The 114,057-nt window shown below is 56.4% G+C and carries 104 protein-coding genes, 5 tRNA genes, 2 pseudogenes and 1 riboswitch (2 of these 112 only partly in view); of the genes and pseudogenes, 67 read left to right on the forward strand and 44 right to left on the reverse strand.

All coding sequences use genetic code 11. The annotated features are described in order from the left end of the window. Positions 1 to 649 carry the 5' portion of an N-acetylglucosamine-6-phosphate deacetylase gene (gene nagA / locus DFO52_RS07805; protein ID WP_133550009.1) on the reverse strand. 500 nt of this gene lie to the left of the window's left edge, so the window shows 649 of its 1,149 coding nt (coding positions 1-649); its start codon is at positions 647 to 649; the stop codon falls past the left edge of the window. A gap of 55 nt (positions 650 to 704) precedes the next feature. Further along, positions 705 to 1,505 carry a glucosamine-6-phosphate deaminase gene (gene nagB / locus DFO52_RS07810; RefSeq protein WP_023310765.1) on the reverse strand — a complete coding sequence of 267 codons (801 nt, stop codon included), beginning with the start codon at positions 1,503 to 1,505 and terminating at the stop codon, positions 705 to 707. A 328-nt stretch (positions 1,506 to 1,833) separates the two neighbouring features. On the opposite strand from nagB, the gene nagE reads away from it, so the two are divergent. The 4 genes from nagE (at position 1,834) to chiQ (ending at position 7,910) form a co-directional block, all read left to right on the forward strand. Continuing rightward, the gene (nagE, locus tag DFO52_RS07815; RefSeq protein WP_024907027.1) at positions 1,834 to 3,855 is read left to right on the forward strand and encodes an N-acetylglucosamine-specific PTS transporter subunit IIBC; all 2,022 of its coding nucleotides are present in this window, start codon (positions 1,834 to 1,836) and stop codon (positions 3,853 to 3,855) included. A gap of 169 nt (positions 3,856 to 4,024) precedes the next feature. Beyond that, entirely contained in the window at positions 4,025 to 5,692 is a 1,668-nt protein-coding gene (glnS, locus tag DFO52_RS07820; protein ID WP_029740147.1) for a glutamine--tRNA ligase, read from the forward strand. Between the two features lie 446 nt (positions 5,693 to 6,138). After that, a complete protein-coding gene (chiP, locus tag DFO52_RS07825; RefSeq protein WP_032661118.1) occupies positions 6,139 to 7,536 on the forward strand; it encodes a chitoporin in 1,398 nt (465 codons plus the stop codon). Between the two features lie 47 nt (positions 7,537 to 7,583). Next, positions 7,584 to 7,910: a ChiQ/YbfN family lipoprotein gene (chiQ, locus tag DFO52_RS07830; protein WP_032661388.1), complete on the forward strand. Its 327-nt coding sequence runs from the start codon at positions 7,584 to 7,586 to the stop codon at positions 7,908 to 7,910. Between the two features lie 90 nt (positions 7,911 to 8,000). Here chiQ and fur read toward each other — a convergent pair whose 3' ends face one another. From fur to ybfF, 4 genes are all read right to left on the reverse strand, one after another. Beyond that, positions 8,001 to 8,447: a ferric iron uptake transcriptional regulator gene (gene fur, locus DFO52_RS07835; protein ID WP_023310771.1), complete on the reverse strand. Its 447-nt coding sequence runs from the start codon at positions 8,445 to 8,447 to the stop codon at positions 8,001 to 8,003. Between the two features lie 291 nt (positions 8,448 to 8,738). Further along, positions 8,739 to 9,269 (reverse strand): flavodoxin FldA, encoded by a 531-nt coding sequence (fldA, locus tag DFO52_RS07845; protein ID WP_029741184.1) that lies wholly within the window; start codon positions 9,267 to 9,269, stop codon positions 8,739 to 8,741. Between the two features lie 155 nt (positions 9,270 to 9,424). Further along, complete coding sequence (ybfE, locus tag DFO52_RS07850; protein WP_023334913.1) at positions 9,425 to 9,712, reverse strand: LexA regulated protein; 288 nt, start codon at positions 9,710 to 9,712, stop codon at positions 9,425 to 9,427. A 128-nt stretch (positions 9,713 to 9,840) separates the two neighbouring features. Next, a complete protein-coding gene (gene ybfF, locus DFO52_RS07855) occupies positions 9,841 to 10,614 on the reverse strand; it encodes an esterase (RefSeq protein ID WP_133550011.1) in 774 nt (257 codons plus the stop codon). Positions 10,615 to 10,797: 183 nt separating this feature from the next. Here ybfF and seqA point away from each other — a divergent pair, with 183 nt between their 5' ends. Both seqA and pgm read left to right on the forward strand, forming a co-directional pair. Then, the gene (seqA, locus tag DFO52_RS07860) at positions 10,798 to 11,346 is read left to right on the forward strand and encodes a replication initiation negative regulator SeqA (protein ID WP_029741182.1); all 549 of its coding nucleotides are present in this window, start codon (positions 10,798 to 10,800) and stop codon (positions 11,344 to 11,346) included. A 24-nt stretch (positions 11,347 to 11,370) separates the two neighbouring features. After that, on the forward strand, positions 11,371 to 13,011 hold the full coding sequence (pgm, locus tag DFO52_RS07865; protein ID WP_032649535.1) for a phosphoglucomutase (alpha-D-glucose-1,6-bisphosphate-dependent): 1,641 nt from the start codon (positions 11,371 to 11,373) through the stop codon (positions 13,009 to 13,011). A 104-nt stretch (positions 13,012 to 13,115) separates the two neighbouring features. On the opposite strand, the gene potE is transcribed toward pgm, so the two are convergent. The 9 genes from potE to kdpF form a co-directional block, all read right to left on the reverse strand. Then, a complete protein-coding gene (gene potE / locus DFO52_RS07870; protein ID WP_014831099.1) occupies positions 13,116 to 14,429 on the reverse strand; it encodes a putrescine-ornithine antiporter in 1,314 nt (437 codons plus the stop codon). Next, the gene (gene speF, locus DFO52_RS07875; RefSeq protein ID WP_133550013.1) at positions 14,426 to 16,624 is read right to left on the reverse strand and encodes an ornithine decarboxylase SpeF; all 2,199 of its coding nucleotides are present in this window, start codon (positions 16,622 to 16,624) and stop codon (positions 14,426 to 14,428) included. Before speF ends, potE begins: the two co-directional genes overlap by 4 nt. Positions 16,625 to 16,878: 254 nt before the next feature. After that, positions 16,879 to 16,983 (reverse strand): leader peptide SpeFL, encoded by a 105-nt coding sequence (gene speFL / locus DFO52_RS07880; RefSeq protein WP_003858645.1) that lies wholly within the window; start codon positions 16,981 to 16,983, stop codon positions 16,879 to 16,881. Between the two features lie 279 nt (positions 16,984 to 17,262). Then, positions 17,263 to 17,940 (reverse strand): two-component system response regulator KdpE, encoded by a 678-nt coding sequence (gene kdpE / locus DFO52_RS07885; protein ID WP_024908812.1) that lies wholly within the window; start codon positions 17,938 to 17,940, stop codon positions 17,263 to 17,265. After that, positions 17,937 to 20,624 carry a two-component system sensor histidine kinase KdpD gene (gene kdpD, locus DFO52_RS07890; protein WP_121931073.1) on the reverse strand — a complete coding sequence of 896 codons (2,688 nt, stop codon included), beginning with the start codon at positions 20,622 to 20,624 and terminating at the stop codon, positions 17,937 to 17,939. Before kdpD ends, kdpE begins: the two co-directional genes overlap by 4 nt. Then, positions 20,625 to 21,200, reverse strand: a complete 576-nt coding sequence (gene kdpC, locus DFO52_RS07895; RefSeq protein WP_023310778.1) for a potassium-transporting ATPase subunit KdpC — start codon at positions 21,198 to 21,200, stop codon at positions 20,625 to 20,627. It lies immediately after the preceding gene. A gap of 12 nt (positions 21,201 to 21,212) precedes the next feature. Then, positions 21,213 to 23,261 carry a potassium-transporting ATPase subunit KdpB gene (gene kdpB, locus DFO52_RS07900; RefSeq protein WP_023310779.1) on the reverse strand — a complete coding sequence of 683 codons (2,049 nt, stop codon included), beginning with the start codon at positions 23,259 to 23,261 and terminating at the stop codon, positions 21,213 to 21,215. A gap of 18 nt (positions 23,262 to 23,279) precedes the next feature. Beyond that, complete coding sequence (gene kdpA / locus DFO52_RS07905; RefSeq protein ID WP_029741176.1) at positions 23,280 to 24,959, reverse strand: potassium-transporting ATPase subunit KdpA; 1,680 nt, start codon at positions 24,957 to 24,959, stop codon at positions 23,280 to 23,282. Continuing rightward, positions 24,959 to 25,048 carry a K(+)-transporting ATPase subunit F gene (kdpF, locus tag DFO52_RS07910; protein WP_014069365.1) on the reverse strand — a complete coding sequence of 30 codons (90 nt, stop codon included), beginning with the start codon at positions 25,046 to 25,048 and terminating at the stop codon, positions 24,959 to 24,961. Before kdpF ends, kdpA begins: the two co-directional genes overlap by 1 nt. Positions 25,049 to 25,357: 309 nt before the next feature. Between kdpF and DFO52_RS07915 the strand changes: the two genes are divergently transcribed. The 7 genes from DFO52_RS07915 to nei all read left to right on the forward strand — a co-directional run bounded on the left by DFO52_RS07915 (position 25,358) and on the right by nei (position 31,255). After that, positions 25,358 to 25,564, forward strand: a complete 207-nt coding sequence (locus DFO52_RS07915) for a YbfA family protein (RefSeq protein WP_023310781.1) — start codon at positions 25,358 to 25,360, stop codon at positions 25,562 to 25,564. Positions 25,565 to 25,953: 389 nt separating this feature from the next. Continuing rightward, positions 25,954 to 27,387, forward strand: a complete 1,434-nt coding sequence (phrB, locus tag DFO52_RS07920) for a deoxyribodipyrimidine photo-lyase (protein ID WP_133550015.1) — start codon at positions 25,954 to 25,956, stop codon at positions 27,385 to 27,387. Further along, positions 27,377 to 28,120 carry a type 2 GTP cyclohydrolase I gene (locus DFO52_RS07925; protein ID WP_133550400.1) on the forward strand — a complete coding sequence of 248 codons (744 nt, stop codon included), beginning with the start codon at positions 27,377 to 27,379 and terminating at the stop codon, positions 28,118 to 28,120. Before phrB ends, DFO52_RS07925 begins: the two co-directional genes overlap by 11 nt. A 14-nt stretch (positions 28,121 to 28,134) precedes the next feature. Next, positions 28,135 to 28,791 carry a 5-oxoprolinase subunit PxpB gene (pxpB, locus tag DFO52_RS07930; RefSeq protein ID WP_029741173.1) on the forward strand — a complete coding sequence of 219 codons (657 nt, stop codon included), beginning with the start codon at positions 28,135 to 28,137 and terminating at the stop codon, positions 28,789 to 28,791. Then, entirely contained in the window at positions 28,785 to 29,717 is a 933-nt protein-coding gene (gene pxpC, locus DFO52_RS07935) for a 5-oxoprolinase subunit PxpC (protein WP_047648380.1), read from the forward strand. The genes pxpB and pxpC overlap by 7 nt, the downstream gene beginning before the upstream one ends. Beyond that, entirely contained in the window at positions 29,704 to 30,444 is a 741-nt protein-coding gene (gene pxpA, locus DFO52_RS07940; protein ID WP_047648379.1) for a 5-oxoprolinase subunit PxpA, read from the forward strand. Before pxpC ends, pxpA begins: the two co-directional genes overlap by 14 nt. Positions 30,445 to 30,463: 19 nt before the next feature. Then, positions 30,464 to 31,255, forward strand: coding sequence for an endonuclease VIII (gene nei / locus DFO52_RS07945; RefSeq protein ID WP_029741594.1), 792 nt, complete (start codon positions 30,464 to 30,466; stop codon positions 31,253 to 31,255). A 97-nt stretch (positions 31,256 to 31,352) separates the two neighbouring features. On the opposite strand, the gene DFO52_RS07950 is transcribed toward nei, so the two are convergent. Further along, positions 31,353 to 32,636 carry a citrate synthase gene (locus tag DFO52_RS07950; RefSeq protein ID WP_023334930.1) on the reverse strand — a complete coding sequence of 428 codons (1,284 nt, stop codon included), beginning with the start codon at positions 32,634 to 32,636 and terminating at the stop codon, positions 31,353 to 31,355. Between the two features lie 639 nt (positions 32,637 to 33,275). Between DFO52_RS07950 and sdhC the strand changes: the two genes are divergently transcribed. The 8 genes from sdhC to sucD all read left to right on the forward strand — a co-directional run bounded on the left by sdhC (position 33,276) and on the right by sucD (position 42,900). Continuing rightward, on the forward strand, positions 33,276 to 33,680 hold the full coding sequence (gene sdhC, locus DFO52_RS07955; RefSeq protein WP_020684965.1) for a succinate dehydrogenase cytochrome b556 subunit: 405 nt from the start codon (positions 33,276 to 33,278) through the stop codon (positions 33,678 to 33,680). Continuing rightward, positions 33,674 to 34,021 carry a succinate dehydrogenase membrane anchor subunit gene (gene sdhD / locus DFO52_RS07960; RefSeq protein WP_008501088.1) on the forward strand — a complete coding sequence of 116 codons (348 nt, stop codon included), beginning with the start codon at positions 33,674 to 33,676 and terminating at the stop codon, positions 34,019 to 34,021. Before sdhC ends, sdhD begins: the two co-directional genes overlap by 7 nt. Beyond that, complete coding sequence (gene sdhA, locus DFO52_RS07965; RefSeq protein WP_133550017.1) at positions 34,021 to 35,787, forward strand: succinate dehydrogenase flavoprotein subunit; 1,767 nt, start codon at positions 34,021 to 34,023, stop codon at positions 35,785 to 35,787. The genes sdhD and sdhA overlap by 1 nt, the downstream gene beginning before the upstream one ends. Before the next feature lie 15 nt (positions 35,788 to 35,802). Continuing rightward, positions 35,803 to 36,519, forward strand: coding sequence for a succinate dehydrogenase iron-sulfur subunit SdhB (sdhB, locus tag DFO52_RS07970; RefSeq protein ID WP_008501090.1), 717 nt, complete (start codon positions 35,803 to 35,805; stop codon positions 36,517 to 36,519). A gap of 219 nt (positions 36,520 to 36,738) precedes the next feature. After that, complete coding sequence (sucA, locus tag DFO52_RS07975) at positions 36,739 to 39,546, forward strand: 2-oxoglutarate dehydrogenase E1 component (RefSeq protein ID WP_029741595.1); 2,808 nt, start codon at positions 36,739 to 36,741, stop codon at positions 39,544 to 39,546. A gap of 14 nt (positions 39,547 to 39,560) precedes the next feature. Continuing rightward, positions 39,561 to 40,781, forward strand: a complete 1,221-nt coding sequence (gene odhB / locus DFO52_RS07980; protein ID WP_008501093.1) for a 2-oxoglutarate dehydrogenase complex dihydrolipoyllysine-residue succinyltransferase — start codon at positions 39,561 to 39,563, stop codon at positions 40,779 to 40,781. A gap of 83 nt (positions 40,782 to 40,864) precedes the next feature. Further along, positions 40,865 to 42,031, forward strand: a complete 1,167-nt coding sequence (gene sucC / locus DFO52_RS07985) for an ADP-forming succinate--CoA ligase subunit beta (RefSeq protein WP_023310791.1) — start codon at positions 40,865 to 40,867, stop codon at positions 42,029 to 42,031. Next, the gene (sucD, locus tag DFO52_RS07990; protein ID WP_008501094.1) at positions 42,031 to 42,900 is read left to right on the forward strand and encodes a succinate--CoA ligase subunit alpha; all 870 of its coding nucleotides are present in this window, start codon (positions 42,031 to 42,033) and stop codon (positions 42,898 to 42,900) included. The genes sucC and sucD overlap by 1 nt, the downstream gene beginning before the upstream one ends. Positions 42,901 to 42,983: 83 nt before the next feature. Here sucD and DFO52_RS07995 read toward each other — a convergent pair whose 3' ends face one another. Continuing rightward, the gene (locus DFO52_RS07995) at positions 42,984 to 43,700 is read right to left on the reverse strand and encodes a GntR family transcriptional regulator (RefSeq protein ID WP_133550019.1); all 717 of its coding nucleotides are present in this window, start codon (positions 43,698 to 43,700) and stop codon (positions 42,984 to 42,986) included. Positions 43,701 to 43,870: 170 nt separating this feature from the next. Here DFO52_RS07995 and mngA point away from each other — a divergent pair, with 170 nt between their 5' ends. The 20 genes from mngA to pnuC all read left to right on the forward strand — a co-directional run bounded on the left by mngA (position 43,871) and on the right by pnuC (position 60,788). Then, complete coding sequence (gene mngA / locus DFO52_RS08000) at positions 43,871 to 45,787, forward strand: PTS 2-O-a-mannosyl-D-glycerate transporter subunit IIABC (protein ID WP_029741597.1); 1,917 nt, start codon at positions 43,871 to 43,873, stop codon at positions 45,785 to 45,787. A gap of 23 nt (positions 45,788 to 45,810) precedes the next feature. Then, positions 45,811 to 48,441, forward strand: coding sequence for a mannosylglycerate hydrolase (gene mngB, locus DFO52_RS08005; RefSeq protein WP_133550021.1), 2,631 nt, complete (start codon positions 45,811 to 45,813; stop codon positions 48,439 to 48,441). 678 nt (positions 48,442 to 49,119) lie between these two features. Further along, positions 49,120 to 50,688 (forward strand): cytochrome ubiquinol oxidase subunit I, encoded by a 1,569-nt coding sequence (gene cydA / locus DFO52_RS08010; protein ID WP_029741599.1) that lies wholly within the window; start codon positions 49,120 to 49,122, stop codon positions 50,686 to 50,688. A gap of 15 nt (positions 50,689 to 50,703) precedes the next feature. Continuing rightward, entirely contained in the window at positions 50,704 to 51,843 is a 1,140-nt protein-coding gene (gene cydB / locus DFO52_RS08015) for a cytochrome d ubiquinol oxidase subunit II (RefSeq protein WP_023334940.1), read from the forward strand. Between the two features lie 14 nt (positions 51,844 to 51,857). After that, a complete protein-coding gene (gene cydX, locus DFO52_RS08020) occupies positions 51,858 to 51,971 on the forward strand; it encodes a cytochrome bd-I oxidase subunit CydX (protein WP_003858598.1) in 114 nt (37 codons plus the stop codon). Beyond that, positions 51,971 to 52,261 (forward strand): cyd operon protein YbgE, encoded by a 291-nt coding sequence (ybgE, locus tag DFO52_RS08025; RefSeq protein WP_133550023.1) that lies wholly within the window; start codon positions 51,971 to 51,973, stop codon positions 52,259 to 52,261. The genes cydX and ybgE overlap by 1 nt, the downstream gene beginning before the upstream one ends. 148 nt (positions 52,262 to 52,409) lie before the next feature. After that, positions 52,410 to 52,814 carry a tol-pal system-associated acyl-CoA thioesterase gene (ybgC, locus tag DFO52_RS08030; protein WP_003858593.1) on the forward strand — a complete coding sequence of 135 codons (405 nt, stop codon included), beginning with the start codon at positions 52,410 to 52,412 and terminating at the stop codon, positions 52,812 to 52,814. Further along, the gene (tolQ, locus tag DFO52_RS08035; protein ID WP_008501101.1) at positions 52,811 to 53,503 is read left to right on the forward strand and encodes a Tol-Pal system protein TolQ; all 693 of its coding nucleotides are present in this window, start codon (positions 52,811 to 52,813) and stop codon (positions 53,501 to 53,503) included. The genes ybgC and tolQ overlap by 4 nt, the downstream gene beginning before the upstream one ends. Positions 53,504 to 53,506: 3 nt before the next feature. Next, positions 53,507 to 53,935 (forward strand): colicin uptake protein TolR, encoded by a 429-nt coding sequence (gene tolR / locus DFO52_RS08040; RefSeq protein ID WP_003858589.1) that lies wholly within the window; start codon positions 53,507 to 53,509, stop codon positions 53,933 to 53,935. A 28-nt stretch (positions 53,936 to 53,963) separates the two neighbouring features. Next, entirely contained in the window at positions 53,964 to 55,250 is a 1,287-nt protein-coding gene (gene tolA / locus DFO52_RS08045; RefSeq protein WP_133550025.1) for a cell envelope integrity protein TolA, read from the forward strand. A gap of 134 nt (positions 55,251 to 55,384) precedes the next feature. Continuing rightward, positions 55,385 to 56,677 carry a Tol-Pal system beta propeller repeat protein TolB gene (tolB, locus tag DFO52_RS08050; RefSeq protein WP_133550401.1) on the forward strand — a complete coding sequence of 431 codons (1,293 nt, stop codon included), beginning with the start codon at positions 55,385 to 55,387 and terminating at the stop codon, positions 56,675 to 56,677. Positions 56,678 to 56,712: 35 nt separating this feature from the next. Beyond that, positions 56,713 to 57,234: a peptidoglycan-associated lipoprotein Pal gene (gene pal, locus DFO52_RS08055; RefSeq protein WP_003858578.1), complete on the forward strand. Its 522-nt coding sequence runs from the start codon at positions 56,713 to 56,715 to the stop codon at positions 57,232 to 57,234. A gap of 9 nt (positions 57,235 to 57,243) precedes the next feature. Next, positions 57,244 to 58,038, forward strand: coding sequence for a cell division protein CpoB (cpoB, locus tag DFO52_RS08060; protein ID WP_047648368.1), 795 nt, complete (start codon positions 57,244 to 57,246; stop codon positions 58,036 to 58,038). Positions 58,039 to 58,199: 161 nt separating this feature from the next. Further along, positions 58,200 to 58,275, forward strand: a tRNA-Lys gene (locus DFO52_RS08065). Between the two features lie 126 nt (positions 58,276 to 58,401). Next, positions 58,402 to 58,477 (forward strand) — tRNA-Val (locus tag DFO52_RS08070). A gap of 3 nt (positions 58,478 to 58,480) precedes the next feature. After that, positions 58,481 to 58,556, forward strand: a tRNA-Lys gene (locus DFO52_RS08075). Between the two features lie 41 nt (positions 58,557 to 58,597). Next, positions 58,598 to 58,673: transfer RNA gene (locus DFO52_RS08080), tRNA-Lys, on the forward strand. 31 nt (positions 58,674 to 58,704) lie between these two features. After that, positions 58,705 to 58,780 (forward strand) — tRNA-Lys (locus DFO52_RS08085). Positions 58,781 to 59,002: 222 nt separating this feature from the next. Next, positions 59,003 to 60,046: a quinolinate synthase NadA gene (gene nadA / locus DFO52_RS08090; protein ID WP_133550027.1), complete on the forward strand. Its 1,044-nt coding sequence runs from the start codon at positions 59,003 to 59,005 to the stop codon at positions 60,044 to 60,046. Between the two features lie 22 nt (positions 60,047 to 60,068). Continuing rightward, entirely contained in the window at positions 60,069 to 60,788 is a 720-nt protein-coding gene (gene pnuC, locus DFO52_RS08095) for a nicotinamide riboside transporter PnuC (RefSeq protein ID WP_133550029.1), read from the forward strand. Here the strand turns inward: pnuC and zitB are convergent. Together zitB and DFO52_RS08105 are read right to left on the reverse strand one after the other, a co-directional pair. Continuing rightward, entirely contained in the window at positions 60,785 to 61,723 is a 939-nt protein-coding gene (gene zitB, locus DFO52_RS08100) for a CDF family zinc transporter ZitB (protein ID WP_133550031.1), read from the reverse strand. The two genes, pnuC and zitB, sit on opposite strands and share 4 nt — an antisense overlap. A gap of 105 nt (positions 61,724 to 61,828) precedes the next feature. Further along, the gene (locus DFO52_RS08105; protein ID WP_024908789.1) at positions 61,829 to 62,209 is read right to left on the reverse strand and encodes a protein YbgS; all 381 of its coding nucleotides are present in this window, start codon (positions 62,207 to 62,209) and stop codon (positions 61,829 to 61,831) included. A gap of 304 nt (positions 62,210 to 62,513) precedes the next feature. On the opposite strand from DFO52_RS08105, the gene aroG reads away from it, so the two are divergent. After that, positions 62,514 to 63,566 carry a 3-deoxy-7-phosphoheptulonate synthase AroG gene (gene aroG / locus DFO52_RS08110; protein ID WP_133550033.1) on the forward strand — a complete coding sequence of 351 codons (1,053 nt, stop codon included), beginning with the start codon at positions 62,514 to 62,516 and terminating at the stop codon, positions 63,564 to 63,566. Positions 63,567 to 63,627: 61 nt separating this feature from the next. On the opposite strand, the gene gpmA is transcribed toward aroG, so the two are convergent. The 7 genes from gpmA to modE form a co-directional block, all read right to left on the reverse strand. After that, positions 63,628 to 64,380: a 2,3-diphosphoglycerate-dependent phosphoglycerate mutase gene (gene gpmA / locus DFO52_RS08115; RefSeq protein WP_023310804.1), complete on the reverse strand. Its 753-nt coding sequence runs from the start codon at positions 64,378 to 64,380 to the stop codon at positions 63,628 to 63,630. A 206-nt stretch (positions 64,381 to 64,586) separates the two neighbouring features. After that, complete coding sequence (gene galM, locus DFO52_RS08120) at positions 64,587 to 65,627, reverse strand: galactose-1-epimerase (protein ID WP_133550035.1); 1,041 nt, start codon at positions 65,625 to 65,627, stop codon at positions 64,587 to 64,589. After that, positions 65,621 to 66,769, reverse strand: a complete 1,149-nt coding sequence (galK, locus tag DFO52_RS08125) for a galactokinase (RefSeq protein ID WP_133550037.1) — start codon at positions 66,767 to 66,769, stop codon at positions 65,621 to 65,623. Before galK ends, galM begins: the two co-directional genes overlap by 7 nt. 5 nt (positions 66,770 to 66,774) lie before the next feature. Then, positions 66,775 to 67,821 carry a galactose-1-phosphate uridylyltransferase gene (galT, locus tag DFO52_RS08130; protein ID WP_029739551.1) on the reverse strand — a complete coding sequence of 349 codons (1,047 nt, stop codon included), beginning with the start codon at positions 67,819 to 67,821 and terminating at the stop codon, positions 66,775 to 66,777. Between the two features lie 9 nt (positions 67,822 to 67,830). After that, positions 67,831 to 68,847 (reverse strand): UDP-glucose 4-epimerase GalE, encoded by a 1,017-nt coding sequence (gene galE, locus DFO52_RS08135; RefSeq protein ID WP_023334950.1) that lies wholly within the window; start codon positions 68,845 to 68,847, stop codon positions 67,831 to 67,833. 201 nt (positions 68,848 to 69,048) lie between these two features. Next, positions 69,049 to 70,521, reverse strand: coding sequence for a molybdate ABC transporter ATP-binding protein ModF (modF, locus tag DFO52_RS08140; RefSeq protein ID WP_059346360.1), 1,473 nt, complete (start codon positions 70,519 to 70,521; stop codon positions 69,049 to 69,051). A 67-nt stretch (positions 70,522 to 70,588) separates the two neighbouring features. Continuing rightward, positions 70,589 to 71,377: a molybdenum-dependent transcriptional regulator gene (gene modE, locus DFO52_RS08145; RefSeq protein WP_133550039.1), complete on the reverse strand. Its 789-nt coding sequence runs from the start codon at positions 71,375 to 71,377 to the stop codon at positions 70,589 to 70,591. A 127-nt stretch (positions 71,378 to 71,504) separates the two neighbouring features. On the opposite strand from modE, the gene DFO52_RS08150 reads away from it, so the two are divergent. The 4 genes from DFO52_RS08150 (at position 71,505) to modC (ending at position 74,356) form a co-directional block, all read left to right on the forward strand. Next, the gene (locus tag DFO52_RS08150) at positions 71,505 to 71,654 is read left to right on the forward strand and encodes an AcrZ family multidrug efflux pump-associated protein (RefSeq protein ID WP_023310811.1); all 150 of its coding nucleotides are present in this window, start codon (positions 71,505 to 71,507) and stop codon (positions 71,652 to 71,654) included. 178 nt (positions 71,655 to 71,832) lie between these two features. Next, positions 71,833 to 72,606 (forward strand): molybdate ABC transporter substrate-binding protein, encoded by a 774-nt coding sequence (modA, locus tag DFO52_RS08155; protein WP_133550041.1) that lies wholly within the window; start codon positions 71,833 to 71,835, stop codon positions 72,604 to 72,606. Continuing rightward, positions 72,606 to 73,295, forward strand: coding sequence for a molybdate ABC transporter permease subunit (gene modB, locus DFO52_RS08160; RefSeq protein ID WP_032641645.1), 690 nt, complete (start codon positions 72,606 to 72,608; stop codon positions 73,293 to 73,295). Before modA ends, modB begins: the two co-directional genes overlap by 1 nt. 2 nt (positions 73,296 to 73,297) lie before the next feature. Further along, positions 73,298 to 74,356, forward strand: a complete 1,059-nt coding sequence (modC, locus tag DFO52_RS08165; protein ID WP_029742082.1) for a molybdenum ABC transporter ATP-binding protein ModC — start codon at positions 73,298 to 73,300, stop codon at positions 74,354 to 74,356. On the opposite strand, the pseudogene DFO52_RS08170 reads toward modC, so the two are convergent. Continuing rightward, positions 74,357 to 74,728: pseudogene (locus tag DFO52_RS08170) on the reverse strand (HAD hydrolase family protein); the annotation flags it as partial. It lies immediately after the preceding gene. A gap of 84 nt (positions 74,729 to 74,812) precedes the next feature. Between DFO52_RS08170 and DFO52_RS23100 the strand changes: the two are divergent. Next, on the forward strand, positions 74,813 to 74,971 hold the full coding sequence (locus DFO52_RS23100; protein WP_155279748.1) for a hypothetical protein: 159 nt from the start codon (positions 74,813 to 74,815) through the stop codon (positions 74,969 to 74,971). A 1,184-nt stretch (positions 74,972 to 76,155) separates the two neighbouring features. Here the strand turns inward: DFO52_RS23100 and DFO52_RS08175 are convergent. Both DFO52_RS08175 and DFO52_RS08180 read right to left on the reverse strand, forming a co-directional pair. After that, positions 76,156 to 76,971: a pyridoxal phosphatase gene (locus DFO52_RS08175; protein ID WP_047648346.1), complete on the reverse strand. Its 816-nt coding sequence runs from the start codon at positions 76,969 to 76,971 to the stop codon at positions 76,156 to 76,158. Between the two features lie 161 nt (positions 76,972 to 77,132). Beyond that, positions 77,133 to 77,345 (reverse strand): annotated as a pseudogene (locus DFO52_RS08180) (HAD-IIB family hydrolase); the annotation flags it as partial. Positions 77,346 to 77,485: 140 nt separating this feature from the next. Between DFO52_RS08180 and pgl the strand changes: the two are divergent. Beyond that, a complete protein-coding gene (gene pgl / locus DFO52_RS08185) occupies positions 77,486 to 78,481 on the forward strand; it encodes a 6-phosphogluconolactonase (protein WP_133550043.1) in 996 nt (331 codons plus the stop codon). Between the two features lie 77 nt (positions 78,482 to 78,558). Here pgl and DFO52_RS08190 read toward each other — a convergent pair whose 3' ends face one another. Further along, complete coding sequence (locus DFO52_RS08190) at positions 78,559 to 79,842, reverse strand: putative acyl-CoA thioester hydrolase (RefSeq protein ID WP_029741919.1); 1,284 nt, start codon at positions 79,840 to 79,842, stop codon at positions 78,559 to 78,561. A 226-nt stretch (positions 79,843 to 80,068) separates the two neighbouring features. Here DFO52_RS08190 and hutI point away from each other — a divergent pair, with 226 nt between their 5' ends. From hutI to hutH, 5 genes are all read left to right on the forward strand, one after another. Further along, positions 80,069 to 81,292: an imidazolonepropionase gene (gene hutI / locus DFO52_RS08195; RefSeq protein WP_133550045.1), complete on the forward strand. Its 1,224-nt coding sequence runs from the start codon at positions 80,069 to 80,071 to the stop codon at positions 81,290 to 81,292. After that, positions 81,289 to 82,227, forward strand: coding sequence for a formimidoylglutamase (hutG, locus tag DFO52_RS08200; protein WP_133550047.1), 939 nt, complete (start codon positions 81,289 to 81,291; stop codon positions 82,225 to 82,227). The genes hutI and hutG overlap by 4 nt, the downstream gene beginning before the upstream one ends. A gap of 19 nt (positions 82,228 to 82,246) precedes the next feature. Continuing rightward, positions 82,247 to 82,981 (forward strand): histidine utilization repressor, encoded by a 735-nt coding sequence (locus DFO52_RS08205; protein ID WP_023310841.1) that lies wholly within the window; start codon positions 82,247 to 82,249, stop codon positions 82,979 to 82,981. Positions 82,982 to 83,108: 127 nt separating this feature from the next. Next, entirely contained in the window at positions 83,109 to 84,794 is a 1,686-nt protein-coding gene (gene hutU / locus DFO52_RS08210; protein WP_029741916.1) for a urocanate hydratase, read from the forward strand. Then, a complete protein-coding gene (gene hutH, locus DFO52_RS08215) occupies positions 84,794 to 86,314 on the forward strand; it encodes a histidine ammonia-lyase (RefSeq protein ID WP_059346367.1) in 1,521 nt (506 codons plus the stop codon). The genes hutU and hutH overlap by 1 nt, the downstream gene beginning before the upstream one ends. A gap of 103 nt (positions 86,315 to 86,417) precedes the next feature. Here the strand turns inward: hutH and DFO52_RS08220 are convergent, their stop codons facing one another. After that, positions 86,418 to 86,894: a kinase inhibitor gene (locus DFO52_RS08220; RefSeq protein WP_029742175.1), complete on the reverse strand. Its 477-nt coding sequence runs from the start codon at positions 86,892 to 86,894 to the stop codon at positions 86,418 to 86,420. A 48-nt stretch (positions 86,895 to 86,942) separates the two neighbouring features. Continuing rightward, complete coding sequence (gene bioA, locus DFO52_RS08225; RefSeq protein ID WP_133550049.1) at positions 86,943 to 88,250, reverse strand: adenosylmethionine--8-amino-7-oxononanoate transaminase; 1,308 nt, start codon at positions 88,248 to 88,250, stop codon at positions 86,943 to 86,945. A 68-nt stretch (positions 88,251 to 88,318) separates the two neighbouring features. Between bioA and bioB the strand changes: the two genes are divergently transcribed. Genes bioB through bioD form a run of 4 tightly spaced genes read left to right on the forward strand, consistent with a single transcriptional unit; the run spans position 88,319 to position 91,946 of the window. Beyond that, positions 88,319 to 89,359: a biotin synthase BioB gene (gene bioB, locus DFO52_RS08230; protein WP_032641628.1), complete on the forward strand. Its 1,041-nt coding sequence runs from the start codon at positions 88,319 to 88,321 to the stop codon at positions 89,357 to 89,359. Then, on the forward strand, positions 89,356 to 90,513 hold the full coding sequence (gene bioF / locus DFO52_RS08235) for an 8-amino-7-oxononanoate synthase (protein WP_133550051.1): 1,158 nt from the start codon (positions 89,356 to 89,358) through the stop codon (positions 90,511 to 90,513). Before bioB ends, bioF begins: the two co-directional genes overlap by 4 nt. Further along, a complete protein-coding gene (gene bioC, locus DFO52_RS08240) occupies positions 90,497 to 91,252 on the forward strand; it encodes a malonyl-ACP O-methyltransferase BioC (protein ID WP_133550053.1) in 756 nt (251 codons plus the stop codon). The genes bioF and bioC overlap by 17 nt, the downstream gene beginning before the upstream one ends. After that, the gene (gene bioD / locus DFO52_RS08245) at positions 91,245 to 91,946 is read left to right on the forward strand and encodes a dethiobiotin synthase (RefSeq protein ID WP_166642353.1); all 702 of its coding nucleotides are present in this window, start codon (positions 91,245 to 91,247) and stop codon (positions 91,944 to 91,946) included. Before bioC ends, bioD begins: the two co-directional genes overlap by 8 nt. On the opposite strand, the gene DFO52_RS08250 is transcribed toward bioD, so the two are convergent. After that, positions 91,909 to 92,631 carry an ATP-binding cassette domain-containing protein gene (locus DFO52_RS08250; protein ID WP_133550057.1) on the reverse strand — a complete coding sequence of 241 codons (723 nt, stop codon included), beginning with the start codon at positions 92,629 to 92,631 and terminating at the stop codon, positions 91,909 to 91,911. The two genes, bioD and DFO52_RS08250, sit on opposite strands and share 38 nt — an antisense overlap. A 752-nt stretch (positions 92,632 to 93,383) precedes the next feature. Here DFO52_RS08250 and uvrB point away from each other — a divergent pair. After that, positions 93,384 to 95,399 carry an excinuclease ABC subunit UvrB gene (gene uvrB, locus DFO52_RS08255; protein ID WP_029742168.1) on the forward strand — a complete coding sequence of 672 codons (2,016 nt, stop codon included), beginning with the start codon at positions 93,384 to 93,386 and terminating at the stop codon, positions 95,397 to 95,399. 72 nt (positions 95,400 to 95,471) lie between these two features. Here the strand turns inward: uvrB and yvcK are convergent, their stop codons facing one another. Next, a complete protein-coding gene (yvcK, locus tag DFO52_RS08260; protein WP_121931096.1) occupies positions 95,472 to 96,380 on the reverse strand; it encodes a uridine diphosphate-N-acetylglucosamine-binding protein YvcK in 909 nt (302 codons plus the stop codon). Positions 96,381 to 96,605: 225 nt separating this feature from the next. Next, a riboswitch (molybdenum cofactor riboswitch) is annotated at positions 96,606 to 96,739 on the forward strand. Here yvcK and moaA point away from each other — a divergent pair. The 6 genes from moaA (at position 96,727) to DFO52_RS08290 (ending at position 100,206) form a co-directional block, all read left to right on the forward strand. Then, positions 96,727 to 97,716, forward strand: a complete 990-nt coding sequence (gene moaA, locus DFO52_RS08265) for a GTP 3',8-cyclase MoaA (RefSeq protein WP_133550059.1) — start codon at positions 96,727 to 96,729, stop codon at positions 97,714 to 97,716. (Overlaps the previous riboswitch by 13 nt.) Before the next feature lie 24 nt (positions 97,717 to 97,740). Next, a complete protein-coding gene (gene moaB, locus DFO52_RS08270; RefSeq protein ID WP_047648328.1) occupies positions 97,741 to 98,253 on the forward strand; it encodes a molybdenum cofactor biosynthesis protein B in 513 nt (170 codons plus the stop codon). A 3-nt stretch (positions 98,254 to 98,256) separates the two neighbouring features. Further along, a complete protein-coding gene (gene moaC / locus DFO52_RS08275) occupies positions 98,257 to 98,742 on the forward strand; it encodes a cyclic pyranopterin monophosphate synthase MoaC (RefSeq protein ID WP_008501142.1) in 486 nt (161 codons plus the stop codon). Then, positions 98,735 to 98,980, forward strand: a complete 246-nt coding sequence (moaD, locus tag DFO52_RS08280) for a molybdopterin synthase sulfur carrier subunit (RefSeq protein WP_023334974.1) — start codon at positions 98,735 to 98,737, stop codon at positions 98,978 to 98,980. The genes moaC and moaD overlap by 8 nt, the downstream gene beginning before the upstream one ends. Position 98,981: 1 nt before the next feature. Further along, complete coding sequence (moaE, locus tag DFO52_RS08285) at positions 98,982 to 99,434, forward strand: molybdopterin synthase catalytic subunit MoaE (RefSeq protein ID WP_121931097.1); 453 nt, start codon at positions 98,982 to 98,984, stop codon at positions 99,432 to 99,434. 64 nt (positions 99,435 to 99,498) lie between these two features. Beyond that, complete coding sequence (locus tag DFO52_RS08290) at positions 99,499 to 100,206, forward strand: Bax inhibitor-1/YccA family protein (RefSeq protein ID WP_029742164.1); 708 nt, start codon at positions 99,499 to 99,501, stop codon at positions 100,204 to 100,206. A gap of 105 nt (positions 100,207 to 100,311) precedes the next feature. Here DFO52_RS08290 and DFO52_RS08295 read toward each other — a convergent pair whose 3' ends face one another. Genes DFO52_RS08295 through DFO52_RS08305 form a run of 3 tightly spaced genes read right to left on the reverse strand, consistent with a single transcriptional unit; the run spans position 100,312 to position 103,270 of the window. Beyond that, positions 100,312 to 101,274, reverse strand: a complete 963-nt coding sequence (locus tag DFO52_RS08295) for a YbhN family protein (RefSeq protein ID WP_133550061.1) — start codon at positions 101,272 to 101,274, stop codon at positions 100,312 to 100,314. Further along, positions 101,274 to 102,512, reverse strand: coding sequence for a cardiolipin synthase ClsB (gene clsB, locus DFO52_RS08300; RefSeq protein ID WP_047648324.1), 1,239 nt, complete (start codon positions 102,510 to 102,512; stop codon positions 101,274 to 101,276). The genes DFO52_RS08295 and clsB overlap by 1 nt, the downstream gene beginning before the upstream one ends. Continuing rightward, positions 102,509 to 103,270, reverse strand: coding sequence for an endonuclease/exonuclease/phosphatase family protein (locus tag DFO52_RS08305; RefSeq protein WP_029739823.1), 762 nt, complete (start codon positions 103,268 to 103,270; stop codon positions 102,509 to 102,511). The genes clsB and DFO52_RS08305 overlap by 4 nt, the downstream gene beginning before the upstream one ends. A 133-nt stretch (positions 103,271 to 103,403) precedes the next feature. On the opposite strand from DFO52_RS08305, the gene DFO52_RS08310 reads away from it, so the two are divergent. Further along, entirely contained in the window at positions 103,404 to 103,814 is a 411-nt protein-coding gene (locus tag DFO52_RS08310) for a YbhQ family protein (RefSeq protein WP_014883088.1), read from the forward strand. On the opposite strand, the gene DFO52_RS08315 is transcribed toward DFO52_RS08310, so the two are convergent. Genes DFO52_RS08315 through cecR form a run of 5 tightly spaced genes read right to left on the reverse strand, consistent with a single transcriptional unit; the run spans position 103,776 to position 109,416 of the window. After that, a complete protein-coding gene (locus DFO52_RS08315) occupies positions 103,776 to 104,882 on the reverse strand; it encodes an ABC transporter permease (protein WP_023310860.1) in 1,107 nt (368 codons plus the stop codon). The two genes, DFO52_RS08310 and DFO52_RS08315, sit on opposite strands and share 39 nt — an antisense overlap. A gap of 9 nt (positions 104,883 to 104,891) precedes the next feature. Further along, entirely contained in the window at positions 104,892 to 106,025 is a 1,134-nt protein-coding gene (locus DFO52_RS08320; protein ID WP_133550063.1) for an ABC transporter permease, read from the reverse strand. Then, positions 106,015 to 107,754 (reverse strand): ATP-binding cassette domain-containing protein, encoded by a 1,740-nt coding sequence (locus DFO52_RS08325; RefSeq protein WP_133550066.1) that lies wholly within the window; start codon positions 107,752 to 107,754, stop codon positions 106,015 to 106,017. The genes DFO52_RS08320 and DFO52_RS08325 overlap by 11 nt, the downstream gene beginning before the upstream one ends. Further along, positions 107,747 to 108,742, reverse strand: coding sequence for a secretion protein HlyD (hlyD, locus tag DFO52_RS08330; protein WP_133550068.1), 996 nt, complete (start codon positions 108,740 to 108,742; stop codon positions 107,747 to 107,749). The genes DFO52_RS08325 and hlyD overlap by 8 nt, the downstream gene beginning before the upstream one ends. After that, positions 108,739 to 109,416: a transcriptional regulator CecR gene (gene cecR / locus DFO52_RS08335; protein WP_133550070.1), complete on the reverse strand. Its 678-nt coding sequence runs from the start codon at positions 109,414 to 109,416 to the stop codon at positions 108,739 to 108,741. The genes hlyD and cecR overlap by 4 nt, the downstream gene beginning before the upstream one ends. Before the next feature lie 207 nt (positions 109,417 to 109,623). Between cecR and rhlE the strand changes: the two genes are divergently transcribed. Both rhlE and dinG read left to right on the forward strand, forming a co-directional pair. Further along, complete coding sequence (gene rhlE / locus DFO52_RS08340; protein WP_133550072.1) at positions 109,624 to 111,009, forward strand: ATP-dependent RNA helicase RhlE; 1,386 nt, start codon at positions 109,624 to 109,626, stop codon at positions 111,007 to 111,009. A gap of 97 nt (positions 111,010 to 111,106) precedes the next feature. Then, complete coding sequence (gene dinG, locus DFO52_RS08345; RefSeq protein ID WP_133550074.1) at positions 111,107 to 113,284, forward strand: ATP-dependent DNA helicase DinG; 2,178 nt, start codon at positions 111,107 to 111,109, stop codon at positions 113,282 to 113,284. Here the strand turns inward: dinG and DFO52_RS08350 are convergent. Together DFO52_RS08350 and DFO52_RS08355 are read right to left on the reverse strand one after the other, a co-directional pair. Then, on the reverse strand, positions 113,271 to 113,774 hold the full coding sequence (locus DFO52_RS08350) for a fimbrial protein (protein ID WP_133550076.1): 504 nt from the start codon (positions 113,772 to 113,774) through the stop codon (positions 113,271 to 113,273). The genes dinG and DFO52_RS08350 overlap by 14 nt on opposite strands. Further along, positions 113,771 to 114,057, reverse strand: the final stretch of a protein-coding gene (locus DFO52_RS08355) for a fimbrial protein (protein ID WP_310886293.1). Its footprint extends 709 nt past the window's final position; the window shows 287 of its 996 coding nt (coding positions 710-996); its start codon lies beyond the right edge, outside the window; the stop codon is at positions 113,771 to 113,773. The genes DFO52_RS08350 and DFO52_RS08355 overlap by 4 nt, the downstream gene beginning before the upstream one ends.

A 114,057-nucleotide genomic window follows, 5' to 3' on the forward strand; every position in this document is an offset into this window, starting at 1 on the left:
GGTGCGTTGCGAAGGTAATGCCCGCGCGGAAACCGGCTTTCGCTTCTTTCAGCGTCGCGTTTGAGTGACCTGCTGAAACGATAATCCCGGCACCAGCCAGTTTGCTGATGACATCCGTACCCGCTATTTCAGGCGCCAGCGTCACTTTGGTAATCACATCGGCGTTAGCACACATGTAGTCAACCAGCTCCGCATCAGGTTTACGCACGTAATCCGGGTTATGCGTTCCTTTCTTGACCATATTCAGCCATGGCCCTTCAAGGTGCAGACCCAGCGCCTGATTAGGATGTTTGGCCAGGTATTCGCGCATCACGCGGATACCCTGCTTCATGAGATCATCACTGCTGGTGATGAGCGTTGGCAAATAGCTGGTGCAGCCCGATTTCTCGTTGGCTTTCTGCATGATCTCCAGCGTTTCGACCGTCACCGCATCCGCGGTGTCATTGAATTGCACACCGCCGCAGCCGTTGAGCTGTACGTCGATGAAACCGGGGGAGATTACTGCTCCATTGAGTGAGCGCTGTTCAATCTCCGGCGGCAGTTCTGCCAGCGGGCAAACACGTTCAATCAGGCCATCAGCGATAACAATCGCATGGTCATCCAGAATTTCATGGCCGGTATAAATCCGACCGTGGGTTAAAGCGTACATAACGACCCCCGGTTAAAAAAAGCGGCCGCCTCTTGATGAAGAGGCGGTTATTCAATTACAGACCTTTGATGTTCTCAGCTTCTAACTCGTTGAAGTATTTCAGCGTTTTTACCTTCAGCTCCATCGTGGACGGTTCGTCGCAGACGATGACTGATTTCGGATGCAGCTGCAGGCAGCTTATGGTCCACATATGGTTAACGTTGCCTTCAACGGCAGCCTGGAGCGCTTGCGCTTTCACGCCGCCCAGCACCAGAATCATGACTTCTTCGGCATCCAGCAGGGTGCCTACGCCAACGGTCAGGGCGTATTTCGGAACCTGGTTAACATCGCCGTCAAAGAAGCGGGAGTTTGCCACGCGCGTGTCATGGGTCAGCGTTTTAATACGGGTGCGGGAAGCCAGAGATGACGCCGGTTCGTTAAACGCGATATGACCATCATTGCCTACACCACCCATGAACAGGTGGATCTTACCGTAAGAACGGATTTTTTCTTCATACTGACGGCATTCTGCGTCAATATCAGGCGCGTTTCCATTCAGCAGGTTAATATTTTCAGATGGAATATCAACGTGATCAAAGAAATTGCGGTGCATAAAGCTATGGTAGCTTTCCGGGTGGTCTTTCGGTAAGCCAACGTATTCATCCATATTGAAGGTCACAACATGCTTAAAGCTAACCTGGCCTGCTTTATGCATCTCAACCAGCGCCTTATAGGCGGTCAGCGGGGTACCGCCGGTTGGAAGGCCAAGAACGAAAGGACGATCGGCGGTCGGTTTAAACGCGTTAATACGATTAACGATATGGCGAGCGGCCCATTTACCGACTTGTTCAGCAGTTGCCAGGGGAATCAGTCTCATTGTTCACCTCAAGAGTTAAAGTAGAAGAGTGGGCGGATGGCTATCGGAACCTGATACGTAAGCGTAACCTGGAAACTTTCAGGCCGGATCAATCCGTCTTGATTTTTTGAATGATAAAATAAGTTTTCGCTGTTAGCCAGTATGAGGGAGGGTAAATAACGATATTTGGTGACAAAAATCACAAAAAGTACGCGTTTAATTTGCGATACGAATTAATTTTTCACACACTCACAATGCCAGTGAAGCATCAACGGTATCTATCGTTCGTGACACAATAAAAAACAGAGCTGAGAACATGCCTTAAACGGGGTCTCATAGGGGGAAGAAAGTGAGTATTCTAGGTTATTTACAAAAGGTTGGTCGCGCACTGATGGTGCCGGTCGCCACGCTGCCTGCCGCAGCCATCCTGATGGGTGTCGGCTACTGGATCGACCCCAACGGCTGGGGTAATACCAGCGCGCTGGCGGCGTTCTTTATCAAGTCAGGTTCCGCCATTATCGACAACATGTCCGTGTTGTTCGCGATTGGTGTGGCTTACGGTATGTCCAAAGACAAAGACGGCGCCGCTGCGCTGACCGGTTTTGTCGGTTTCCTCGTGTTAACCACCCTCTGCTCGCCTGCAGCGGTGGCCATGATCCAAAAAATTCCGGCGGACCAGGTTCCGGCGGCGTTCGGTAAGATCAGCAACCAGTTCGTCGGTATCCTTGTGGGTATCATCTCCGCTGAACTGTATAACCGCTTCAGCAGCGTAGAGCTGCCAAAAGCACTTTCCTTCTTTAGCGGACGCCGTCTGGTCCCCATCCTGACCTCGTTTGTGATGATCGTTGTTGCGTTCATCATGATGTACGTCTGGCCGATGATCTTCGACGGTCTGGTGAACTTCGGTGAGCACATCCAGAAGCTGGGTTCTGTCGGTGCGGGCGTGTACGCGTTCTTCAACCGTCTGCTGATCCCGGTCGGTCTGCACCACGCGCTGAACTCCGTATTCTGGTTCGACGTTGCCGGTATTAACGATATCCCTAACTTCCTGGGTGGCGCACAGTCCATCGAAGCAGGTAAAGCGGTTGTCGGTATCACCGGTCGTTACCAGGCGGGCTTCTTCCCGATCATGATGTTTGGTCTGCCGGGTGCTGCGCTGGCTATCTACCACTGCGCGCGTCCAGAGAACAAAGCGAAAGTGCTGGGTATCATGATGGCGGGGGCATTCGCGGCCTTCTTCACCGGTATCACCGAGCCGCTGGAGTTCTCCTTCATGTTCGTGGCGCCGGTTCTGTATGTGATCCACGCCGTGCTGACCGGTATCTCCGTGTTCATCGCTGCCAGCATGCACTGGATTGCCGGTTTCGGCTTCAGCGCCGGTCTGGTGGATATGGTGCTGTCGTCCCGTAACCCGCTGGCGACCCACTGGTGGATGCTGATCCCGCAAGGTCTGGTCTTCTTCGCGATCTACTACATGGTGTTCCGTTTCACTATCACCAAATTCAACCTGATGACCCCGGGTCGTGAACTGGCCGTGGCCGGTAGCGAAGCGGATGGTCAGGATGTGAACGTAAGCGGTGCTCAGGATCAGGACGTTTCAGGCCTGGCGCGTCAGTACATCGCCGCTGTCGGCGGTTCTGACAACCTGACCGGTATCGACGCCTGTATCACTCGTCTGCGTCTGAACGTCAAAGACTCTTCCCTGGTGAACGAAGCGCTGGCCAAACGTCTGGGTGCTTCCGGTGTTATTCGCCTGAACAAAACCAGCGTACAGATTATCGTTGGCTTTGTGGCAGAGAAAATTGCTAACGCCATGAAAACTACCGGTCCGGTAGCCGCAGCAGAAGCTTCTGCCGCACCTGCCGCCGCGCCAGCGGCTGCAAAACCGCAGGCGGTACCGAACGCCAAAACGGTAGCCGCGCTGGTTTCACCGGTAACCGGTGAAGTGGTTGCGATTGAGCAGGTGCCTGACGAAGCCTTCGCCAGCAAAGCGGTGGGTGACGGTGTGGCGGTGAAACCAACGGAAAAAACCGTTGTGTCTCCGGCGGCCGGTACCATCGTGAAAATCTTCAACACCAACCACGCGTTCTGCCTCGAAACCGAAAATGGCGCGGAGATCGTTGTCCACATGGGTATCGATACCGTTGCGCTGAACGGTCAGGGCTTTACTCGCCTGGTGGAAGAGGGTGCTGAAGTGGTGGCCGGGCAGCCGATTCTGGAAATGGATCTGGACTTCCTCAACGCCAACGCGCGCTCCATGATAAGTCCGGTCGTTTGCAGCAACATCGACGACTTCAGTGGCCTGGTCATTCAGGCGAAAGGTCAGGTTGTTGCGGGTCAAACGCCGCTGTATGAGATTAAAGGCAAGTAATCGCTCCTGAGTAGAGTCATGCCTTAAGCGGCGGGGGATATCCTCCGCCGCTTTTTTTTGCAGCAAAAGCCCCCATTATTTTCTTCAGAGACGTTTTAAGGGTTGTCACTACGTCCGGCTTATAAGATCATATGCCGTTATACGTTGTTTACGCTTTGAGGAATCCACGATGAGTGAGGCAGAAGCCCGCCCGAGTAACTTTATTCGTCAGATCATCGATGAAGATCTGGCCAGTGGTAAGCACACCACAGTTCATACCCGTTTCCCGCCGGAGCCGAATGGCTACTTGCATATCGGGCATGCGAAGTCCATCTGCCTGAACTTTGGCATTGCGCAAGACTACCAGGGACAGTGCAACCTGCGTTTCGATGACACCAACCCAGTAAAAGAAGACATCGAATACGTTGAGTCCATCAAGAATGACGTGCAATGGCTGGGCTTCAACTGGTCTGGCGATATCTGCTACTCCTCTGACTATTTTGATCAGCTGTACGCCTACGCGGTTGAACTGATCAACAAGGGTCTGGCGTATGTTGACGAACTGTCTGCTGATGAAATCCGTGAATATCGCGGTACGCTGACCGCGCCGGGCAAAAACAGCCCGTTCCGCGATCGCAGCGTGGAAGAGAACCTGGCGCTGTTTGAAAAAATGCGTGCCGGCGGCTTCGAAGAAGGCAAAGCGTGCCTGCGTGCTAAAATCGACATGGCGTCTCCTTTCATCGTGATGCGCGATCCGGTGCTGTACCGCATTAAGTTTGCGGAACACCACCAGACCGGCAACAAGTGGTGCATCTACCCGATGTACGACTTTACCCACTGCATCAGCGATGCGCTGGAAGGCATTACGCACTCCCTTTGTACGCTGGAGTTCCAGGACAACCGTCGTCTGTACGACTGGGTTCTGGATAACATCACCATTCCAGTGCATCCGCGCCAGTACGAGTTCTCTCGTCTGAATCTGGAATACACCGTGATGTCCAAGCGTAAGCTGAACCTGCTGGTGACGGACAAGCACGTTGAGGGCTGGGATGACCCGCGTATGCCAACCATCTCCGGTCTGCGTCGTCGTGGCTACACAGCCGCCTCTATCCGTGAGTTCTGCAAGCGCATCGGCGTGACCAAGCAGGACAACACCATCGAGATGGCCTCCCTTGAATCCTGCATTCGCGAAGATCTCAACGAAAACGCCCCGCGCGCGATGGCCGTTATCGACCCGGTGAAGCTGGTTATCGAAAACTATCCGCAGGGTGAAAGCGAGCTGGTCTCCATGCCTAACCATCCGAACAAACCGGAAATGGGTAGCCGTGACGTACCGTTCAGCGGTGACATCTGGATTGATCGCGCTGACTTCCGCGAAGAAGCCAACAAGCAGTACAAGCGTCTGGTGCTGGGTAAAGAAGTGCGTCTGCGTAACGCCTACGTCATCAAAGCCGAGCGCGTAGAGAAAGATGCGGAAGGGAATATCACCACCATTTTCTGTTCTTACGATGCAGAGACTCTGAGCAAAGATCCTGCTGACGGCCGTAAAGTGAAGGGCGTTATTCACTGGGTGAGCGCTTCCCACGCGCTGCCGGTAGAAATTCGTCTGTACGATCGTCTGTTTAGCGTGCCTAACCCAGGTGCAGCGGAAGACTTCCTGGCGACCATCAACCCGGAATCTCTGGTGATCAAGCAGGGTTATGCGGAGCCTTCTCTGAAAGCCGCTGAAGCGGGCAAAGCGTTCCAGTTTGAACGTGAAGGCTACTTCTGCCTGGACAGCCGTTACAGCACGGCGGAAAAACCGGTATTTAACCGTACCGTAGGCCTGCGTGATACCTGGACGAAGATCGGCGAATAATATTGCTGCTCTGGTCAATGAGAGACAAACGCCGCATTATGCGGCGTTTTTTTATTTAACGATCAGGGTATTAAGCCAGGGCTTAAAAAGGTGTGATAAAAATATCAGGTCAATGAGGTGCTACTTATTTTTTTAAAAAAAGTTTGTGTCATTACGAAAATCAAAAAGGTGATAAAAAAAGAAAGAGAACCCACGTCTAACCACTGAAATGCCTGATAATTCCCCGCCGTTGCTCGCCTCTCTGCGAATGTTACAAATCACTACCAATTATGTGCACTTCGTCATAATCCTGACTTTTGTCCGCTAAAAAGCATTGATAATTCGCGTCGCGAAAAATAACCTAACGACGGTAGTTAATTCGAGGGTATTTAAAACTACCCCTGACCATTTGGTCTTTTTTATTTACGCCGCTTCAGGCGTTTTAATTCGTCAAAGAGGAATAATCTATGCGTACGTTCAGTGGCAAACGTAGTGCGCTGGCGCTGGCTATTGCCGGTGTAACAGCAATGTCGGGCCTGGTGGTGACACCAGAGGCGAAAGCGGCAGGCTTCATCGACGATTCTACCCTCACGGGCGGTATTTATTACTGGCAGCGTGAACGTGACCGTAAAGACGTCACCGAAGACAAATACAAAACCAACCTTTCTCACTCCACCTGGAACGCCAACCTGGACTTCCAGTCAGGCTATGCCGCGGATATGTTCGGTCTGGATATTGCTGCGTTTACCGCGATTGAAATGGCGGAAAACGGCGACAGCGCGCACCCGAACGAAATTGCCTTCTCCTCCAGCAATAAAGCCTATAAAGAAGACTGGTCCGGGGATAAGAGCGGTATCAGCCTTTACAAAGCCGCTGCAAAATTTAAATACGGTCCGGTATGGGCGCGCGGCGGTTATATTCAGCCAACTGGCCAGACTCTGTTAGCACCGCACTGGAGCTTTATGCCGGGTACCTATCAGGGTGCAGAAGCCGGGGCGAACTTTGACTACGGTGATGCGGGTGCGTTGAGCTTCTCCTATATGTGGACCAACGAGTACAAAGCGCCGTGGCACATCGAGATGGACAAGTTCTACCAGAACGATAAAAAAACCAAAGTCGATTACCTGCACTCGCTGGGCGCGAAGTACGACTTCAAAAACGATCTGGTGCTTGAAGCGGCATTCGGTCAGGCACAGGGCTATATCGATCAGTATTTTGCCAAGGCCAGCTATAAATTCGATGTCGCGGGTAGCCCGCTGAGCACCAGCTACCAGTTCTACGGTACGCGCGACAAGGTCAGCAACGGTGGCGTCAACGACATTTATGACGGCACCGCGTGGCTGCAGGCGTTAACCTTCGGCTACAAGGTCGGTCAGGTTGATTTACGTCTGGAAGGCACATGGGTGAAGGCGGAAGGGCAGCAGGGCTACTTCCTGCAGCGTATGACCCCGACCTACGCCTCCTCCAACGGTCGTCTTGATATCTGGTGGGATAACCGTTCTGACTTCAACGCCGACGGCGAGAAAGCGGTCTTCTTCGGCGCAATGTATGATCTGAAAAACTGGAACCTGCCTGGCTGGGCGGTGGGCGCTTCTTACGCTTACGCCTGGGACGCAAAACCTGCCGATATGGCCACGCCGGATGCATACTACGATCCCAACTATCGCCTTAAAGAGTCTTCCTACAGCCTCGATGCTATCTATACCCTGCAGGATGGCCGCGCGAAAGGCACGATGTTCAAACTGCACTTCACCCAGTATGACAACCACTCTGATATCCCGAGCTATGCGGGCGGTTACGGCAACATCTTCCAGGATGAACGTGACGTGAAATTCATGGTTATCGCCCCATTCACCATCTTCTGATGAACGCACCGGCGGGCAGAGTCCCGCCGGTATGGAGACTGCACATGATGAAAAAAATCGTAATCGTCGCGCTGCTGGCATCAGGGCTGGTGGCGTGTGCTCAGACGCAGGCGCCGAAAGAGGACACCCGTCTGAAGGAGGCGTATAGCGCCTGCATTAACACTGCGGAAGGATCGCCGGAGAAGATTGAAGCCTGTCAGAGCGTACTAAACGTGCTGAAGAAAGAGAAAGCGCACGAGCAGTTCGCGACCCAGGAGAACGTCCGCGTGATGGATTACCAGGCCTGTATCCAGGCGCGTAAAACCGGTAACGATCAGGAAGTGGCGAAGCGTTGCGATAAGATCTGGAACGAGATACGCAATAACAATAAATAAGTGCTTTACGCCCGGTAAGCGCTGCGCTTACCGGGCTTTTTTAGGCAAAAAAAAGCCAACCTTGCGGCTGGCTCAGAGTATGAATACTGATTATTTCGCGTCGTGCGCGTGGTCGTCTTCGCGGCAGTCGCCTTCAGCGCAGTGACCGTAAAGGTACAGGCTGTGGTTGGTCAGGCGGATGCCATGACGCGCCGCGATTTCACGCTGGCGTGATTCAATGGAATCATCGCTGAATTCAATGACCTTGCCGCAATCGAGGCAGATCAGGTGATCGTGGTGCTGCTGCTGGGTCAGTTCGAAAACAGATTTACCGCCTTCGAAATTATGACGGGTAACAATGCCCGCGTCATCAAACTGGTTCAGCACGCGATAGACGGTAGCCAGCCCAATCTCTTCACCCATGTCAATAAGACGTTTATAAAGGTCTTCCGCACTGACATGGTGATTGTCTGGACCCTGAAGCACTTCAAGGATTTTTAACCGAGGAAGCGTTACTTTCAGGCCAGCCTTCTTTAATGCGGTATTGTTGTCAGTCATGCGGAATCTGTCCTGTTGCTAAACGATTCACTTCTGTAGGAAGTGACAGAAAATGCACCCGGGATAATGCGTCTCATTATAGAACTGCCATGGCTAAATGAAAACTGCAAGTCTCAGGCAAAATATGCTTATAAAAATGGGGTATCACCAACAAACTTGCTCAATGGAAAACCACATTTTATCAGGGAGACATTGTACAGGTCTGGGCGAAAAAGTTAAAAGATTGTAGCGATTAATTTAATCGGTTTGACCTGGAGCACGGGCGCAGCCGCCGCTGCGCCGTGATAAAAATCAGGCGTTCAGAATATCGTCCAGGTGCAGTTCCTCACGGATCTGCTTAACCCATTTCTCTACGCGCTCTGCCGTCAGCTCTGGCTGACGGTCTTCGTCGATGGCCAGACCCACGAAATGATTGTCATCGGCCAGGCCTTTAGACGCTTCAAAGTGGTAACCGGCGGTCGGCCAGTGGCCTACGATAACCGCGCCATTCGGCTCAATGATATCGCGGATGGTGCCCAGCGCGTCACAGAAGTATTCAGCGTAGTCTTCCTGATCGCCACAGCCAAACAGGGCGACCAGTTTACCGTTGAAGTCCACTTCTTCCAGCGTCGGGAAGAAATCATCCCAGTCGCACTGGGCTTCACCGTAGTACCAGGTTGGGATACCCAGCAGCAGAATGTCATAGCCTTCCAGATCTTCTTTGCTGCTCTTGGCGATGTCATGCACATCAGCAACGTCTTTACCGAGCTGTTTTTGAATGTTTTTTGCGATATTTTCGGTATTGCCGGTATCACTGCCAAAGAAAATGCCGATGATTGCCATGAGTAAAATAACCTCTTGAAACTTAATAGTATGGTGGCGCAATTCGGCCACGGATAAGGGCAATAATAGCAGAACTGGCAACCCTGCGGAAACAGCTATCGCGCAGGACTGCACTCTGTGCTACATGAAAAGGGCGATAAAGGGGATTTTCAGACTTATGCCTGGCTGCGTAACGTCTCAAGCTGGGCGATCAACATCTCTTCAATGAGCTCGCTGCGGCTGATATTTCGCGCGTCAGCCAGCTCGTTCAGCGCATCGACGGCGTCGGCGTTAAGCTTCAGTTCGACACGCTTAAGCCCACGATTTTTATCGCGTTTAAGCTGGTTGCGTTTATTGATACGCAGCTGTTCATCACGCGAAAGCGGATTCGTCTTGGGTCGTCCCGGGCGACGCTCATTCGCGAACAGATCTAGTGTCGTACGGTCCGTTTGTTCTTTGGCCATGATTCTGAGACTTCGGGGGAAACACGCCGCCCTGCTAATGCCCGGGCGATAAGCGCGCCATCATACATCACCAAAAACGGCACGCCAACGACTGGAAGCCCGCAGCCTTCCAGTCGCTTTCTTTTTAATCAATTTGCAGTATCAGCGAGATAGCGGCGAATGGCGCGCAGCACAGCGTCCGGTTTTTCCGCATGCACCCAGTGCCCGGCACCGGCAATCACGTGGGCGCGAGCCTGCGGGAATTGGGTCAGCAGCGTGTCGCGGTACGCGTCGGTAACGTAAGGCGAGTTGCCGCCGCGAATAAAGAGGGTAGGGTGTGGCCAGGCCGGGACGGTTTCCCAGCCGACGATGTTGTTGTACTGCTCCCAGAGCACCGGCACGTTAAAACGCCATTGCCCGTCAACAAACGACTTCAGCAGGAACTGCACAACGCCTTCTTCATTAAGATGCTCACGCATGACGGCAACCGCCTGTTGGCGCGTCGCGACACCCGCTTCTGTGACCGCATTAATGGCGGCAAAAATTTCGTCGTGGCGACGGACGTCGTAATCCACGGGCGCGACGTCAATCACCACCAGGCCGCTAATACGGTCCGGGGCCAGTGCCGTCAGGGCCATTACCGCTTTTCCACCCATTGAATGCCCGATGAGGGTCACCTTTTGCAGATCGTGGGCATCCAGCGTATCCAGCAGATCCTGCGCCATCGCCGCGTAGGTCATCTCGTCGGAACGCCCGGAAAGACCGTGATTGCGCATATCGACCTGTAAAATATCGTGGTCGGAAACCAGATCGCGCGCCAGCACGCCCAGGTTATCCAGGCTGCCAAAAAGCCCGTGAACCAGTACGATGGGAGAATTATTGTTCGGCGATTGTGCAGTTTGCGCTCGGGTATTCAATTTCATGGCAAAGTTCTTTTTTTACGTATGTCAGGTTAGGGTATCATGTTGACCATTCTGCCGCCCGGCCGCAAGGTTCCAGTTTAATCTGACTTTTGCTGCCAACCTGGTTTGACGCTATCCGCTGTTGGGATTTGACCTTATAATCCCAATGACTTGTATTCAGATAAGATATCGCACTGGATTAAGATGAAAACAATCGAAGTTGATGACGAACTCTATCAGTATATTGCCAGCCAGACGCGGCATATCGGGGAGAGCGCGTCCGACATTTTACGGCGCATGCTTAAAATTTCCGCCGCTTCACAGCCTGCTACCCCAGCCACCAAAGATGTCGTGTCTCAGCCGAGCGTTGTTGCACAAGCAAAACCTGCCGTGACGCCGGCAAAAGATAAAGTGCGCGCGATGCGCGAGCTGCTGCTCTCCGATGAATACGCGGAGCAGAAAAAGGCGGTAAACCGCTTTATGCTGGTGCTGTCTACACTTTACTCACTGGATAACAAAGCGTTTGCTGAAGCGACCGAGTCGCTTCACGGCCGTACTCGCGTCTATTTCGCGGGAGACGAGCAGACGCTGCTGCAAAATGGCAATCAAACCAAACCCAAACATGTTCCTGGCACCCCGTACTGGGTGATCACCAATACCAATACGGGCCGCAAGTGCAGCATGATTGAACACATCATGCAGTCCATGCAGTTCCCGGCGGAATTGATTGAAAAGGTTTGCGGTACAATTTAACCCTTGCATCAGAAGGACCCGGTAATGGCAAATCACAGCCGTGCAGGCCAACCTGCACAACAAAGCGATTTGATTAACGTCGCTCAGCTGACCGCGCAGTATTATGTGCTGAAACCGGTCGTGGGCAACGCAGAACACGCAGTGAAGTTTGGTACATCTGGTCACCGCGGCAGCGCGGCGCGCCACAGCTTTAACGAACCGCACATTCTGGCCATTGCTCAGGCCATTGCGGAAGAGCGCGCTAAAAACGGCGTTACCGGTCCGTGCTACGTGGGGAAAGATACCCATGCCCTGTCTGAACCGGCGTTCATCTCTGTGGTGGAAGTGCTGGCGGCAAACGGCGTCGACGTGATTGTTCAGGAGAACAACGGCTTCACCCCAACGCCTGCGGTCTCTAACGCCATCCTGGTGCACAACAAAAAAGGTGGCGCGCTGGCTGACGGTATCGTTATCACGCCATCCCACAACCCGCCGGAAGACGGTGGTATCAAATACAACCCGCCTAACGGTGGCCCGGCCGACACCAACGTCACCAAAGTAGTGGAAGATCGTGCGAACGCGCTGCTGGCTGATGGTCTGAAAGGCGTTAAGCGCATTTCTCTGGATGCTGCCATGGCGTCCGGTCACGTGAAAGAGCAGGATCTGGTTCAGCCGTTCGTGGAAGGGCTGGCGGATATCGTCGATATGGCGGCCATCCAGAAAGCCGGCCTGAAGCTGGGCGTGGATCCGCTGGGCGGCTCCGGTATCGAATACTGGAAACGTATCGCCGAGCATTACAAGCTGGATCTGACCATCGTGAACGATCACGTCGATCAGACCTTCCGCTTTATGCACCTGGACAAAGACGGCGCGATCCGTATGGACTGCTCCTCCGAGTGCGCGATGGCGGGCCTGCTGGCGCTGCGTGATAAATTCGATCTGGCGTTTGCTAACGACCCGGATTATGACCGTCACGGTATCGTCACCCCTGCCGGGCTGATGAACCCGAACCACTATCTGGCCGTCGCGATTAACTACCTGTTCCAGCACCGCCCGCAGTGGGGCAAAGAGGTGGCCGTCGGTAAAACGCTGGTTTCCTCCGCGATGATCGATCGCGTGGTCGAGGCGCTGGGCCGCAAGCTGGTGGAAGTGCCGGTGGGCTTCAAATGGTTCGTTGACGGTCTGCACGACGGCAGCTTCGGCTTCGGCGGTGAAGAGAGCGCGGGGGCATCTTTCCTGCGTTTCGACGGCACGCCATGGTCAACCGATAAAGACGGCATCATCATGTGCCTGCTGGCGGCGGAGATCACCGCGGTCACCGGTAAGAACCCGCAGGAACACTACAACGACCTGGCGGCACGCTTTGGTGCGCCAAGCTATAACCGTATTCAGGCTAGCGCGACGTCAGCCCAGAAAGCGGCCCTGTCCAAGCTCTCTCCGGAGATGGTCAGCGCAAGCACCCTGGCGGGCGATCCGATCACTGCTCGTCTGACGGCTGCACCGGGCAACGGCGCATCCATTGGTGGTCTGAAAGTGATGACCGAGAACGGCTGGTTCGCCGCGCGTCCGTCCGGTACGGAAGATGCGTACAAAATCTATTGCGAAAGCTTCCTCGGCGCTGAGCACCGTCAGCAGATTGAGAAAGAAGCGGTAGAGATTGTCAGCGAAGTGCTGAAAAACGCGTAAGTGCGATATGGGTGAGGGCTGATGCCCTCACCCCGCCCTTCTCCCACAGGGAGAGGGGGAAAACACTAAAAATGGCAACCCTTGGGTTGCCGTTTTGCTTTTACTTAACTGTGCTTGTTCTTCAATTCAAACCGCGGTGACACCAGACCGTACAGCGTCCAGCCCATAAAGGTCACCATCGCGCCATACAGCATCGCTTCCTGGCCGGATGAGTAGAGCGCATAGAAGCTGTAGATTGCCCCGATCAGCGCCACGATATTGGCCGCACGCGCTTTGCGTGGATCCACCTTCGCCACCTTCTGGATGATCACCAGCGCTGCCATCGACAGAATATACGGAATGATGTTCGTCACCACCGCCAGGTTGACCAGCACGTTGAACTGGCTGTTCAGCGACGGGCTAATGGTCATCAGCGACAATCCGCTCTGGAAGATGACAATCGCCAGCATGCCCTGCACCGGCGCATCCGCTTTGGTCACGCGGGAGAAGATTTTTGGGAAGTAACCTTCATCAGCCGAGGATTTAAACACCTGTGCGATGGTGAACTGCCAGCCGAGGAGTGAACCGCAGCAGGACATCACCATCAGACCCATGATCACCTTCCCGACTTCCGGGGTGAACATCTGCGCGAAGGCCAGTCCGAACGGCGCCGTAGAGTTTGCCAGATCCATGTTTGGCACAATCCCGGCAATCACGTTAGTCGAGACGATATAGATCACCGCCGCGCCCAGCGTGCCGCCGAGGACCGCAATCGGCACGTTCTTTTCCGGATTCTCTACCACTTCCGCGTTCGCGCAGGCGGATTCCAGACCCAGGAAGGCCCACAGCGTCATGGCGATGGATGACCCAACAGCGGTAAAGAACGGCACATGGTGCGGGTTCCAGGAGTTGGCGTAGAGCGTCGGGCTAAACCAGAACCAGCCGATGATGCACAGGCCGACAACCGGGATAATCACGCCCCAGACGGTGATGCTGGAGAGCTGTCCGGTGATACGCGCGCCGCCAAAGTTAGCGACGGTGCAGATCCACAGCACCCCGATGGTCGCCAGCCCAATTTGTACCGGGCTGAGCGTCGCGCCAAACAGCTCCGTTCCGTAACCCACCGCGGAGATGGCAATCGCCACGTTGGCGATCAGCAGCGACACGCCGTAGGTATAGTTGGCCATAAAGTTGCCCGACTTGCCAAAGGCGTATTCGGCATAGCCCCCCATGCCCCCTGACTTACGGCTGAACATCCCGCACTTGGCGAAAGCCCACGCCAGCGCCATGGAGCCGACTGCCGTCACCAGCCAGGAGATGATAGAGATGGTACCCACCTCTGCCAGTTTGGTGGGCAGCATGATAATCCCGGATCCCATCATGTTCACCATGGTGAGGATGGTCAGCTGCACCACGCCCATCTTATTGGACTTACTCATAATTTCTCTCCTTTCAGCAGCGCGGGCTGAGCGGCGGGTTGTTTGATGACGTTACAGCGAACCTGTTTGCGACCCTCACACTCCTCGACGTACACACCCTGCAGCTCCGGCGCGAAGCCTGGCAGAAGGTTGATGCCTTCTTCCAGCGCGGCAAAGTAGCGCAGCACCGAACCGCCCCAGACTTCCCCTGGGACAACACACAGCACCCCCGGTGGATAAGGAAGGGCGCCTTCGGCGGCAATGCGGCCTTCCGCATCGCGCAGTGAGACCAGTTCAACCTCACCGCGCAGATAGGCGTAGTTCGCGTCCTGCGGGTTCATCATCACGCGCGGGAAGTGAGACTTGCGGAACATCTCTTTCTGCAGCTGCTTCACGTTGTGGCGGGCGTACAGGTCGTGCATTTCCTGGCAGATCTGGCGCAGGGTGTAATCCGCGTAACGCTCCGGATGCTGTTTATAGAGAGAAGGCAGGACGTCTTTTAGCGGAACATCGCTCTCGAGCAGTTTTTCGAAGCGCACCAGCTGCGCCACCAGCTGCTGCAGTTTGCCCATATCTTCCGCAGGCGTGAGCAGGAACAGGATCGAGTTGAGGTCGCATTTTTCCGGCACGATACCGTTTTCACGCAGGAAGTTGGCAAGGATAGTGGCGGGCACGCCGAAGTCCTCATACTCTCCGGTGCGGGCGTTGATGCCCGGCGTGGTCAGCAGGAGCTTGCACGGGTCGATAAAATACTGATGCTCAGCGTAGCCTTCAAAAGCGTGCCAGTTTTCACCCGGTACGAAGTGGAAGAAGCGCAGATCGGTCGCAATTTCCGCCGTGCCCCAGCTTTCCCACGGGCGGCCATCTACCGTTTCCGGAACGAAGGGGCGCAGATACCGGCAGTTCTCCAGAATCAGCTTGCGCGCTTCGATACCGTTCACCACGCAGTCCATCCACATGTTGCGGCCGCTCTGGCCCTCATGCATACGGGCGTTGATGTCCAGCGCAGCGAACAGCGGATAAAACGGGCTGGTGGAGGCGTGCATCATAAAGGCATTATTCAGCCGCTTATGCGGGACATAGCGCTGTTGCCCTTTGATATGGCTGTCTTTCTTATGGATTTGTGAGGTCTGCGAGAAGCCGGCCTGCTGTTTATGCACGGACTGGGTGACAAGGATCCCCGGATCGTTTTCGTTCAGCTCCAGCAGCAGCGGAGAGCAGTCGGCCATCATCGGAATAAACTGCTCATAACCCACCCACGCCGAGTCAAACAGGATGTAATCACACAGGTGCCCAATCTTATCCACCACCTGACGGGCGTTATAGATGGTGCCATCGTAGGTACCCAGCTGGATCACCGCCAGACGGAACGGACGCGCATCGCGTGCACGGCCCGGCGCCACCTCAGCCACCAGCTCGCGCAGATAACTTTCTTCAAAGCAGTGGGCGTCAATGCCGCCAATAAAGCCGTACGGGTTGCGCGCGGTTTCCAGATAGACCGGCGTTGCACCGGCCTGGAGGAGGGCACCGTGATGGTTAGATTTGTGGTTGTTACGGTCGAACAGCACCAGGTCGCCCGGGGTGAGCAGGGCGTTAAGCACCACTTTGTTGGATGATGAGGTGCCATTCAGCACGAAGTAGGTCTTATCGGCGTTAAAGACCTTTGCCGCATGCTGCTGGGCGATGCACGGCGCGCCTTCGTGGATCAGCAGATCGCCCATCGCCACGTCGGCGTTACACAGGTCGGAGCGGAAAAGCGTCTCACCAAAGAAATCGACAAACTGATTACCGGCAGGATGACGGCGGAAGAACTGGCCACCCTGATGCCCCGGGCAGTCAAACGCGCTGTTGCCCTGCTTCACATAGTCGACAAGCGCGCGGAAAAACGGCGGGCGCAGCTGAGTTTCATACTTCTGGGCTGCAGCTTCCAGCTGGCGTCCATAAAAGTCGTTGCTGGTGTCTGAATACTCAAATACGCCATGAATACGCGATAAATAGTCTGCCGGGATGAACTCTTCTTTGTGCGTCGCGACAAAAACAGGAATGCCAAAACCGGTGGCTTCTATTTCGTCCAGGATACCGCTGGCAATATCCGTGACCGCCAGAACAATGGCGGCAACATCCATATAATCAGAGGCTCGGACATCCACCAGTTCACGCTGGGTAGTAAAGCAATCCGGACATGCACGGCTGGCTGCGATTTTTAAACTTTTCATCTTTCTCTCTTTATTTTAAGTAATAAGCGTCCCTCGATTTCCTGCAAGAAAGAAATCGATAATTTACCGGAAAAAAAGCAAAGGGTGGCCGCTGATTAAAATCAGTGAATTGCTTTTTTGATGATTGAAATTCAGTCCGCCCGGTGCGGATGAGTCTGAATTAAAATGAATGAGCGCACGAGTTCACAGGCAGTAGCCTGTAAAATAAGGTGTTTCAGGATAACCTGTAAGCGGGTGCGCCAGAAGTCGAAGGACTACCGGGCATTAAAGAGATGAAAGTCAAAGCAGTTTCGGTGGGCAAACATCATGATATGTGTTGTCCGCCTTATATGGGGCATTAAGCGATTGTTGTTTTCCATGTTTCATTTTCCTTTCAGTAATTGAAAGCATGGTCATTTTATCCAGAGAAAGGCGATTAACCGTGAGGTAGATCACCGTTAACCGATCAAATCAGAAATAAATATTCGTTTTGGGTGAATATCGCAGATCAAAATTCTGATTTGTTGGTGTTGCGTTAACAGATTGTGTTATCAATGTTTTAAATGAGCAAAAATAGCCCGTAAAAATAATGTATGGGTTATTTATGAAATATTGTCTGAGGTATTTAGATTTTATTTAAAAATAAAATGAATAGTTATTCAAAGCATAAACCGATAACCGATACCGGTTTCAGTTAATAAATGGCGAGGGCGAGCGGGGTCAACTTCGAGTTTCTGACGAAGATGTCCCATATATATGCGTAAATAATGACTATGTTCCACAGCGTTGGGTCCCCACACCTGACTTAACAGCTGGCGTTGGGTGAGTACCTTGCCGTGATTGTTGAGCAGCACGGCGAGCAGCCGAAATTCTATTGGCGTGAGATGAATCTCCTCATCACCGCGCACAATCCGTCGCGCGGCCAGGTCAACCCGGATATCTCCAAACGTGTAGGTTGGGTCAGCGGGCGTGGTTGCGCTGTGGCGACGCAGCGCCACGCGAAGGCGAGCCTGCAGTTCGCCGATACCAAAAGGTTTAATCAGATAGTCATCCGCACCGGCATCCAGCGCCGCGATTTTATCCGTCTCTTCCGTACGCGCGGAGAGCACGAGGATCGGCATCTGGCTCCACTGACGAACTTCCCGGATAAAATCGATACCGTCGCCGTCCGGCAGGCCAAGATCGAGGATCACCAGGTCCGGCTTGCGGGTGGCGGCTTCAATTAAACCCCGCTGAAGCGTACCCGCATCATGAACGCGCAGACCGTCCCCTTCCAGCGCAGCGCGCAGAAAACGGCTAATGGCGATCTCATCTTCAACAATCAGAACGTTGATCACAAATCCTCTGGTAATTCATTAAGTTCTGGCGGGGTTTCCAGAGGAAGTGTAACACAAAACCGCGCGCCGCCTTCGGGACGATTCTCTGCGGAGATGGACCCACCGTGGACGTCAATGATCGCCTGGCAAATCGCCAGCCCCAGCCCCACGCCCGGAATGGCCGACTCCTTATTGCCGCGCGCGAATTTTTCGAAAATAGCCAGCTCCTGCCCGCTTGGAATGCCGGGTCCTGTATCCCAGACGTCAAGGTGAAGCGTGCCATCGTCCACCGTCGCATCCACGCCAATTTGCGCGCTGGCGCCCGCATATTTGCCGGCATTTTCCAGCAGGTTGATCAGCACCCGTTCAAACAGCGGGCCATCAACGTGAATTAAGGTCAGGGGCTCGGGCATATTCAGCGCAATATGGCGCCCGCCCAGGCCGGGTTCGAGCATTTTCAGGGCGCTGCCCACCACCTCTTCAAGCGTGAGCCACTCTTTTTTGAGGTTAAAACCGCCTGACTGGATACGCGCCATATCGAGCAGGTTATTCACCAGGCGCGTGGTATTCAGCACATGCTGGCGGATCTCGCTGGCCTGTAGAGCGTGTTTAGAGCCTTCCGCCGCCAGGTCCAGCGTCAGGATTTCTGACTGACCAAACAGGACGGTGAGCGGGGTTCGCAGATCGTGAGAGAGCGCCGCCAGCAGCGAGTTACGAATGCTTTCCCGCTCGCTCGCCAGCCGGGCCTGCTCTTCGCTGGCGGTGAGGGCCAGCCGCTCCAGGGCGCTGGCAACCAGCAGCGTAAAGGTCTCCAGCAGCCGCTGCTGTTCGGGGATCATCAGCTGGCGCAGGTTGGAGGGCTCAACAATCACCAGCCCCTGATTTTTATCGGCGCTGCGCAGCGGTAGAATTTGGTAGGGCACGCCGGGCAGGGTGTCGGTCCCTGCGCCCGCAGGCAGCCCTTTATCAAAGCTCCAGCGCGCGATGGCTTCGTCCCAGGGCGTCATGCCTGAGGCCGACGTCAGCGGTCGCAGCTTGCCGTGTTCGTCCGGGAGCAAAATCAGGTTGCTGGCATGAAAGGTCGAGCGAATAAACTGCTCGCTGGTCTGCACAATATCCAGCGGCGTGCGTCCCACCGCCAGCGATTTCGACATCTCATAGAGATGGCGCGTGCGCTGCTCGCGATAGCGGGCAATACGCGCCTGATAGCGCACGCCCGCCGTCAGATTCCCGATTACCAGCCCGACGGTGAGCATCACCGCAAAGGTGAGGATGTACTGCACATCCGACACGGCGAGTGTCCCGCGGGGGGCAATAAAGAACAGATCGAAGCTGATGACGTTGATGACCGTCGCCAGTACCGACGGCCAGCGACCGTAAAAGAGCGCCACCACCACTACGCCAAGCAGGTAGATCATCACCAGGTTGGCGGCATCAAACGCGATCAGCCACTGGCTGGCAATCACGGTAATCAGGGCGCAGAGCACGACGGCGACAAGACAGCCGCGCAGCTGAATGCGCCATTTATCGCTGAAGGCACGGCTGTCCGGCGCGCGGCTGGGTAGCTGCGTGGGCTTATCATCCAGCGCCACGATCACCAGGTCCAGATCCGGTGCGCGGTGGGCCAGCTTGTCGGCAAACGATTCGCGGCTAAACCAGCGGCGATGCTGGCGACGGCCAATCACGATTTTCCCCAGATTGTGCTCACGGGCGTAGCGCAAAATGGCTTTATCTTCCTGTGGGTCGGAAAGGGTGGCGGTTTCGGCACCCAGCTCCTGCGCCAGGCGAAGCGAACTCAATATCGCGCGGCGCTGGTTTTCGGGCAGAGCGTGCAGCTGCGGCGTTTCGACATACACCGCATGCCAGACGCTGCCAAATTTAGCCGCCAGGCGCGCGGCGGTGCGGACAAGCTTTTCATTGCCGCTGCCGTGTCCTACGCACAGCAGGATGGCATCTCGCGTATGCCAGACGCGCTCCTGGCCCTGCAGGTCGCGCCAGGCACGCATCTGATCGTCGACGCGATCGGCAGTACGACGCAGGGCCAGCTCGCGCAGGGCAATCAGGTTACCTTTACGGAAGAAATGTTCGATGGCGCGCTCGGCCTGGCCGGCAATATAGACTTTGCCTTCGTGCAGGCGCTGGCGCAAATCATCGGGGGGCAGGTCAACCAGCACCACTTCATCGGCGGAATCAAAGAAGGGATCGGGCACCGTCTCGCGCACCTGAATGCCGGTGACGCCGCTCACCACGTCGTTCAGGCTTTCAAGATGCTGAACGTTAACCGTCGTGAAAACATCGATGCCGGCTTCGAGTAGTTCTTCTACATCCTGCCAGCGTTTTGGATGGCGTGAGCCTGGCGCATTGCTGTGCGCCAGTTCGTCCATCAGGATAAGGGCGGGACGGCGGGCGAGGGCGGCATCGAGATCGAATTCGGTGACTAACCGACCGCGGTGGCTGATGCGGCGGGGCGGCTGGGTGGCCAGCCCCTTCAGCAGCGATGCGGTCTCTTTGCGTCCGTGGGTTTCTACCACGCCTATCAATATATCGAGCCCCTGCGCCCGAAGCCGCTGGGCTTCCGTCAGCATGGCGAAGGTTTTCCCGACGCCTGCGCAGGCGCCAAAGAAAATTTTCAGTTTGCCGCGATGGGCTTCGGCCGTCTGTTCAAGCAGCCTGTCCGGATCCGGGCGCATGGGCTCGTCGGTCATTTAGTTTTTCCTTAGCGCGTCCAGCGCCAGATTCAGCTCAACAATATTCACCACGGGCATGCCGATAAAGCTGACCAGCGGCTTTTGCGTGTGCTCTGCAACCAGCTGGCTAACCTGCTCGACGGTCAGCTGACGGGCCGCGGCGACGCGCGGGATTTGCCATGCCGCTGCTGCCGGCGTCAGGCTGTAGTCCAGCCCGCTGGCCGAGGCGGTCACCAGCTCTACGGGCACCTCACGGCTGGCCTGCGGATTAGCGGCGCGCAGGGCTGCCACGCGCTCAGCAACGGCTTTGTCCAGCTCGGGGTTGCTGCCCGCCAGGTTACTGCCGCCGGATGCCATCGGATTATACGGGCTTTCGGCAGTGGCGGAAGGGCGTCCCTGGAAGTAACGGGCATCCGTAAAGTTCTGACCAATCAGGCGTGAACCGCGGTTTTCACCGTTTTGCATAATCAGCGAGCCGTTGGCCCGATCCTTAAACCACCACTGGCCCAGCGCGGTAGTCACCAGCGGGTACAGCCCGCCGGTAATAAGAGACAGCAGAATAAACAGAAGTATAGCGGGGCGTAACATCGTCATTTGAATCACCTTTTAAACCAGGCCGAACAGCGTCAACAGCAGGTCGATAACCTTGATACCGATGAAGGGCACCACCAGCCCGCCCAGGCCGTAAATCCACAGGTTGCGGCGCAGCATGGCGGCGGCCGTGAGCGGCTTATAGCTCACGCCTTTCAGCGCCAGCGGGATCAGGAAGACAATAATCAGGGCGTTAAAGATTACTGCGCTCAGAATGGCCGATGCCGGAGAGTGCAGGTGCATCACGTTCAACGCGTTTAATTGCGGGTAGGTCGCAGCAAACGCCGCCGGAATGATGGCGAAATACTTCGCCACGTCGTTGGCGATACTGAACGTGGTCAGCGACCCGCGCGTCATCAGCATCTGCTTACCAATGTGCACCACTTCAATCAGCTTGGTCGGGTTAGAGTCGAGGTCGACCATGTTGCCCGCCTCTTTTGCCGCCTGGGTACCGGAGTTCATTGCCACCGCCACGTCGGCCTGCGCCAGGGCAGGGGCATCGTTGGTACCGTCACCCGTCATCGCCACCAGGCGGCCTTCCGCCTGATACTGACGAATCAGCGCCAGTTTCGCTTCCGGTGTGGCTTCAGAAAGAAAATCATCCACGCCCGCTTCGGCGGCAATCGCCGCGGCGGTAAGACGGTTATCCCCGGTGATCATCACCGTTTTGATCCCCATTTTCCGCAGCTGGGCAAAGCGCTCCTTGATGCCGCCTTTGACGATATCCTTCAGGGCAATCACCCCCAGCACGTGTGCCCCTTCGGCCACCACCAGCGGCGTCGCCCCCTGACGGGCCACGCTTTCGACCAGGCTGTCCACTTCCGGTGGGAAGTGGCCGTTGTTGGCCTCAATGTGGCGACGGATGGCGTCAACAGAGCCTTTGCGGATCATGCGATCCTGAATGTTAATGCCGCTCATGCGGGTTTGCGCCGTGAAGGGCACGAAAGTGGCGTGCAGGCTCTGAACGTCGCGCTGGCGCAGGTTAAAGCGCTGCTTGGCGAGGATCACGATACTGCGGCCTTCCGGGGTTTCATCGGCAAGCGAAGAGAGCTGCGCGGCATCTGCCAGCGTTTTTTCATCCACGCCCGGGGCGGGTAAGAAATCTGACGCCTGGCGGTTACCGAGGGTAATAGTCCCGGTTTTATCCAGCAGTAAGACGTCCACGTCACCGGCGGCTTCCACCGCGCGCCCGCTGGTGGCGATGACGTTGGCACCGAGCATACGGCTCATGCCGGCCACGCCGATGGCTGACAGCAGGCCACCAATGGTGGTTGGGATCAGGCAGACCAGCAGCGCCACCAGCACCGTGATGGTGACCGCGGTGCCGCCATAGGCGGAGAACGGCCACAGCGTCGCGGTTGCCAGCAGGAAGACGATGGTCAGGGCCACCAGCAGGATGGTCAGGGCAATCTCGTTCGGCGTTTTACGACGCTGGGCGCCTTCCACCATGGCGATCATCCGGTCGAGGAAGGTTTCCCCCGGGTTAACGCTACACTGGATCACCAGCCAGTCGGAGAGAATGCGCGTCCCGCCCGTCACGGAGGCGAAATCGCCGCCGGATTCACGGATAACCGGCGCGGACTCCCCGGTAATGGCGCTTTCATCCACCGAGGCGCCCCCTTCGATAACTTCACCGTCGCAAGGGATAATGTCCCCGGCTTCCACCAGCACCACATCGCCTTTGCGCAGTTCATCCGCCGGAACGTGGTCCATCTGCGCGCCGTATTTCGGTTCACGTAGCTTGCGCGCGAAGGCGGTTTTCTTCACCCCTTTCAGGCTGTTGGCCTGGGCTTTACTCCGGCCTTCCGCCAGCGCTTCCGCAAAGTTGGCGAACAGCACGGTAAACCACAGCCACAGGCTGATGGCGCCGGTAAACATCGCATTCCCCGGCATGTGGCCCGTTCCCATGGCAATCGCCAGGGCGGTGGTCAGCACGCTTCCCGCCCAGACGATAAACATCACCGGGTTGTGCCACTGCACGCGCGGGCTCAGCTTTTTCACCGCATCCATGAGCGCCTGGCGAACTAATGACGGTTCGAACAGGGCCAGTTGTTTACGACTCATGACAATTTCTCCGCAAAATCAGCGTAAAGAGAGGTATTCCGCGACCGGGCCTAACGCGAGGGCGGGGATAAAGGTCAGGGCGCCGACCAGTAACACGGTACCCGTCAGCAGGCCGATAAACAGCGCGCCGTGGGTCGGTAATGTCCCGGTGGTGGTCGGTTGGATTTTTTTATTCACCAGCGATCCGGCAATCGCTAACACCGGCACAATGATCCCGAAGCGACCCACGAACATGCAGAACGCCAGCAGGCAGTTCCAGAACGGTGAGTTGGCGCTTAGGCCCGCAAAGGCGCTGCCGTTGTTGTTGGCGGCAGAGGAGACGGCATACAGCACTTCGCTAAAACCGTGAATGCCGGGGTTAAAGATGCCGCTGCGTCCGGCCTCGGTCATCAGGGCCAGCGCGGTGCCGAGCAGCACAAGCGCAGGGGTGACCAGAATCGCCAGCGCGGTTAATTTCATCTCGCGAACGTCGATTTTTTTACCGAGGTATTCCGGGGTGCGGCCAATCATCAAACCGGCAATAAACACCGCCAGCAGCACGAACAACAGCATGCCGTAAAGACCCGAACCCACGCCGCCAAAGACGACTTCGCCAATCTGCATCAGCCACATCGGGATCATGCCACCCAGCGCCGTAAAGGAATCGTGCATGGCGTTGACCGCCCCGCACGAGGCCGCCGTGGTGACCACCGCATACAGGCTGCTGGCGAGAATGCCAAAGCGGCTCTCTTTACCTTCCATGTTGATATTGCTGTTGGCCCCCAGCTGCATGAAATGGCTGTTGCCGTTCCATTCAGCCCACATCACCAGCGCCACGCAGACCACAAAGATAAGCGACATCGTCCAGAGCAGGGTGCGGCCCTGACGGCGATCGTTGACCACATCACCAAAGGCAAAGCAGAGCGCGGCGGGGATCAGGAAAATCGCCAGCATCTGCACAAAATTGGTCAATGCGGTAGGGTTTTCAAACGGATGCGACGAGTTGGCGTTGAAGAAGCCACCCCCGTTCGTCCCGAGCATTTTGATGGCTTCCTGTGACGCCACTGGCCCCATCGGCAGGAGCTGTTTTGCGCCTTCCAGCGAGGTATAAGGCGCGTAAGGCATCAGGTTTTGCAGGGTGCCCTGCTGGATAAAGAACAGCGCGATCAGCAGCGCAATTGGCAGAAGGATCCACAGCGTAATGCGCGTCAGATCCACCCACGCGTTACCCAGGGTATTGATTTTCTGACGCGCAAACGCACGCGTCAGCGCGAAGATCACCGCGATACCGCTGGCGGCCGAGAGGAAGTTTTGCACGGTTAACCCGACCATCTGGCTGAAATAGCTCAGCGTGGTTTCACCGGCGTAGGACTGCCAGTTGGTGTTAGTGACAAAGCTCACCGCCGTGTTCAGCGCAAGATGCCAGGACAGGCCCGGTAACTGTTGCGGATTCAGCGGCAGGATGCCCTGCAGCATCAGCATCGCAAAAAGCGCAATGAGCCCAACGATATTCAGCAGCAAAATGGCGATCAGATACTGACGCCAGCTCATCTCCCGATCGTCTATTCCCAGTACGCGCCAGATCCCTTTTTCAACGCTTCCCGTGCCGGGCAGGGGGACGTTGTTGATTAATCGTGCCAGTCCCGATCCCAGTGGCCTTGCCAGAATGAACAGTACCACTAAGAAGCTGGCAATAAGCAGAAACGCCTGAGCAGCCATCAGAAGGCCTCCGCATTTATCAGGGCATAGACCAGATAACCCAATAACAGGAACACCAGCACGATGCCGGCAATAAGACCTGCACTCACAATCCACCTCCGGGTGACTTTCGTTGTTGTACTAACGGTAGGATTTCCGGCGCAAAGATTTCGCAAAAATGGGGAGGGCGGGTGTAAAAAAAGTATAAAAATGGCAAAGCCCACAATTTAACTATTGATAAGTAAATCGTTAACTTTTTTGTAACTTAATTACGGAGAGAATGTAAATATTCACTAAATGGGCAAAAATAAGTGGTCGGATGAGTAGTAAAATTACAAACAAAGCGATATTATTTTAGCCAGGTCACAGATTTTGAATTTTCCGGATGACGTTTCCGGCCAACTATAGGGGAGAAAAATATGGATCTTTATAAAGAGTATCCGGCTCATATCGTGTTCTTGCGCCGCGCTTTCGCCGTAGTGGCTGGCGTGCTGGCTCTGCCGGTGATGCTGTTCTGGAAAGATCGTGCACGTTTTTACAGCTATCTGCACCGCGTCTGGGCGAAAACCAGCGAGAAGCCGGTGTGGATGGATCAGGCCGAGAAAGCGACCTGCGATTTCTACTGATACGAAGACTACACATAGCAATAAAAAAACCGCCACATTACGTTGGCGGTTTTTTTGTCCCTCGGGATTCGCGCTCCGTTGGGTGGCTTCAGGCCTTCGTCAGAGGTTACAGGCATATATTTAGCCCTCTTTCTTGCCGGGTGACGCTGCGCTTACCCGGCCTACACAGTGCAAAGATATCAAGTTTTGCATGTTTCATTGTAGGCCCGTGCAAGCGTAGCGCCGCCGGGCGAAACGCACATCAAGCACTTTGTTAGCACTCTGTAAGGCCGCCCTGGCGGCCTTTTTTATTTCATCCCGTCTACACTTCATGGCAAAGTAGTTCAATGCATGCTTTTTCCTTTTACGGCATGCCCTTATGGACATAATGGACAATAGCCTGGAGTTTTATGCCCACCCATCTGGTTTGGTTTCGCGCGGACCTGCGCGTACATGACAACATCGCACTCGCGGCGGCCTGTCGCGACAAAGACGCTAACGTACTGGCTCTGTTTATGGCCACGCCCGAGCAGTGGCGGCAGCACGATATGGCTCCCCGCCAGGCGGCCTTGCTGCGTGCGTATCTGACCGACCTGCAGCACTCGCTCGCCGGAAAAGGCATACCGCTTCTCTATAAAGAGGTAGGTGATTTTGCCGCACAGCTGCAGACGGTGCAGGAGATCTGTAAGCAGCACAACATCACGCGTCTTTTTTACAACTATCAGTACGAATTCAACGAGCAGCAGCGCGACCGTCAGCTGGAGAAGATGCTGGAAGGGGTGGTCTGCGAAGGGTTTGATGACAGCGTGATGCTGGCACCGGGCAGCGTGATGACCGGCAGCCACGAGATGTATAAAGTTTTTACGCCGTTCAAAAATGCTTTTATCAAACGTCTGAAAGAGGCGCTGCCGGAGTGCGTTGCCGCGCCTGCCGTGCGAGGCGAAGCCATAAAAGAGCTGCCTGAGCTGACGTTTGATTACCCTCAGCAGCCGTTTGATGAAACGCTGTTCCCCGCCGACGAGAAAACGGCCATCGCCCAACTGCGCCAGTTCTGCAAGCAGGACGCGGGCTATTACGACGCGCGTCGGGATTTTCCCGCCATCGAGGGCACCAGCCGCCTGTCGGCCTGTCTGGCGCTGGGCGCGATCTCACCGCGCCAGTGTTTACATCGTCTGCTGGCGGAGCAGCCGCAGGCGCTGGAGGGCGGCGCAGGGTCCGTCTGGCTGAATGAACTTATCTGGCGCGAGTTCTACCGCCATCTGATGACCTTTCATCCTGGTTTGTGTAAGCATCGGCCCTTCATTGGCTGGACCGATAATGTAAAGTGGCAATCGAATGATAAGCAGCTGAAAGCCTGGCAAAGCGGGCAGACGGGCTATCCGATAGTCGATGCCGCCATGCGTCAGCTTAATGAGACGGGGTGGATGCACAACCGCCTGCGGATGATTACCGCCAGCTTTCTGGTGAAGGATCTGCTTATCGACTGGCGTATCGGAGAGCGCTATTTTATCTCTCAGCTGATCGATGGCGATCTCGCGGCGAATAACGGCGGCTGGCAGTGGGCGGCCTCTACCGGCACCGATGCCGCGCCTTATTTCCGGATTTTCAATCCGACCACGCAGGGACAAAAATTTGATGCGGACGGCGAGTTTATCCGCCGCTGGGTTCCTGAACTTAACGCTATACCTGCTAAAGCGATCCACGAACCGTGGGCATGGGCGGATAAACAGCGTGTAAAGCTGGATTACCCTCGTCCGATTGTCGACCATAAACAGGCGCGTGTCGCCACGCTGGCGGCGTACGAAGCTGCCCGCAAAGCAAAAGAGAGTGATGATGAAAAATAGCGAACTGGAAAGCCTGATTAACGAAAAACTGAACAGTACCTCTTTCAGCGATTACGGCCCGAACGGGCTCCAGGTCGAAGGTCGTGAGACGGTGCAAAAAATTATCACCGGCGTGACGGCAAGCCAGGCACTGCTGGACGAGGCTGTTCGTCAGGACGCCGACGCGGTGATTGTCCATCACGGTTACTTCTGGAAAAACGAATCGCCGATTATTCGCGGGATGAAGCGCAATCGCCTGAAAACGCTGCTGGCAAATGACATCAACCTGTACGGTTACCACCTGCCGCTGGATGCGCACCCGGATCTCGGCAACAACGTCCAGCTGGCGCAGCTACTGGGGATTACCGTGATGGGTGAAATTGAGCCTCTGGTGCCGTGGGGCGAGCTGGCGATGCCGGTTCCTGGACTGGAGCTGGCATCGTGGATTGAAGCGCGCCTGGGCCGTCGTCCGCTGTGGAGCGGTGATACCGGTCCGGATACGGTTAAGCGTGTCGCATGGTGTACCGGTGGCGGTCAGGGCTTTATCGACAGCGCCGCGCGTTTCGGCGTCGATGCTTTTATCACCGGCGAGGTTTCCGAGCAAACCATTCATTCGGCGCGTGAACAGGGGCTGCATTTTTACGCGGCTGGCCATCACGCCACCGAGCGCGGCGGCATTCGCGCCCTCAGCGAGTGGCTGACGGAAAATACCGATCTGGATGTGACCTTTATTGATATCCCTAACCCAGCCTGACGAGAGGTAGTTAAGTGCAGCGAGCGCGTTGTTATCTTCTGGGTGAAACCGCAGTGGTTCTGGAGCTTGAACCACCGGTGACGCTTGCCACGCAAAAGCGTATCTGGCGGCTGACCCAGCGTCTGGCCGACATGCCTGAAGTGGTTGAGACCATTCCGGGTATGAATAACATAACCGTCGTGCTGCGTAGCCCGCATACCCTGGCGCTGGATGCTATTGAACGTTTGCAACGCTGGTGGGAAGAGAGCGAGGCGCTGGAACCGGAGTCGCGCGCCATTCAGATCCCGGTTGTTTATGGCGGTACGGGTGGGCCGGATCTTGGCGTGGTGGCAGACCACTGCGGATTAACAGAAAAGCAGGTTGTTGAGCTGCACAGCTCGATTGACTACGTGGTCTGGTTCCTGGGGTTTCAGCCCGGATTCCCGTATCTGGGCGGATTATCTCCCCGGCTGCATACGCCACGCCGTGCCGAGCCGCGCGTGAGCGTGCCGGCGGGTACGGTGGCTATCGGCGGCGAGCAGACCGGCGTTTATCCGCTGACATCGCCTGGCGGCTGGCAGCTTATTGGGCATACCGCTACACCGTTATTTGAACCCGGGCTGGAGACGCCAATACTCCTGCGTCCCGGGGATACCCTTCGCTTTATCCCGCAGAAGGAGGGGGTATGTTAACGCTTATTCGCGCCGGGCTTTACACCTCCGTACAGGATGCCGGCCGCTTTGGTCTGCGTCAGTCGGGCGTGAGCTACTGCGGTGCGCTTGACCGTCCTTCGCTGGAGATTGCCAACCTGCTTGTGGGCAACCCAGGCAGCACGGCGGCGCTAGAAATTACGCTGGGTCAGTGTGTAATTGAGTTTGGTCAGGAAACCTGGTTTGCCTTAACCGGCGCAGGGTGTGAGGCGACGCTGGATGGCAAAGCGGTGTGGACCGGCTGGCGGCTGCGGGCGAAAGCCGGGCAGCGCCTGACGCTCAAACGTCCGCTGCACGGCGTGCGTAGCTATCTCGCGGTGGCTGGCGGCATTGACGTGCCGGAGGTGCTGGGCTCATCCAGTACCGATCAGAAGGCGGGCATCGGCGGGCATGAAGGGCGTTTGTTGCGCGACGGCGATCGGCTGGCAATCAAACCCTCCGCGCGCCATTTCTCGACCACGCAGGGCGTAAAACAGCTGCTGTGGGGAAACCAGATCCGCGCCTTACCGGGGCCGGAATATCATGAGTTTGACGAGGCGTCTAAAGAGTCCTTCTGGCGTGCGCCGTGGAAGATCAGCCCGCAGAGTAACCGCATGGGCTACCGCCTTCAGGGGCAGCCGCTGACCCGCACGACGGACCGGGAGCTGCTCTCCCACGGTTTATTGCCGGGGGTTATTCAGGTGCCGGGAAACGGTCAGCCCATCGTATTAATGAACGATGCGCAAACTACCGGCGGCTATCCGCGCATTGCCTGCATCATTGAAGCGGATCGCTACCATCTGGCGCAAATTCCCCTCGGCCAGCCGATTCACTTCGTGCAGTGTTCGCTGGAGGAGGCGCTTAAGGCGCGGCAGGATCAGCAGCGTTATCTGGAGCAGCTGGCGTGGAGGCTTGATGGTAAAGATTGATTTGAACGCCGATCTGGGGGAGGGCTGCAGCGCCGATGAGGCGCTGATGACGCTGGTCACCTCGGTCAACATCGCCTGCGGCTTTCACGCGGGCGATGCGCAAACCATGCTGGAGAGCGTACGTAATGCCATTAAAAACGGCGTCGCGATAGGCGCTCATCCGAGCTTCCCCGACCGGGAAAACTTTGGCCGCACGGCGATGGATCTGCCGCCTGAGACGGTCTACGCGCAGGTGCTCTACCAGATCGGCGCGCTGGAGGCGATGGTGCGCGCCCAGAACGGCGTGATGTGCCACGTGAAGCCGCACGGAATGCTCTACAACCAGGCAGCGAAAGATCCGGCGCTGGCAGAGGCGATTGCCCGCGCGGTGCGGGACTGTAATCCGCAGCTGATTCTGGTAGGCCTTGCGGGCAGCGAGCTGATTCGTGCCGGAGAACGGCTGGGCCTGACCACCCGCCAGGAAGTGTTTGCCGACCGCGGCTATCAGCCCGATGGTAGTCTTGTACCGCGTTCGCAGGCCGGGGCGCTGATTACCGATGAAGCTAAAGCGCTGGCGCAGACGCTTGAGATGGTGCGCGCCGGGCGGGTGACCGCCGTGGACGGAACATTGGCGAACGTGCAGGCCGATACGGTGTGTTTACACGGCGACGGCGAGCATGCGCTCCAGTTCGCGCGCCGCTTGCGGGCAGCGTTTTCTGAAGAGGGTATCCTCGTCAGCGCCGAATAATGACGATAAGGACACAAAAATGCCTGAAGGTCCGGAGATCCGCCGCGCGGCGGATAGCCTGGAGGCGGCGATAAAGGGCAAACCTCTGACGGATGTCTGGTTTGCTTTTCCTCAGCTAAAACCGTTTGAATCACAGCTGGTGGGGCAGACGGTGACCCATATTGAAACGCGCGGCAAGGCCTTGCTCACGCACTTTTCCCATAACCTGACGTTATATAGCCATAACCAGCTTTACGGCGTCTGGCGCGTGGTGGAGGCGGACGAGCAGCCGCAAACCACCCGCGTGCTGCGCGTCAGGCTGCAAACGGCGGATAAAGCGATCCTGCTCTACAGCGCGTCGGATATCGAAATGTTAACGCCGGAGCAGCTGCTGACGCACCCGTTTCTACAGCGGGTCGGGCCGGACGTGCTGGACATGCGCCTGACGGCGAGCGACGTGAAGGCCCGGCTGTTATCACCTAAATTCCGTAACCGACAGTTTTCCGGTCTGTTCCTCGACCAGGCCTTTCTGGCCGGGCTGGGTAACTACCTGCGGGTAGAGATCCTCTGGGAAGTCGGGCTGGCGGCGCAGCATAAAGCGTCTCAGCTGAATGATGAACAGCTGGAGGCGCTATCCCACGCGCTGCTGGATATTCCGCGGCTGTCGTACAACACGCGCGGCGTGGTGGATGAGAACACGCATCACGGGGCGCTGTTCCGGTTCAAGGTGTTTCATCGGGCGGGGAAGAAGTGCGAGCGGTGCGGCGGGATTATCGACAGGATTATGCTCTCTTCCAGACCTTTTTACTGGTGCCCGCACTGCCAGCAATAAAAGTAAAACGGTAACCCATGGGTTACCGTTTTTAAGGTTTTCTCCCTCTCCCTGTGGGAGAGGGGCGGGGTGAGGGCATCAGGCCGCACCCATCCTGTTAGCGCTTAATATCAGACTTAAAATCACGCTGCTCGTAGCCGGTATACAGCTGACGAGGACGGGCGATTTTCATGCCTTCGCTGTGCATTTCGTTCCAGTGCGCAATCCAGCCTACGGTACGGGCCATAGCGAAGATCACGGTGAACATGGAAGACGGAATGCCCATCGCTTTCAGAATAATGCCAGAGTAGAAATCGACGTTCGGGTAGAGTTTCTTCTCGATGAAGTACGGGTCGTTCAGCGCGATGTGTTCCAGCTCCATCGCCACTTCCAGCAGATCATCTTTGGTACCCAGCTCTTTCAGCACTTCGTGGCAGGTCTCACGCATGACGGTAGCGCGCGGGTCGTAGTTTTTGTAAACACGGTGACCGAAGCCCATCAGGCGGAAGGAGTCATTCTTGTCTTTCGCGCGACGCACGAACTCAGGAATGTGCTCAACGGTGCTGATCTCTTCCAGCATCTTCAGTGCCGCTTCGTTCGCGCCGCCGTGCGCCGGTCCCCACAGGGAGGCGATGCCCGCAGCGATACAGGCGAACGGGTTCGCGCCTGAAGAGCCCGCGGTACGGACGGTAGAGGTAGAGGCGTTCTGTTCGTGGTCAGCGTGCAGGATCAGAATACGGTCCATCGCGCGTTCCAGCACCGGGTTCACTTCGTACTCTTCGCACGGCGTGGAGAACATCATGCGCAGGAAGTTACCCGCGTAGGAGAGGTCGTTGCGCGGATACACAAACGGCTGGCCGATAGAGTATTTGTAGCACATCGCCGCCATGGTAGGCATTTTGGACAGCAGGCGGAACGCCGCGATATCACGGTGGCGCGGATTATTCACGTCAAGGGAGTCGTGGTAGAACGCCGCCAGCGCACCGGTAATCCCGCACATCACCGCCATCGGGTGAGAGTCACGACGGAACGCATGGAACAGACGGGTAATCTGCTCATGGATCATGGTGTGACGGGTCACGGTGGTTTTGAATTCATCGTACTGCGCCTGCGTCGGTTTTTCGCCGTTCAGCAGGATGTAGCACACTTCCAGATAGTTGGATTCGGTGGCTAACTGATCGATGGGGAAGCCGCGATGGAGCAGGATACCTTCGTCACCGTCAATGTAGGTGATTTTGGATTCGCAAGATGCGGTAGAGGTAAATCCAGGGTCAAAGGTGAATACACCTTTAGAACCCAGCGTACGGATATCAATAACATCCTGACCGAGCGTGCCTTTTAGCACATCCAGTTCAATAGCAGTGTCACCATTTAGGGTGAGCGTTGCCTTTGTATCAGCCATTTACGGTCTCCTTAGCGCCTTATGCTTAAGACTGCGCTTTACCGGATTTGCTTTCAGCTGTTAATCACCGTTACCAGATTGTTATTTGGCTTACCGCTCAGCTCACGAGGACAAACCAGGGTACAGAGCTATGGCGCCTTGCAGGTAAACGAATGAAATATCAGTGAAACAACAGCAAATCAGCGTTTTTGCAGTCCGAATTATTCAAACCTGTATATCACTAATAACTGTCCTGATAACTTCGGTCAATACCATCACACTGTTACATAACTATTTGTCAGGTGAAAGAGAGACCTCATAACTTTTGCGCATTATATGCCTTTTCTGATGACGTTTGTAACAATATTGTTTAACATTTGTCAAATCAGATGATTAAAAATTAAAAAGATGTTGTTATCGTGACCCTGATCACTGTTCCAGAGAAAACCCGACAAACTGTATGTAGGTTAATTGTAATGATTTTGTGAACGGCCTATACTGCCGCCAGGTCTCCGGAACACCCTGCAATCCCGAGCCACCCAGCGTTGTAACGTGTCGTTTAAGCATCTGGAAGCAGTGTTTTGCATGACGCGCAGTTATAGAAAAGGAACGCTGCTTGACCCGCATCGCAGTCCGGAGGAAGGAAACAATAAGAACAGCATGTGGGCGTTATTCATGATAAGAAATGTGAAAAAACAAAGACCTGTCAATCTGGATCTCAAAACGATCCGGTTCCCTGTAACAGCAATAGCGTCCATTCTGCACCGTGTTTCTGGTGTGATTACGTTTGTGGCGGTCGGTATTTTACTGTGGTTACTGGGCACCAGCCTCTCTTCCCCTGAAGGATTCCTCCAGGCCTCTGCCATCATGAACAGCTTCTTCGTGAAATTCATCATGTGGGGCATTCTGACCGCGCTGGCGTACCACGTCGTCGTGGGTGTTCGCCATATGCTGATGGACTTTGGCTACCTGGAAGAGACTTTCGAAGCCGGGAAACGCTCCGCTAACATTTCATTTGTGATTACAGTCGTGCTCTCACTTCTCGCAGGAGTTCTCGTATGGTAAGCAACGCCTCCGCATTAGGACGCAACGGCGTACATGACTTCATTCTGGTCCGTGCTACCGCCATCGTTCTCACTCTTTACATCATCTATATGATCGGTTTCTTCGCGACCAGCGGCACGCTGACGTGGGAAATCTGGAGTGGGTTCTTCGGATCCGCCTTCACCAAAGTGTTCACCCTGCTGGCTCTGTTCTCCATCCTTATTCATGCGTGGATTGGCATGTGGCAGGTGTTGACCGATTACGTTAAACCGCTGGCGATTCGCCTCCCACTGCAGCTGGCCATTGTTGTTGCACTGGTGGTTTACGTTATTTATGGATTCGTTGTGGTGTGGGGTGTGTAATGAAACTGCCAGTCAGAGAATTTGATGCTGTTGTAATTGGTGCCGGTGGCGCAGGTATGCGTGCCGCACTGCAAATTTCCCAGAGCGGCCAGACCTGTGCGCTGCTCTCTAAAGTTTTCCCGACCCGTTCCCACACTGTGTCTGCGCAGGGCGGTATCACCGTTGCGCTGGGTAACTCCCATGAAGATAACTGGGAATGGCACATGTACGACACGGTAAAAGGTTCCGACTACATCGGCGACCAGGATGCCATCGAATATATGTGTAAAACCGGCCCGGAAGCGATTCTGGAGCTGGACCACATGGGTCTGCCGTTCTCCCGTCTGGAAAATGGCACTATCTATCAGCGTCCGTTTGGCGGCCAGTCGAAAAACTTCGGCGGCGAGCAGGCGGCACGCACCGCGGCGGCGGCTGACCGTACCGGTCACGCGCTGCTGCACACCCTGTACCAGCAGAACCTGAAAAACCACACCACCATCTTCTCCGAGTGGTACGCGCTGGATCTGGTGAAAAACGCCGATGGCGCAGTCGTCGGCTGTACCGCGCTGTGTATCGAAACAGGTGAAGTGGTTTACTTCAAAGCTCGCGCTACCGTGCTGGCTACCGGCGGCGCAGGCCGTATCTATCAGTCCACCACCAACGCCCACATCAACACCGGTGACGGTGTCGGTATGGCTATCCGCGCTGGCGTGCCGGTGCAGGATATGGAGATGTGGCAGTTCCACCCAACCGGTATCGCCGGCGCGGGCGTTCTGGTAACAGAAGGCTGCCGAGGTGAAGGTGGCTACCTGCTGAACAAACACGGCGAGCGCTTCATGGAGCGTTATGCCCCGAATGCGAAAGACCTGGCGGGTCGTGACGTGGTGGCGCGTTCCATCATGATCGAAATCCGTGAAGGCCGCGGCTGTGACGGCCCATGGGGTCCACACGCGAAGCTGAAGCTCGACCACCTGGGTAAAGACGTTCTGGAGTCCCGTCTGCCGGGCATCCTGGAACTGTCCCGCACCTTCGCACACGTCGACCCGGTGAAAGAGCCGATTCCGGTTATCCCAACCTGCCACTACATGATGGGCGGTATTCCGACCAAAGTGACCGGTCAGGCGCTGACCGTGAACGAGCAGGGCGAAGACGTGGTTATTCCTGGCCTGTTCGCGGTAGGCGAAATTGCCTGCGTATCCGTACACGGTGCAAACCGTCTGGGCGGCAACTCCCTGCTGGACCTGGTGGTGTTTGGTCGTGCAGTGGGTCTGCATCTGCAGGAATCCATTGCCGAGCAGGGCGCGCTGCGTGACGCGACCGACGACGAAATTGATGCCTCACTTGAGCGCCTCAACCGCTGGAACGGTAACCGCAACGGCGAAGATCCGGTGGAAATCCGTAAAGCGCTGCAGGAATGTATGCAGCACAACTTCTCGGTATTCCGCGAAGGCGACGCGATGGCCAAAGGTCTTGAGCAGCTGAAAGCGATCCGCGAGCGTCTGAAAAATGCCCGTCTGGACGACACTTCCAGCGAGTTCAACACCCAGCGCGTTGAGTGCCTGGAGCTGGATAACCTGATGGAAACCGCGTTCGCGACGGCGATGTCGGCAAACTTCCGTACCGAAAGCCGTGGCGCGCATAGCCGCTTCGACTTCCCGGATCGTGATGACGAAAACTGGCTGTGCCATTCCCTGTATCTGCCAGAGTCGGAATCCATGACGCGTCGTAGCGTCAATATGGAACCGAAACTGCGTCCGGCGTTCCCGCCGAAGATTCGTACTTACTAATGCGGAGACAGGATAATGAAACTCGAATTCTCAGTTTATCGTTATAACCCGGATGTTGATGACGCTCCGCGTATGCAGGACTACACCCTGGAAGCGGAAGAAGGTCGCGACATGATGCTGCTGGATGCCTTAATCCAGCTGAAAGAAAAAGATCCTACGCTGTCGTTCCGCCGCTCCTGTCGTGAAGGGGTTTGTGGCTCTGACGGTGTGAACATGAACGGCAAAAATGGCCTGGCCTGCATCACGCCAATTTCAGCGCTGCAGCGTCCTGGTCAGAAAATTGTTATCCGTCCTCTGCCAGGCCTGCCGGTCGTGCGTGATTTGGTGGTAGACATGGGGCAATTCTATGCACAATATGAGAAGATTAAGCCTTACTTATTGAATAATGGGCAAAATCCACCCGCTCGCGAGCACTTACAGTCTCCTGAGCAGCGTGAAAAACTCGATGGGTTGTACGAGTGTATTCTCTGCGCATGCTGTTCAACGTCCTGCCCGTCGTTCTGGTGGAACCCGGACAAGTTTATCGGCCCGGCCGGTCTGCTGGCTGCCTATCGCTTCCTGATCGATAGCCGCGACACCGAAACCGACAGCCGTCTGGAAGGACTGAGTGACGCTTTCAGCGTATTCCGCTGCCATAGCATCATGAACTGCGTCAGTGTGTGTCCGAAGGGGCTGAACCCGACGCGCGCCATCGGCCATATTAAGTCGATGCTGCTGCAGCGCAGTGCGTAAGTAGTGAGAGGGGAGCGCTGTTCCCCTCACCCTAACCCTCTCCCTAAGGGAGAGGGAACAGAGTGCAGAAACCTTTAAAAACTGCCCTGAAGTCTAGACAGTTTCTAAAGGTTCCTTCGCGGGCCACAAAGAGCTCGCAGGTGAACCCCGGCACGTACACGTGGTGTGCGTGGTAGTTTCTACGGCGAAAGTAAGCATAAAAATGCTTAAGGGATCACGATGCAGAACGGCGCAATGAAAGCCTGGCTGGACTCTTCTTTCCTTTCTGGTGCGAACCAGAGCTGGATTGAACAGCTCTATGAAGACTTCTTAACCGATCCTGACTCAGTGGACGCAAACTGGCGTTCCATGTTCCAGCAGTTGCCTGGCACAGGGGTCAAACCGGATCAATTCCATTCCAAAACACGTGATTATTTCCGTCGTCTGGCGAAGGATGCCTCACGTTACTCTTCTGCGATTTCCGACCCTGACACCAATGCGAAGCAGGTTAAAGTCCTGCAGCTTATCAACGCTTATCGCTTCCGCGGTCACCAGCATGCGAATCTCGATCCGCTGGGACTGTGGAAACAAGACCGTGTGGCCGATCTCGATCCGGCATATCACGATCTGACCGAGGCCGATTTCCAGGAAAGCTTTAACGTAGGTTCCTTTGCCATCGGCAAAGACACGATGAAGCTGGGCGATCTGATTGACGCGCTCAAGCAAACCTACTGCGGCTCCATCGGCGCGGAATACATGCACATTACCTCTACCGAAGAGAAACGCTGGATCCAGCAGCGCATCGAATCCGTAGCGGGCCACGCGACCTTCTCGGCTGACGAGAAAAAACGCTTCCTGAACGAACTGACCGCAGCGGAAGGGCTTGAGCGCTATCTGGGCGCGAAATTCCCGGGCGCAAAACGCTTCTCGCTGGAAGGCGGCGACGCGCTGGTGCCGATGCTGAAAGAGCTGATTCGTCACGCAGGCAAGAGCGGCACCCGAGAAGTGGTACTGGGCATGGCGCACCGTGGTCGTCTGAACGTGCTGGTCAACGTGCTGGGTAAAAAACCTCAGGACCTGTTCGACGAATTCGCGGGCAAACATAAAGAACACCTCGGCACCGGTGACGTGAAGTACCACATGGGTTTCTCGTCGGATATCGAAACCGAAGGCGGTCTGGTTCACCTGGCGCTGGCGTTTAACCCGTCACACCTGGAAATCGTTAGCCCGGTGGTTATCGGTTCCGTGCGTGCGCGTCTGGATCGTCTGGACGAGCCGAGCAGCAATAAAGTTCTGCCAATTACCATCCACGGCGATGCGGCGGTAACAGGGCAGGGCGTGGTTCAGGAAACCCTGAACATGTCGAAAGCGCGTGGTTACGAAGTGGGCGGTACCGTTCGCATCGTGATCAACAACCAGGTGGGCTTTACCACCTCTAACCCGCTTGACGCGCGTTCTACCCCGTACTGCACCGACATCGGTAAGATGGTGCAGGCGCCAATCTTCCACGTTAACGCGGATGACCCGGAAGCCGTTGCTTTCGTTACCCGTCTGGCGCTGGATTTCCGTAATACCTTTAAACGCGATGTGTTCATTGACCTCTTCTGCTACCGCCGTCACGGCCACAACGAAGCGGACGAGCCAAGTGCAACCCAGCCGTTGATGTACCAGAAAATCAAAAAACACCCGACCCCGCGCAAAATCTATGCTGACAAGCTGGAGAGCGACAAAGTGACGACGCTGGAAGATGCGACCGAAATGGTCAACCTCTACCGCGACGCGCTGGATGCGGGTGAATGCGTGGTCAAAGAGCTGCGCCCGATGAACATGCACTCTTTTACCTGGTCGCCGTACCTCAACCACGAGTGGGATGAGAGCTACCCGAACAAGGTCGAGATGAAGCGCCTGCAGGAGCTGGCTAAACGCATCAGCACCGTACCGGACGCTATCGAGATGCAGTCTCGCGTGCAGAAAATCTACGCTGACCGTCAGTCCATGGCGGCAGGCGAGAAGCTGTTCGACTGGGGCGGCGCGGAAACGCTGGCTTACGCAACGCTGGTTGACGAAGGCATTCCTGTTCGTCTGTCCGGTGAAGATGCGGGTCGTGGGACCTTCTTCCACCGTCACGCGGTTGTTCACAACCAGTCCAACGGTTCAACCTATACCCCGCTGCAGCACGTGCACAACGGTCAGGGCCAGTTCAAGGTCTGGGACTCCGTGCTGTCTGAAGAAGCGGTTCTGGCCTTCGAATACGGTTACGCCACCGCTGAACCGCGCACCCTGACCATCTGGGAAGCGCAGTTCGGTGACTTCGCCAACGGTGCGCAGGTGGTGATCGACCAGTTCATCTCCTCCGGCGAGCAGAAGTGGGGCCGCATGTGTGGCCTGGTGATGCTGCTGCCGCACGGTTATGAAGGTCAGGGGCCGGAGCACTCCTCCGCGCGTCTGGAACGTTATCTGCAGCTTTGCGCCGAGCAGAACATGCAGGTGTGCGTACCGTCCACCCCGGCTCAGGTCTACCACATGCTGCGTCGCCAGGCGCTGCGCGGTATGCGCCGTCCGCTGGTGGTGATGTCGCCGAAATCCCTGCTGCGTCACCCGCTGGCGGTGTCGAGCCTGGAAGAACTGGCGAACGGAACCTTCCTGCCAGCCATCGGTGAAATTGACGAGCTGGATCCGCAGGGCGTGAAGCGCGTGGTGATGTGTTCTGGTAAGGTTTATTACGACCTGCTGGAACAGCGCCGCAAGAACGATCAGAAAGATGTCGCCATCGTGCGTATCGAACAGCTTTATCCGTTCCCGCATCAGGCGATGCAGGAAGTGCTGAAACAATATGCTCACGTACATGATTTTGTCTGGTGCCAGGAAGAGCCGCTTAACCAGGGCGCATGGTACTGCAGCCAGCATCATTTCCGTGAAGTGATTCCATTTGGGTCAGCCCTGCGCTATGCAGGTCGCCCGGCCTCCGCCTCTCCGGCGGTAGGGTATATGTCCGTTCACCAGAAGCAGCAACAAGATCTGGTCAATGACGCGCTGAACGTCGATTAATTAAAGGATACAAAATGAGTAGCGTAGATATTCTTGTTCCCGACCTGCCTGAATCCGTAGCAGATGCGACCGTCGCTACCTGGCACAAAAAACCAGGCGATGCCGTTAAGCGCGATGAAGTGCTGGTAGAAATCGAAACTGACAAAGTGGTACTGGAAGTACCGGCTTCGGCGGATGGCGTTCTGGACGCGGTGCTGGAAGATGAAGGTACCACCGTAACCTCTCGTCAGATCCTGGGTCGCCTGCGTGAAGGCAACAGCGCGGGCAAAGAGTCCAGCGCGAAATCTGAAGAGAAAGCCTCTACCCCGGCTCAGCGCCAGCAGGCTTCTCTGGAAGAACAGTCTAACGACGCCCTCAGCCCGGCGATCCGTCGCCTGCTGGCTGAGCACAGCCTTGACCCGGCAGCCATCAAAGGCACCGGTGTGGGCGGTCGTCTGACCCGCGAAGACATCGATAAGCACCTGGCGAAAGCGCCTGCTCAGGCAGAAGCGAAAGCCCCTGCGGCAGCACCGGCAGCACAGCCTGCACTGGGCGCCCGCAGCGAAAAACGCGTGCCGATGACTCGCCTGCGCAAGCGCGTGGCCGAACGTCTGCTGGAAGCGAAAAACTCCACCGCGATGCTGACCACCTTCAACGAAGTGAACATGAAGCCAATCATGGACCTGCGCAAGCAGTACGGTGACGCGTTTGAAAAACGTCACGGTATCCGTCTGGGCTTTATGTCCTTCTACGTGAAAGCGGTAGTTGAAGCGCTGAAACGCTACCCGGAAGTGAACGCGTCTATTGATGGCGATGACGTGGTTTACCACAACTATTTCGACGTCAGCATGGCGGTTTCTACCCCACGTGGCCTGGTAACGCCGGTTCTGCGTGATGTGGATACCCTGGGTATGGCTGACATCGAGAAAAACATTAAAGAGCTGGCTGTAAAAGGCCGCGACGGCAAGCTGACCGTAGACGACCTGACCGGCGGTAACTTCACCATTACCAACGGCGGCGTATTCGGCTCGCTGATGTCTACCCCGATCATTAACCCGCCGCAGAGCGCGATCCTGGGTATGCATGCCATTAAAGATCGCCCTATGGCGGTAGACGGTAAAGTTGAGATCCTGCCAATGATGTACCTGGCGCTCTCTTACGATCACCGCCTGATCGACGGCCGCGAATCCGTGGGCTTCCTGGTCGCGATTAAAGAGCTGCTGGAAGATCCAACCCGTCTGCTGCTGGACGTCTAGTTTTGCAGTCTTGCCCGGCGGCGTATGGCTGCCGGGCCAATAAAAGCACGACCTAACGATTACCTGAAGGATGGATAGAACACATGAACTTACATGAATATCAGGCCAAACAGCTGTTTGCCCGGTATGGCTTACCGGCTCCGGTGGGTTATGCCTGTACTACCCCGCGTGAAGCAGAAGAAGCCGCATCTAAAATCGGTTCCGGCCCTTGGGTAGTTAAGTGTCAGGTTCACGCTGGTGGCCGTGGTAAAGCGGGCGGTGTGAAGGTTGTTAAGAGCAAAGAAGAGATTCGTGCGTTTGCTGAACATTGGCTCGGCAAGCGTCTGGTAACGTACCAGACAGATGCGAACGGCCAGCCGGTTAACCAGATCCTGGTTGAAGCGGCGACCGACATCGCGAAAGAACTGTACCTGGGCGCGGTTGTTGACCGTAGCTCCCGTCGCGTGGTGTTCATGGCGTCTACCGAAGGCGGCGTGGAAATCGAAAAAGTGGCGGAAGAGACCCCGCACCTGATCCACAAAGTGGCAATCGATCCGCTGGCGGGCCCGATGCCTTACCAGGGGCGCGAGCTGGCGTTCAAACTGGGACTGGAAGGCAAGCTGGTTCAGCAGTTCACCAAGATCTTCATGGGTCTGGCGAACATCTTCCTTGAGCGCGACCTGGCGCTGATCGAGATCAACCCGCTGGTGATCACCACCCAGGGCGACCTGATCTGCCTCGACGGCAAGCTGGGCGCTGACGGCAACGCGCTGTTCCGCCAGTCCGATCTGCGCGAAATGCGCGACCAGTCTCAGGAAGACCCGCGCGAAGCGCAGGCTGCACAGTGGGAGCTGAACTACGTAGCGCTGGACGGCAACATCGGCTGTATGGTTAACGGTGCGGGCCTGGCAATGGGCACCATGGACATCGTTAAGCTGCACGGCGGTGAGCCAGCAAACTTCCTCGACGTAGGCGGTGGCGCAACCAAAGAGCGCGTAACCGAAGCGTTCAAAATCATCCTCTCTGACGACAACGTGAAGGCCGTTCTGGTTAACATCTTCGGCGGCATCGTCCGTTGCGATCTGATCGCCGACGGTATCATCGGTGCGGTAGAAGAAGTGGGTGTTAACGTTCCGGTTGTTGTACGTCTGGAAGGTAACAACGCTGAACTCGGCGCGAAAAAACTGGCTGACAGCGGCCTGAATATTATTGCAGCGAAAAGTCTGACGGATGCAGCTCAGCAGGTTGTTGCCGCAGTGGAGGGGAAATAATGTCAGTTTTAATTAATAAAGATACCAAGGTTATCTGCCAGGGCTTCACCGGTAGCCAGGGGACTTTCCACTCCGAACAGGCGATTGCCTACGGCACGCAGATGGTTGGCGGCGTAACGCCAGGTAAAGGCGGCACCACGCACCTGGGCCTGCCGGTGTTCAACACCGTGCGTGAAGCCGTAGAAGCGACGGGCGCAACCGCGACCGTGATCTACGTTCCGGCTCCGTTCTGCAAAGACTCCATTCTGGAAGCGATCGATGCAGGCATCAAGCTGATCATCACCATCACTGAAGGCATCCCGACCCTGGATATGCTGACCGTGAAGGTGAAGCTGGATGAAGCAGGCGTGCGCATGATCGGCCCGAACTGCCCAGGCGTTATCACCCCGGGCGAATGCAAAATCGGCATCATGCCGGGCCACATTCACAAGCCGGGCAAAGTGGGCATCGTGTCCCGTTCCGGTACCCTGACCTATGAAGCCGTTAAGCAGACCACCGACTACGGCTTCGGCCAGTCCACCTGTGTGGGCATCGGCGGTGACCCGATCCCGGGCTCTAACTTCATCGACATCCTGAAGCTGTTCCAGGAAGATCCACAGACCGAAGCGATCGTGATGATCGGTGAGATCGGTGGTAGCGCGGAAGAAGAAGCGGCTGCTTACATCAAAGAACACGTGACCAAGCCAGTTGTCGGTTACATCGCGGGTGTGACTGCGCCGAAAGGCAAGCGTATGGGTCACGCAGGCGCGATCATCGCCGGTGGTAAAGGTACGGCTGATGAGAAATTCGCAGCGCTGGAAGCCGCAGGCGTGAAAACCGTTCGCAGCCTGGCGGATATCGGCGAAGCACTGAAATCCATCATTAAGTAAGTCCTCTCTGCTCCCCGAAAGGGGGGCGTTGAAGTATAAAAATGTCCGTTTCGACATGGTTGGCCGCTGTAAAGCGGCCTTTTTTATTGCCTGCGTTTGGCAACGAGAGTGAACTTGTAATCGTCGGTATTAAACACGTTGCGGCTGTATTCAAATACCCGTCCGTCCTTCAGAAACCCGCGGGAGACTTTTTCCAGGATCGGCTTCGCCGGATCGAGCGACAGCGCGGCAATCGCCTCTTCTGACGGCATGATCGGCACCAGCTCCTGCTCGCTGCGATCGATAACCAGCTTTTTGATCTGCTCAACGTAGTGGTATTTCGAATTCTCCATCACTTCCCAGGTGAGGTCGGGGAACATCGCCAGCGGCATCCACGTTTCTTCCAGATTCACCGGTTTCTGTTTTATAAAGCGGACTCGTTTGACGTGCCAGACTTTATCGTCCGGGTTGATCGCCAGCCTTGCTGCGAGCCGCTCATCGGCTTTGACCACTTCGAAGACGCTGACGTCGCTGTGCGTATCCACGTTCCGGTCCGCCAGCTTTTCGTAAAAGCCGGTGAGCTGGTAAATGTCGTAGTTAACGCGCTCTTCTTTTACGTAGGTGCCGCTGCCCTGAATGCTCTCGACGATCTGCTCTTCCGTAAGCAGCTTCAGCGCCTGTCTCACCGTTACACGGCTAACGTTGAACGCCTCCTGAAGGCTGGATTCCGTCGGTAGCGCATCGCCGGTTTTTAACTCACCCGCATTGATTTTCTCGCGAAGCGCATCGGCTATCTGCCGGTACATCGGTTTGTTACCCATAGAATCTGCCTTTCTAATACCTTTTCACGGAATTATGCCTTCAGCGTAAAATTTGTAAATAATACAATTTAAATACAAATTTGCGTTGTTAGTGAAAGTGATCACATAAATGTATTGTATTGCCTGCCACAATTGCCGCCAGACAATAACAACTTACGTGTGAGGATCTTATGAACCTGACGACTCTGACCCACTCCAGCGCTGTCTGCGTGCAGGCTCACTATGCCAGCCGTGATGAGGCAATTCGCCAGCTTACGATGCGGCTGGTGGCGCTGGGCAAAATTACCGATGGCGATGCGTTTCTGGCGGAGGTCTACCGTCGCGAATCGCAGGGGCCAACCGCACTGGGAGAAGGGCTGGCTGTCCCACACGGTAAATCGAGCGCGGTGAACGAAGCGGCTTTTGCGGTTGCTACGCTGAGCGAACCGCTGGAGTGGGAGGGGGTGGACGGCCCTGAAAACGTTGAGCTCATCGTCCTGCTTGCCATACCGCCAGCTGAAGCGGGATCCACGCATATTCAGGTGCTGACGGCGCTGACGTCTCGCCTGGCAGATGATGCGCTCCGGGAGCGCGTTATGGCTGCAGAGACGGCGGAGGATCTGCTTGATGCGCTGAACGGTGTCTCGCAGGAAGACGAGGTTGCCACACTGGTGAATGCACCAACCGTCATCTGCGTCACCGCCTGTCCGGCCGGGATTGCCCATACCTATATGGCAGCAGAGTACCTGGAAAAAGCGGGACGTAAGCTGGGCGTCAACGTGGTGGTCGAAAAGCAGGGAGCAAACGGCATTGAAGGGCGCATCACCGCGCAGCAGTTGCAGGAGGCTAAAGCGTGCATCTTTGCGGCGGAAGTGGCGATCAAAGAGAACGAGCGTTTTCAGGGGATCCCCGCCATCTCCGTACCCGTCGCGGAGCCCCTGCGCCATGCTGAAACGCTCATTGAGCGCGCGCTGGCGCTACGGCCTTCTACCGATGCGCGTCATGCGCATGGCGATACGGAAATGAAAAAGAGCGTTAAAACAGAGCTCAAGCAGGCGCTCCTTAGCGGTATCTCCTTTGCGGTGCCGCTGATCGTCGCTGGCGGAACGGTGCTTGCCGTGTCGGTACTGCTGGCACAAATCCTCGGCCTGCAGCACCTGTTCGACCAGGAAAACTCATGGCTGTGGATGTACCGCAAGCTTGGCGGCGGCATGCTCGGCATTCTGATGGTCCCCGTTCTGGCGGCCTATACCGCTTACTCGCTGGCGGATAAACCCGCGCTGACCCCGGGCTTTGCGGCCGGTCTTGCGGCCAACATGATAGGCTCCGGTTTTCTCGGCGCTATCGTCGGCGGGCTGATCGCGGGTTACCTGATGCGCTGGGTGAAAAATCACATTCGCCTGAGTAGCCGCTTCAACGGCTTTTTAACCTTTTATCTCTATCCGGTTATTGGCGTACTGGGTGCGGGCAGCCTGATGCTGTTCGTGGTCGGTGAGCCGGTGGCCTGGCTTAATACTACGCTAACCGCCTGGCTTAACGGTTTGTCCGGAGCGAATGCGCTGCTTCTGGGGGCGATCCTCGGGTTTATGTGCTCATTCGATTTGGGTGGCCCGGTCAACAAAGCCTCTTACGCGTTCTGTCTGGGAGCGATGGCTAACGGGGTATACGGCCCTTATGCCATCTTTGCCTCCGTCAAAATGGTGTCGGCCTTCACCGTCACGGCGTCAACGTTGCTGGCACCGAAACTGTTCAAACCGTTTGAAATTGAAACCGGGAAATCCACGTGGCTGCTCGGCCTTGCGGGCATCACCGAAGGGGCGATTCCGATGGCGATTGAAGATCCGCTTCGCGTCATTGGTTCATTTGTGCTCGGCTCCATGGTAACAGGCGCGATTGTCGGCGCGATGGGGATCGGGTTGTCCACGCCGGGGGCCGGTATTTTCTCTCTCTTTTTACTTCACGATGCCGGGTTGAGCAGTGTGGTTGCGGCGGCGGGCTGGTTTGGCGCGGCGCTGGTGGGTACCGCTATCTCCACCTTTGTTCTGCTGCTCTGGCGACGCCAGGCGGTGAAAAAGGGCAACTACGTCACTGAAGACGCCATACCGTAACAACGCTCAAACAGGAAACGAAGATGAAAGCTGTATCTCGCGTTCATATCACGCCGCATATGCACTGGGACCGTGAGTGGTACTTCACCACCGAAGAGTCGCGTATTCTTCTGGTCAATAATATGGAAGAGATCCTGACCCGTCTGGAGCAGGATGACGAGTATAAATATTATGTCCTCGATGGACAGACGGCGGTGCTGGAGGATTATTTTGCCGTCGTGCCTGAAAACCGCTCGCGGGTGAAAGCGCTTGTGGAGCGCGGAAAGCTGATTATCGGCCCCTGGTATACCCAGACCGATACCACGATTGTCAGCGGCGAGTCGATTGTCCGCAACCTGATGTACGGCATGCGCGACTGCATGGCGTTCGGCGAGCCGATGAAGATCGGCTATCTGCCGGATTCGTTTGGTATGTCCGGCCAGCTTCCGCATATCTATAACGGGTTTGGCATTACCCGCACGATGTTCTGGCGCGGCTGTTCTGAACGACACGGGACCGACAAAACCGAGTTTCTCTGGCAGAGCCAGGACGGCAGTGAGGTAACGGCGCAGGTGCTGCCGCTGGGCTACGCGATTGGTAAGTACTTACCGGAGGACGAAGCAGGGCTGCGAAAACGGCTCGACAGCTACTTCGAGGTCCTGGAAAACGCCTCCGTCACCAAAGAGATTTTGCTGCCCAACGGCCACGACCAGATGCCGCTGCAGCAGAATATTTTCGCGGTGATGGATAAGCTTCGAGAAATCTATCCCCAGCGTCAATTCGTGATGAGTCGGTTCGAAGAGGTGTTTGATTATATCGACGCGCATCGCGATGAGCTGGCGACGCTAAAAGGGGAGTTTATCGACGGGAAATACATGCGCGTCCACCGGACCATCGGCTCCACGCGCATGGATATCAAAATCGCCCACGCGCGTATTGAGAACAAAATTGTCAATATCCTCGAGCCGTTGGCAGCGCTTGCCTGGACGCTGGGCTTCGACTACCACCACGGCCTGCTGGAGAAGATGTGGAAAGAGATCCTCAAAAACCACGCTCACGACAGCATCGGCTGCTGCTGCAGCGATAAGGTGCACCGTGAGATTGTCTCCCGCTTTGAGCTGGCGGAGGACATGGCTGACAACCTGGTGCGTTTCTATATGCGCAAGATTGTCGACAACATGCCGCAAAGCGACGCCGATAAGCTGGTGATGTTCAACCTGATGCCCTGGCCGCGCGAAGAGGTGATGAACACCACGATTCGGCTGCGGGCCAGCCAGTTCAGACTGCGGGATGAAAAAGGCAACGAGATCCCCTATTTCATTCGCAGCGCGCGCGAACTCGACCCCGGCCTTATTGACCGGCAGATTGTCCATTACGGCAATTACGAGCCGTTTATGGAGTTTGATATTCAGCTCAGCCAGATACTGCCGTCGATGGGCTACCGTACGCTGTATATCGAACCGAACGTGGCCGGGAAGGTGCTCCCGGCGGTGAGAAATACCGAATCCTTACTTGAAAATGCCTTCTGGCAGATTGATTTAAACGATGACGGCACGCTGCGCCTGTGCGACAAAGAAACCGGGCTTATTTATGACCGCGTACTGGAAATCGAAGAGAGTTCGGACGATGGCGATGAGTACGACTACTCGCCTTCCCGTGAAGAGTGGAGGCTCACTTCAGCGCAGGGGGAACATGAGGTTGAGGTCACGCACGAAGGCTGGCAGAGCAGGGCGGCGATCCGCCATCGGATCGCCGTGCCGGCAAATCTGGCCGAACGCGCGGCGCGCCAGCGAAACGGCACGCTCAACGTGGAGTTTGACGTCACGCTTAGCCATAGCAGCAGGCGCATTGATGTGGCCGTGCGTCTGGATAACCAGGCTAACGACCACCGCGTGCGTGTGCTGATCCCTACGCCGTTTATGACAGAGGAAGTGTTAGCGGATACGCAGTTTGGCTCGCTCACCCGCCCGGTGCAGGATGCGGCGATGGCAACCTGGCAGGAGGAGGGCTGGAAAGAAGCGCCGGTTCCCGTATGGAATTTACTCAACTATGCCGTCCTGCAGGAAAAGCGCAACGGGCTGGCGCTCTTCACCGAGGGACTGCGCGAGTTTGAAGTGGTGGGCGATGGCAAAAAAGCATTCGCCTTAACCTTGCTGCGCGGCGTGGGGTTGCTCGGGAAAGAAGATTTGCTGTTGCGTCCAGGCAGACCTTCGGGGATCAAAATGCCTGTGCCTGACTCTCAGGTGTGCGGGCCGTTAGCCTGTCGCTTTAGCCTTTTCAGCTTCAGCGGTACGCCGGAAAACGCGGGCGTTGCCCAGCAGGCTAAATCGTGGTTAACGCCGGTGCAGTGCTATAACAAAATTCCCTGGGATGCGATGAAACTGAATCGCGCGTCGTTTACCGCGCCGGAAAGTTACAGCCTGTTAGCGCTTTCGCCAACGGGATGCGTGCTCAGTACGCTCAAAAAGGCTGAAGATCGTGATGAGCTCATTCTCCGCCTGTTCAACCCTTCGGCGTTCAGCACATGTGATACAACGGTGTCTATTAATCCGGTGGTGAAACGGTGGCGCGAAACGGACATGAACGAACGGATAATGGATGGATGTGAAGAAGAGGGCATTGTCGGGGCATTCAGGCCGGGGCAGTCGCGAACCTTTAGCATTCTTATCGCCTGAGCACCGTGATACGAAAAAAGGCTGCAGTCAGGGCAGCCTTTTTTCATTAAATAGTCACACAGCGGTGTTAACTTATGAGGCATTAAAAGTAAATTAAATGTAATTTCGAAGGGTTGCATAAATGCAATGGAAAAATAATCTGGCCCGACTACGCTTTATTGTTTGTCCCTCACTGAAATGTTGCTCTCTTTCGCGTTAATTAAAATCACTTCTGTTTATATTCTTTCCCGTCTTCGATAACCAATCTCATCTTTGCATGCACATATCATTAACATGGTTTTTACCATTCTCACCATGATTAAACATAGTTAACATCAATGATTGTTTTTGATTTAAATCAAAGTTTAATCCTTGGAAAAAGACGCTGAAAAGCGCTAAATTGTCCCCGATCAAAATGGCCGAAAAGTGGTAATTTTGCTATAAATTGATCGCCGTCGAAAAACGTAAATGTGATTCAATAAAAACCTGTTTATTGTAAGGGTTTTGCAGCGTATTATATTTGCGGGATCAATTTGAGTTTTTTATTAACGTATTTGTAACCTCACGTCATCGTTTTTATCCTCCTTCAGGGTAATAACGACGACAAGGATGCGAATAATTTGTATTGGGGCATGCGTGTGGATCTCTCTCTGACGGGGTTCACTCTCGGAGTCTTCATGCGATGAGCAAGGAGTCATGATGTTAGATATAGTCGAACTGTCGCGCTTACAGTTTGCCTTGACCGCGATGTACCACTTCCTGTTTGTGCCACTGACGCTCGGTATGGCGTTCCTGCTGGCCATTATGGAAACGGTATACGTTCTCTCCGGCAAACAGATTTATAAAGATATGACCAAGTTCTGGGGCAAGTTGTTTGGTATCAACTTCGCGCTGGGCGTGGCAACCGGTTTGACCATGGAGTTCCAGTTCGGGACTAACTGGTCTTACTATTCCCACTATGTCGGGGATATCTTCGGTGCGCCGCTGGCCATTGAAGGTCTGATGGCATTCTTCCTCGAATCCACCTTTGTAGGTCTGTTCTTCTTCGGTTGGGACCGTCTGGGTAAAGTCCAGCATATGGCGGTGACCTGGCTGGTGGCATTAGGTTCGAACCTGTCCGCGCTGTGGATCCTGGTGGCGAACGGCTGGATGCAGAACCCTATCGCGTCTGATTTCAACTTCGAAACCATGCGTATGGAGATGGTCAGCTTTGCCGAGCTGGTCCTGAACCCGGTTGCGCAGGTTAAATTCGTTCACACCGTTGCTTCTGGCTACGTGTGCGGCGCGATGTTTATCCTGGGTATCAGCTCTTACTACATGCTGCGCGGTCGTGACTTCGCGTTTGCTAAGCGCTCCTTTGCTATCGCTGCAAGCTTCGGTATGGCTGCAATCCTCTCTGTTATCGTTCTGGGTGATGAATCCGGTTACGAAATGGGTGACGTGCAGAAAACCAAACTGGCCGCCATCGAAGCCGAATGGGAAACCCAACCGGCGCCTGCTGCCTTTACGCTGTTCGGTATTCCCGATCAGGACGCGCAGGAAAACCGCTTCGCTATTCAGATCCCTTACGCGCTGGGTATCATCGCCACCCGTTCTGTTGATAAGCAGGTGACCGGTCTGAAAGAGCTGATGGTTCAGCACGAAGAGCGTATCCGTAACGGTATGAAAGCCTACTCGCTGCTGGAACAGCTGCGTGCCGGTTCTACCGACCAGGCCGTTCGCGACCAGTTCAACGACGTGAAGAAAGATCTGGGTTACGGTCTGCTGCTGAAGCGTTATACCCCGAACGTTTCTGATGCGACAGAAGCGCAGATCCAGATGGCCACCAAAGACTCGATTCCACGCGTTGCGCCTCTGTACTTCGCATTCCGTATCATGGTGGGCTGCGGCATCATCATGCTGCTGATCATTGCGGCGTCCTTCTGGTCCGTGATTCGCAACCGCATCGGCGAGAAAAAATGGCTGCTGCGCACCGCGCTGTACGGTATTCCACTGCCGTGGATCGCTATCGAATCCGGCTGGTTTGTTGCGGAGTATGGCCGTCAGCCATGGGCGATTGGTGAGGTACTGCCAACGGCGGTAGCGAACTCTTCCCTGACAGCGGGCGACCTGATCTTCTCCATGCTGCTGATTTGTGGTCTGTACACCCTGTTCCTGGTGGCTGAACTGTTCCTGATGTTCAAGTTCGCGCGCCTTGGCCCAAGCAGCCTGAAAACCGGTCGCTATCACTACGAGCAGTCCACCGCGACTACTCAGCCGGCACGCTAAGACAGGAGTCATCAAATGATCGATTATGAAGTATTGCGTTTTATCTGGTGGCTGTTGATCGGCGTTCTGCTGATCGGTTTCGCCGTCACGGATGGTTTCGACATGGGGGTGGGGATGCTCACCCGTTTCCTCGGTCGTAATGACACCGAGCGTCGAATCATGATCAACTCCATCGCCCCTCACTGGGACGGTAACCAGGTGTGGCTGATCACCGCAGGCGGCGCGCTGTTCGCTGCCTGGCCGATGGTCTACGCGGCTGCGTTCTCCGGCTTCTACGTGGCGATGATTCTGGTGCTGGCCTCTTTATTCTTCCGTCCGGTCGGTTTCGACTACCGTTCCAAGATTGAAGACACCCGCTGGCGCAACATGTGGGACTGGGGCATCTTCATCGGTAGCTTCGTTCCACCGCTGGTGATCGGCGTGGCGTTCGGTAACCTGCTGCAGGGCGTACCGTTCCACCTGGACGAATACATGCGTCTTTACTACACCGGTAACTTCTTCCAGCTGCTGAATCCGTTTGGTCTGCTGGCAGGCGTGGTGAGCGTGGCGATGATCATCACTCAGGGCGCAACCTATCTGCAGATGCGTACGGTTGGTGAACTGCACCTGCGTTCTCGCGCGACGGCTCAGGTCGCTGCGCTGGTCACGCTGGTCTGCTTTGCACTGGCCGGCGTATGGGTGGTGTACGGCATCGATGGCTACGTGGTGACGTCTGCAATCAACCATACTGCGCCGTCTAACCCGCTGACCAAAGAAGTGGCGCGTCAGGCAGGTGCATGGCTGGTGAACTTTAACAATACCCCTGCGCTGTGGGCTATCCCGGCTCTGGGCGTATTGCTGCCGCTGCTGACTGTGTTGACGTCTCGTCTGGAGAAAGGCGCTCTGGCGTTCGTGTTCTCATCACTGACCCTGGCGTGCATCATCCTGACATCGGGTATCGCGATGTTCCCATTCGTCATGCCATCCAGCACGATGCTGAATGCTAGCCTGACCATGTGGGACGCAACGTCCAGTCATATGACGCTGAACCTGATGACGTATGTTGCTTGCGTGTTCGTCCCGATTGTTCTGGCCTACACCATCTGGTGTTACTGGAAAATGTTCGGTCGTATCACTAAAGAACATATCGAAAGCAACACCCACTCTATGTACTAAGTAAGGAGCTGAATATGTGGTATTTCGCATGGATTTTAGGGACGCTTCTTGCCTGTGCATTTGGTGTCATCACTGCCCTGGCGCTTGAGCACGTCGAAGCGACCAAAGCGGGTGAAGAAAAACACTGATGAATATTATCGCGATGCTTTACGCGGTAATGGATAAGCGCCCGTTACGGGCGCTTTCTTTAGTGATGGCATTACTGCTGGCAGGTTGTATCTTCTGGGACCCTTCGCGCTTTGCAGCGAAAACCAGCGAGCTTGAAATCTGGCACGGCTTCCTCATTATGTGGGCGGTGTGTGCAGGTGTGATCCACGGCGTGGGCTTTCGTCCGAAAGCCGTTCACTGGCAGGGAATTTTTTGCCCGCTGATTGCCGATCTGGTGCTTCTCGCCGGTTTGATTTTCTTCTTCTTCTGAATAAGAAATGTCCGTTAACGTTATGGGCTTACCCGAGCCCATAAAAATTTACTCTCCGTTTACTTTCTCCCATTCCCAACCCTCTTTCCCGCGCGTATAGTAGCGAAGTTTAAAAGCATTAACTTTTGTTGCATTACCGGGATGTAAAGTGAATACAACGCTGTTTCGATGGCCGGTTCGTGTCTATTACGAAGATACCGATGCCGGTGGTGTGGTTTACCACGCCAGCTACGTTGCTTTTTATGAACGGGCACGCACAGAGATGCTGCGCCATCATCACTTTAGTCAACAGGTGCTGTTGGCTGAGCGAGTTGCCTTCGTGGTACGCAAGATGACGCTTGAGTATTTTGCGCCTGCCAGACTCGACGATATGCTCGAAGTCCAAACTGAAATTACATCAATGCGCGGGACCTCACTGGTTTTCACGCAGCGGATAGTCAACGCAGAGAATACCGTACTGAACTCAGCTGAAGTACTGATTGTTTGTGTTGATCCAACCATAATGAAGCCTCGTGCGCTTCCTAAGTCTATTGTCGCGGAGTTTAAGCAGTGACTGACATGAATATCCTTGATTTGTTCCTGAAGGCAAGCCTTCTGGTTAAACTTATCATGTTGATTTTGATTGGTTTTTCAATCGCATCCTGGGCCATCATCATCCAGAGAACGCGTATCCTCAATGCCGCTGGCCGTGAAGCTGAAGCGTTTGAAGATAAGTTCTGGTCGGGTATTGAGCTTTCTCGTCTGTATCAGGAAAGCCAGGGGCGCCGTGAAAACCTTACAGGCTCCGAGCAAATTTTTTATAGCGGTTTCAAAGAGTTTGCCCGTCTGCATCGTGCAAACAATCATGCGCCGGAAGCGGTTGTAGAAGGTGCCTCGCGTGCGATGCGCATTTCTATGAATCGCGAGCTGGAAAATCTCGAAACCCATATTCCATTCCTCGGCACTGTCGGTTCCATCAGCCCGTATATCGGCCTGTTTGGTACCGTGTGGGGGATTATGCACGCCTTTATCGCGCTGGGCGCGGTGAAGCAGGCGACGTTGCAGATGGTTGCACCGGGTATCGCTGAAGCACTGATTGCGACCGCTATCGGTCTGTTTGCGGCAATTCCTGCGGTTATGGCTTACAACCGTCTGAACCAGCGCGTGAACAAACTGGAACTGAACTACGACAACTTTATGGAAGAGTTCACTGCGATTCTGCACCGTCAGGCGTTTACCAGCACCGAGAGCAACAAGGGGTAAACCATGGCCAGATCGCGTGGACGAGGTCGTCGCGAGCTCAAGTCCGAAATCAATATCGTTCCACTGCTGGACGTCCTGCTGGTACTGCTGCTGATCTTCATGGCGACAGCGCCAATCATTACCCAGAGCGTGGAAGTGGATCTGCCGGATGCGACAGAATCACAGGCGGTGAGCACCAATGACGATCCTCCGGTAATCATTGAGGTTTCCGGCGTAGGGCAATACAGCGTCGTGGTCGAGAAAGATCGTATGGATCAGCTGCCGCCTGAGCAGGTGATTGCTGAAGCGCAGCGTCGCCTGGAGTCAAATCCGAAAACGGTCTTCTTAATCGGTGGCGCGAAAGACGTACCCTACGATGAAATTATTAAAGCGCTGAACTTGCTACATAGTGCGGGTGTTAAGTCAGTTGGCTTAATGACCCAACCTATTTGATTATCCGCGTAGTTTTTGGGAACCGATAGTGTCAAAGGCAACCGAACAGAACGACAAGCTTAAGCGAGCGATAATCGTCTCCGCAGTGCTGCACGTGATTCTCTTTGCAGCGCTGATCTGGAGTTCGTTCGACGAGCATATTGATGCATCAGCCGGCGGCGGTGGAGGGTCTTCCATTGACGCCGTGATGGTGGATCCCGGTGCGGTAGTACAGAACTATAATCGCGAACAGCAGCAGAAGGCGAGCGCCAAACGGGCTGAAGAGCAGCGTGAAAAACAGTCGCAACAGCAGGCGGAAGAACTGCGTGAAAAGCAGGCCGCAGAGCAGGAGCGTCTGAAGCAGCTTGAGAAAGAGCGTTTGCAGGCGCAGGAAGCTGCGAAAGAGCAGGCGGAACAGCAGAAGCAAGCCGAAGAGGCCGCGAAGAAAGCACAGGAACAGCAAAAGCAGGCGGAAGAGGCGGCAGCAAAAGCCGCAGCGGACGCGAAAGCACAGGCTGATGCCCAGGCAAAATTAGCGGCAGAAGCGGCGAAGAAAGCCGCTGCTGATGCTCAGAAGAAAGCTGAAGCGGAAGCCGCGAAGAAAGCCGCTGCCGATGCTCAGAAGAAAGCTGAAGCGGAAGCGGCGAAGAAAGCTGCTGCTGATGCTCAGAAGAAAGCCGAAGCGGAAGCCGCGAAGAAAGCCGCTCAGGACGCAGAGAAGAAAGCTGCTGCCGAGGCCGCGAATAAAGCGGCTGCTGCTGAGAAAGCGGCTGCAGAAAAAGCTGCCGCTGCTGAAAAAGCCGCTGCCGATAAAAAAGCTGCTGCTGAGAAGGCTGCCGCCGATAAGAAAGCTGCAGCTGAGAAGGCCGCTGCCGATAAGAAAGCTGCAGCTGATAAAGCGGCTGCCAAAAAGGCCGCTGCCGCTGAAAAAGCAGCTGCCGCCGCAGGGGTTGACGATCTGCTGGGCGATTTGAGCTCAGGTAAGAATGCACCGAAAACGGGCGGTGGGGCGAAAGGAAACAACGCAGCGCCGACGGGAAGTGGTAACACTAAGAGTAACGGTGCGACAGGGGCTGAAATCAACGGTTATGCCGCGCAGATTAAATCCGCTATTGAAAGCCGATTCTATGATGCGTCTTCCTATACCGGTAAAACGTGTACGTTGCGTATAAAACTGGCTCCGGACGGCATGCTGCTGGATATTAAGTCTGAAGGTGGCGACCCGGCTTTATGTACTGCGGCCCTGGCTGCAGCGCGTCAGGCGAAGATGCCTAAACCGCCGTCTCAGGCAGTTTATGAAGTCTTCAAAAATGCGCCGCTGGACTTCAAACCTTAAGTTACATTTTCCCCGTGCAAACGGGGAAAAATAGACCAGGTTTAGTCACAGGGTTCTGGTAGTTTTGTCTATTTGAGTTTGTTAACATTCTGCTAAATTATCGTGGGTAAGGTTACCCGGATAAGGGAGATATGATGAAGCAGGCATTACGTGTAGCATTTAGTTTTTTAATGCTGTGGGCAGCAGTACTGCACGCAGAAGTACGTATCGAGATCACCCAGGGGGTGGACTCGGCACGCCCAATCGGTGTTGTTCCGTTCCAGTGGGCCGGTCCTGGCGCTGCACCTGAAGATGCCGGCGGCATCGTGGCGGCTGACCTGCGTAACAGCGGTAAATTCAATCCGTTAGATCGTTCTCGTCTGCCTCAGCAGCCGGGTAGCGCGCAGGAAGTACAGCCTGCAGCATGGTCTGCACTGGGTATTGATGCCGTGGTTGTGGGTCAGGTTACGCCTAACCCGGACGGCTCTTACAACGTGGCCTGGCAGCTGGTGGATACCGGCGGTGCACCGGGTACCGTTCTGGCACAGAACTCTTACAAGGTCACTAAGCAGTACCTGCGCTACGCGGCACACGCTGCCAGCGATGCGGTATTTGAAAAACTGACCGGCATTAAAGGAGCGTTCCGTACCCGTATTGCTTATGTGGTACAGACCAACGGTGGTCAGTTCCCGTATGAGCTGCGCGTATCTGACTACGACGGCTACAACCAGTTCCTGGTGAAACGTTCTTCACAGCCGCTGATGTCTCCAGCCTGGTCTCCGGACGGTTCTAAACTGGCCTATGTGACCTTCGAAAGCGGCCGTTCAGCGCTGGTTATCCAAACGCTGGCAAACGGTGCTGTACGTCAGGTGGCCTCTTTCCCACGTCACAACGGTGCGCCTTCGTTCTCTCCGGACGGGTCTAAACTGGCGTTTGCGCTGTCAAAAACCGGTAGCCTGAACCTGTACGTGATGGACATTGGCTCTGGCCAGATCCGTCAGGTGACCGACGGTCGCAGCAACAACACCGAACCTTCATGGTTCCCGGACAGTCAAAACCTGGCATTTACCTCTGACCAGGCTGGCCGTCCACAAATCTATAAAGTCAACGTCAACGGCGGTGCTCCGCAGCGTATTACCTGGGAAGGTTCGCAGAACCAGAACTCAGACGTGAGCAGCGACGGTAAATTTATGGTAATGGTGAGCTCCAACGGTGGGCAGCAGCACATTGCCAAACAAGATCTGGTAGCGGGTGGCGTTCAAGTTCTGTCGTCAACGTTCCTGGATGAAACGCCAAGTCTGGCACCTAACGGCACGATGGTAATCTACAGCTCTTCTCAGGGGATGGGATCTGTGCTGAATCTGGTTTCTACAGATGGGCGTTTCAAAGCGCGTATTCCGGCAACTGATGGACAGGTAAAATCACCTGCCTGGTCGCCGTATCTGTAAATAATAATTAATTGATTACTAAAGGAATCATAGAAATGCAACTGAACAAAGTGCTGAAGGGGCTGATGATCGCTCTGCCTGTAATGGCAATCGCAGCGTGTTCTTCTAACAAGAACGCCAGCAATGACCAGAGCGGCGAAGGCATGATGGGTGCCGGCACCGGTATGGACGCGAACGGCAATGGCAACATGTCTTCTGAAGAGCAAGCGCGTCTTCAGATGCAGCAGCTGCAGCAGAACAACATCGTTTACTTCGATCTGGATAAATACGACATCCGTTCTGACTTCGCTGCGATGCTGGATGCTCACGCTAACTTCCTGCGTAGCAACCCATCTTACAAAGTCACCGTAGAAGGTCACGCGGACGAACGTGGTACTCCAGAGTACAACATCTCCCTGGGTGAACGTCGTGCTAACGCTGTTAAAATGTACCTGCAGGGTAAAGGCGTTTCTGCTGACCAGATCTCCATCGTTTCTTACGGTAAAGAAAAACCTGCAGTACTGGGTCACGACGAAGCGGCTTACTCCAAAAACCGTCGTGCCGTACTGGTTTACTAAGAGAATTGCATGAGCAGTAACTTCAGACATCATCTGTTGAGTCTGTCGTTACTGGTTGGAATAGCGGCCCCCTGGGCCGCTTTTGCTCAGGCACCAATCAGTAGTGTCGGCTCAGGCTCGGTAGAAGACCGGGTCACTCAACTCGAGCGTATTTCTAACGCTCACAGCCAGCTTTTAACCCAACTCCAGCAACAACTTTCCGATAACCAAAACGATATTGACTCTCTCCGCGGCCAGATTCAGGAAAGCCAGTATCAGTTGAACCAGGTTGTGGAACGTCAGAAGCAGATTTTGCTGCAGATAGATAGCCTGAGTAGCGGTGGTGCAGCAGCACAAGCACAGCCAGCCGCGGGCGATCAGAGCGGGGCCGCGACATCAGCTCCGGCTGCGGATGCTTCTGCTTCAACAGGGGCGCCTGTACAGAGCGGTGACGCGAATACGGACTACAACGCGGCCATTGCCCTGGTGCAGGATCAATCTCGTCAGGATGACGCGCTTGCTGCGTTTCAGAACTTTGTTAAGAAATACCCTGATTCCACTTATCAGCCAAATGCGAATTACTGGCTCGGTCAGCTGAATTACAACAAGGGTAAAAAGGACGATGCGGCGTTTTATTTTGCCTCCGTGGTAAAAAACTACCCGAAATCGCCAAAAGCGCCTGATGCGATGTACAAAGTAGGCGTCATCATGCAGGACAAAGGCGACACTGCGAAAGCCAAAGCGGTTTACCAGCAGGTAGTCTCCAAATTCCCAGGTACCGAAGGTGCCAAGCAGGCGCAAAAACGTCTGAATTCGATGGGATGATTATCGCATGACCAGAAATCGCGTTATTTCTGGTCGTGCAGCATGATTCGTAAGCAGTTAAGTGATCTCCATCGAAATTTTTGTTGCGCTGAATTCTTAAATCAGTAATATATGCCGCCGTTGCCACGGGATATCAAACAACGTGAAAACAGCGTAAAAGTGGGTCGTTAGCTCAGTTGGTAGAGCAGTTGACTTTTAATCAATTGGTCGCAGGTTCGAATCCTGCACGACCCACCACTAAGTCAGGTGGAAGTAGTAGTAAAACGTGAAGGATAACGTTGCGTCAGCAACGGCCCGTAGGGCGAGGCGAAGCCGAGTCATCCTGCACGACCCACCACTTAACGCACACCAGCAGTACAGAGTGGGTGATTAGCTCAGTTGGTAGAGCATCTCCTTTACACGGAGGGGGTCGGCGGTTCGAGCCCGTCATCACCCACCACTCGGGTCGTTAGCTCAGTTGGTAGAGCAGTTGACTTTTAATCAATTGGTCGCAGGTTCGAATCCTGCACGACCCACCAATTTTATTGGTTCCGAGTGATAATTCAGGCAACACCCAAAAGGGTCGTTAGCTCAGTTGGTAGAGCAGTTGACTTTTAATCAATTGGTCGCAGGTTCGAATCCTGCACGACCCACCAGCCTGAATAAATTTGAAGTACATCCCGCAAGGGGTCGTTAGCTCAGTTGGTAGAGCAGTTGACTTTTAATCAATTGGTCGCAGGTTCGAATCCTGCACGACCCACCAGTGTAGAAAGGCGCCCTAAAGGCGCCTTTTTGCTATCTGCCGTCTGTGCAGGTCGGGCAAGGCGAAGCCGCTGGCCGACAAATGCTATTCGCACCTATTTCCGGTGACTTTTCCGCTCATATTCGCTATCTTGTTTAGTATACAAAACACAATTGCCACACGTTTTGCTATGTCATGCAAAAGAAAGGCAATATTGTTAAGCCCGTAAAACGAGAAGCCATAATGAGTGTGATGTTTGATCCTGAAGCCGCAATCTATCCGTTTCCGCCAAAACCTGTCCCGCTGAGCCAGGACGAAAAGCAAATCTACCGTGAGAAGATCAAACGTCTTCTCAAAGAACGAGATGCGGTGATGGTGGCCCATTACTACACCGACCCGGAAATTCAGCAGCTGGCGGAAGAGACCGGGGGCTGTATTTCTGACTCACTGGAGATGGCACGCTTCGGTGCAAAACATCCTGCTTCGACGCTGCTGGTTGCCGGCGTGCGTTTTATGGGCGAAACGGCAAAGATCCTGAGCCCTGAAAAAACCATTCTGATGCCGACGCTTAATGCAGAGTGTTCTCTGGATCTCGGCTGCCCGATTGACGAATTCACGGCCTTCTGTGACGCCCACCCTGACCGGACCGTGGTGGTTTACGCCAACACCTCTGCAGCGGTAAAAGCGCGGGCAGACTGGGTTGTCACCTCCAGCATCGCCGTTGAGCTGATTGAACATCTGGACAGCCTGGGTGAGAAGATTATCTGGGCGCCTGACCGTCATCTTGGAAATTATGTCCAGAAGCAGACGGGGGCTGACGTTCTCTGCTGGCAGGGTGCCTGCATTGTGCACGACGAATTCAAAACCCAGGCGCTGGCGCGCATGAAGGCACTTTATCCTGACGCCGCGATCCTCGTTCACCCTGAATCACCGCAGTCGATAGTCGACATGGCGGATGCCGTGGGCTCAACTAGCCAGCTTATCAACGCGGCCAGAACGCTGCCTAACAGGCAGCTCATCGTGGCAACCGATCGCGGTATCTTCTACAAGATGCAGCAGGCCGTGCCGGAGAAAGAGCTCCTGGAAGCGCCAACGGCAGGCGAGGGCGCAACGTGCCGCAGCTGTGCGCATTGCCCGTGGATGGCGATGAACGGCCTGAAGGCCATTGCCGAAGGGCTCGAGACGGGCGGTGCAGCACATGAAATCCATGTGGATGCTGCCCTGCGTGAAGGTGCGTTAATTCCGCTTAACCGCATGCTGGATTTTGCGGCTACACTACGTACTTAATTCAAAACGCCCCGGGGAAAAGATGGATTTTTTTAGCACGCAGAACATTCTGGTTCATATACCGATTGGTGCAGGTGGCTATGACCTGTCATGGATTGAGGCCTTCGGCACGCTGGCGGGGTTACTCTGTATCTGGCTGGCAAGCCTGGAGAAGATCAGCAACTATGCGTTCGGGCTGATTAACGTTACGCTGTTTGCGATTATCTTCTTCCAGATCCAGCTGTACGCCAGCCTGCTTTTGCAGCTGTTCTTCTTCGCCGCCAATATCTACGGCTGGTACGCGTGGTCGCGTCAGAACAGCCAGCAGGAGGCAGAGCTGCAGATCCGCTGGCTGCCCTTGCCGAAAGCCATCGCCTGGTTTGTCGCCTGTCTGGTCGCCATTGGCTTAATAACCGTCTATATCAACCCGGTGTTTGCGTTCCTGACCCGCGTTGCCGTTTCGGTCATGTCCGGTTTCGGACTGAACGTGACGATGCCCGAGCTTCAGCCGGATGCCTTCCCGTTCTGGGATTCCTGCATGATGGTGCTGTCGATTGCAGCGATGATCCTGATGACCCGTAAATACGTTGAAAACTGGCTGCTGTGGGTCATCATCAACGTGATTAGCGTGGCGATCTTCGCCCTGCAGGGCGTCTATGCGATGTCGCTGGAATATCTGCTGCTGACCTTCATCGCGCTCAACGGCAGCCGGATGTGGATTAAGAGCGCGCGTGAGCGAGGTTCTCACGCGCTTTCCAGCTAGTGGTGATGATGACCTGAATGTTCGGACTGCGCCTCGTTAAGGTGGCAGTCCGGCCCGTTACAGGGCTGATACTCCATCTGGATGGTGGCGTGGCCAATTTCGTAGTGATGTTCAAGAAAATGCTGGATGCGTTCAAGCAGCGCATCGTGGTCGTGAGGCGGGATCACCTGGACGTGCAGCGTCATGACCGGTTTTTCCCCCACCAGCCAGACGTGCACGTGATGAACATTGCGGACTTCCGGGACTGAACGGCGCAGGTTGCGCTTCAGCTCGTCAATATCCATCGATGCCGGTGCCCCTTCAAGCAGTTCATTCACGCTCTCCTTCAGCAGCCGCCAGGCGCTGCGCAAGACCAGACACGACACCAGCACGGACAGAATCGGATCGACAGGCGTCCAGCCGGTGTAGAGGATCACCAGCGCGGCGACAATCGCCCCGACTGAGCCGAGCAAATCACCCAGAACATGCAGAGCCGCAGCGCGCACATTGAGGTTCTTTTCCCCGCTGCCGCGGTGCAAAATCCAGAAGGCCAGGATATTTGCCAGCAGCCCCGCCACGGCAATCACCATCATTGTCGCCCCTGCGATAGGCTGCGGGTGTCTGAAGCGCTGCACGGCCTCCCAGACGATAAGAACGGTAATGACCACCAGCGCAATGGCGTTAACAAACGCGGCCAGGGTTGTCAGCCTCAGCCAGCCGAAGGTATGGCGCGCATTCGGAGGACGACGCGCAAACTGCACCGCCAGCAGGGCGAAGAGCAGCGCTGCGGCATCGGTCAGCATGTGCCCGGCATCAGCCAGTAGCGCCAGAGAGCCGGAGATCAGACCGCCAATGACCTCGATAACCATAAACGTTGCCGTGACGCCAAAGGCGAGCATCAGTCGTTTAGCGTTGTCGTTGCCGGGAGTGTGTGAGTGGGAATGGGAGTGCGCCATGTCTGCTTTCCTGATGTGTTATTGTTTTTAGTGTAGCGTTTTTAATAGGTTACTCCAAAAAGAAAGGAGAGCCAGAGCTCTCCTTTTTCTTCCCGAACACCTCCGTTACTGGGTGGTGCCATCGGTTTTAGTATTCGCGTCGTTTCCTACTTTGTCATTAGGGTCAGGGCATTTGCCGTCCTTGCACATTGAGTTCTTATGAACCTCGTCCGAACTCATATTGTCATGATTCATGGTGCCGGAACCGCTGCCGTTGGGATGCAGCATGGTGCCGCCGGTGTTGGTATTACCGGTATTGATCTGGTTGTTGTCGACATTATTCGGGGCGATATTCTGTTTCGCATCAGGTGCGGGCTGGCCTGCTGCCGCAGCGGCATTCGCATCACCGTTGCTGTCTGATGTGCCCGTTTCCGCGGCCAGGACGCTGCCGCTGGCCAGAGTGAGTGTGGCGGTCAGGAAGAGGGTTGCCAGTTTTGTCATTTTCATCATGGTGCTCCTGTTCTTGTCGTTACGCTGGATAACATTCTCCAACAGTGCATCTTTTTCTGAGGCGAAAGATTCCGCCTTACGGACTTACGTCAGTAGGGAATCGCGTTTAAACGTATAAAATTGGTTGTTACAGTTAAAAAGCTTAGGTTAGATCTCATATTTCGCTATTTTGTGGCGATTTTTAGGCGAATTCCAGGAATTATCTGCGTGAAGTGTAAAACCGTGTTTACACTTCCTGGTCGACAAGATAGATTGAAAGGATTGCTTTCATTACTAAAGATATGGCAGAGCTGGAAAGAAAATGAATTATCAGAACGACGATTTACGCATTAAAGAGATCAATGAGTTATTACCTCCTGTAGCGCTCCTTGAGAAATTCCCCGCCACTGAAAATGCCGCAAATACGGTTTCTCATGCTCGTAAAGCGATCCATAAGATCCTGAAAGGTAATGACGATCGTCTTCTGGTGGTGATTGGCCCGTGCTCCATTCACGATCCTGCAGCCGCGAAAGAGTACGCAGCCCGTCTGCTTACCCTCCGTGAAGAGCTGAAGGACGAGCTGGAAATCGTGATGCGCGTCTATTTTGAAAAACCGCGCACCACCGTGGGCTGGAAAGGGCTGATTAACGATCCGCATATGGATAACAGCTTCCAGATTAACGACGGTCTGCGCATTGCGCGCAAGCTGCTGCTGGAGATCAACGACAGCGGCCTGCCAGCGGCCGGTGAATTCCTCGACATGATTACGCCGCAATACCTGGCAGACCTGATGAGCTGGGGCGCAATTGGTGCCCGCACAACCGAATCTCAGGTGCACCGCGAGCTGGCGTCCGGTCTCTCTTGCCCGGTGGGTTTCAAAAACGGCACTGACGGCACCATTAAGGTGGCTATCGACGCCATCAACGCAGCGGGTGCGCCGCACTGCTTCCTGTCCGTAACCAAATGGGGCCATTCCGCCATCGTTAACACCAGCGGTAACGGTGATTGCCATATCATTCTGCGCGGCGGCAAAGAGCCAAACTACAGTGCGAAACACGTGGCAGAAGTGAAGGTCGGGCTGGAAAAAGCCGGGCTACCGCCGCAGGTGATGATCGATTTCAGCCATGCCAACTCCAGCAAGCAGTATAAAAAGCAGATGGAAGTTGGGGCAGACGTCTGCCAGCAGATTGCTGGCGGTGAGAAGGCGGTGATTGGGGTGATGATCGAAAGCCATCTGGTTGAAGGTAATCAGAACCTGGAAGGCAGCGAACCGCTGGTGTACGGCAAAAGCGTCACCGATGCCTGCATTGGCTGGGACGATACCGATGCTATCCTGCGTCAGCTAGCGAATGCGGTTAAAGCGCGTCGCGGCTAAATTATCTGGCACAAATAAAAAAGCGCGGAAGGTTCCGCGCTTTTTTTATGCCTTGCGAAAATTACTTCGCTTTACCCTGGTTCGCTACAGCCGCTGCTTTCGCCGCGATCTCTTCTGCGTTACCCAGATAGTAGTGTTTGATTGGCTTGAAGTTTTCGTCGAACTCATACACCAGCGGTACGCCAGTTGGGATGTTCAGTTCGAGGATTTCGTCTTCACCCATGTTGTCCAGGTATTTCACCAGCGCACGCAGGGAGTTACCGTGAGCCGCGATGATCACGCGCTCGCCGCTTTTCAGGCGTGGCAGAATGGTTTCGTTCCAGTAAGGCACAACGCGGTCGATGGTCAGCGCCAGGCTTTCGGTGGTTGGCAGCTCAGCGTCGGTCAGCTTCGCGTAACGCGGGTCGTGGCCCGGGTAGCGCTCGTCATCTTTGGTCAGCTCTGGTGGGGTGATTGCGAAGCCGCGACGCCACTGTTTAACCTGCTCGTCGCCATATTTCTCAGCGGTTTCCGCTTTGTTCAGGCCCTGCAGCGCACCGTAGTGACGTTCGTTCAGTTTCCAGGACTTCTCAACCGGCAGCCAGGCCTGATCCAGTTCGTCCAGCACGTTCCACAGGGTGTGGATGGCACGTTTCAGCACAGAGGTGTAAGCAAAATCAAAGCTGAAGCCTTCTTCCTTCAGCAGTTTACCTGCTGCTTTTGCTTCGCTTACGCCTTTCTCAGACAGATCAACGTCGTACCAACCGGTAAAGCGGTTTTCGTTGTTCCACTGGCTTTCGCCGTGACGCACCAGAACCAGCTTAGTAATAGCCATCTCTTACTCCTCAAGCATTTTTAGAATGATAACAATTCTCATTATATTGCCGTGGCCGTGCCACCAGCAACGCTTAACCCTAACCATAGCGAAAATAGTCTCTGAGTGTAAGATGCTTGTGAATCCAGGGTTATGATTTTGTCTGCGATCGGCGCTATTTTCAGCAAGGCGCGCAGAAAAAAGCCCTCCGGAGGGAGGGCTGGATATTAATGCGGAATAAAATGATATTCCGTCACGCTCACGTACTCTTCACCCGGGCGCAGCACGCAGTCCGGCTGTGGCCATTCTGGATTGTTCGGGCTGTCCGGCAGGAATTCGCTCTCCAAAGCCAGGCCTTGCCAGTCGCTGTACTCATCGTGTTCGCGCGCCGTCGTGCCGCCGAGGTAGTTGCCTGAGTAAAACTGCAGGGCAGGGGCGGTGGTATAAACCGTCATCTGCAGTTTCTCATCCGCAGACCAGACCTGCGCGGCAGGCTGTTTCACATCGCCTTTGGCCTGCAGCAGGAAAGCGTGATCGTAGCCTTTCACCTTGCGCTGATCGTCATCACTCATGAAATCCTGGGCGATGGTCTTCGCGCTGCGGAAGTCAAAGCTGGTGCCGCTCACGTCTTTGAGGCCATGATGCGGAATGCCCATCTCGTCAACCGGCAGATACGCATCCGCCAGGATCTGCAGCTTGTGGTTGCGAACGTCGCACTGGCTACCGTCCAGGTTGAAATATGCGTGATTGGTCAGGTTGACCGGACACGGCTTGTCGACCGTCGCACGGTATTCGATGGCGATACGGTTGTCGTCGGTCAGCGTAAAGCGCGCGGACGCGACAAGGTTCCCCGGGAAGCCCTGATCGCCATCAGGCGAATCCAGCGAGAACAGCACTTCGCCATCGTTTTGACGAACAATCTTCCAGCGGCGTTTATCGAATCCGTCCGGACCGCCGTGCAGCTGGTTCTCACCCTGGCTTGGAAGCAGGGTGTACTGCACGCCGTCGAGTTCAAAACGGCTCTTCGCGATGCGGTTAGCATAGCGACCAACGGACGCGCCCAGATAGGCGGACTGATTGATGTACTGCTCAGGCGAGGCGCAGCCGAGCAGAGTCTCGCGCACGCTGCCGTCCGGCATCGGTACGCGGGCAGAAAGAAGGGTTGCCCCCCAGTCCATCACCGTAACGACCATCCCCGCGCTGTTGCGCAGGGTTAACAGGCGATACGGCAGTCCATCCGGTGCAAGGGTAGGTGTTTCGTTTAGCACTGTCCGGCTCCTTGTGATGCTTTACAAACATAGAAGGTTTCTTTGATACCCGTTTTTGCTTCGTACTGCTTCGCCACGGCATCCTGTACGGCAGGGACCAGCTCTTCTGGCACCAGCGCAACGATGCAGCCGCCAAAACCGCCGCCCGTCATGCGCACGCCGCCTTTGTCGCCGATGGTGGCCTTAACGATGTCCACCAGGGTGTCGATCTGCGGAACGGTGATTTCAAAATCATCGCGCATGGAGGCGTGAGATTCCGCCATCAGCTCACCCATGCGTTTCAAGTCACCTTTCGCCAGCGCGGACGCGGCTTCAACGGTACGGGCATTTTCCGTCAGCACGTGACGAACGCGTTTGGCGACAACCGGATCCAGCTCGTGCGCCACTTTGTTAAATTCATTGAGCGTCACGTCGCGCAGGGCAGGCTGCTGGAAGAAGCGGGCGCCGGTTTCGCACTGCTGGCGGCGGGTGTTGTATTCGCTGCCCACCAGCGTGCGCTTAAAGTTGCTGTTGATAATCACCACGGCCGCGCCTTTCGGCAGGGGAACGGCTTTGGTTCCCAGCGAACGGCAGTCAATTAACAGGGCATGCTCTTTTTTGCCCAGTGCGGAGATCAGCTGGTCCATAATGCCGCAGTTGCAGCCCACGAACTGGTTTTCTGCTTCCTGACCGTTCAGGGCGATTTGCGCGCCGTCCAGCGGCAGATGATAAAGCTGCTGGAACACGGTACCTACGGCGACTTCCAGAGACGCAGAGGAGCTTAAGCCCGCACCCTGCGGCACGTTGCCGCTGATAACTAAATCCGCACCGCCAAAGTTCTTGTTGCGCTTCTGAAGGTGTTTCACCACGCCGCGCACGTAGTTAGACCACTGCTGGCTGTCGTGTGTCACAATCGGGGCATCGAGGGAAAACTCGTCCGTCTCATTACCGTAATCCGACGCAATCACGCGTACTTTACGGTCGTCGCGCTTCGCGCAGCTGATGACGGTCTGGTAATCGATGGCGCACGGCAGCACGAAACCGTCGTTATAGTCGGTGTGTTCACCGATCAGGTTAACGCGGCCTGGCGCCTGGATAACGTGGGTGGCAGGGTAGCCAAATTTCTCAGCAAACAGGGATTGGGTTTTATCTTTCAGACTCATTTTTTTTAGACTCCTGATTCGCGATAGTGGACGTCGCTAACGGCACGCAGACGTTCTGCCGCCTGTTCCGCCGTCAGGTCACGCTGGGTTTCCGCCAGCATTTCATAGCCCACCATGAATTTACGCACCGTCGCAGAGCGCAGCAGCGGCGGATAGAAATGGGCGTGCAGCTGCCAGTGTTGATTCTCTTCGCCGTTAAACGGGGCGCCGTGCCAGCCCATAGAGTACGGGAAGGAGCACTGGAACAGGTTGTCGTAACGGCTGGTGAGCTTTTTCAGCGCCAGGGCAAGGTCGTCGCGCTGCGCGTCGCTAAGATCGGTGATGCGCTGCACGTGCGCTTTCGGCAGCAGCAGCGTTTCAAACGGCCAGGCGGCCCAGTAGGGGACGACGGCCAGCCAGTGTTCGGTTTCCACCACGGTGCGGCTGCCGTCGGCCAGCTCGCGCTGGGTGTAATCCACCAGCATCGGCGAACCGTTTTCCGCGTAATACGTTTTCTGCAGACGGTCTTCACGCTCGGCTTCGTTAGGCAGGAAGCTGTTCGCCCAGACCTGGCCGTGCGGGTGCGGGTTTGAACAGCCCATCGCCGCGCCTTTGTTTTCGAACACCTGCACCCACGGATAGCTCTGCCCAAGCTCTGCGGTTTGCGCCTGCCAGGTGCTCACCACCTCTTTCAGCGCGTCTACGCTCAGCTCCGGCAGCGTTTTGCTGTGATCGGGCGAAAAGCAGATCACGCGGCTGGTTCCGCGCGCGCTTTCGCAGCGCATCAGCGGATCGTGGCTTTCCGGCGCGTCCGGCGTGTCGGTCATCAGGGCGGCAAAATCGTTGGTGAAGACGAAGGTGCCTTTGTAGTCAGGGTTTTTGTCCCCGGTGACGCGCGTGTTGCCCGGACAGAGGAAGCAGTCCGGGTCGTGCTGTGGCAGCGTCTGTTTTGCAGGCGTCTCCTGCGCCCCCTGCCAGGGGCGCTTGGCGCGATGCGGAGAAACCAAAATCCATTGCCCGCTTAACGGGTTAAAACGACGATGCGGATGATCGACGGGATTAAATTGCGTCATGACGGATCCTTAGTCCGGATAGCCCTGCGGATGGCGTGACTGCCAGTGCCAGGTATCCTGTGCCATTTCATCAAGCGTGCGCGTCACACGCCAGTTAAGCTCTTTGTCGGCTTTGGTGGCATCGGCCCAGTAAGCAGGCAGGTCGCCATCACGACGCGGAGCGAAGTGGTAGTTCACCGGCTTACCGCAGGCTTTGCTGAAAGCGTTAACCACGTCCAGCACGCTGCTGCCGACCCCGGCGCCGAGGTTGTAAATATGCACGCCCGGCTTGTTGGCCAGCTGCTGCATGGCCGCCACGTGGCCGTCGGCCAGATCCATCACGTGGATGTAGTCGCGCACGCCGGTGCCGTCTTCGGTAGGGTAGTCATTGCCAAAAATTGCCAGCGAGTCGCGGCGACCCACTGCAACCTGGGCGATATACGGCATCAGGTTGTTCGGGATGCCCTGCGGATCTTCACCCATGTCGCCGGACGGATGCGCGCCGACCGGGTTGAAGTAGCGCAGCAGCGCGATGCTCCACTCCGGCTGCGCTTTTTGCAGGTCGGTCAGGATCTGCTCTACCATCAGCTTGCTTTTGCCGTACGGGCTTTGCGGTGTACCGGTCGGGAAGCTTTCAACGTAAGGGATTTTGGGCTGATCGCCGTAGACGGTGGCGGAGGAGCTAAAGATAAAGTTTTTGACGTTGGCCGCACGCATGGCGGAGATGAGACGCAGGGTACCATTGACGTTGTTGTCGTAATACTCAAGCGGCTTCGCAACGGATTCACCGACCGCTTTCAGACCCGCGAAGTGGATCACAGCTTCGATGGCGTGGTCGTGAAGGATCTCGGTCATCAGCGCTTCGTTGCGGATGTCGCCTTCCACGAAAGTCGGTTGTTTACCGCCAAGGCGTTCAATCACCGGCAGCACGCTGCGCTTACTGTTGCACAGGTTGTCGAGGATGATGACGTCGTGACCGTTTTGCAGCAGTTGCACGCAGGTATGACTACCTATGTAACCGCTACCACCTGTTACCAGAACTCGCATATTTCGCTCCATTGGGCTTATGGTATGTAATAACCATAGCATAACAGAGACGCGAAAAGTGTGACATGGGATAAAATAGTGGAATCGTTTACACTCGTTTTCACACTCGCTTTTACAATGACTCCGAGCATTCTAGATCAAAGAGATAGCGATGTATTGATGCAAGTTATCTGAAAAAGAGGAGGGCAGAGCCCTCCACGGTTAATCGACGTTGCTGAGAAGGTAGCGATAACCCTCACCGTCGGGAACAAACTCCAGGCGATGCGTGATGCAGGCGGGGGCATCTTCGGCATGGTGTGAAACGAACAGCAGCTGCGTTTCACCTTCGCTAATAAGCACGTCCACAAAGCGGCGGATAAGCTGTCGATTCAGCGGATCGAGTCCCTGCAGCGGTTCGTCGAGGATCAGAAGCGTAGGGTGTTTCACCAGCGCGCGAACGATCAGGGCCAGGCGCTGCTGCCCCCACGACAGACTATGAAACGGCGCGTCAGCGACCCGGTTGTCCATGCCCAGGATATCCAGCCACTGCTGGGCCAGCTTGTGCTGTTTGTCCGACACCGCCTGATAAATACCGATGGAATCAAAATACCCGGAAAGGATCACGTTGCGTACCGTGGTACTGACCCGGTAATCCAGATGCAGGCTGCTGCTGACGTAGCCGATATGTTTTTTTATATCCCAGATGGTTTCACCGCTGCCGCGACGTCGGCCAAACAGCGTCAGATCGTTGCTATAGCCCTGCGGGTGATCGCCGGTGATAAGGCTCAGTAGCGTGGATTTTCCCGCGCCGTTAGGGCCGACAATCTGCCAGTGTTCGCCGGGATTGACCGTCCAGCTAAGACGGTTGAGGATCGGGCGATCGTCATAAGAGACAATCCCATCCCGCAGCACGATGCGCGGCTGGTGGGGATCGAGCGCGTGGCGGGCCGAAGGGGCGTCAGGTTCCGGTAGGGTTATACCGTCGAGTTGTTCACTGTGCGCGAGCTGGGCAATGAGCGCCTGCTTGAGCAGCGCTGTTTTTTCACCGGTCTCGGTCAGGTTACAGTCAGCCAGTACGCCTGCGTGCTGAATAAAGTCCGGAATTTCATCGAAGCGGTTAAGCACCAAAACCAGGGTATATCCCTGCTGATTAAGCGACTCCAGCAGGGCCGCCAGCTGCGCACGGGACTGCACGTCAAGGCCGTCAAACGGTTCGTCGAGGATAAGCAGCTCGGGCTCGCTCATCAGCGCCTGACAAAGCAGCGTTTTTCGCGTCTCGCCGGTAGAAAGGTATTTAAAGCGCCGGTTCAGCAGGGCGGTGATGCCGAACCGTTCTGCCAGGCGCTGACAGCGGGCGGGATCTTTCACCTCATCCTGAATAATTTCCGCCGTCGTACGGCCGGTATCTTCTTCGCCAGGGCTGAGTAAATCGGTGTTGTTGCGCTGCCACTCGTCGCTTACCAGCTTTTGCAGTTGTTCAAATGACAGGCGCGTCAGGCGCGTAAAGTCGCTCTGGTATTCGCCCTTGAGGAGGGGGAGCTCGCCGGCCAGCGCGCGGGCCAGCGCGGATTTACCGCTGCCGTTAGTGCCGACAAACGCCCAGCTTTCACCCGCGCGTATCGTCAAATCAGCAATCGTCAGCGTTCGGGTATCGCTAAGACGAAACGTGCCTTGCGAAATATGCAATGATGACATGATTTATCCCTGTTTTTGCAGCAATAGATATCAGGGATACGCACTGTCGGCGCGATTGTCAATGCGCTCAGCACAATGTCGCGATAATCACCCGGTCTGCGTTGAACCAGGCGGTAACGACAGAACCTTCTTCTAAACCTTCCGCTTCGCTAAGCGGTATCGTCGCGCAAAGCTGTTGCCCGTCAGCCAGGGTCATCAGCACTTCGCACTGCGCCTGGCCGCGTTCGATATGGCTAATTGCGCCCTGGAGCTGGTTATCGGCCGCCTTTGCGGCGTCGGGATCGCGCGTGATATTGACCCACGGCGCTTTCAGCAGCACCAGCACCTCTTTACCTTCATCGAGCTCAAGGCGCTCTGCGCTCTGCGCCGTTATTGCGGCTTTCAGACGGGTGGTGCCATCGGCAAGCAGGATCTCAATATGCTGCTGTACCTGGAGATTGTCGCGCGCCGTCACCGTACCAAACCACTGGTTGCGGGCGCTGGTTTGTAACGAGAAGCGGGAAATGGCGGCCAGCAAGCTGTCCAGCGGAACGTTATCGTCGTCGCTCAACGCGTCAAACGCCTTTTGCTGGATCTGGGCCAGCAGATCGTAAAGCTGAATAAGGCGCTGGCCATAGCGCGTCACGATCGCACCGCCGCCGCCTTTGCCGCCTGTGGCTCTGTCCACCAACGGTTGTTCGCTCAGGGTGTTCATTTCGTTGATGGCGTCCCAGGCACTTTTGTAGCTGATGCCCGCGTTTTTCGCCCCCTGGCTAATCGAGCCCGTTTGTTCTATTTGTTTAAGCAGGGCGATACGTCGCGGATCGGCGAAAAGCTTCTGCTGAAGTCGTAGAGTGAGGAGAATTTCGGCCTGCATAACAGTGTCCTGGCAAAAAGAGTATTGTGACCCAAATGTTGCAGGGCGCAAAGGGTACCGCACAAAAGGGGATGCTTTTCTCACTTGAAAAGGTAGAATGAGCCATTCACAATATCTGGAGAAAACCATGTTAGAGTTGTTGAAAAGTCTGGTATTCGCCGTGATCATGGTACCAGTAGTGATGGCCATCATCCTCGGTGCCATCTACGGCCTGGGTGAAGTGTTCAACGTCTTTTCGAACATTGGTCACAAAGACCAGGCTAAAAAGCAGCATTGATTCCCCACAAAACGCCCGGCGAGTCCGGGCGTTTTGCTCTCAAGATTTTCCCGTTTACGCCGATATTATTTAACGCATCACGCCGGTTTACCCCTTGAGCGGTACGATTAAACGCTGGGATCTCCCTGACGTTACCGTTATATTAATATGTATATAACGCTACTCACAGGAGTTACAGATGGCACGTTCATGGGTACGCCTTTTCGCAGGGGCAACGCTGACGCTTTCACTTACCGGACACGCGCTGGCGGACGAAGGTAAAATCACGGTCTTCGCCGCGGCGTCGCTGACCAACGCGCTGCAGGACATCGCGGCGGCGTATAAAAAAGAGAAAAACGTCGAGGTGGTCTCCTCTTTTGCCTCTTCCTCTACGCTGGCGCGCCAGATAGAAGCGGGCGCACCGGCGGATCTGTTCATCTCGGCTGACCAGAAGTGGATGGATTACGCGGCGGAGAAGAAATCGATTGATGCCACAACCCGCGAAACGCTGCTTGGGAATAGCCTGGTTGTCGTGGCGCCAAAAGCCAGCGCGCAGGCGGAGATCACCATCAACAAACAGACCCACTGGACGAGCCTGCTGAACGGTGGCCGTCTGGCGGTGGGCGACCCGGAGCACGTTCCGGCCGGGATTTATGCCAAAGAAGCGCTGCAAAAGCTGGGTGCATGGGAGACATTGTCACCGAAGCTGGCCCCGGCGGAAGACGTGCGCGGCGCGCTGGCGCTGGTTGAGCGCAACGAAGCCCCGCTGGGCATTGTGTATGGCTCTGATGCCGTTGCCAGTAAAGGTGTAAAAGTGGTCGCAACGTTCCCGGAAGACTCCCACAAGAAAGTGGAATATCCTGTTGCGATTGTTGATGGACATAAAAATGCGGCCGTGACGGCCTTCCGCGATTACCTGAAAGGGCCGGAGGCGTCCGCAATCTTTAAACGTTATGGATTTATGACTCACTGATGATATTGACCGATCCTGAATGGCAGGCTGTTCTGCTGAGCCTAAAAGTCTCTTCCCTGGCGGTTGCGCTGAGTTTGCCCTTTGGGATCTTTTTTGCCTGGCTACTGGTTCGCTGTCAGTTTCCCGGCAAAACGCTGCTCGACAGCGTGCTGCATCTTCCGCTCGTTTTGCCGCCCGTGGTGGTCGGTTACCTGCTGCTGATTTCGATGGGGCGACGCGGTTTTATCGGCGAGAAGCTCTACGACTGGTTTGGGCTGACGTTTGCTTTTAGCTGGCGCGGTGCGGTACTGGCGGCGGCGGTGATGTCATTCCCGCTGATGGTGAGGGCGATACGCCTCGCGCTGGAAGGCGTGGACATGAAGCTCGAACAGGCGGCCCGTACGCTTGGCGCAGGGCGCTGGCGTGTCTTTTTCACCATCACGCTCCCGCTTACGCTACCGGGCATTATTGTCGGGACGGTGCTGGCCTTCGCCCGCTCGCTGGGCGAGTTTGGCGCGACGATCACGTTTGTGTCGAACATCCCCGGCGAGACGCGAACCATCCCGTCGGCAATGTATACCCTGATTCAAACGCCGGGCGGTGAAGGTGCGGCGGCGCGGCTGTGTATTATTTCAATTGTGCTGGCGCTGGCATCGCTGATGGTGTCTGAATGGCTGGCGCGGCTCAGCCGCGAGCGGATGGGGAAATAAGCATGCTGGAACTCCATTTCACCCAGACGCTGGGAAACCATACCCTGACGCTTAACGAGACGCTGCCGGCAAGCGGTATCACCGCCATCTTTGGCGTGTCGGGGGCGGGAAAAACGTCGCTGATTAATGCCATCAGCGGCCTGACCCGCCCGCAGTCTGGCCGTATTGTCCTGAATGACCGCGTCCTGAATGACGTGGAGAACAAAATTTACCTCTCGCCGGATAAGCGTCGCATCGGCTATGTTTTCCAGGACGCGCGCCTGTTCCCGCACTACAGCGTGCGCGGCAACCTGCGTTACGGCATGGCGAAAAGCATGGCCGGGCAGTTTGACAAGCTGGTGACGCTGTTAGGCATTGAGCCTCTGCTCGACAGGCTGCCATCGTCGCTCTCCGGCGGAGAAAAACAGCGTGTGGCCATTGGCCGTGCGTTGCTCACCGCCCCCGAGCTGCTGCTGCTCGACGAACCGCTGGCCTCGCTCGATATTCCGCGTAAACGCGAACTTCTGCCTTATCTACAGCGCCTGACGCGCGAAATTAATATTCCGATGCTCTACGTCAGCCATTCGCTGGATGAGATCCTCCATCTGGCCGACAAGGTGCTGGTGCTGGAAGAGGGCAGCGTGAAGGCCTTCGGCAACCTGGAAGAGGTGTGGGGCAGCAGCGTAATGCACCCGTGGTTACCCCGGGAACAGCAGAGCAGCATCCTGAAAGTGAGCGTTCTGGAACACCATCCACACTACGCAATGACCGCCCTGGCGCTGGGCGACCAGCATCTGTGGGTCAATAAGATCGACAAACCGCTACAGTCCGCGCTGCGTATTCGCATCCAGGCGTCGGACGTCTCGCTGGTGCTGCAGCCGCCGCTGCAAACCAGTATTCGAAATATTCTGCGCGCCAAAGTCGCGGAGTGTTTTGATGATAACGGCCAGGTGGAAGTGAAGCTTGAAGTCGGCAGCAGGACGCTCTGGGCGCGCATCAGCCCGTGGGCAAGGGATGAGTTAGGGATCAAACCCGGCCTGTGGCTTTACGCGCAAATTAAGAGCGTCTCGATCACCGCCTGATTACAGCAGGCGGGTATAAATGTACTGCGCGATGCTGTCGGTGGTGTTGTCACCAATCACCACGTTGGCGCGGGCTTTTACCGCGTCGTCTGCATTGCCCATCGCCACGCCGGTACCGGCGGCTTCCAGCATGCTGATGTCGTTGTAGTTGTCGCCGAAGGCGATCACGTCACGCATCGACCCGCCCTGTGATTCCACATACTGCGTCAGGCGCTTGCCTTTGCTGTTGCCTTTGCGGGCAATGTCCACCTGGTCATGCCAGGACCATTCGCACTCCAGACCCAACGTTTGTTCCACGTGTTTTGCGAAGGTATTCAGTTTGGCGGTGTCTTCATCCGTCAGGGCAAATTTCCAGAATGATTCAATCACTCTGAAATGGATCAATGAAACATTGAGGATTGTTAAGTTGAATTCAAAAGGTAAATCTCATGGTGTGTTTGCTTGTAGGGAAAGTGCATGAAATACAACGTGGGTAAGAGAGTAAAAGTAAATTTCTATGGGACTATGATGATTGGTATGAACATGGGGTATTTCGATGGAAGTTATGTTATAAATTTTTATAGTGCTGGTAGGAAATCACTTGAAGAAAAACAAATCATGGAGGTTATAAAATGAAGTATGTGTTAGTAGCGTTAGCATTGGCTCTTACTGGTTGCCAGAACGGGAAAAGTGTCAAGCTGGTTAAGATGGAATGCACGAGTACAAAGGGGGAGGTTAACCATGCCTCGTTCGGTAAAAAGAACCTCGACTATCTCACATGGAACGGGAAGCCCTACAAGTACCGCAACTCAGACCTGAAAGATAGGGATGAAAGCTACGCTTACTTTATAAATGGTAAGGAGCTAGTAAGTTTAATATTCTCAGATACGACTGTACTGTATAAGCACTGGCCCGACGCGAAAGGGGCGTATGAATCCAATGATCAGTACGGCTGGTGTAAGGAAGTTCTCCAATAGCTGTCTTCCTGCATGGAAGAAATATAACCATATTGCCCTGCTAGTCGGGGCTTTTTATCGTCCGTCCATACCCCTACCCATTTCCATCTAAAACGCTCTGTTTCGCTCTGTACGGCGTTATCTCCCTTCTACCTACACAACCCTATTGCTTACCCCTAAATACACCTATAGGGGAGGCTAAACATATGGAAAACGAACGATTTTATTATCCAAACAATTGCATTGAATACTGGTATGAACCTTAAGGCATTAAGATATATGGCGTGAAGTATACCAATCCAACATCATTTGAATTCTGGATCAATTCCTATGACGAATTCAGTACCGAATTGAATATTGATACATTCATTGATATGGATAAAGCCGCATACTTTCAATAGTCATTAATCTATAAACATATTGTTCATGTCATCTATGCCGCACATAAACTATTTCATGCGAGGAAGCCAAATGATTACCTATCTAGATTACTCCCAGGGAACAACAATTATTGAAGAAGATGGAGAGTACTCACGGATATGATAGCGATAGACTAGACGAACTAATCAATGTCGAAATTACATTTCCCGATGGTATTCATAATGTACGTATATTCAGTATTATCCCGTATCAGGTCGAATTGTCCTAAGTGGTAAGGAAGTTAAGAACCCACTTCGATATCATAGTGAACGTAAGCACATTCACTTATTAGTATTATCACGGCTCAAGATTAAGGTGGTTTTCCAGGTCCTATCAAACAAGATAAAAGTATTGTAATGGCTGGTACTACATATAACGCTAAATCGGGGGATACCGTAAAGGATTATGACGGCACGAACATTTGATCGTATGCCGCCATGTATCTTAGAAATATGTGTTAACTATCTTGGCAATCCCTGATTCTGTATTATTACCTATTACTAAATCGGCACATTCTTTAACCTCGGCGACGGCGTTACCCATAGCAACACCCAAGCCAGCATTTTTCAACATACTTAGATCGTTGAAATTATCTCCAAAAGCTATTACCTGGCTCATAGATAAACCTTGTGATTCTACCCATTGTGCCAGGCGTTTACCCTTACTGTTTCCGGCTTGTGCTATGTCTACTTGATCGTGCCAAGACCATTCACAGGCAAGGCCAAGCTCACGCTCTACGATTTGACCAAAGCTATGTAGTTTTTCAGTATCAGAATCAGTAAGGGCGAATTTCCAGATAGCATCAACATTTTGCGATGCTTCACTAAGAGAGGGTACTTGTTTGAAGATTGGACGTTGTGACTCTGGAAGAGATTTAGCCCAATTTTCTGTACGGATAATATGCCCCGTTGGTTCTTGGTAGAACATGGCATTATCGGCATACATCAGGCTATGAACATTGTAACTATCAAGTAAGTTTACTAATTGTGTAGCTTGTTCTGGTCGTAATGGGTCTGAGGCAATAACTCTTTTTTCTATGTGATCGTACAATAAAGCACCATTACAGCATATAGCTGGTGTATTAAGTTCTAATGCCTGATAAAAAGGATGGATGGCTACAAAGTGCCGTCCGGTAACTATGACAACCTTTGCCCCTGATTTACGGGCATTCTGTAGGGCAGATAGTGAGGCTGGTAAAATAGTTTTTTCTGGCGTCAATAAAGTGCCGTCCAGATCAAGGGCGATTACCTGATAGTTCATGCCATGCTTCGCTGTGTTTAAGTTAGGAGTTATACCGATGGTACTACGTTTGCTGTGTACCTCAAAATTAGTAACATGGAGATGTTGGAGAAGTCGTTAAGACATATAGGTTAATGAAATAGCTGTGAATTTTGCTTTTTTAGTAAATGGTGTGACTATTTCAAATAAGTGCAATTACAACAAATTGCAGGTGTATCTAACGCCAGTGCCTGATAAAAAGGGTGAATGGCAACGTGATGTCGACCCGTTACGATAAGGAGTTGATATCCCACTTCCTGCGCGCGTTTAAGCGCCTCAAGGGAGGAGGGGAGAAGGGTTTTTTGCGGCGTCAGTAAGGTACCGTCTAAATCCAGAGCAATCACACGCGAGGTCATTTGTTTTCCAGGGTTAATATTGAATTTACGTTTTGATGGGATGGTACACCGAGAGGCGAACGCTTCAAAACTCCTGTCGACAATTCAGCATTCACCGTCAAAAGTTAACTACTTTCATGCGCAGTGAGGAGTGAATATTCATGAAACAAACCGTTTATACCGCCAGTCCTGAAAGCCAGCAGATCCACGTCTGGCGTTTAAATACCGAAGGGACACTCACGCTGGTACAGGTTGTTGACGTGCCAGGCCAGGTGCAACCGATGGTCATCAGCCCGGATAAACGTTTCTTGTACGTGGGTGTGCGCCCGGAGTTCCGCGTGCTGGCCTATCGCATTTCTCCGGACGATGGCGCGCTGACGTACACTGCCGAAGCACCACTGCCGGGCAGCCCAACCCATATCTCGACCGATCGTAAAGGCAACTTTGTCTTCAGCGGCTCTTATAACGCGGGCTGCGTCAGCGTAACGCGTCTGGAAGATGGCATTCCGGTTGAAACCGTGGATGTGGTGGAAGGGCTTGAAGGCTGCCACTCGGCGAATATCACGCCGGATAACCGCACGCTGTGGGTGCCTGCGCTGAAGCAGGATCGTATCTGCCTGTTCACCCTGAGCGACGATGGTCACCTGGTGGCGCAGAATCCTGCCGAAGTGACTACCGTTGAAGGCGCGGGCCCGCGCCATATGGTCTTCCATCCGAACCAGCAGTACGCCTACGTGGTCAATGAGCTGAACAGCTCTGTGGACGTATGGGAGCTGAAAGATCCAAACGGTCATATTGAGTGCGTGCAGACGCTGGACATGATGCCGTCTGATTTCTCCGATACCCGCTGGGCGGCGGATATCCACATAACGCCAAATGGCCGCCATCTGTACGCCTGTGACCGTACCTCCAGCCTGATTACCGTCTTTAGCGTCTCTGAAGACGGCAGCGTACTGGCGATTGAAGGGTTCCAGCCAACGGAAACCCAGCCGCGCGGCTTTAATATCGATCACAGCGGTAAATACCTGATTGCGGCGGGGCAGAAATCCCACCACATCGCGCTGTATGAAATTAAAGGCGAGCAGGGGCTGCTGGAAGAGAAAGGGCGTTACGCCGTAGGTCAGGGGCCAATGTGGGTCGTGGTAAACGCTCACTAAGCGGCTAAAAACAAAAAACCTCGCGAATGCGAGGTTTTTTTATGCCCGGTAAACGCAGCGCCACCGGGCAAAACAGCTTACTGCTTCGGCTCAGCAACCACTTTGCTACCCAGACCGCGGTTGTTGTATTCCCACATGCGGTTGAAGTTAGCGTCGTTCAGGTTGCGCTGCACGTTCCCTTTATCATCCACCGCACCGGTATTGCCGGAGAATGGACGTTTGGAGATCGCGGCATCAGCCCACGGCTTCGCCATGTTGAAGCCTTCGTTGATCACGCTGTCGCGGATCACGACCTGGCCGTTAGTGGCAGAGTCCACGTCCAGGGAGCGTCCCAGCTGCGCTACGCCGTCACCGGCAGCATTAAAGCGGCTGTTCACGGCGAGGAAGCCGTAGAAGAGGTTAGACTGGGTTGCCGGAGCAAACACGTAACCTTCCTGCTGAGTGCGTGAGTTCACCACGCGGAAATCGGTATTATCAAACACCACCGCGCCGCGACCGGACACCAGATCCACGTCACCTTCAACGTAGCTGTTGGTCACCAGGGTACGGGTCAGGCGGTTATTCTGCAGGGTATTCTGCACGCCGCTGTTGGTCACGAAGAAGGTGTTCTGACGACCCAGAATGTTGACGTTGTTAATCTGCACCTGATCGCCATCGCTACGCAGCGCAACGGCCTGGTGGTTACCTGCATCAACGCTGTCGCCCAGGGTATTCTGAATGGTCAGGTTCTGCAGCTGCAGACCGTTATTCTGAGACCAGAACACCGCCGAGCACATCACGCCAATGGTGGCCGAACGCTTGCTCTGGCAGTTATCGAACATGTACCACGCCGGTTTACCCGGCATATATTTACCGGCCGGGTTCACCAGGTGACGCCAGGTGTTGCTGTCGATTTCGGAATCAATCGCCAGGCCAATTTTTACGTCGATCGCTTTTTCGCCCAGACCGTAAAGCGTAATGCTGCCAGGGGCCGCCGGAACGTACACGGTGCCTTCATATTCACCCGGCAGGATCGCGATGTACTGGCGAGACGCGCTGTGTTTAGTGATGGCCGCATCAACCGCAGCCTGAATAGAGGTATGCGTTACGCCCTGCGCACCCGCCGGGCCAACCACGAAGTCAGGCTGTTTAGGCAGGTTAATAGAAGACGGTGTCCACGGCGCAGCGTTAGGATCCATCGCCGAGAAGTAGTGCGCACGATCGAAGTTCTTCGCTTCATCAGCGGACAAAATCGGGCGGGAGGCGGTACCGGGCGCAACCTGCTCAGAAGGACGCTGATCCGGTGGTGTTGAACTGCATGCGGATAAGGTCACGCCAAAGGCGAGTGCTAACGCCAGACGGGAAATCCTGGAAATGTTCAAGGTAGAGCTCCTGGGTATGCAAGTCTTAAACGGGATAGACGAAATAGCCTGCTTTTTTATACTAAGTTGAGCGAAACGGGAAGATAAAAAGGGTAAAAGTTGCATTTTTAGTCCCGGAGCGGCAGGTAAGTGATCACAAATAAATAACATTTTCAGTCAAGGCGGTTGACAGTAGACGGTGGATGCAAATAAATGTCTATACAACCTAAGACAAGTGGAATGCCCCATGCAGCAGATTCATCCCGACGATGTAATATGGCGAAATGCGCGACTGGCTACGATGGCGCCGGACGTACCTGCGCCTTATGGACTGAAAGAGCAACACGCCCTGGTCGTGCGCGGCCACACTGTTCTGGCCGTGATCCCTGAATCTGACATTCCTTCCGGACACCGACACTGTGTCGATCTCCAGGGACGTCTGGTCACGCCTGGCCTGATTGACTGCCATACCCACCTGGTATTTGGCGGCGACCGCGCGGCGGAGTGGGAGCAGCGTCTGAACGGCGTCTCTTATCAAACCATAAGCGCCCAGGGGGGCGGGATTAACGCTACCGTGACGGCGACGCGCAGCAGCTCAGCCGAAACCTTGCTGAAACTGGCGCAGCAGCGGCTCCAGCGTCTCATGAATGAAGGCGTGACGACCGTTGAAATCAAGTCGGGATACGGGCTCAACGCCGAGGCCGAAGAGAAGATGCTGCAGGTTGCCCGCCAGCTGGGCCTCAATAATCCGATCGATATCAGCCCAACGCTGCTGGCGGCCCATGCGGTTCCGCCGGAATACCGGCAGGATCCGGATGCCTACCTCACGCTGGTCTGTGAGCAGATACTGCCCACGCTGTGGCAAAAAGAGTTATATGAAGCAGTCGACGTGTTTTGTGAAAACGTCGGCTTTACCCCGTCGCAAACCGAGCACCTCTTCAAGGCCGCCGCCGCGCTGGGTATCCCGGTGAAAGGGCATGTCGAGCAGCTGTCGAATCAGGGCGGCGCGGCGCTGGTCAGCCAGTACAAGGGCCTTTCTGCCGATCATATTGAATATCTCGACGAAGCAGGCGTTCAGGCGATGGCGGAAAGCGGCACGGTTGCCGTCCTGTTGCCGGGTGCGTTCTATTTTCTTCAGGAGCGCCAGCGTCCGCCGGTGGAACAGCTCAGAAAACAGGGCGTGCCGATGGCGGTCGCCACCGACTATAACCCCGGCACCAGCCCGTTTGCGAGCCTGCACCTGGCGATGAACATGGCCTGCGTCCAGTTTGGCCTGACGCCTGAAGAGGCCTGGGCTGGCGTCACGCGCCATGCCGCGCAGGCGCTGGGCCGTGGCGCAACCCACGGGCAGCTGCGGGCAGGGTTTGTCGCCGATTTTATCGTCTGGGATGCTCACCATCCGGTAGAGATGGTCTACGAGCCGGGACGCAACCCGCTTTATCAACGTATTTTCCGTGGGGAGGCAGTATGAGGTTATGGCGGCCCGTAGCCGAAACCGTCTGGCAGGGGCGCGATGACAGCGCCGAGGCCAGCAGTGCAAAGCGCATTTTCCAGACGATAAAGCAGCAGGGCCAGTTCACGCCGCTTGCATCCGGCATCGCGCTGATAGGCTTTGAATGTGATGAAGGTGTAAAACGCAATCAGGGCAGGCCCGGCGCCGTGCAGGCACCGGATATGCTGCGAAAAGCGCTGGCAAATATGGCAAGCCACCAGGGGCATGACCGGCTGGCGGATATGGGCTCGGTGTACGTTGAAGGCGGCGAGCTGGAAGCGGCACAGCAGGCGTTAAGCGATGCCGTCACGGCCTGTCAGCAGTCCGGGATGCGGACGCTGGTGTTTGGCGGCGGGCACGAAACCGCCTGGGCGCACGGTCGCGGCGTGCTGGAGGCCTTCCCGAACGAGCGGGTTGTCATTATCAACCTTGATGCCCATCTCGATCTGCGCAAGGCCGACCAGGCGACGTCCGGCACCCCGTTTCGCCAGCTGGCGCGCTACTGCGATGAGCGCGGGCGGGAATTTCACTACGCCTGCCTTGGCGTGAGCCGGGCGGCGAACACGCTCGCGCTGTGGGATGAGGCCGAACGCCTGAACGTCACGCTGGTGGAAGATCTCCATTTCAGGCGCGATGCGCTATCCGCCCTGGAAAGGGTGCTGGCGCAGGCCGATCGTATCTATCTGACGATCGATCTGGATGTCCTGCCCGCCAGCGAAATGCCAGCCGTGTCCGCACCGGCTGCGTTAGGCATACCGGCGCTGGATCTTCTCCCGGTTATCGAACAAATCTGCCGTAGCGGTAAGCTACAGGCCGCCGATCTGGTAGAGTTTAACCCGCAGTACGATCGGGACGGGCAGGGCGCTAAGCTCGCCGCCCGCCTGGCCTGGCAAATTGCTCACTGGTGGGCATAACACTATTCAAGGAGTCACGATGTTTTCACGCTCACCTCTGCCGCAGTCGAGCCCTCCCGCGCCTTTCTATGAAAAGGTGAAGCAGGCAATCAGCGAAAAAATCGCTACCGGCGTCTGGCGCCCGCACGATCGCATTCCTTCGGAGGCCGAGCTGGTGGCGCAGTTTGGTTTTAGCCGGATGACCGTCAACCGGGCGCTGCGCGAGCTGACTGACGAAGGGCTTCTGGTGCGCCTGCAGGGCGTGGGGACGTTTGTAGCGGAACCGAAAGGACAGTCGGCCCTGTTTGAAATCCGCAGCATTGCGGACGAGATAGCCGCGCGTAATCATCAGCACCGCTGTGAGGTGCTGGTGCTCGAAGAGACCCAGGCCAGCGCCGAGCAGGCCACAGAGCTTAACGTCAAGGAGGGAAGCCGCATTTTCCACTCCGTGATGGTTCATTTTGAGAACGACATTCCGGTGCAGATTGAAGATCGCTGCGTTAACGCTGAGCGGATACCGGACTATCTGAACCAGGATTACACCCAGACCACGCCGCATGCTTATCTCTCGCTCGTCGCACCGCTGACGGAAGGGGAGCACATTGTGGAGGCCGTGCGCGCCACGCCGCAGGAGTGTGAAAGGCTACGCATTAAAGAGCACGATCCGTGCCTGCTGATCCGCCGTCGAACCTGGTCCTCGTCGCACATTGTGTCGCATGCCCGGCTGCTTTTCCCGGGGAATCGCTACCGGCTGCAGGGCCACTTCATGTCATAAGTTTTATAAGCGTGATCGCTAACGCAATATAACAAAATTGTATCTTTTTTGTTAAATCTGACCTTGTGTGTGCTTGTCTATACAAGTATATCTAAATGCATCATCTGTCCCCTATGAGGAGCACACAATGTCGTCAGGTAAATACCGCCAGCAGGACGTCCGCGCCGCGCGCGGCACCACGCTTACCGCCAAAAGCTGGCTCACCGAAGCCCCGTTGCGCATGTTGATGAACAACCTCGACCCTGAGGTGGCGGAAAACCCCCACGAGCTGGTGGTCTACGGCGGCATAGGCCGCGCCGCGCGCAACTGGGAATGCTATGACGCAATTGTAAAATCCCTGACCGAACTCGAACACGACGAAACCCTGCTGGTGCAGTCCGGCAAGCCGGTGGGCGTATTTAAAACGCACAAAAACGCGCCGCGCGTGCTGATCGCCAACTCTAACCTCGTGCCGCACTGGGCCACCTGGGAACACTTCAACGAACTGGACGCAAAAGGGCTGGCGATGTATGGCCAGATGACCGCGGGTAGCTGGATCTACATCGGCAGTCAGGGGATCGTGCAGGGCACCTATGAAACCTTCGTGGAAGCCGGTCGCCAGCACTATAACGGCTCGCTGAAAGGCCGCTGGGTATTGACCGCGGGTCTCGGCGGCATGGGCGGCGCGCAGCCGCTGGCCGCCACGCTTGCCGGCGCGTGCTCGCTGAACATTGAGTGCCAGCAGAGCCGCATTGATTTCCGTCTGCGCACCCGCTACGTCGATGAGCAGGCAACCGATCTGGACGATGCGCTGGCGCGCATCAAAAAATACACCTCCGAAGGCAAAGCCGTGTCGATTGCCCTGTGCGGCAACGCGGCGGACATTCTCCCGCAGCTCGTCGCCCGCGGCGTGCGTCCGGATCTGGTCACCGACCAGACCAGCGCCCATGACCCGCTGCACGGTTACCTGCCAAAAGGCTGGACGTGGGAAGAATATCAGCAAAAAGCGGAAACCGACCCGGAAGGCACGGTGCTTGCTGCGAAACGCGCCATGGCAGAACACGTCTCCGCCATGCTGGCCTTTAGCCAGATGGGCATTCCGACCTTTGACTACGGCAACAACATCCGCCAGATGGCGAAAGAGATGGGCGTGAATAACGCGTTCGACTTCCCGGGCTTCGTTCCTGCCTATATTCGCCCGCTGTTCTGCCGCGGTATCGGTCCGTTCCGCTGGGTTGCCCTGTCCGGTGACCCGGAGGATATCTACAAAACCGACGCCAAAGTGAAGGAGATCGTCGCCGATGACGAACACCTGCATCACTGGCTGGACATGGCCCGCGAGCGCATTAACTTCCAGGGCCTGCCGGCGCGTATCTGCTGGGTAGGGCTGGAGTGGCGTCAAAAACTGGGCCTCGCCTTCAACGAAATGGTGCGCAGCGGTGAAGTCTCCGCGCCGATCGTCATTGGCCGCGACCACCTGGACTCCGGCTCCGTCGCCAGCCCGAACCGCGAAACCGAAGCCATGCGCGACGGCTCGGATGCGGTCTCCGACTGGCCGCTGCTGAACGCTCTGCTGAATACCGCCAGCGGCGCGACCTGGGTGTCGCTGCACCACGGCGGCGGCGTGGGGATGGGCTTCTCCCAGCATTCCGGGATGGTCATCGTCTGCGACGGAACCGATGAAGCCGCCGCGCGTATCGCTCGCGTGCTGCACAACGACCCGGCCACCGGCGTGATGCGTCACGCGGACGCGGGTTACGAAATTGCCATTGACTGTGCCAAAGAGCAGGGCCTTAACCTGCCGATGATCCCTGCCACACAAGGAAAGCATTAATGAACGCATTAACACTCACTCCCGGCTCGCTGACGCTCAAGCAGCTGCGTAACGTCTGGCGTAAACCGGTCACCCTTTCGCTGGATGAAAGCGCCCACGCCGCCATTAACGACAGCGTCGCCTGCGTCGAAGCCATCGTTGCTGAAGGGCGAACCGCCTACGGGATTAACACCGGCTTTGGCCTGCTGGCACAGACCCGCATCGCCACGCACGATCTGGAAAACTTACAGCGTTCGCTGGTGCTGTCACATGCGGCGGGCGTGGGTCAGCCGCTGGATGATGAGATTGTCCGTCTGATGATGGTGCTCAAAATCAACAGCCTGGCCCGCGGCTTCTCCGGCATTCGCCTGAGCGTGATTCAGGCGCTGATGGCGCTGGTCAATGCGGAAGTCTATCCGTGGATCCCGGCAAAAGGTTCCGTCGGCGCATCCGGCGATCTTGCGCCGCTGGCGCACATGTCGCTGCTGTTGCTGGGCGAAGGCAAAGCGCGCTGGCAGGGCGAGTGGCTTCCTGCGAAAGAGGCGCTGAAAAAAGCCGGGTTAAACCCGATTACCCTGGCGGCGAAAGAGGGGCTGGCGCTGCTGAACGGCACGCAGGCATCGACCGCTTTCGCGCTGCGCGGCCTGTTTGAAGCGGAAGATCTGTTTGCCTCGGCGGTAGTGTGCGGTGCGCTGACCACCGAAGCCGTGCTGGGCTCGCGTCGCCCGTTCGATGCCCGCATCCACGAGGTGCGCGGTCAGCGCGGGCAGATTGATGCCGCCGCGATGTACCGTCACGTGCTTACCGACACCAGCGAGATCGCGGATTCACACCACAACTGTGAAAAGGTGCAGGATCCGTATTCCCTGCGCTGCCAGCCGCAGGTCATGGGCGCGTGCCTGACGCAGCTGCGCCAGGCGGCAGAAGTGCTGCTGGTGGAGGCCAACGCGGTGTCCGACAACCCGCTGGTGTTCGCCCAGGAAAACGAGGTGGTCTCCGGCGGCAACTTCCACGCCGAGCCGGTGGCAATGGCGGCGGATAATATCGCTCTGGCGATCGCCGAAGTCGGTGCGTTGTCCGAGCGCCGTATTGCGCTGATGATGGATAAACATATGTCCCAGCTGCCGCCGTTCCTGGTGCGTAACGGCGGGGTCAACTCGGGCTTTATGATTGCCCAGGTGACCGCGGCGGCGCTGGCGAGCGAGAACAAAGCCCTGTCGCACCCGCACAGCGTGGACAGCCTGCCAACGTCAGCGAACCAGGAAGATCACGTTTCGATGGCACCGGCTGCCGGACGTCGTCTGTGGGAAATGGCCTCCAACACCCGCGGCGTGCTGGCGGTGGAATGGCTGGCGGCATGTCAGGGTGTCGATCTGCGTGAAGGGCTAAAATCCAGCCCGCTGCTGGAGCAGGCGCGTCATGCGCTGCGCGAGCATGTATCGCACTACGATGACGACCGCTTCTTTGCGCCGGATATTGATAAGGCGATGCAGCTTCTGGAAGAGGGAAGCCTTGTAGGACTGTTACCTTCGGTGCTGTGATTTTTACCCTCACTCTAACCCTCTCCCACAGGGAGAGGGAATTGCCCGGTTTTCTCCCTCTCCCTGTGGGAGAGGGCCGGGGTGAAGGCATCAGCCCGCACTATTATGAATACATCGCCGTAATCGACGCGCTGCCCAGCGAATGGAAATGCACGTTAAACCCGACCATCGCGCCGCTCGCCCCTTCATCGACCTCAATCTTCTCCACATCCAGCGCGTGCACCGTGAAGATATAGCGGTGGGTTTCCCCTTTTGGCGGCGCCGCGCCGCCGTAGCCCGCTTTACCAAAATCGGTGCGCGTCTGAAGGGCGCCTTCAGGCAGGGCAACCAGGTCTGAACCGGAACCCTGCGGCAGGACGCGCGTGTCGGCAGGCAGGTTCGCCACAATCCAGTGCCACCAGCCGGAGCCGGTAGGCGCATCCGGGTCGTAGCAGGTCACGACAAAGCTTTTGGTTCCGGCCGGAACCTCGTCCCACGCCAGGTGTGGGGAGATATTGTCTCCCTGATACCCCATGCCGTTGAATACGTGGCGTTCCGGCAGTTTTTCACCGTCGCGCAGATCTTTACTGATGATTTTCATACGGTTTACCCTCGTTGATCGCTCGTTCAGCAAGTGTAATGCATAGGGTTACATCGTGAAATGCGCGGGAATGTTAACGGCTGTTACAACCGCGTCGGTTAATTTACGCAGCTGCTCCGGCGTAATGCTGTACGGCGGCATCAGGTAGATAAGCTTGCCGAAAGGCCGCACCCAGACGCCCTGCTCAACGAAGAAGCGCTGCAGCGCCGCCATATTCACCGGATGGGTGGTTTCAATCACGCCGATGGCGCCCAGCACGCGCACGTCCGCCACAAAATTCGCGCCCGAGGCGGCGCTCAGCTCGTCTTTCAGCTGCGCCTCAATCGCCGCCACCTGCGTCTGCCACTCGCCGCTCTCCAGAATGGCCAGGCTTTCGCTTGCGACGGCGCAGGCCAGCGGATTACCCATAAACGTCGGGCCGTGCATAAAGCAGCCCGCCTCGCCGTCGCTGATGGTGTCGGCAACGTGACGGGTCGTGAGCGTGGCGGAGAGCGTCATGGTGCCGCCGGTCAGCGCCTTGCCCAGACACAGAATATCCGGCGCAATGCCCGCATGCTCGCAGGCAAACAGCCTGCCGGTGCGGCCAAAGCCGGTGGCGATCTCATCGGCAATCAGCAGAATGCCCTCGCGGTCGCACATCCTGCGAATACGTCTCAGCCATTCCGGATGGTACATCCGCATTCCGCCTGCGCCCTGCACAATCGGCTCGAGGATCACCGCGGCGATTTCATGGCGATGCGCCGCCATCAGCCGGGCGAAACCGACCATGTCCATCTCGTTCCACTCGCCGTCGAAACGGCTCTGCGGGGCAGGGGCAAACAGGTTTTCCGGCAGATAGCCTTTCCACAGGCTGTGCATCGAGTTGTCCGGATCGCACACCGACATCGCCCCGAAGGTATCCCCGTGATAGCCGTTGCGGAAGGTGAGGAACCGCTGGCGCGTTTCGCCCTTCGCGTGCCAGTACTGCAGCGCCATTTTCATCGCCACTTCCACCGCCACGGAGCCGGAATCGGCCAGGAATACGCACTCCAGCGATGCAGGCGTCATCGCCACCAGGCGACGGCATAAATCCACCGCGGGTTGATGGGTGATCCCGCCAAACATCACGTGCGACATCTGGTCAATCTGCGCCTTCATCGCCGCATTCAGGCGCGGGTGGTTGTACCCGTGAATGGCCGCCCACCACGAAGACATCCCGTCAACGAGCTGTTCGCCGCTGGCGAGGTGCAGCTCGCAGCCGTGGGCCGAGGCCACCGGATAAACGGGAAGAGGGCGGGTAGTGGAGGTGTAAGGGTGCCAGATATGCTGCTTGTCGAAGGCGAGATCGTCCTGGGTCATAATCGACTTGTAAACCATTTTGAAAAGTTTTAGGTTTACGAGTATAAACCGAACCGAAAATTAACAAAACCCTTTGGAGAAGCCCGATGGCTCACCACGCACGCTGGACGATGTCGCAAGTCACTGAATTATTCAATAAACCTTTCCTTGAGCTGATGTTCGAAGCCCAACAGGTGCATCGTCAGCACTTCGATCCGCGCCATGTTCAGGTCAGCACGCTGCTGTCGATCAAAACCGGCGCCTGTCCGGAAGACTGCAAATATTGCCCGCAGAGTGCGCGCTACAAAACCGGCCTGGAATCTGAACGGCTGATGGAGGTGGAGCAGGTGCTCGACTCGGCGCGGAAGGCGAAAAACGCCGGCTCGACCCGCTTCTGCATGGGCGCGGCGTGGAAGAACCCGCACGATCGCGACATGCCGTATCTGGAGCAGATGGTGAAGGGCGTGAAGGAGATGGGCCTCGAAGCCTGTATGACGCTCGGCACGCTGAACGACGAGCAGGCGCAGCGCCTCTCCGCCGCAGGGCTGGACTACTACAACCATAACCTCGACACCTCGCCGGAATTTTACGGCAACATCATCACCACGCGGACCTATCAGGAGCGTCTGGACACGCTGGATAAAGTGCGTGACGCGGGGATCAAGGTCTGCTCGGGCGGTATTGTCGGCTTAGGCGAAACGGTGAAAGACCGCGCGGGCCTGCTGCTGCAGCTGGCAAACCTGCCGACCCCGCCGGAAAGCGTGCCGATCAACATGCTGGTGAAGGTTAAGGGAACGCCGCTGGCGGACAACGACGACGTGGATGCGTTTGATTTTATCCGCACCATCGCGGTGGCGCGCATCATGATGCCGACCTCTTTCGTGCGCCTCTCCGCCGGTCGCGAGCAGATGAACGAGCAGACCCAGGCGATGTGCTTTATGGCCGGAGCCAACTCCATCTTCTACGGCTGCAAGCTGCTGACCACGCCGAACCCGGAAGAGGACAAAGACGTTCAGCTGTTCCGCAAGCTGGGGCTTAACCCGCATCAGACCGAGGTGCTGACGGGCGATAACGAGCAACAGCAGCAGCTGGAGCAGCAGATTTTCAACGCCGACACCGACCAGTTCTACAACGCGGCAGCCGTATGACCTGGCAGGCACGCATTAATACCGCGCTGGACGAACGCCGGGCGGCAGAGGCGTTTCGCGTTCGCAGAGTGGTGGAAAACGGCGCGGGCCGTTTTCTTACCCGCGAGGGGCGGCAGTTTTGTAATTTCTCCAGCAACGACTATCTCGGGCTGAGCCAGCATCCGTCCATCATCCGCGCCTGGCAGCAGGGTGCGGAGCGGTTTGGCGTGGGCAGCGGCGGCTCGGGACACGTCAGCGGATACACCACGGCGCATCAGGCGCTGGAAGAAGCGCTTGCCGACTGGCTCGGCTACCCGCGCGCGCTGCTGTTCATCTCCGGCTTTGCCGCCAACCAGGCGGTCATTACCGCGCTGATGGGAAAAGAGGACCGCATTGTCGCTGACCGCCTGAGCCACGCCTCGCTGCTGGAGGCGGCAAATTTAAGCCCGGCGCAGCTGCGCCGCTTTGCCCATAACGATGCGGGGCAGCTCGCCGGGCTGCTGGATAAACCCTGCGACGGACAGCAGCTGGCGGTCACCGAAGGGGTGTTCAGCATGGACGGCGACAGCGCGCCGCTTGCCGCGCTGCACGAGGCCGCAAAGCGGCAAAACGCCTGGCTGCTGGTTGACGATGCCCACGGCATTGGCGTGATGGGCGACGAAGGTCGCGGCAGCGCGTATCAGCAAAACGTTAAGCCGGAGCTGCTGATCGTCACCTTCGGCAAAGGCTTTGGCGTCAGCGGCGCCGCCGTGCTGTGCAGCGATTCGGTCGCCGACTATCTGCTGCAGTTTGCCCGACACCTGATTTACAGCACCAGCATGCCCCCGGCGCAGGCCGTGGCGCTGTCTGCGTCGCTGGCGGTGATCCGCAGCGCAGAAGGGGATGAACGTCGTCAGCGGCTGGCGGAGCATATCTCCCGCTTCCGCAAGGGGTTAGCGGCGCTGCCCTTCCACAGCCCCGATTCGCAAAGCGCCATCCAGCCGGTGATTGTCGGCGAAAACGGCCGCGCGCTGGCGCTGGCACAGGCGCTGCGCGAGCGCGGCATGTGGGTGACCGCCATTCGCCCGCCAACGGTCCCGCCGGGAACCGCGCGGCTGCGCTTAACCCTGACGGCGGCGCATGAGGCACGGGATATCCAGACGCTGCTGGAGGTGCTCCATGTTGCCGGTGAATAAACAGGCCGTTGCGGCGGCATTTGGCCGGGCCGCGCAGAGCTATTCGCAGCACGATGAGCTGCAGCGTCTGAGCGCGCAGGGGCTTCTGGCCGCGCTTGGCGAGAACCGTTTTCCGCAGGTGCTGGACGCCGGCTGTGGTCCCGGCAGCAACAGCCGCTACTGGCGCGGGGCGGGAAGCCAGGTCACGGCTATCGACCTCTCAGAGCAGATGCTCGACGAGGCGCGTCAGCGACAGGCCGCGGACCATTATCTGCTGGCCGATATCGAGGCGATCCCGCTCGCGGATGCGCAGTTCGATCTGGTCTGGAGTCATCTGGCGGTCCAGTGGTGCAGCAGCCTGCCGCAGGCCTTACGCGAGCTTTATCGCGTGGTGCGACCGGGCGGGAAGGTGGCCTTTACCACCCTGCTGGAAAGTTCGCTGCCGGAGCTGAATCAGGCGTGGAAAGCGGTGGATGAGCAGCCGCACGCTAACCGCTTTTTATCGCATGATCAGGTGACGCAGGCGCTGGCAGGCTGGCGCTACCGCAGCACGGTGCAGACCATCACCCTCAATTTTAGCGATGCGTTCAGCGCGATGCGCTCGCTGAAGGGCATCGGGGCCACGCACCTGCACGCCGGGCGGAAGAAAAAACCGCTGACCCGGGGCCAGCTGCAGCGTCTGGAGCTGGCCTGGCCGCAGCAGCGGGGACATTTCCCGCTCTCTTATCAACTTTTTCATGGGATTATCGAACGTGAGTGAACGTTATTTTGTCACCGGAACGGATACGGAAGTGGGCAAAACGGTGGCCAGCTCGGCGCTGCTGCAGGCGGCGCGAAAGCTTGGGAAAAACACCGCCGGATATAAGCCGGTTGCTTCCGGCAGCGAGATGACGGCGGAAGGGTTACGCAACACCGACGCGCTGGCGCTACAGCGTAACAGCACGTGTGAGCTTGCCTATTCAGCGGTGAATCCGTACACCTTTGCCGAGCCGACCTCGCCGCACATCATCAGCGCTGACGAAGGTCGTCCGATTGATTTCGCCGTGCTGTCAGCCGGGTTACGGACGCTGGAAAGCCAGGCCGACTGGGTGCTGGTGGAAGGTGCAGGGGGCTGGTTTACGCCGCTTTCGGACACGCAGACGTTTGCCGACTGGGTGCAGGCCGAGCAGCTTCCGGTCATTCTGGTCGTCGGCGTCAGGCTAGGCTGCATCAATCACGCCATGCTGACCGCGCAGGCCGTGCAGCAGGCCGGGCTGCGTCTGGCGGGCTGGATAGCCAACGACGTGGTTGCGCCGGGTAAACGACACCAGGAGTATCTGGCGACGCTCAGGCGCGTACTTCCCGCCCCGTGCCTCGGGGAAATTCCCTGGCTTGCAGACGGCGCGGAAAATGCCGACACCGGGCTTTATCTCGATCTCAGCGTCTTGCTTCCCGCGACATCCAGTGCGCGATAAGCTCGTCATCCAGTTCGTTAACGTGGCCCTGCGCCACGTTACGCCCGCGATAGAGCATACAGAAACGGTCCGCCACCCGGCGGATAAACGACAGCTGCTGTTCCGCTAGCAGCACCGTCATACCTAACTCCCGGTTTAAGCGCACCAGCAGCTGCCCCAGCTTCTGGGCGAAGCTGTGTCCTGCGCCGTGCAGGGGCTCATCGAGGATCAGCAGGTGCGGACGGTTTACCAGCGCATTAGCCAGCGCCAGCTGGTACTGGTCGTCCGGAGAGAGCGTGTTGGCGCGGGCCTGCCGCAACGCGTAGAGCGCCGGAAACAGGTCGTAAACGTCGCTTTTCGCTTCCGGGTTGGGTTTCCCCATCGCCCGCATGGCGATATGCAGATTCTCCTCAATCGTTAGCTGGGAGAAGATCCGCCTGTCCTGCGGGACATAGCCTATCCCCGCTCCTGAGCGCTGTTCTGGCGGCAGGTTAAGCAAGTCGCGCGGCGGCGCGCCCGCCTCGTGCCAGATGATGCTGCCGCTTTCAACGGGCACTCTCCCGGCGATGCAATTCATGAGGGTGGTTTTCCCCATCCCCGGCAGGCCAACGACGCCAGTACACATCCCTTGCGGAAAATCCAAATTCACGTTCCATAGCGTATGTTGGCTTCCGTAAAACTGATTCACAGCACGCAGACTCAACATCTTTTTCTCCTTAAAAATGTGTGTAGGTGAGGCTCGTGTTTGAATCTGCAAAACCCCTGCCAGAAACGGAAAAGTGTTCAAATAAACGGCTTTTTTAGGAATAAATCACCGGAAAGCGGTTTATAAAAAACCGGATTGCACATCGACGGTGCTGGAGGTGGTGAGTTGTGGTGCAGAACCCAAAATGATGAAAATGTGAGCAAGATCCCATCGGTTGGTTATGAATGACGCAACTGTTAATCATCAAAAAATAGCTATAAAATTTTTTTACTGCCGTCTCGTGGGAAAAACCGGGAATTTGCCGAGCGCCAGTCTGCATGGGCTGGAAGCAGTTATCCACTATTCCTGTGGATAACCATGTGCATTAGAGTTAGAAAACACGCGATAAGCGAGAGAAGACGCGGCTTACGCCCAAATTGGCGCGAAACGCGGCTTTAGAAAATATCGTTTATTATTTAATTGCTTAGATAAAAGCAATTCCCGTCATGAAAGTGTCACCGGTTGCCACAAAACTATCATTACCTGGCTTGACAAATGTTAAAAAAGAAAAAGTTCTGGGGATAACCTGACCTGACTGGTGTTTTATATTGTCACAGTCCAAATTTTGGCCGTTATCCCACTAATCATTCAGGCGCTATGCTAAATATCCTGACATGCTACTGGTTTTTCATCCAGTGTTTTTTACTGGCATTCCTGGCAACAACGAGTAAAATTACTCACCTGCCGCTTATAACGTCATCAGGTTGTCGCCCATGAGTAAACCGTTCAAATTGAATTCTGCTTTCCGTCCATCTGGCGATCAGCCTGAGGCGATCCGTCGTCTGGAAGAGGGGCTGGAAGATGGGCTGGCGCACCAGACGCTGCTGGGGGTAACCGGCTCGGGTAAAACCTTCACCATCGCCAACGTGATTGCGGATCTCCAGCGCCCAACGATGGTGCTGGCGCCCAATAAAACCCTGGCCGCACAGCTTTACGGCGAGATGAAAGAGTTCTTCCCGGAAAATGCGGTGGAGTATTTCGTCTCCTATTACGATTACTACCAGCCTGAAGCCTACGTACCGAGCTCTGACACCTTCATCGAGAAGGATGCCTCGGTGAACGAACACATCGAGCAGATGCGTCTGTCGGCCACTAAGGCGCTTCTGGAGCGTCGCGACGTGGTCGTCGTTGCGTCGGTTTCCGCGATCTACGGTCTGGGCGATCCGGATCTCTATCTCAAGATGATGCTGCACCTGACGCAGGGGATGATCATCGACCAGCGCGCCATCGTTCGTCGTCTGGCGGAGCTGCAGTACGCCCGTAACGATCAGGCGTTTCAGCGCGGCACCTTCCGCGTACGCGGTGAGGTGATCGACATCTTCCCGGCGGAATCGGACGATATGGCGCTGCGCGTCGAGCTGTTTGACGAAGAGGTTGAACGCCTGTCGCTCTTCGACCCGCTGACCGGACACGTTGAGTCGGTGATCCAGCGCTTTACCATCTACCCGAAAACGCACTACGTGACGCCGCGCGAGCGTATCGTGCAGGCGATGGAAGAGATCAAAGTGGAGCTGGCCGAGCGCCGTAAGGTGCTGCTGGCGAACAACAAGCTGCTGGAAGAGCAGCGCCTCAGCCAGCGTACCCAGTTCGACCTTGAGATGATGAACGAGCTGGGCTACTGCTCCGGCATTGAAAACTACTCGCGCTTCCTCTCCGGGCGCGGGCCGGGCGAGCCGCCGCCGACGCTGTTTGATTACCTGCCGGCAGACGGTTTGCTGGTAATCGACGAATCCCACGTCACGATCCCGCAGATCGGCGGGATGTACCGCGGCGACCGGGCGCGTAAAGAGACGCTGGTAGAGTACGGGTTCCGCCTGCCGTCGGCGCTGGATAACCGTCCGATGAAGTTTGAAGAGTTTGAGGCATTAGCGCCGCAAACCATTTACGTCTCGGCCACGCCGGGCAACTACGAGCTGGAGAAATCCGGTGAAGACGTTGTCGATCAGGTTGTGCGTCCGACCGGGTTGCTCGACCCGATTATTGAAGTTCGTCCGGTGGCCACGCAGGTGGACGATCTGCTCTCAGAGATCCGCGCCCGTTCCGCTATCAACGAGCGCGTGCTGGTGACCACGCTCACCAAGCGCATGGCGGAAGACCTCACCGAGTATCTCGAAGAGCACGGCGAGAAGGTGCGCTATCTGCACTCGGATATCGACACCGTGGAGCGCATGGAGATTATCCGCGATCTGCGTCTGGGCGAGTTTGACGTGCTGGTGGGGATCAACCTGCTGCGAGAAGGTCTGGATATGCCGGAAGTCTCGCTGGTGGCGATTCTGGATGCGGACAAAGAGGGCTTCCTGCGTTCTGAACGCTCCCTGATCCAGACCATCGGCCGTGCGGCGCGTAACGTCAACGGTAAAGCGATTCTGTACGGTGACAAAATCACCCCGTCGATGGCGAAAGCGATTGGCGAAACGGAGCGCCGCCGCGAGAAACAGCAGCGCTACAACGAAGAGCACGGCATCACGCCGCAGGGGCTGAACAAGAAGGTGGTGGATATTCTGGCGCTGGGTCAGAACATTGCCAAAACCAAAGCGAAAGGTCGCGGCAAGGCGCGTTCAGTGGTGGAAGAAGATACCGTCGTGCTGACGCCGAAAGCGCTGCAGCAGAAAATCCACGAGCTGGAAGGGCAGATGATGCAGCACGCGCAGAACCTGGAGTTCGAAGAGGCGGCGCAAATCCGCGACCAGCTACATCAGCTGCGGGATCTTTTCATCGCGGCATCGTGAGTAAAGCAATGTTTTCTCCCTCTCCCTGTGGGAGAGGGCCGGGGTGAGAGCAACAGGCCGCACAAAATGAACCTAACCCAGCGCCTGAATCGCCTTCTCCAGCGCCTCGCGCAGCAGGTGACGGTCATGGCGATATTTAATATCACTCGCTTCCAGCGGCTCCTGCACCACCACGCGGTCGCCAATACCCGACACATCCACCTTCGGCCCCACCACGACGCCGTCGATGATTTTCTTGCCGACGTAATGCTCCATTAATTCAAGCTTGTCTGCCAGCGACAGGCTCGCCGCCGCCGGGCTCAGTTCACGTCCCAGGTTACCGATGTAAACCATCGGGGCAGGGGTGCGGCGCAGCGCCTGCGCCAGCTCTTTCACCAGCAGAATGGGCATCAGGCTGGTGTAAAAACTGCCCGGGCCGATCAGGATAAGATCCGCTTCCCCGATGGCCTCCACCGCTTCTCGCGTGGCGGGTACGCTTGGATAGGTCATTAACTCCGTGGGCGGCAGGATGAGCTGGTCAATATTCACTTCGCCGTAAACTTCATGCCCTTCGGCATCGATTGCCATCAAGTCAACCGGTTGTTCGGACATGGGGATCAGGAATGCGTCCACTTTGAGCAGATTACGGATTAAGTTGATGGCTTCCAGAGGCCTTACGCTCAGGTGATCGAGCGCCTTTAACATCAGATTTCCGAGGTTATGTCCGGAAAGTTCGCCATTACCGCCAAAACGGTACTCAAACATCGCCGACGCGACGCTCGGCTCGGTAATTAACTGGTTCAGGCAGTTGCGCATGTCTCCCCAGGCAATGCCGCCTTCGGCACGACGAATGCGCCCGGTTGAGCCGCCGTTGTCGGTGGTGGTCACTATCCCTGTCAGCCTTGAGCCGAGTGACGACAAAGAGGACATAACCCGGCCTAAGCCGTGTCCTCCGCCAAGAGCGACCACTCGGTCAAGATCCGCAAAAGTGCGATTGCGCATACGTATTCCTTATCACGTTCGATCGCGTAACAGTAACCTAACTACCCCTAAAAGACGATGCCTCACCCGATGCAAAATGACGTATATCAATGTGAAAATGCGGTTTTTAGGTATTCTGTAGCGAAAATGCAGGATCGATTCGCTATATAGATAATTATATAGCGTGAAGCGATAATGGCGTCGTCAGAATTTCCGCGCTACTATCGCCCTAACCACGTTTTCAAAATTGAAAACATACACTCTAGCCCTTGTGCCTGTGTCGAAAGATATGGCGCTCTGGCCGTGGCGAATTTGCCACCAGGGTACAGAAAGAAATGACTGTGCCTCCCGATCTGGAAAGGTGTACATGGCTTCACAACTTACTGATGCTTTCGCGCGTAAGTTTTATTACTTACGTCTGTCGATTACCGATGTGTGTAACTTCCGTTGCACCTACTGCCTGCCCGATGGCTACAAACCGGGCAGCGTCACCAATAACGGCTTTCTCTCCGTGGATGAAGTGCGCCGCGTTACGCGCGCCTTCTCAGAGCTCGGCACCGAAAAAGTGCGTCTGACCGGCGGCGAACCCTCTCTGCGCCGTGATTTTCCCGACATCATTGCCGCCGTGCGTGAAAATGAACGTATCCGCCAGATTGCAGTGACAACCAACGGTTACCGCATGGCGCGTGAGGTGGCGAACTGGCGCGATGCGGGGCTGACGGCGATCAACGTCAGCGTCGATAGCCTTGACGCCCGCCAGTTCCACGCCATCACCGGCCAGGATAAATTTCAGCAGGTCATGGACGGCATCGACGCCGCGTTCACGGCGGGCTTCGAGAAGGTCAAAGTCAACACGGTGCTGATGCGCGATGTGAACCATCACCAGCTCGATACCTTCCTGGCGTGGATCAAATCCCGCCCCATTCAGCTGCGTTTTATCGAGCTGATGGAAACCGGCGAGGGCAGCGAGCTGTTCCGTCGCCATCACATCTCCGGCATGGTGCTGCGCGACGCGCTGCTGAGACGCGGCTGGATCCATCAAATCCGCCAGCGCAGCGACGGCCCGGCGCAGGTCTTCTGCCACCCGGATTACGAAGGTGAGATCGGGCTTATCATGCCCTATGAGAAAGACTTCTGCGCCAGCTGCAACCGCCTGCGCGTCTCCTCCGTTGGCAAGCTCCATCTTTGCCTGTTCGGCGACGGCGGCGTAGATCTTCGCGATCTGCTGGAAGACGATGCGCAGCAGGACGCGCTTGAAGCACGCATTTCTGAAGCGCTGACGCATAAAAAACAGACCCACTTCCTGCATCAGGGCAATACCGGTATTACTCAGAACCTGTCCTACATCGGCGGGTAATCAGGCTTAAGAAGGAATCAGAATATGAGTCAGGTAAGCGCAGAATTTATCCCGACACGCATTGCTATCCTTACCGTTTCCGATCGCCGTGGCGAAGAGGATGATACCTCCGGCCACTGGCTGCGCGAGGCGGCCCATGACGCGGGGCATCACATCGTCGATAAAGCGATCGTGAAGGAGAACCGCTACGCCATTCGCGCGCAGGTTTCGCAGTGGATTGCGAGCGATGAGGTGCAGGTGGTGCTGATCACCGGCGGCACCGGCTTTACCACAGGCGATCAGGCCCCCGAAGCGCTGATCCCGCTGTTCGACCGCGAGGTAGAAGGCTTCGGCGAAGTGTTCCGCATGCTCTCCTTTGAAGAGATTGGTACCTCCACGCTGCAGTCGCGCGCCGTTGCCGGGGTGGCTAACAAAACCCTGATTTTCGCCATGCCGGGCTCGACCAAAGCCTGCCGCACCGCGTGGGAAAACATCATCGCCCCGCAGCTGGACGCCCGTACCCGTCCGTGTAATTTCCATCCCCATTTAAAGAAATAAGCTATGTCACAACTGACCCACATTAACGCCGCCGGTGAAGCGCATATGGTGGACGTCTCCGCCAAAGCCGAAACGGTGCGCGAGGCGCGCGCGGAAGCGTTCGTCACCATGCTGCCGGAGACGCTGGCGATGATTATCGACGGCAGCCATCACAAGGGCGACGTCTTTGCCACCGCCCGCATCGCCGGTATTCAGGCCGCCAAACGGACCTGGGATCTCATTCCGCTGTGCCATCCGCTGATGCTGAGCAAGGTGGAAGTGAACCTGCAGGCGCAGCCGGAGCACAATCGGGTGCGGATTGAATCGCTGTGCCGCTTAACCGGCAAAACCGGCGTGGAGATGGAGGCGCTGACGGCGGCCTCAGTCGCCGCGCTGACCATCTACGACATGTGCAAAGCGGTGCAGAAAGATATGGTGATTGGCCCGGTGCGCCTGCTGGCAAAAAGCGGCGGCAAATCCGGTGATTTTAAGGTGGATAGCCATGATTAAGGTGCTCTTTTTTGCCCAGGTGCGCGAGCTGGTGAATACCGACAGCCTGACGCTGGATGCGTCCTTCGAAAACGTCGCGGCCCTGCGCGCGCATCTGGCGGCACAAAGCGACCGCTGGGCGCTGGCGCTGGACGAAGGCAAGCTGCTGGCCGCCGTTAACCAGACGCTGGTGGAGTTCACTCATCCGCTGAAGGAAGGCGATGAAGTGGCCTTCTTCCCGCCGGTAACGGGGGGCTAAGATGGCTGAAACCCGAATTCTGGTGAGCCCCGAGCGTTTTAACGTAGGGACAGAATACAGCTGGCTGGCGGAACGCGATGAAGACGGCGCGGTTGTCACCTTCACCGGCAAAGTGCGCAACCACAACCTCGGCGACAGCGTGAAGGCACTGACGCTGGAGCACTATCCGGGGATGACCGAGAAATCGCTGACGGAGATTGTGGTCGAGGCGCGAGGCCGCTGGCCGCTCGGACGCGTCACGGTGATTCACCGCATCGGCGAGATGTGGCCCGGCGAGGAGATTGTCTTCGTCGGGGTGACCAGCGCACACCGCGGCAGCGCGTTTGCGGCAGGGGAGTTCATTATGGATTACCTCAAAACCAAAGCGCCGTTCTGGAAGCGCGAAGCCACGCCGGAAGGTGACCGCTGGGTAGAATCGCGCGACAGCGATAAACAAGCTGCCAGCCGTTGGTAGTCGGTTTACGTGGATGTGTTAATCTTAACGTGTGTGTCTACTTAATCTTAATCAGGAGTGAATCATGGACCGATTTCCGCGTTCCGATTCAATAGTACAGCAGACCCGTAGCGGCCTGCAGACGTATATGGCTCAGGTGTACGGCTGGATGACGGTTGGCCTGCTGCTTACCGCGTTTATCGCGTGGTATGCGGCGAACACGCCTGAACTGATGATGTTTATCTTCTCCAGCAAAATCACCTTCTTTGGGCTGATTATCGCGCAGCTGGCGCTGGTGTTTGTGCTTTCGGGTCTGGTGCAAAAGCTCAGCGCCGGAATGGCGACCACGCTGTTTATGCTCTATTCGGCGCTAACGGGGCTGACGCTTTCCAGTATTTTCATCGTCTACACCTACTCCTCCATCGCCAGCACCTTTGTGGTGACCGGCGGGATGTTCGGCGTGATGAGCCTCTACGGTTACACCACGAAGCGCGATCTGAGCGGTTTAGGCAGCATGCTGTTTATGGGGCTGATTGGGATCGTGCTGGCGTCGCTGGTGAACCTGTGGCTGAAGAGCGACGCGCTGATGTGGGCTGTGACCTACATCGGGGTGGTGATCTTCGTTGGGTTGACGGCGTATGACACCCAGAAGCTGAAAAACATCGGCGAGCAGATCGACGTACGCGACAGTTCAAACCTGCGCAAATACGCGATTCTGGGCGCGCTGACGCTGTATCTGGACTTCATCAACCTGTTCCTGATGCTGCTGCGGATTTTCGGCAACCGTCGTTAAGGTTGTTTTGCCGGGTGGCGGTGCGGTCTGGTGCCCTCACCCTGACCCTCTCCCACGGGAGAGGGAACAAACACTAAAAACGGCAACCTTGTTGCCGTTTTGCTTTTATTTCGCTAACGCCTTCTCGTTCTTCGCTCTCAGCTTTTTCGCCCGACTCTCCAGCACCAGATAACAGACCGTTGCTAGCGCCAGTGGCAGGAAGTAATACAGCATCCGGTATGCCAGCAGGGCCGCGATAATCGTTCCCTGAGAGACATGCTCCCCGGCCAGCAGGGCGATAAATACCGCTTCCAGCACGCCGATCCCCGCCGGAATATGCACAATCACGCCCGCAATGCTGCTCACCAGCAGCACGCCCAGCACGAAGAAGTAGTTCACTTCCTCGCCAATCAGCAGCCAGATAATGGCCCCCATCGCCATCCAGTTGGCGCTGGAGACGGCCATCTGCAGCACCGCAAACTTCCATGAGGGCAATACCAGCTTTTGCCCTTTGATGGTCATATGGCGGCGTTTAGCAAAGGCGCAGGCCCACAGATACACGGCGATAATCAGCAGCAGTACGATGCCCAGAATGCGCAGCGTGGCCTCATCGATATACCAGTGCGCGGGCAGCTGCACTACGCCGATGGTGAAGATCACCCCGCCGAGCAAAATATAGCCCAGCCAGTTGGTGGTAATGCTTAACGAGAAAATGCGCGTGATAGTCCCGCCCGGCAGGCCGAGCCGCGAATAAAGGCGATATCGCATGCCGATGCCGCCGACCCAGGTGCTCAGCGTCAGGTTAAAGGCGTAGCAGATAAACGACACCAGCATAACCTGACGTTTGGCCAGCTTGTGGCCGCAGTAAGCGCGGCCCAGCAGGTCATAGCAGCCGTACATCAGGTAGCTCACGATAACCAGCCCCACAGCGCCCAGCAGCACCATCCGGTTATAGTTGCGGATGACTTTCCACACCTCTTCCCAGTCAACTTTCTGCGCGTAGACCACCAGCAGAACCGCGACCGCAATAAAAAACAGCCAGGTCAGGATCTTTTTTGCCAGCCGCCAGCGCGGATGCGATTTCGACATCAGGGTTTGCCTCCGTCTTCCGCTTCAATACGGTCCTGGGTTTCCATTTCCGGTTGTACCGGCGGGTCCACCTGCGCAAGCTTAGGCGTATGCGCCGGCAGCCAGCCGACCATGGCCGGGAAATGGCGCAGAAAGTGGAACACCACCACGCTGATGCCCAGGTTCCACCAGGTGCGTTTAGGGACCATGGATTCGTCCACGCGCACGCTGTCGTTAACGATTAGCGCCTGCAGGTTATCCCGCAGGGTCTGGTTAAACTGGCGATCGTGAATGATCAGGTTAGCCTCGAGATTGAGCGATAAGCTCAGCGGATCGAGATTACTGGAACCCACGGTTGCCCAGTGATCGTCCATCAGCGCCACTTTGCCGTGCAGCGGTCGGCGTCGATATTCGTAGATCTGTACGCCGCCCTTCACCAGATAGTTATACAGCAGCCGCGCGCCGACTTTGACTATCGGCATATCCGGCTCGCCCTGCACAATCAGCTTCACGCGTACCCCTCGTCGGGCCGCATTGCGCATGGCGTGCAGCAGACGGTAGCCCGGGAAAAAGTAGGCGTTGGCGATGATGACCTCGCGCTTCGCGTTGGCGAGCATCTTGAGATAATGACGTTCAATGTCGTCCCGGTGCTCGCCGTTATCCCGCCAGACGAAAAGGGCCTGCGCTTCGCCGGGCTTCCGGTTCTCTTCCGGGCGATGGCGGCGTCTCCACCAGCGGCGAACGGCCTCTTTCCCCGGCAGGTTCTCCAGCTCAAACAGCAAAATGTCCTGCACCACCGGGCCTTCAATGCGAATCGCGTAGTCCTGCTTCGCTTCCGGGCCGTAGTCGGACATATGCTCAGCGGAGTAGTTAATGCCGCCGACAAACGCCACCGTCTCGTCCACCACCACAATTTTGCGGTGCATCCGGCGGAAAAGATTGGTACGCATGCCGAACAGGCGAGGGCCGGGATCGTAGTAGCGGAACACCACGCCCGCAGAGGTCAACTCATTCACAAACGCATCGCTGAGATCCGGCGAACCATAGCCATCAAGCAGCACTTCAATTTTGACACCGCGCCGGGCGGCGCGCAGCAGCACGCTGTGCAACTGCTTGCCGACGTTATCTTCGAACCAGATAAAGGTTTCGAGGATCACCTTCTGCTGCGCGTTATCAATTGCCTTAAACACGGCCGGGTAGTACTCGTCCCCATTGACCAGCAGCGTGATCCGGTTGCCTTCCTGCCAGGAACATTTCATAGGTGGATCTCCGCGCTGAGCGGGGCGTGGTCGGAAAGATGTCGCCAGTTAAGGAGCGCCAGGGCGGTCGGGCTGCTGGCGTGGGCATTTTTCACGTAGATGCGGTCAAGCCGAAGCAGCGGGAAACGGACAGGGAAGGTGCGCGCAGGCCTGCCGTTGGCGCGAGTAAAAATCTCCTCCAGTCCGGCATCCACCTTCAACGGATGGTTTGCCCGCTGTCGCCAGTCGTTGAAATCACCCGCCACGACCACCGGTTCACCTTCGGGAAGGGCGTTGGCCCATTCGGCCAGCATTTTCAGCTGCGCCTGACGATGGGCTTCGCGAAGGCCCAGATGAACACAGCCGACATGCACAGGTCGCTCGAGTTCGGGCGGCGTAATGCGGCAGTAAAGCAGGCCGCGTTTTTCGCTTTCCCCAACGGAAACATCGCGGTTTTCGTAATGTTCAATGGGGTAACGGGACAGCACCGCGTTTCCGTGATGCCCTTCCGGGTAGACAGCGTTGCGGCCGTAGGCGTAATCACTCCACATGGTGTCGGCCAGAAATTCATAGTGCGGCGTGTCGGGCCAGTTCTCAAAGTGGAGCGGATGCACTTCGTGTGCGCCCATCACCTCCTGCAGGCAGACAATATCCGCGCTGACGGTGCGAACCGCGTCGCGCAGCTCCGGTAAAATGAAGCGGCGATTAAATGCTGTGAAGCCCTTATGAATGTTTATCGTCAGCACCTTAAGCGAGAAATGCTGCATTTTTTGAGTCATAAGCTCCTTCCTGAGTGACTATCCCAATGAAAATAAAGTGTAGTCGTCGTCACAAAAAGATGCGGCGTTACGGAATTTTCCGTAAAGTGCGGTAGTCTGATTAAGCAGAGAAAAATCCTTCAGGAGAGAAGCCATGAAGTGGCAACAACGTGTTCGTGTCGCAACTGGCCTGAGTTGCTGGCAGATAATGTTGCATTTACTGGTCGTGGCCGTACTGGTGATGGGCTGGATGAGCGGCACGCTGGTGCGTGTTGGCCTGGGGCTATGCGTCCTTTATGGCGTCACCGTGCTGTCGATGCTGTTCTTACAGCGCCACCACGAAGCGCGCTGGCGCGAGGTGGGTGATGTGCTCGAAGAGCTCACCACCACATGGTATTTTGGTGCGGCGATGATTGTGCTTTGGCTGCTGTCGCGCGTGCTGCAAAACAACCTGCTGCTGGCCCTGGCGGGTCTGGCTATCCTCGCAGGGCCTGCGGTCGTCTCGCTGCTGACCAAAGAGAAAAAGCTACGCAATGTTGCGTCTAAACATCGCGTACGCCACTGAGCCCGTCGTGGCCGCAATCACCAGTAGCGGCCACAAACTTCCCCAGACAATATCCAGACTCGCATCCTTCAGATAGATTTGCTTGGTGATGTCCGTAAAGTGCCGAATCGGATTTACCCACGTCAGATCCTGTAGCCACACCGGCATGTTCTCGACGGGTGAAACATAGCCCGAGAGCAAAATCGCGGGCATCATAAAGACGAACACCCCAATAAACGCCTGCTGCTGCGTCGAGCAGAGCGCCGAGATCAGCAGCCCAAACCCCACGAGCGACAGCCCGTAAATGACCATCGTGAAGTAAAACAGCGCCAGCGAACCGGCGAACGGGATCTGGTAGGCCCAAATCCCCACACCCAGCACGATGGTGGCCTGGAAGGTGGCGACGATCAGCGCCGGGACCGCTTTGCCGACGAAAATTTGCCAGGTGGCGAGCGGGGAGACCAGCAGCTGGTCCAGCGTGCCCTGTTCGCGCTCGCGGGCGACGGAAAGGGAAGTCACGATCATCACCCCGATAGTGGTGATCATGGCGATCAGCGACGGCACCACGAACCACTTGTAGTCCAGGTTCGGGTTGTACCAGTTGCGCACCACCAGCTCGCTGTTGTTGGGCTTCGGTTTGCCCTCCATCAGCTCCTGCTGATAATCCTTCACCACCTGCTGCAGATAGTTGGCCGCTATCTGGGCGCTGTTGGAGTTACGTCCGTCGAGAATCAGCTGCATAGGTGCGGTCTGGAAGGTATCCAGATTGCGGGAGAAATCCGCCGGGAACCGCACCAGCAGCAGCGCTTTTTGCGTGTCGATGGTGGGCTGGATCTCCTGCGGGCTTTTCAGCAACAGGATGTGGGTAAAGGCCTTCGCGCGGGCAAAACGCTGCGTTAGCTCGACGGAATGCTTGCCGTTGTCTTCGTTGTAAATGGCAATGGTGGCGTTGGTCACCTCAAGGGTGGCGGCAAACGGGAACAGTAAAACCTGGATCAGCACCGGCAAGACCAGAATGGCGCGGGTTTGCGGCTCGCGCAGCAGGGATTGCAGCTCTTTGCGTATCAACGTCCATAATCGGTGAAACATGTTCGCTCCTTAATCTAACCGCCGTTTGGTTTTCATCCACGTCAACCCAATAAACATCGCCGCTGACGCCATTAAAAACAGCGTGTTGACGATCAGCACCACCGGAATATTCCCCGCCAGGAAGAGGCTTTGCAGCGTGCTCACAAAGTAGCGCGCCGGAATAACATAGGTCACGGCGCGGATCACCGCAGGCATACTGTCTATCTGGAAGATAAACCCGGACAGCATAATCGACGGTAAAAAGGCGGCGTTGAGGGCCACCTGCGCGGCGTTAAACTGGTTGCGGGTGATGGTGGAGATGAGCAGTCCCATGCCCAGCGTGCTGAGTAAAAACAGGCTGGTGATAAAGAACAGCACCACCAGCGAACCGCGGTACGGCACGCCGAGGATAAAGACTGAGACCAGCATACAGAGCAGCATCGCCAGCATGCCGAGGAAGTAGTAGGGGATGAGCTTGCACAGCAGCAGCTCGACGCGCGTCACTTCGGTAGAGAGCAGCGCCTCCATGGTCCCGCGCTCCCACTCGCGGGCGATCACCAGCGAGGTCAGTATCGCGCCGATTACCGTCATGATAATCGTCACCGCGCCTGGGATAATAAAGTGCTGGCTGATGGCGGCGGGGTTAAACCAGTAGCGCGTCTGCACGTCGATCAGCGGTTTAAATTCTTCACCCCGATCTTCCGCCCGCTGCATCTGCCAGAGCTGCCAGATCCCCTCCGCGTAGCCCTGCACGAAGTTGGCGGTGTTCGGCTCGCTGCCGTCGGTAATCACCTGGATTGGCGCATCGGTATTTGCCCGCGCCATATTGGCGGCGAAATCCACCGGAATGACGATCAGACCGCGAATTTTTCCGGCCTGCATTTTCTGGATCAACTCCTGGCGGCTGTCGCTGATGGTGGCGTCAATGTAGGGCGACCCGGTCATGGCGTGAGTGAAGTCCAGCGCCTCTTCGCTCTGCTGCTCCAGCAAAATCCCGACCCGCAGCTTGCTGGAGTCCAGGTTAATGCCGTAGCCAAAGATAAACAGCAGCAGCAGGGGGATCACCACCGCGATCAGCCAGCTGCTGGGGTCACGCACGATCTGCCGCGTCTCTTTAACGCACAGCGCGCGCACCCGGCGCCAGGAAAGGGCATTACTGCGCATGGGCATTCTCCTTATCCCAGTCGTGGATGAGGGTGATAAACGCCTGCTCCATGGTCGGGTCCGGGGCCTCATCGTCGGCGGCCTGGTTTTTCAGGTCGTCCGGCGTGCCGTGGGCAATCAGCTTGCCGCGATAGACCAGCCCGATGCGGTCGCAGTACTCCGCCTCGTCCATGAAGTGGGTGGTAACCATCACGGTCACCCCTTTTTCCACCATGCTGTTGATGTGCAGCCAGAACTCGCGGCGGGTAATGGGATCAACGCCTGAAGTCGGTTCATCCAGAAACAGAATATCCGGCTCGTGCATCAGCGAGCAGGCCAGCGCCAGCCGCTGTTTAAAGCCGAGCGGCAGCTCGTCGGTGGCGTGGGAGGCGATGTTGGTTAAGGCGAAGGCGTCGCTCATGCGGCGAATTTTCTCGTTCTGCGCCCGCCCGCGCAGGCCGTACACGCCGGAGAAAAAGCGCAGATTCTGCTCGACCGTCAGGTTGCCGTACAGGGAAAACTTCTGCGCCATATAGCCCAGATGCTGGCGCGCCTTGCCGGAGCTGACCTTCAGGTCCATATCCAGCACCAGCGCCTTGCCGGACGTCGGCACCAGCAGGCCGCACATCATCTTAAAGGTGGTCGATTTTCCCGCGCCGTTCGGCCCGAGCAGACCAAAAATCTCGCCGCGTTTAACCGCGAAATTGACGTTGTCGGTGGCGGCGAAATCCCCGAACTTTTTGGTGAGCGATTTGGCTTCAATCACCGTTTCGCCCGGCGTGCCTTCCACCGTATGCAGAATGGCGGCAAGCGGCGACTCTGACGTACCCGCGCCGCCCAGCAGGTCGATAAACGCGTCCTCAAAGCGCGGCGCGGTCTCTTCCATCTCGATCTCAGGCATGCCTTGCGCCTGGCGAATATCGTCGACGGTGGCCTCTTTTTTGAGGATCACCCGTACCGAGCGGCCCTGGATCATCCCGTCGCTGACCTGCGGCAGCCTGAGCACCCGCTGCAGCAGCCTGCGGTTGGACTCCTGCGGGCTGTGCAGCAGGAAGCTGCGTCCGGCCATGCTCTGCGTCAGCGTCGTCGGCTCGCCCTGATAAAGCAGTTCGCCTTCGTTCATCAGCAGCACGTCCCGGCACTGTTCCGCTTCGTCGAGGTAGGAGGTGCTCCAGAGGATCAGCATCCCGTCGCCCGCCAGCTCGTGCACCATCTGCCACAGTTCGCGGCGCGAAATGGGGTCTACGCCGACGCCGGGCTCGTCCAGCAGCAGCACTTTCGGCTCGCCGACCAGCGTGCAGGCCAGCCCCAGCTTCTGCTTCATCCCGCCGGAGAGCTTGCCCGCCAGCCGGTCGGTGAACGGGCCGAGGGAGGTAAACTCCAGCAGACGCGCGAAGGTTTTCTGTCGGGTTTCGCCGGTGACGCTGCGCAGGTCGGCGTACAGGTTCAGGTTTTCCATCACCGTCAGGTCTTCATACAGGCCAAACTTCTGTGGCATATAGCCGAGCATGGCGTGGAGCGCGCCGTCATCTTCGATCGGGTCAAGACCGAGCACGCTGGCCGTGCCTTCGTCCGGCTTGAGCAACCCCGCCAGCATCCGCATCAGGGTAGTTTTCCCCGCGCCGTCCGGACCGACCAGCCCGGTCACGTAGCCTTTCTGGATAGTGCAGTTCAGCGGCGCGACGGCCGGTTTGTCCATTCCCGCGAAGCGTTTAACCAGATTGTTGAGCTGAATAACCGCGTCATTCATGTCGTTCCCCGCTGTCTACTTTTACGGTGACGGGCATGCCCTGACGCAGCGCGTCGTCCGCATCGGTCACGATAATGCGCAGGCGATACACGAGGTCGGTACGCAGGTCCGGTGTTTCAACGGTTTTCGGCGTGAATTCGGCGGAAGGGGAGACAAAGCCCACTTTGCCGTGATACGGCTTGTCCGGGCGACCGTCGGTATAGAGCAGCAGTTCGCGGCCCGGCTGCATCTGGCCGAGATTCGGCTCATCAACGTAGGCGCGTACCCAGACCGGGCGGGTCAGGGAGAGCGTTAAGACGGTGCTGCCCGCGCTGAGCATGCTGCCCGGCTCCACGGCGCGGGTCATCAGCATGCCGTCAGACGGCGCGATTAAGGTGGTGTCGTGCAGATCCAGCTCTGCCTGAGCCAGCTGCGCCTGCGCCTGTTCAAGGCTGGCCTTCGCCTGGGCGATATCCTGCGGGCGGTTACCGGTGTGGTACTGGCTTAATTTATCCTGCGCGGACTTCAGCGTGGCCTGCGCCTGGTCGCGGGACGAGCGCGCATTTTCCAGATCGTTGGCGGAAATGGTGCGGCTTTTCCACAATCCCTGCTGGCGCGCGTAGAAGTTCTGCGCGTAGTCATAGGCGGCTTGCGCCTGCTTAACTGCGGCGGCGGCCTGAGCGATCTCTTCGTCGCGATAGCCTGCCAGCATCAGATCATACTGCGCCTGGGCGACGGACACGCCCGCTTTGGCCTGCAGCAGCGCATTCTCATAGGGCGCTTTATCCAGCATCCCCAGCGTCTGCCCGCTTTTGATGGCATCGCCTTCGTCAACGCTCAGCGAGGCGAGACGTCCGCCCACGCGGAAGCTCATATTCACCGTACGAATATCCACGTTACCGTACAGCGTCAGGCCTTTATCCTGATGGCTCTGATACCACAGCCATCCACCGACTCCGGCGGCAAGCAAAACAACCACCACCAGAATGATGGCGACAGGTTTTTTCATGACTTCAGGCTCCTTTGCGTTAAGCCTTGCAGGATCAGATCGACGTGACAGGCGATGACCTGGCCAATCTGCGCGGCTTTATCCTCATCAAATTGTGTCCAGCCGGTGCGTAACAGGATGGTTTCCCTGCCCAGACGGAAGGCAAGGATTTCACCCAGCAGGGCGTGGGTATGCAAAATTGTCTCGGTATCACCGGCATCCCGACCGGTATAGGCGGCGATCAGCCGGGTCAGATGCGAGTGCATTGGCTCAATCACCCGATCGTGTACACGCTGGTAGGCGACGGTCGGGGAGAGCTGCTCCCGGGAGATAAACTTGCTCAGGTTGAGCGTATCGTCGTGCGTCAGCAGGCGGATCATATCGTGGCAGGCATTGAGAATAAGCTGGCGAACGGCGGCGCGGTCGGGCGACGGCTGGTCGAGCAGCGCGGTGGCTTCCTCAACGTGCGGGTGAAACTGCGTGCCGATAAAATCGGCGATCCACTCGGCGCAGGCGAGGTATAAATCCTCTTTTGAGCCAAAATAGTAGGTAATAGCCGCAATGTTCTGCCCGGCCAGCGCGGCAATATCGCGCGTGGTTGCATGCAGCCCGTACTCACCAAACTGCGCCAGCGCGGCGGCGATAAGCTGATTTTTGGCCTGTTCACCTTTGGTTGTTGTGGGTGTCGTATTCATGGCGGCATTAAGAATTAATCAATCGATTGATTAAGATTATGCCTGATTCCTGCTTTCGTCGAGGAAACGCTGAGGGATATTTTATGCGCCACGTCACAAAAGCTGCTACACTCCGCTCCTTCGCGACATTGTGGTTTTTGTCCTCCCCTATTCGTTATATCTCCCTGAAAACTACACCTGTGATGGTCGGGGCGGTTCGGAGTTTTTATGTCTTTTGATTCCCTTGGCCTGAACCCGGAAATTCTGCGCGCGATCGCAGAACAGGGCTACGTTGAGCCAACCCCAATCCAGCAGCAGGCAATCCCTGCCGTTCTTCAGGGCCGTGACCTGATGGCGAGCGCCCAGACCGGTACCGGCAAAACGGCGGGCTTTACCCTGCCGCTGCTGGAACTGCTGGTAAAAAACCAGCCGCACGCCAAAGGCCGTCGTCCGGTGCGTGCCCTGATCCTGACCCCAACCCGCGAGCTGGCGGCGCAGATTGGTGAGAACGTGCGTGACTATAGCCGCTATCTCAACATTCGCTCGCTGGTGGTTTTCGGCGGGGTCAGCATCAACCCGCAGATGATGAAGCTGCGCGGCGGCGTGGACGTGCTGATAGCAACGCCGGGCCGTCTGCTGGATCTCGAACACCAGAACGCGGTGAAGCTCGATGGCATCGAAATTCTGGTGCTGGACGAAGCCGACCGCATGCTCGACATGGGCTTTATTCACGACATTCGCCGCGTGCTGGCCAAGCTGCCCGCGCGTCGTCAGAACCTGCTCTTCTCCGCGACCTTCTCCGACGAGATCAAGGCGCTGGCGGAAAAGCTGCTGCATAACCCGCTGGAAGTGGAAGTGGCGCGCCGCAACACCGCCTCCGAGCAGGTGACGCAGCACGTTCACTTTGTGGATAAAAAGCGCAAGCGGGAACTGCTCTCCCAGATGATCGGCCAGGGCAACTGGCAGCAGGTGCTGGTCTTTACCCGCACCAAGCACGGCGCCAACCACCTGGCGGAACAGCTGAATAAAGACGGCATCCGCAGCGCCGCCATTCACGGTAACAAGAGCCAGGGCGCGCGTACCCGTGCGCTGGCGGACTTCAAATCCGGCGACATCCGCGTGCTGGTGGCGACCGACATCGCTGCCCGTGGCCTCGACATTGAAGAGCTGCCGCACGTGGTGAACTACGAGCTGCCAAACGTGCCGGAAGATTACGTTCACCGTATCGGCCGTACCGGCCGCGCGGCGGCAACCGGTGAAGCGCTCTCTCTGGTCTGCGTGGACGAGCACAAGCTGCTGCGCGACATCGAGCGCCTCCTGAAGAAAGAGATCCCGCGCATCGAAACCCCGGGTTATGAAGTGGATCCGTCGATCAAAGCCGAGCCGATTCAGAACGGTCGTCAGGGCGGCGGTGGACGCGGTCAGGGCGGCGGCGGTCGCGGTCAGCAGCCGCGTCGTGCCGAAGGCGGCGCGCCGAAATCATCCGGCAAACCGCCGCGTCGTAACAACGACAGCAAACCGGCGGGTGAAAGCCCGTGGCGCAGCGGCGAAGGGAAACCGGCAGGGGAAGGGCAGCGTCGACGCCGCCCGCGCAAGCCTGCTAACCCGCAGTAATCTGGAAGCCCGGTCGTAAAGCCGGGCTTTTCTTTTTGCGGCAGCGAAGAGAAAGTGCCACAATAGTGGCTGTTTATACAGTATTTCAGGTTTTCCGATGGCTTTAACCGCTGCGCTCAAGGCGCAAATTGGCGCATGGTATAAGGCGCTACAGCAGCAGATCCCCGACTTTATCCCCCGAGCGCCGCAGCGGCAGATGATTGCTGACGTGGCAAAAACGCTCGCCGGGGACGACGGGCGACATCTGGCGATTGAAGCCCCGACCGGCGTCGGGAAAACCCTGTCGTATCTCATTCCCGGCATCGCGATTGCGCGGGAAGAGGACAAAACGCTGGTGGTCAGCACCGCCAACGTGGCCTTGCAGGACCAGATCTTCAGCAAGGATTTACCTCTGCTGCGCAAAATCATCCCCGACCTGCGGTTTACGGCAGCCTTTGGGCGCGGGCGTTACGTGTGTCCGCGTAACCTGGCGGCGCTGGCCAGCAGCGAGCCGAATCAACAGGACCTGCTCGCGTTTCTGGATGACGAGCTAACGCCAAACAATAAGGCCGAGCAGGAGCAGTGTGCAAAACTCAAAGCCGAGCTCGACGGCTATAAGTGGGACGGCCTGCGGGATCACACCAGCCAGGCCATCAGCGACGACCTGTGGCGCAGGCTCAGCACCGACAAAGCCAGCTGCCTGAACCGCAACTGTCACTATTACCGCGAGTGCCCGTTCTTTGTCGCCCGGCGCGAGATTCAGGAGGCGGAGGTGGTTGTGGCTAACCACGCGCTGGTGATGGCGGCGCTGGAGAGCGAAGCGGTGCTGCCGGAGCCTAAAAACCTGCTGCTGGTGCTTGATGAAGGCCATCATCTGCCGGACGTGGCGCGGGATGCGCTGGAGATGAGCGCCGAAATCACCGCTCCGTGGTTCCGCCTGCAGCTGGATCTCTTCTGTAAGCTGGTGGCGACCTGCATGGAGCAGTTCCGCCCGAAAACCACGCCGCCGCTGGCGGTGCCGGAGCGGCTGAGCGACCACTGTGAAGAGGTCTACGGCCTGATTGCCTCGCTCAATAACATTTTGAATCTTTATCTTCCGGCAACCCAGGAAGCTGAACACCGCTTTGCGATGGGAGAGCTACCGGAAGAGGTGATGGAGATCTGCCAGCAGCTGGCGAAGCATCTGGAAAAGCTGCGCGGGCTGGCTGAGATGTTCTTAAACGATCTCAGCGAGAAAACCGTCTCGCATGACGTGGTGCGTCTGCACCGCGTTCTGCTGCAGATGAACCGCGCGCTGGGGATGTTCGAAGCGCAAAGCAAGCTCTGGCGGCTGGCCTCGATGGCGCAGGCGTCCGGCGCGCCGGTCACCAAATGGGCGACCCGCGACGTGCGCGACGGGCAGGTGCACCTCTTTTTCCACTGCGTGGGCATCCGCGTGGCCGATCAGCTGGAAAAGCTGATCTGGCGCAGCGTGCCGCACGTGGTTGTCACCTCTGCCACGCTGCGCTCCCTGAACAGTTTTTCTCGTTTGCAGGAGATGAGCGGGCTCAAAGAGAAAGCGGGCGACCGTTTCGTGGCGCTGGACTCGCCGTTTAACCACTGCGAGCAGGGCAAGCTGGTCATTCCGCGCATGAAATTTGAGCCGCTCATCGACAACGAGGAGCAGCACATCGCGGAAATGGCTGCCTACTTCCGCGAGCAGGTCGAGAGTAAAAAGTACCCCGGCATGCTGGTGCTGTTTGCCAGCGGGCGGGCGATGCAGCGCTTCCTCGAACACGTCACCGATCTGCGTTTACTCCTGCTGGTGCAGGGGGATCAGCCGCGCTACCGGCTGGTGGAAACCCACCGCAAGCGCATTGATAACGGCGAGCGCAGCGTGCTGGTGGGGTTGCAGTCGTTTGCTGAAGGTCTGGATTTGAAAGGCGACTACCTGACGCAGGTGCACATCCATAAAATCGCCTTCCCTCCTATCGACAGCCCGGTGGTGATCACCGAGGGGGAGTGGCTGAAAAGCCTCAACCGCTATCCGTTTGAAGTGCAGAGTTTGCCTGCGGCGTCGTTTAACCTGATTCAGCAGGTCGGGCGCTTGATTCGTAGCCATGGCTGCTGGGGCGAGGTGGTGATTTATGACAAACGTCTGCTCACCAAGAATTACGGCCAACGGCTCCTGAACGCGCTGCCGATCTTTCCGATTGAACAGCCAGAGGTGCCTGAGGTAAAAAAACGCCCGGCAACACTGACTTCCGGGCGTAAGAAAAGCATCCGTGCTAAGGGGCGCGGTCCTACTGGTAAATGAAGGTCACCTGCACCACGCTGCTGAACGTTCCTGACGTGACCGGCAATGAGGTGGCGTAATAGCGGGCGACCAGCGGGAAATCCGCCGTGTGATTGTCCTGGTTGATCAACACGCTGAAGCTGGCGTCCGGGGCAAGCGAGATCTGATCCTGCGGGTCGGCAAGCTCCAGCGCCAGTCCTTTCGCGGTTCCGGTGCTGGCGAATTTCGTCGGATGAATACTGTCTGGCTGACCGTGAAAGGTTGCCGTGGCCAGCACGGAAGTGGTTGGACATTTCGACAGGGTTAAGTCGAATGAATTCCATTGTCCGGTATCGCCTACATTCTTAAAATCGCCGGTATTCGCTTTGCCCAGATTGACCGTCAGGTTCTGGCTGGCGCTGTCTACCTGGCAGGCGTTGGCGTAAATGTTTCCGCGAATATCGAGCTGAATCTCTTCCGCCAGGCTCTGGCTGGCCACTCCAAGGAGTAAAAGGGCTAATAAGGTTTTCATTTGTAGGCCACCGTAATGGTTGCGACGGCATTCGCCGTTCCGGGCGTCACCTCCGAGCTGGTTTGTTCGTAAGAGACGCTGAAGGGATATTGCGAGCGGATATTGGCATAGGCGGTAAAGGTATTCATATATTGCCCGAAAACAGGTATCTGACCGTTAAAGAGCATTCTCACCCCCACGCCGGTCGCCACGCCGTTTTCCGGCGTTAATTTGATTACGCCAGGAAAATTCGTTTCATAGCCATTGGCGCTGGCGATCATCATTTCCGGCTGTACATCCTGAT

Source organism: Enterobacter sp. AG326, from assembly GCF_004362415.1.
Classification (GTDB): domain Bacteria; phylum Pseudomonadota; class Gammaproteobacteria; order Enterobacterales; family Enterobacteriaceae; genus Enterobacter; species Enterobacter asburiae.

What these genes read in the sequence shown, in the direction of transcription:
- hutU (WP_029741916.1), top strand. Translation starts at nt 83,109, where the DNA reads ATGTCGTCAGGTAAATACCGCCAGCAGGACGTCCGCGCCGCGCGCGGC.
- pxpC (WP_047648380.1), top strand. Translation starts at nt 28,785, where the DNA reads ATGTTAACGCTTATTCGCGCCGGGCTTTACACCTCCGTACAGGATGCC.
- DFO52_RS07950 (WP_023334930.1), bottom strand. Translation starts at nt 32,636, where the DNA reads ATGGCTGATACAAAGGCAACGCTCACCCTAAATGGTGACACTGCTATT.
- ybfF (WP_133550011.1), bottom strand. Translation starts at nt 10,614, where the DNA reads ATGAAATTGAATACCCGAGCGCAAACTGCACAATCGCCGAACAATAAT.
- DFO52_RS08220 (WP_029742175.1), bottom strand. Translation starts at nt 86,894, where the DNA reads ATGAAAATCATCAGTAAAGATCTGCGCGACGGTGAAAAACTGCCGGAA.
- speF (WP_133550013.1), bottom strand. Translation starts at nt 16,624, where the DNA reads ATGAAAAGTTTAAAAATCGCAGCCAGCCGTGCATGTCCGGATTGCTTT.
- sdhC (WP_020684965.1), top strand. Translation starts at nt 33,276, where the DNA reads ATGTGGGCGTTATTCATGATAAGAAATGTGAAAAAACAAAGACCTGTC.
- pgm (WP_032649535.1), top strand. Translation starts at nt 11,371, where the DNA reads ATGGCAAATCACAGCCGTGCAGGCCAACCTGCACAACAAAGCGATTTG.
- DFO52_RS08310 (WP_014883088.1), top strand. Translation starts at nt 103,404, where the DNA reads ATGAAGTGGCAACAACGTGTTCGTGTCGCAACTGGCCTGAGTTGCTGG.
- DFO52_RS08105 (WP_024908789.1), bottom strand. Translation starts at nt 62,209, where the DNA reads ATGAAAATGACAAAACTGGCAACCCTCTTCCTGACCGCCACACTCACT.
- cpoB (WP_047648368.1), top strand. Translation starts at nt 57,244, where the DNA reads ATGAGCAGTAACTTCAGACATCATCTGTTGAGTCTGTCGTTACTGGTT.
- speFL (WP_003858645.1), bottom strand. Translation starts at nt 16,983, where the DNA reads ATGGAAAACAACAATCGCTTAATGCCCCATATAAGGCGGACAACACAT.
- modF (WP_059346360.1), bottom strand. Translation starts at nt 70,521, where the DNA reads ATGTCATCATTGCATATTTCGCAAGGCACGTTTCGTCTTAGCGATACC.
- nagB (WP_023310765.1), bottom strand. Translation starts at nt 1,505, where the DNA reads ATGAGACTGATTCCCCTGGCAACTGCTGAACAAGTCGGTAAATGGGCC.
- tolR (WP_003858589.1), top strand. Translation starts at nt 53,507, where the DNA reads ATGGCCAGATCGCGTGGACGAGGTCGTCGCGAGCTCAAGTCCGAAATC.
- yvcK (WP_121931096.1), bottom strand. Translation starts at nt 96,380, where the DNA reads ATGCGCAATCGCACTTTTGCGGATCTTGACCGAGTGGTCGCTCTTGGC.
- pgl (WP_133550043.1), top strand. Translation starts at nt 77,486, where the DNA reads ATGAAACAAACCGTTTATACCGCCAGTCCTGAAAGCCAGCAGATCCAC.
- hlyD (WP_133550068.1), bottom strand. Translation starts at nt 108,742, where the DNA reads ATGAAAAAACCTGTCGCCATCATTCTGGTGGTGGTTGTTTTGCTTGCC.
- cecR (WP_133550070.1), bottom strand. Translation starts at nt 109,416, where the DNA reads ATGAATACGACACCCACAACAACCAAAGGTGAACAGGCCAAAAATCAG.
- DFO52_RS08175 (WP_047648346.1), bottom strand. Translation starts at nt 76,971, where the DNA reads ATGAACTATCAGGTAATCGCCCTTGATCTGGACGGCACTTTATTGACG.
- pxpA (WP_047648379.1), top strand. Translation starts at nt 29,704, where the DNA reads ATGGTAAAGATTGATTTGAACGCCGATCTGGGGGAGGGCTGCAGCGCC.
- sucA (WP_029741595.1), top strand. Translation starts at nt 36,739, where the DNA reads ATGCAGAACGGCGCAATGAAAGCCTGGCTGGACTCTTCTTTCCTTTCT.
- DFO52_RS08295 (WP_133550061.1), bottom strand. Translation starts at nt 101,274, where the DNA reads ATGTCGAAATCGCATCCGCGCTGGCGGCTGGCAAAAAAGATCCTGACC.
- DFO52_RS08250 (WP_133550057.1), bottom strand. Translation starts at nt 92,631, where the DNA reads ATGTTGAGTCTGCGTGCTGTGAATCAGTTTTACGGAAGCCAACATACG.
- modA (WP_133550041.1), top strand. Translation starts at nt 71,833, where the DNA reads ATGGCACGTTCATGGGTACGCCTTTTCGCAGGGGCAACGCTGACGCTT.
- zitB (WP_133550031.1), bottom strand. Translation starts at nt 61,723, where the DNA reads ATGGCGCACTCCCATTCCCACTCACACACTCCCGGCAACGACAACGCT.
- DFO52_RS08315 (WP_023310860.1), bottom strand. Translation starts at nt 104,882, where the DNA reads ATGTTTCACCGATTATGGACGTTGATACGCAAAGAGCTGCAATCCCTG.
- cydX (WP_003858598.1), top strand. Translation starts at nt 51,858, where the DNA reads ATGTGGTATTTCGCATGGATTTTAGGGACGCTTCTTGCCTGTGCATTT.
- tolB (WP_133550401.1), top strand. Translation starts at nt 55,385, where the DNA reads ATGAAGCAGGCATTACGTGTAGCATTTAGTTTTTTAATGCTGTGGGCA.
- kdpD (WP_121931073.1), bottom strand. Translation starts at nt 20,624, where the DNA reads ATGACCGACGAGCCCATGCGCCCGGATCCGGACAGGCTGCTTGAACAG.
- clsB (WP_047648324.1), bottom strand. Translation starts at nt 102,512, where the DNA reads ATGAAATGTTCCTGGCAGGAAGGCAACCGGATCACGCTGCTGGTCAAT.
- gpmA (WP_023310804.1), bottom strand. Translation starts at nt 64,380, where the DNA reads ATGGCTATTACTAAGCTGGTTCTGGTGCGTCACGGCGAAAGCCAGTGG.
- ybgE (WP_133550023.1), top strand. Translation starts at nt 51,971, where the DNA reads ATGAATATTATCGCGATGCTTTACGCGGTAATGGATAAGCGCCCGTTA.
- galK (WP_133550037.1), bottom strand. Translation starts at nt 66,769, where the DNA reads ATGAGTCTGAAAGATAAAACCCAATCCCTGTTTGCTGAGAAATTTGGC.
- bioA (WP_133550049.1), bottom strand. Translation starts at nt 88,250, where the DNA reads ATGGTTTACAAGTCGATTATGACCCAGGACGATCTCGCCTTCGACAAG.
- kdpB (WP_023310779.1), bottom strand. Translation starts at nt 23,261, where the DNA reads ATGAGTCGTAAACAACTGGCCCTGTTCGAACCGTCATTAGTTCGCCAG.
- dinG (WP_133550074.1), top strand. Translation starts at nt 111,107, where the DNA reads ATGGCTTTAACCGCTGCGCTCAAGGCGCAAATTGGCGCATGGTATAAG.
- fldA (WP_029741184.1), bottom strand. Translation starts at nt 9,269, where the DNA reads ATGGCAATCATCGGCATTTTCTTTGGCAGTGATACCGGCAATACCGAA.
- fur (WP_023310771.1), bottom strand. Translation starts at nt 8,447, where the DNA reads ATGACTGACAACAATACCGCATTAAAGAAGGCTGGCCTGAAAGTAACG.
- pal (WP_003858578.1), top strand. Translation starts at nt 56,713, where the DNA reads ATGCAACTGAACAAAGTGCTGAAGGGGCTGATGATCGCTCTGCCTGTA.
- nei (WP_029741594.1), top strand. Translation starts at nt 30,464, where the DNA reads ATGCCTGAAGGTCCGGAGATCCGCCGCGCGGCGGATAGCCTGGAGGCG.
- kdpA (WP_029741176.1), bottom strand. Translation starts at nt 24,959, where the DNA reads ATGGCTGCTCAGGCGTTTCTGCTTATTGCCAGCTTCTTAGTGGTACTG.
- sucC (WP_023310791.1), top strand. Translation starts at nt 40,865, where the DNA reads ATGAACTTACATGAATATCAGGCCAAACAGCTGTTTGCCCGGTATGGC.
- DFO52_RS08150 (WP_023310811.1), top strand. Translation starts at nt 71,505, where the DNA reads ATGTTAGAGTTGTTGAAAAGTCTGGTATTCGCCGTGATCATGGTACCA.
- hutG (WP_133550047.1), top strand. Translation starts at nt 81,289, where the DNA reads ATGAGGTTATGGCGGCCCGTAGCCGAAACCGTCTGGCAGGGGCGCGAT.
- hutI (WP_133550045.1), top strand. Translation starts at nt 80,069, where the DNA reads ATGCAGCAGATTCATCCCGACGATGTAATATGGCGAAATGCGCGACTG.
- kdpC (WP_023310778.1), bottom strand. Translation starts at nt 21,200, where the DNA reads ATGACGATGTTACGCCCCGCTATACTTCTGTTTATTCTGCTGTCTCTT.
- mngB (WP_133550021.1), top strand. Translation starts at nt 45,811, where the DNA reads ATGAAAGCTGTATCTCGCGTTCATATCACGCCGCATATGCACTGGGAC.
- rhlE (WP_133550072.1), top strand. Translation starts at nt 109,624, where the DNA reads ATGTCTTTTGATTCCCTTGGCCTGAACCCGGAAATTCTGCGCGCGATC.
- aroG (WP_133550033.1), top strand. Translation starts at nt 62,514, where the DNA reads ATGAATTATCAGAACGACGATTTACGCATTAAAGAGATCAATGAGTTA.
- potE (WP_014831099.1), bottom strand. Translation starts at nt 14,429, where the DNA reads ATGAGTAAGTCCAATAAGATGGGCGTGGTGCAGCTGACCATCCTCACC.
- moaE (WP_121931097.1), top strand. Translation starts at nt 98,982, where the DNA reads ATGGCTGAAACCCGAATTCTGGTGAGCCCCGAGCGTTTTAACGTAGGG.
- DFO52_RS07925 (WP_133550400.1), top strand. Translation starts at nt 27,377, where the DNA reads ATGAAAAATAGCGAACTGGAAAGCCTGATTAACGAAAAACTGAACAGT.
- bioB (WP_032641628.1), top strand. Translation starts at nt 88,319, where the DNA reads ATGGCTCACCACGCACGCTGGACGATGTCGCAAGTCACTGAATTATTC.
- chiP (WP_032661118.1), top strand. Translation starts at nt 6,139, where the DNA reads ATGCGTACGTTCAGTGGCAAACGTAGTGCGCTGGCGCTGGCTATTGCC.
- sdhB (WP_008501090.1), top strand. Translation starts at nt 35,803, where the DNA reads ATGAAACTCGAATTCTCAGTTTATCGTTATAACCCGGATGTTGATGAC.
- sucD (WP_008501094.1), top strand. Translation starts at nt 42,031, where the DNA reads ATGTCAGTTTTAATTAATAAAGATACCAAGGTTATCTGCCAGGGCTTC.
- nadA (WP_133550027.1), top strand. Translation starts at nt 59,003, where the DNA reads ATGAGTGTGATGTTTGATCCTGAAGCCGCAATCTATCCGTTTCCGCCA.
- moaC (WP_008501142.1), top strand. Translation starts at nt 98,257, where the DNA reads ATGTCACAACTGACCCACATTAACGCCGCCGGTGAAGCGCATATGGTG.
- chiQ (WP_032661388.1), top strand. Translation starts at nt 7,584, where the DNA reads ATGAAAAAAATCGTAATCGTCGCGCTGCTGGCATCAGGGCTGGTGGCG.
- DFO52_RS08205 (WP_023310841.1), top strand. Translation starts at nt 82,247, where the DNA reads ATGTTTTCACGCTCACCTCTGCCGCAGTCGAGCCCTCCCGCGCCTTTC.
- galE (WP_023334950.1), bottom strand. Translation starts at nt 68,847, where the DNA reads ATGCGAGTTCTGGTAACAGGTGGTAGCGGTTACATAGGTAGTCATACC.
- DFO52_RS08290 (WP_029742164.1), top strand. Translation starts at nt 99,499, where the DNA reads ATGGACCGATTTCCGCGTTCCGATTCAATAGTACAGCAGACCCGTAGC.
- bioF (WP_133550051.1), top strand. Translation starts at nt 89,356, where the DNA reads ATGACCTGGCAGGCACGCATTAATACCGCGCTGGACGAACGCCGGGCG.
- DFO52_RS08350 (WP_133550076.1), bottom strand. Translation starts at nt 113,774, where the DNA reads ATGAAAACCTTATTAGCCCTTTTACTCCTTGGAGTGGCCAGCCAGAGC.
- bioC (WP_133550053.1), top strand. Translation starts at nt 90,497, where the DNA reads ATGTTGCCGGTGAATAAACAGGCCGTTGCGGCGGCATTTGGCCGGGCC.
- DFO52_RS07995 (WP_133550019.1), bottom strand. Translation starts at nt 43,700, where the DNA reads ATGGGTAACAAACCGATGTACCGGCAGATAGCCGATGCGCTTCGCGAG.
- cydA (WP_029741599.1), top strand. Translation starts at nt 49,120, where the DNA reads ATGTTAGATATAGTCGAACTGTCGCGCTTACAGTTTGCCTTGACCGCG.
- odhB (WP_008501093.1), top strand. Translation starts at nt 39,561, where the DNA reads ATGAGTAGCGTAGATATTCTTGTTCCCGACCTGCCTGAATCCGTAGCA.
- uvrB (WP_029742168.1), top strand. Translation starts at nt 93,384, where the DNA reads ATGAGTAAACCGTTCAAATTGAATTCTGCTTTCCGTCCATCTGGCGAT.
- DFO52_RS08325 (WP_133550066.1), bottom strand. Translation starts at nt 107,754, where the DNA reads ATGAATGACGCGGTTATTCAGCTCAACAATCTGGTTAAACGCTTCGCG.
- cydB (WP_023334940.1), top strand. Translation starts at nt 50,704, where the DNA reads ATGATCGATTATGAAGTATTGCGTTTTATCTGGTGGCTGTTGATCGGC.
- modE (WP_133550039.1), bottom strand. Translation starts at nt 71,377, where the DNA reads ATGCAGGCCGAAATTCTCCTCACTCTACGACTTCAGCAGAAGCTTTTC.
- moaB (WP_047648328.1), top strand. Translation starts at nt 97,741, where the DNA reads ATGAGTCAGGTAAGCGCAGAATTTATCCCGACACGCATTGCTATCCTT.
- sdhA (WP_133550017.1), top strand. Translation starts at nt 34,021, where the DNA reads ATGAAACTGCCAGTCAGAGAATTTGATGCTGTTGTAATTGGTGCCGGT.
- moaA (WP_133550059.1), top strand. Translation starts at nt 96,727, where the DNA reads ATGGCTTCACAACTTACTGATGCTTTCGCGCGTAAGTTTTATTACTTA.
- modC (WP_029742082.1), top strand. Translation starts at nt 73,298, where the DNA reads ATGCTGGAACTCCATTTCACCCAGACGCTGGGAAACCATACCCTGACG.
- galT (WP_029739551.1), bottom strand. Translation starts at nt 67,821, where the DNA reads ATGACGCAATTTAATCCCGTCGATCATCCGCATCGTCGTTTTAACCCG.
- DFO52_RS07915 (WP_023310781.1), top strand. Translation starts at nt 25,358, where the DNA reads ATGGATCTTTATAAAGAGTATCCGGCTCATATCGTGTTCTTGCGCCGC.
- mngA (WP_029741597.1), top strand. Translation starts at nt 43,871, where the DNA reads ATGAACCTGACGACTCTGACCCACTCCAGCGCTGTCTGCGTGCAGGCT.
- seqA (WP_029741182.1), top strand. Translation starts at nt 10,798, where the DNA reads ATGAAAACAATCGAAGTTGATGACGAACTCTATCAGTATATTGCCAGC.
- glnS (WP_029740147.1), top strand. Translation starts at nt 4,025, where the DNA reads ATGAGTGAGGCAGAAGCCCGCCCGAGTAACTTTATTCGTCAGATCATC.
- DFO52_RS08305 (WP_029739823.1), bottom strand. Translation starts at nt 103,270, where the DNA reads ATGACTCAAAAAATGCAGCATTTCTCGCTTAAGGTGCTGACGATAAAC.
- DFO52_RS23100 (WP_155279748.1), top strand. Translation starts at nt 74,813, where the DNA reads ATGAAATACAACGTGGGTAAGAGAGTAAAAGTAAATTTCTATGGGACT.
- hutH (WP_059346367.1), top strand. Translation starts at nt 84,794, where the DNA reads ATGAACGCATTAACACTCACTCCCGGCTCGCTGACGCTCAAGCAGCTG.
- modB (WP_032641645.1), top strand. Translation starts at nt 72,606, where the DNA reads ATGATATTGACCGATCCTGAATGGCAGGCTGTTCTGCTGAGCCTAAAA.
- sdhD (WP_008501088.1), top strand. Translation starts at nt 33,674, where the DNA reads ATGGTAAGCAACGCCTCCGCATTAGGACGCAACGGCGTACATGACTTC.
- DFO52_RS08320 (WP_133550063.1), bottom strand. Translation starts at nt 106,025, where the DNA reads ATGCGCAGTAATGCCCTTTCCTGGCGCCGGGTGCGCGCGCTGTGCGTT.
- ybfE (WP_023334913.1), bottom strand. Translation starts at nt 9,712, where the DNA reads ATGGCCAAAGAACAAACGGACCGTACGACACTAGATCTGTTCGCGAAT.
- phrB (WP_133550015.1), top strand. Translation starts at nt 25,954, where the DNA reads ATGCCCACCCATCTGGTTTGGTTTCGCGCGGACCTGCGCGTACATGAC.
- moaD (WP_023334974.1), top strand. Translation starts at nt 98,735, where the DNA reads ATGATTAAGGTGCTCTTTTTTGCCCAGGTGCGCGAGCTGGTGAATACC.
- pnuC (WP_133550029.1), top strand. Translation starts at nt 60,069, where the DNA reads ATGGATTTTTTTAGCACGCAGAACATTCTGGTTCATATACCGATTGGT.